The sequence below is a fragment of the Citrobacter sp. MGH 55 genome (assembly GCF_016906145.1).
GTDB classification, from domain to species: Bacteria; Pseudomonadota; Gammaproteobacteria; order Enterobacterales; family Enterobacteriaceae; genus Citrobacter_A; species Citrobacter_A amalonaticus.
Map to the genome: position 1 here is coordinate 2,236,403 of NZ_CP070239.1, position 115,343 is coordinate 2,351,745.

100 protein-coding genes and 2 tRNA genes (1 of these 102 cut by a window edge) are annotated in these 115,343 nt (G+C 54.0%); 68 read left to right on the forward strand and 34 right to left on the reverse strand.

What is annotated here, in order from left to right; genetic code table 11:
- Nucleotides 1-148: 148 nt before the first annotated feature.
- Both JTI98_RS09020 and JTI98_RS09025 read right to left on the reverse strand, forming a co-directional pair.
- Nucleotides 149-1,378, reverse strand: a complete 1,230-nt coding sequence (locus JTI98_RS09020) for an amino acid permease (protein ID WP_216082157.1) — start codon at nucleotides 1,376-1,378, stop codon at nucleotides 149-151.
- A 141-nt stretch (nucleotides 1,379-1,519) separates the two neighbouring features.
- Nucleotides 1,520-1,975 (reverse strand): multidrug/biocide efflux PACE transporter, encoded by a 456-nt coding sequence (locus JTI98_RS09025; RefSeq protein ID WP_042999456.1) that lies wholly within the window; start codon nucleotides 1,973-1,975, stop codon nucleotides 1,520-1,522.
- Between the two features lie 101 nt (nucleotides 1,976-2,076).
- On the opposite strand from JTI98_RS09025, the gene JTI98_RS09030 reads away from it, so the two are divergent.
- The 4 genes from JTI98_RS09030 to kduD all read left to right on the forward strand — a co-directional run bounded on the left by JTI98_RS09030 (nucleotide 2,077) and on the right by kduD (nucleotide 6,286).
- Nucleotides 2,077-2,952, forward strand: coding sequence for a LysR family transcriptional regulator (locus JTI98_RS09030; protein ID WP_044254164.1), 876 nt, complete (start codon nucleotides 2,077-2,079; stop codon nucleotides 2,950-2,952).
- Nucleotides 2,953-3,063: 111 nt separating this feature from the next.
- Nucleotides 3,064-4,242, forward strand: a complete 1,179-nt coding sequence (locus tag JTI98_RS09035) for an acetyl-CoA C-acetyltransferase (protein ID WP_216082158.1) — start codon at nucleotides 3,064-3,066, stop codon at nucleotides 4,240-4,242.
- A 390-nt stretch (nucleotides 4,243-4,632) separates the two neighbouring features.
- Entirely contained in the window at nucleotides 4,633-5,469 is an 837-nt protein-coding gene (kduI, locus tag JTI98_RS09040; protein WP_042288966.1) for a 5-dehydro-4-deoxy-D-glucuronate isomerase, read from the forward strand.
- 55 nt (nucleotides 5,470-5,524) lie between these two features.
- Entirely contained in the window at nucleotides 5,525-6,286 is a 762-nt protein-coding gene (gene kduD, locus JTI98_RS09045; RefSeq protein WP_042288962.1) for a 2-dehydro-3-deoxy-D-gluconate 5-dehydrogenase KduD, read from the forward strand.
- 58 nt (nucleotides 6,287-6,344) lie between these two features.
- Here the strand turns inward: kduD and JTI98_RS09050 are convergent, their stop codons facing one another.
- Complete coding sequence (locus JTI98_RS09050) at nucleotides 6,345-6,671, reverse strand: cupin domain-containing protein (RefSeq protein WP_042999460.1); 327 nt, start codon at nucleotides 6,669-6,671, stop codon at nucleotides 6,345-6,347.
- Nucleotides 6,672-6,809: 138 nt separating this feature from the next.
- Between JTI98_RS09050 and JTI98_RS09055 the strand changes: the two genes are divergently transcribed.
- A complete protein-coding gene (locus JTI98_RS09055) occupies nucleotides 6,810-7,502 on the forward strand; it encodes an aspartate/glutamate racemase (protein WP_216082159.1) in 693 nt (230 codons plus the stop codon).
- Here JTI98_RS09055 and JTI98_RS09060 read toward each other — a convergent pair.
- Nucleotides 7,489-8,424 (reverse strand): LysR family transcriptional regulator, encoded by a 936-nt coding sequence (locus JTI98_RS09060; RefSeq protein WP_216082238.1) that lies wholly within the window; start codon nucleotides 8,422-8,424, stop codon nucleotides 7,489-7,491. The genes JTI98_RS09055 and JTI98_RS09060 overlap by 14 nt on opposite strands.
- Before the next feature lie 117 nt (nucleotides 8,425-8,541).
- On the opposite strand from JTI98_RS09060, the gene lysA reads away from it, so the two are divergent.
- Nucleotides 8,542-9,804 carry a diaminopimelate decarboxylase gene (lysA, locus tag JTI98_RS09065; RefSeq protein WP_216082160.1) on the forward strand — a complete coding sequence of 421 codons (1,263 nt, stop codon included), beginning with the start codon at nucleotides 8,542-8,544 and terminating at the stop codon, nucleotides 9,802-9,804.
- 105 nt (nucleotides 9,805-9,909) lie between these two features.
- Here lysA and JTI98_RS09070 read toward each other — a convergent pair whose 3' ends face one another.
- Both JTI98_RS09070 and galR read right to left on the reverse strand, forming a co-directional pair.
- Complete coding sequence (locus JTI98_RS09070) at nucleotides 9,910-10,923, reverse strand: LacI family DNA-binding transcriptional regulator (protein WP_054176872.1); 1,014 nt, start codon at nucleotides 10,921-10,923, stop codon at nucleotides 9,910-9,912.
- Between the two features lie 13 nt (nucleotides 10,924-10,936).
- Nucleotides 10,937-11,965, reverse strand: a complete 1,029-nt coding sequence (gene galR, locus JTI98_RS09075; RefSeq protein ID WP_042999464.1) for an HTH-type transcriptional regulator GalR — start codon at nucleotides 11,963-11,965, stop codon at nucleotides 10,937-10,939.
- A gap of 589 nt (nucleotides 11,966-12,554) precedes the next feature.
- On the opposite strand from galR, the gene aas reads away from it, so the two are divergent.
- The gene (aas, locus tag JTI98_RS09080) at nucleotides 12,555-14,714 is read left to right on the forward strand and encodes a bifunctional acyl-ACP--phospholipid O-acyltransferase/long-chain-fatty-acid--ACP ligase (RefSeq protein ID WP_058587057.1); all 2,160 of its coding nucleotides are present in this window, start codon (nucleotides 12,555-12,557) and stop codon (nucleotides 14,712-14,714) included.
- Nucleotides 14,707-15,903, forward strand: a complete 1,197-nt coding sequence (gene lplT / locus JTI98_RS09085; RefSeq protein ID WP_044254177.1) for a lysophospholipid transporter LplT — start codon at nucleotides 14,707-14,709, stop codon at nucleotides 15,901-15,903. The genes aas and lplT overlap by 8 nt, the downstream gene beginning before the upstream one ends.
- A 33-nt stretch (nucleotides 15,904-15,936) precedes the next feature.
- On the opposite strand, the gene JTI98_RS09090 is transcribed toward lplT, so the two are convergent.
- From JTI98_RS09090 to mutH, 4 genes are all read right to left on the reverse strand, one after another.
- On the reverse strand, nucleotides 15,937-16,977 hold the full coding sequence (locus tag JTI98_RS09090) for an NADP(H)-dependent aldo-keto reductase (protein ID WP_042999467.1): 1,041 nt from the start codon (nucleotides 16,975-16,977) through the stop codon (nucleotides 15,937-15,939).
- Between the two features lie 107 nt (nucleotides 16,978-17,084).
- Complete coding sequence (gene ygdR / locus JTI98_RS09095; protein WP_000758655.1) at nucleotides 17,085-17,303, reverse strand: lipoprotein YgdR; 219 nt, start codon at nucleotides 17,301-17,303, stop codon at nucleotides 17,085-17,087.
- 137 nt (nucleotides 17,304-17,440) lie between these two features.
- Nucleotides 17,441-18,154, reverse strand: coding sequence for a TerC family protein (locus tag JTI98_RS09100; protein WP_042999468.1), 714 nt, complete (start codon nucleotides 18,152-18,154; stop codon nucleotides 17,441-17,443).
- A gap of 63 nt (nucleotides 18,155-18,217) precedes the next feature.
- Complete coding sequence (gene mutH / locus JTI98_RS09105) at nucleotides 18,218-18,913, reverse strand: DNA mismatch repair endonuclease MutH (RefSeq protein WP_042999469.1); 696 nt, start codon at nucleotides 18,911-18,913, stop codon at nucleotides 18,218-18,220.
- Between the two features lie 684 nt (nucleotides 18,914-19,597).
- Between mutH and rppH the strand changes: the two genes are divergently transcribed.
- From rppH to recD, 12 genes are all read left to right on the forward strand, one after another.
- Nucleotides 19,598-20,128 (forward strand): RNA pyrophosphohydrolase, encoded by a 531-nt coding sequence (rppH, locus tag JTI98_RS09110; protein WP_042999471.1) that lies wholly within the window; start codon nucleotides 19,598-19,600, stop codon nucleotides 20,126-20,128.
- 12 nt (nucleotides 20,129-20,140) lie between these two features.
- The gene (gene ptsP, locus JTI98_RS09115) at nucleotides 20,141-22,387 is read left to right on the forward strand and encodes a phosphoenolpyruvate--protein phosphotransferase (protein ID WP_044254183.1); all 2,247 of its coding nucleotides are present in this window, start codon (nucleotides 20,141-20,143) and stop codon (nucleotides 22,385-22,387) included.
- 148 nt (nucleotides 22,388-22,535) lie between these two features.
- Nucleotides 22,536-23,411 (forward strand): prolipoprotein diacylglyceryl transferase, encoded by an 876-nt coding sequence (lgt, locus tag JTI98_RS09120; protein ID WP_042322421.1) that lies wholly within the window; start codon nucleotides 22,536-22,538, stop codon nucleotides 23,409-23,411.
- Nucleotides 23,412-23,417: 6 nt separating this feature from the next.
- Nucleotides 23,418-24,212: a thymidylate synthase gene (gene thyA / locus JTI98_RS09125; RefSeq protein ID WP_042999473.1), complete on the forward strand. Its 795-nt coding sequence runs from the start codon at nucleotides 23,418-23,420 to the stop codon at nucleotides 24,210-24,212.
- A gap of 182 nt (nucleotides 24,213-24,394) precedes the next feature.
- Complete coding sequence (locus JTI98_RS09130) at nucleotides 24,395-24,865, forward strand: prepilin peptidase-dependent protein (protein WP_058587055.1); 471 nt, start codon at nucleotides 24,395-24,397, stop codon at nucleotides 24,863-24,865.
- A complete protein-coding gene (locus JTI98_RS09135) occupies nucleotides 24,856-25,419 on the forward strand; it encodes a prepilin peptidase-dependent protein (protein ID WP_044328066.1) in 564 nt (187 codons plus the stop codon). The genes JTI98_RS09130 and JTI98_RS09135 overlap by 10 nt, the downstream gene beginning before the upstream one ends.
- Complete coding sequence (locus JTI98_RS09140; protein WP_044328065.1) at nucleotides 25,416-25,823, forward strand: DUF2509 family protein; 408 nt, start codon at nucleotides 25,416-25,418, stop codon at nucleotides 25,821-25,823. The genes JTI98_RS09135 and JTI98_RS09140 overlap by 4 nt, the downstream gene beginning before the upstream one ends.
- Nucleotides 25,808-26,128, forward strand: coding sequence for a prepilin-type N-terminal cleavage/methylation domain-containing protein (locus tag JTI98_RS09145; protein WP_058587053.1), 321 nt, complete (start codon nucleotides 25,808-25,810; stop codon nucleotides 26,126-26,128). The genes JTI98_RS09140 and JTI98_RS09145 overlap by 16 nt, the downstream gene beginning before the upstream one ends.
- Before the next feature lie 15 nt (nucleotides 26,129-26,143).
- Nucleotides 26,144-29,512 carry an exodeoxyribonuclease V subunit gamma gene (gene recC, locus JTI98_RS09150; protein ID WP_216082161.1) on the forward strand — a complete coding sequence of 1,123 codons (3,369 nt, stop codon included), beginning with the start codon at nucleotides 26,144-26,146 and terminating at the stop codon, nucleotides 29,510-29,512.
- A 113-nt stretch (nucleotides 29,513-29,625) separates the two neighbouring features.
- On the forward strand, nucleotides 29,626-32,514 hold the full coding sequence (gene ptrA, locus JTI98_RS09155) for a pitrilysin (RefSeq protein WP_216082162.1): 2,889 nt from the start codon (nucleotides 29,626-29,628) through the stop codon (nucleotides 32,512-32,514).
- Nucleotides 32,507-36,052 (forward strand): exodeoxyribonuclease V subunit beta, encoded by a 3,546-nt coding sequence (recB, locus tag JTI98_RS09160; protein WP_216082163.1) that lies wholly within the window; start codon nucleotides 32,507-32,509, stop codon nucleotides 36,050-36,052. Before ptrA ends, recB begins: the two co-directional genes overlap by 8 nt.
- The gene (gene recD, locus JTI98_RS09165) at nucleotides 36,049-37,866 is read left to right on the forward strand and encodes an exodeoxyribonuclease V subunit alpha (RefSeq protein ID WP_216082164.1); all 1,818 of its coding nucleotides are present in this window, start codon (nucleotides 36,049-36,051) and stop codon (nucleotides 37,864-37,866) included. Before recB ends, recD begins: the two co-directional genes overlap by 4 nt.
- A gap of 50 nt (nucleotides 37,867-37,916) precedes the next feature.
- Here recD and argA read toward each other — a convergent pair whose 3' ends face one another.
- Nucleotides 37,917-39,248, reverse strand: coding sequence for an amino-acid N-acetyltransferase (gene argA / locus JTI98_RS09170; RefSeq protein WP_042999482.1), 1,332 nt, complete (start codon nucleotides 39,246-39,248; stop codon nucleotides 37,917-37,919).
- A 234-nt stretch (nucleotides 39,249-39,482) separates the two neighbouring features.
- Here argA and amiC point away from each other — a divergent pair, with 234 nt between their 5' ends.
- Nucleotides 39,483-40,736 carry an N-acetylmuramoyl-L-alanine amidase AmiC gene (gene amiC / locus JTI98_RS09175; RefSeq protein WP_216082165.1) on the forward strand — a complete coding sequence of 418 codons (1,254 nt, stop codon included), beginning with the start codon at nucleotides 39,483-39,485 and terminating at the stop codon, nucleotides 40,734-40,736.
- Between the two features lie 72 nt (nucleotides 40,737-40,808).
- Here the strand turns inward: amiC and JTI98_RS09180 are convergent.
- Together JTI98_RS09180 and JTI98_RS09185 are read right to left on the reverse strand one after the other, a co-directional pair.
- Nucleotides 40,809-40,885, reverse strand: a tRNA-Met gene (locus JTI98_RS09180).
- Between the two features lie 63 nt (nucleotides 40,886-40,948).
- A tRNA-Met gene (locus tag JTI98_RS09185) sits at nucleotides 40,949-41,025 on the reverse strand.
- A gap of 207 nt (nucleotides 41,026-41,232) precedes the next feature.
- Between JTI98_RS09185 and mltA the strand changes: the two genes are divergently transcribed.
- On the forward strand, nucleotides 41,233-42,330 hold the full coding sequence (mltA, locus tag JTI98_RS09190) for a murein transglycosylase A (RefSeq protein ID WP_042999484.1): 1,098 nt from the start codon (nucleotides 41,233-41,235) through the stop codon (nucleotides 42,328-42,330).
- 107 nt (nucleotides 42,331-42,437) lie between these two features.
- A complete protein-coding gene (gene tcdA, locus JTI98_RS09195) occupies nucleotides 42,438-43,244 on the forward strand; it encodes a tRNA cyclic N6-threonylcarbamoyladenosine(37) synthase TcdA (RefSeq protein ID WP_216082166.1) in 807 nt (268 codons plus the stop codon).
- Between the two features lie 52 nt (nucleotides 43,245-43,296).
- On the opposite strand, the gene csdE is transcribed toward tcdA, so the two are convergent.
- A complete protein-coding gene (gene csdE, locus JTI98_RS09200; RefSeq protein ID WP_042999486.1) occupies nucleotides 43,297-43,743 on the reverse strand; it encodes a cysteine desulfurase sulfur acceptor subunit CsdE in 447 nt (148 codons plus the stop codon).
- Nucleotides 43,743-44,948, reverse strand: a complete 1,206-nt coding sequence (gene csdA / locus JTI98_RS09205; protein ID WP_216082167.1) for a cysteine desulfurase CsdA — start codon at nucleotides 44,946-44,948, stop codon at nucleotides 43,743-43,745. Before csdA ends, csdE begins: the two co-directional genes overlap by 1 nt.
- A gap of 192 nt (nucleotides 44,949-45,140) precedes the next feature.
- On the opposite strand from csdA, the gene JTI98_RS09210 reads away from it, so the two are divergent.
- The 4 genes from JTI98_RS09210 to rlmM all read left to right on the forward strand — a co-directional run bounded on the left by JTI98_RS09210 (nucleotide 45,141) and on the right by rlmM (nucleotide 48,143).
- Nucleotides 45,141-45,368: a YgdI/YgdR family lipoprotein gene (locus JTI98_RS09210; RefSeq protein ID WP_042322452.1), complete on the forward strand. Its 228-nt coding sequence runs from the start codon at nucleotides 45,141-45,143 to the stop codon at nucleotides 45,366-45,368.
- Between the two features lie 350 nt (nucleotides 45,369-45,718).
- Nucleotides 45,719-46,636, forward strand: a complete 918-nt coding sequence (gene gcvA, locus JTI98_RS09215) for a glycine cleavage system transcriptional regulator GcvA (RefSeq protein ID WP_216082168.1) — start codon at nucleotides 45,719-45,721, stop codon at nucleotides 46,634-46,636.
- Nucleotides 46,637-46,654: 18 nt separating this feature from the next.
- The gene (locus JTI98_RS09220) at nucleotides 46,655-47,050 is read left to right on the forward strand and encodes a DUF423 domain-containing protein (protein ID WP_042999489.1); all 396 of its coding nucleotides are present in this window, start codon (nucleotides 46,655-46,657) and stop codon (nucleotides 47,048-47,050) included.
- Nucleotides 47,043-48,143, forward strand: a complete 1,101-nt coding sequence (gene rlmM, locus JTI98_RS09225) for a 23S rRNA (cytidine(2498)-2'-O)-methyltransferase RlmM (protein WP_042999490.1) — start codon at nucleotides 47,043-47,045, stop codon at nucleotides 48,141-48,143. The genes JTI98_RS09220 and rlmM overlap by 8 nt, the downstream gene beginning before the upstream one ends.
- Before the next feature lie 64 nt (nucleotides 48,144-48,207).
- Here rlmM and fucR read toward each other — a convergent pair whose 3' ends face one another.
- From fucR to fucI, 4 genes are all read right to left on the reverse strand, one after another.
- The gene (gene fucR, locus JTI98_RS09230; RefSeq protein WP_042999491.1) at nucleotides 48,208-48,918 is read right to left on the reverse strand and encodes an L-fucose operon activator; all 711 of its coding nucleotides are present in this window, start codon (nucleotides 48,916-48,918) and stop codon (nucleotides 48,208-48,210) included.
- A gap of 42 nt (nucleotides 48,919-48,960) precedes the next feature.
- Nucleotides 48,961-49,383: an L-fucose mutarotase gene (fucU, locus tag JTI98_RS09235; protein ID WP_216082169.1), complete on the reverse strand. Its 423-nt coding sequence runs from the start codon at nucleotides 49,381-49,383 to the stop codon at nucleotides 48,961-48,963.
- A gap of 11 nt (nucleotides 49,384-49,394) precedes the next feature.
- Nucleotides 49,395-50,792: an L-fuculokinase gene (gene fucK, locus JTI98_RS09240; RefSeq protein WP_216082170.1), complete on the reverse strand. Its 1,398-nt coding sequence runs from the start codon at nucleotides 50,790-50,792 to the stop codon at nucleotides 49,395-49,397.
- 105 nt (nucleotides 50,793-50,897) lie between these two features.
- Nucleotides 50,898-52,673, reverse strand: a complete 1,776-nt coding sequence (fucI, locus tag JTI98_RS09245) for an L-fucose isomerase (protein ID WP_216082171.1) — start codon at nucleotides 52,671-52,673, stop codon at nucleotides 50,898-50,900.
- A 476-nt stretch (nucleotides 52,674-53,149) separates the two neighbouring features.
- On the opposite strand from fucI, the gene JTI98_RS09250 reads away from it, so the two are divergent.
- From JTI98_RS09250 to fucA, 5 genes are all read left to right on the forward strand, one after another.
- The gene (locus tag JTI98_RS09250; protein WP_216082172.1) at nucleotides 53,150-54,649 is read left to right on the forward strand and encodes a sugar ABC transporter ATP-binding protein; all 1,500 of its coding nucleotides are present in this window, start codon (nucleotides 53,150-53,152) and stop codon (nucleotides 54,647-54,649) included.
- Between the two features lie 3 nt (nucleotides 54,650-54,652).
- Nucleotides 54,653-55,636 (forward strand): ABC transporter permease, encoded by a 984-nt coding sequence (locus JTI98_RS09255; protein WP_044254230.1) that lies wholly within the window; start codon nucleotides 54,653-54,655, stop codon nucleotides 55,634-55,636.
- Between the two features lie 73 nt (nucleotides 55,637-55,709).
- Entirely contained in the window at nucleotides 55,710-56,660 is a 951-nt protein-coding gene (locus JTI98_RS09260) for an ABC transporter substrate-binding protein (protein ID WP_042999497.1), read from the forward strand.
- Between the two features lie 141 nt (nucleotides 56,661-56,801).
- Nucleotides 56,802-57,800 (forward strand): LacI family DNA-binding transcriptional regulator, encoded by a 999-nt coding sequence (locus tag JTI98_RS09265; protein ID WP_216082173.1) that lies wholly within the window; start codon nucleotides 56,802-56,804, stop codon nucleotides 57,798-57,800.
- A 57-nt stretch (nucleotides 57,801-57,857) separates the two neighbouring features.
- A complete protein-coding gene (gene fucA / locus JTI98_RS09270) occupies nucleotides 57,858-58,505 on the forward strand; it encodes an L-fuculose-phosphate aldolase (protein WP_044326724.1) in 648 nt (215 codons plus the stop codon).
- Between the two features lie 64 nt (nucleotides 58,506-58,569).
- Here fucA and xni read toward each other — a convergent pair whose 3' ends face one another.
- The 5 genes from xni to queF form a co-directional block, all read right to left on the reverse strand.
- Nucleotides 58,570-59,325 carry a flap endonuclease Xni gene (gene xni / locus JTI98_RS09275; protein WP_044326723.1) on the reverse strand — a complete coding sequence of 252 codons (756 nt, stop codon included), beginning with the start codon at nucleotides 59,323-59,325 and terminating at the stop codon, nucleotides 58,570-58,572.
- A gap of 112 nt (nucleotides 59,326-59,437) precedes the next feature.
- A complete protein-coding gene (sdaB, locus tag JTI98_RS09280; protein ID WP_042999501.1) occupies nucleotides 59,438-60,805 on the reverse strand; it encodes an L-serine ammonia-lyase II in 1,368 nt (455 codons plus the stop codon).
- A 60-nt stretch (nucleotides 60,806-60,865) separates the two neighbouring features.
- Nucleotides 60,866-62,155, reverse strand: a complete 1,290-nt coding sequence (sdaC, locus tag JTI98_RS09285) for an HAAAP family serine/threonine permease SdaC (protein WP_042999502.1) — start codon at nucleotides 62,153-62,155, stop codon at nucleotides 60,866-60,868.
- Between the two features lie 507 nt (nucleotides 62,156-62,662).
- The gene (gene ppnN, locus JTI98_RS09290) at nucleotides 62,663-64,027 is read right to left on the reverse strand and encodes a nucleotide 5'-monophosphate nucleosidase PpnN (RefSeq protein WP_044254241.1); all 1,365 of its coding nucleotides are present in this window, start codon (nucleotides 64,025-64,027) and stop codon (nucleotides 62,663-62,665) included.
- A 112-nt stretch (nucleotides 64,028-64,139) separates the two neighbouring features.
- A complete protein-coding gene (gene queF, locus JTI98_RS09295) occupies nucleotides 64,140-64,988 on the reverse strand; it encodes an NADPH-dependent 7-cyano-7-deazaguanine reductase QueF (RefSeq protein ID WP_216082174.1) in 849 nt (282 codons plus the stop codon).
- A gap of 68 nt (nucleotides 64,989-65,056) precedes the next feature.
- On the opposite strand from queF, the gene syd reads away from it, so the two are divergent.
- From syd to JTI98_RS09335, 8 genes are all read left to right on the forward strand, one after another.
- Nucleotides 65,057-65,602, forward strand: coding sequence for a SecY-interacting protein (gene syd / locus JTI98_RS09300; protein WP_044254248.1), 546 nt, complete (start codon nucleotides 65,057-65,059; stop codon nucleotides 65,600-65,602).
- A gap of 637 nt (nucleotides 65,603-66,239) precedes the next feature.
- Nucleotides 66,240-66,569 (forward strand): YqcC family protein, encoded by a 330-nt coding sequence (locus JTI98_RS09305; RefSeq protein ID WP_042999506.1) that lies wholly within the window; start codon nucleotides 66,240-66,242, stop codon nucleotides 66,567-66,569.
- Nucleotides 66,569-67,363 (forward strand): tRNA pseudouridine(65) synthase TruC, encoded by a 795-nt coding sequence (gene truC / locus JTI98_RS09310; RefSeq protein WP_216082175.1) that lies wholly within the window; start codon nucleotides 66,569-66,571, stop codon nucleotides 67,361-67,363. The genes JTI98_RS09305 and truC overlap by 1 nt, the downstream gene beginning before the upstream one ends.
- 6 nt (nucleotides 67,364-67,369) lie before the next feature.
- Nucleotides 67,370-67,819 (forward strand): flavodoxin, encoded by a 450-nt coding sequence (locus JTI98_RS09315; protein ID WP_216082176.1) that lies wholly within the window; start codon nucleotides 67,370-67,372, stop codon nucleotides 67,817-67,819.
- Between the two features lie 482 nt (nucleotides 67,820-68,301).
- Nucleotides 68,302-69,660, forward strand: coding sequence for a galactarate/glucarate/glycerate transporter GudP (gene gudP / locus JTI98_RS09320; protein ID WP_216082177.1), 1,359 nt, complete (start codon nucleotides 68,302-68,304; stop codon nucleotides 69,658-69,660).
- The gene (locus JTI98_RS09325) at nucleotides 69,657-70,997 is read left to right on the forward strand and encodes a glucarate dehydratase family protein (protein ID WP_216082178.1); all 1,341 of its coding nucleotides are present in this window, start codon (nucleotides 69,657-69,659) and stop codon (nucleotides 70,995-70,997) included. The genes gudP and JTI98_RS09325 overlap by 4 nt, the downstream gene beginning before the upstream one ends.
- Nucleotides 70,998-71,016: 19 nt before the next feature.
- Entirely contained in the window at nucleotides 71,017-72,357 is a 1,341-nt protein-coding gene (gene gudD / locus JTI98_RS09330) for a glucarate dehydratase (RefSeq protein WP_216082179.1), read from the forward strand.
- A gap of 88 nt (nucleotides 72,358-72,445) precedes the next feature.
- Nucleotides 72,446-73,588, forward strand: coding sequence for a glycerate kinase (locus JTI98_RS09335; protein ID WP_216082180.1), 1,143 nt, complete (start codon nucleotides 72,446-72,448; stop codon nucleotides 73,586-73,588).
- A 33-nt stretch (nucleotides 73,589-73,621) separates the two neighbouring features.
- Here the strand turns inward: JTI98_RS09335 and barA are convergent, their stop codons facing one another.
- Nucleotides 73,622-76,378, reverse strand: coding sequence for a two-component sensor histidine kinase BarA (gene barA / locus JTI98_RS09340; protein ID WP_042999513.1), 2,757 nt, complete (start codon nucleotides 76,376-76,378; stop codon nucleotides 73,622-73,624).
- 57 nt (nucleotides 76,379-76,435) lie between these two features.
- On the opposite strand from barA, the gene rlmD reads away from it, so the two are divergent.
- The 5 genes from rlmD (at nucleotide 76,436) to eno (ending at nucleotide 84,245) form a co-directional block, all read left to right on the forward strand.
- Complete coding sequence (gene rlmD / locus JTI98_RS09345; RefSeq protein ID WP_216082181.1) at nucleotides 76,436-77,734, forward strand: 23S rRNA (uracil(1939)-C(5))-methyltransferase RlmD; 1,299 nt, start codon at nucleotides 76,436-76,438, stop codon at nucleotides 77,732-77,734.
- A gap of 51 nt (nucleotides 77,735-77,785) precedes the next feature.
- Nucleotides 77,786-80,020: a GTP diphosphokinase gene (gene relA, locus JTI98_RS09350; protein ID WP_042999515.1), complete on the forward strand. Its 2,235-nt coding sequence runs from the start codon at nucleotides 77,786-77,788 to the stop codon at nucleotides 80,018-80,020.
- A gap of 60 nt (nucleotides 80,021-80,080) precedes the next feature.
- Complete coding sequence (gene mazG, locus JTI98_RS09355) at nucleotides 80,081-80,872, forward strand: nucleoside triphosphate pyrophosphohydrolase (protein WP_090048500.1); 792 nt, start codon at nucleotides 80,081-80,083, stop codon at nucleotides 80,870-80,872.
- A 350-nt stretch (nucleotides 80,873-81,222) separates the two neighbouring features.
- Nucleotides 81,223-82,860: a glutamine hydrolyzing CTP synthase gene (gene pyrG / locus JTI98_RS09360; RefSeq protein ID WP_042999517.1), complete on the forward strand. Its 1,638-nt coding sequence runs from the start codon at nucleotides 81,223-81,225 to the stop codon at nucleotides 82,858-82,860.
- 89 nt (nucleotides 82,861-82,949) lie between these two features.
- Nucleotides 82,950-84,245: a phosphopyruvate hydratase gene (eno, locus tag JTI98_RS09365; protein ID WP_042999518.1), complete on the forward strand. Its 1,296-nt coding sequence runs from the start codon at nucleotides 82,950-82,952 to the stop codon at nucleotides 84,243-84,245.
- Between the two features lie 57 nt (nucleotides 84,246-84,302).
- On the opposite strand, the gene JTI98_RS09370 is transcribed toward eno, so the two are convergent.
- Nucleotides 84,303-85,127 (reverse strand): MurR/RpiR family transcriptional regulator, encoded by an 825-nt coding sequence (locus tag JTI98_RS09370; protein ID WP_044254266.1) that lies wholly within the window; start codon nucleotides 85,125-85,127, stop codon nucleotides 84,303-84,305.
- A gap of 165 nt (nucleotides 85,128-85,292) precedes the next feature.
- Between JTI98_RS09370 and JTI98_RS09375 the strand changes: the two genes are divergently transcribed.
- The 3 genes from JTI98_RS09375 to queE all read left to right on the forward strand — a co-directional run bounded on the left by JTI98_RS09375 (nucleotide 85,293) and on the right by queE (nucleotide 88,281).
- On the forward strand, nucleotides 85,293-86,852 hold the full coding sequence (locus tag JTI98_RS09375) for a maltose/glucose-specific PTS transporter subunit IIC (protein WP_216082182.1): 1,560 nt from the start codon (nucleotides 85,293-85,295) through the stop codon (nucleotides 86,850-86,852).
- Nucleotides 86,849-87,538 carry an N-acetylmannosamine-6-phosphate 2-epimerase gene (locus JTI98_RS09380; protein WP_042999520.1) on the forward strand — a complete coding sequence of 230 codons (690 nt, stop codon included), beginning with the start codon at nucleotides 86,849-86,851 and terminating at the stop codon, nucleotides 87,536-87,538. Before JTI98_RS09375 ends, JTI98_RS09380 begins: the two co-directional genes overlap by 4 nt.
- A gap of 71 nt (nucleotides 87,539-87,609) precedes the next feature.
- Nucleotides 87,610-88,281: a 7-carboxy-7-deazaguanine synthase QueE gene (queE, locus tag JTI98_RS09385; RefSeq protein ID WP_042999521.1), complete on the forward strand. Its 672-nt coding sequence runs from the start codon at nucleotides 87,610-87,612 to the stop codon at nucleotides 88,279-88,281.
- Nucleotides 88,282-88,316: 35 nt separating this feature from the next.
- On the opposite strand, the gene JTI98_RS09390 is transcribed toward queE, so the two are convergent.
- Nucleotides 88,317-89,795, reverse strand: coding sequence for an FGGY-family carbohydrate kinase (locus JTI98_RS09390; RefSeq protein ID WP_044328730.1), 1,479 nt, complete (start codon nucleotides 89,793-89,795; stop codon nucleotides 88,317-88,319).
- A gap of 26 nt (nucleotides 89,796-89,821) precedes the next feature.
- A complete protein-coding gene (locus JTI98_RS09395; RefSeq protein ID WP_044328729.1) occupies nucleotides 89,822-91,120 on the reverse strand; it encodes a nitrate/nitrite transporter in 1,299 nt (432 codons plus the stop codon).
- Nucleotides 91,121-91,439: 319 nt separating this feature from the next.
- Between JTI98_RS09395 and JTI98_RS09400 the strand changes: the two genes are divergently transcribed.
- The 5 genes from JTI98_RS09400 (at nucleotide 91,440) to JTI98_RS09420 (ending at nucleotide 96,762) form a co-directional block, all read left to right on the forward strand.
- Complete coding sequence (locus tag JTI98_RS09400; RefSeq protein WP_042999524.1) at nucleotides 91,440-92,225, forward strand: SDR family oxidoreductase; 786 nt, start codon at nucleotides 91,440-91,442, stop codon at nucleotides 92,223-92,225.
- 62 nt (nucleotides 92,226-92,287) lie between these two features.
- Nucleotides 92,288-93,742 carry an FAD-binding oxidoreductase gene (locus tag JTI98_RS09405; RefSeq protein ID WP_044327663.1) on the forward strand — a complete coding sequence of 485 codons (1,455 nt, stop codon included), beginning with the start codon at nucleotides 92,288-92,290 and terminating at the stop codon, nucleotides 93,740-93,742.
- Nucleotides 93,739-95,151, forward strand: coding sequence for an MFS transporter (locus JTI98_RS09410; protein ID WP_071888366.1), 1,413 nt, complete (start codon nucleotides 93,739-93,741; stop codon nucleotides 95,149-95,151). Before JTI98_RS09405 ends, JTI98_RS09410 begins: the two co-directional genes overlap by 4 nt.
- Nucleotides 95,129-95,911, forward strand: coding sequence for an electron transfer flavoprotein subunit beta/FixA family protein (locus JTI98_RS09415; RefSeq protein WP_058587033.1), 783 nt, complete (start codon nucleotides 95,129-95,131; stop codon nucleotides 95,909-95,911). Before JTI98_RS09410 ends, JTI98_RS09415 begins: the two co-directional genes overlap by 23 nt.
- Nucleotides 95,908-96,762 carry an electron transfer flavoprotein subunit alpha/FixB family protein gene (locus JTI98_RS09420; protein WP_054176865.1) on the forward strand — a complete coding sequence of 285 codons (855 nt, stop codon included), beginning with the start codon at nucleotides 95,908-95,910 and terminating at the stop codon, nucleotides 96,760-96,762. The genes JTI98_RS09415 and JTI98_RS09420 overlap by 4 nt, the downstream gene beginning before the upstream one ends.
- On the opposite strand, the gene JTI98_RS09425 is transcribed toward JTI98_RS09420, so the two are convergent.
- The 4 genes from JTI98_RS09425 to queD form a co-directional block, all read right to left on the reverse strand.
- Nucleotides 96,759-97,334, reverse strand: a complete 576-nt coding sequence (locus JTI98_RS09425; protein WP_042999529.1) for a glycerol-3-phosphate responsive antiterminator — start codon at nucleotides 97,332-97,334, stop codon at nucleotides 96,759-96,761. The genes JTI98_RS09420 and JTI98_RS09425 overlap by 4 nt on opposite strands.
- A gap of 16 nt (nucleotides 97,335-97,350) precedes the next feature.
- Nucleotides 97,351-97,611 carry a ferredoxin family protein gene (locus tag JTI98_RS09430; protein ID WP_072044206.1) on the reverse strand — a complete coding sequence of 87 codons (261 nt, stop codon included), beginning with the start codon at nucleotides 97,609-97,611 and terminating at the stop codon, nucleotides 97,351-97,353.
- A complete protein-coding gene (locus JTI98_RS09435; RefSeq protein WP_054176866.1) occupies nucleotides 97,602-98,873 on the reverse strand; it encodes an FAD-dependent oxidoreductase in 1,272 nt (423 codons plus the stop codon). The genes JTI98_RS09430 and JTI98_RS09435 overlap by 10 nt, the downstream gene beginning before the upstream one ends.
- Before the next feature lie 81 nt (nucleotides 98,874-98,954).
- Nucleotides 98,955-99,317, reverse strand: a complete 363-nt coding sequence (queD, locus tag JTI98_RS09440; RefSeq protein WP_044254982.1) for a 6-carboxytetrahydropterin synthase QueD — start codon at nucleotides 99,315-99,317, stop codon at nucleotides 98,955-98,957.
- 304 nt (nucleotides 99,318-99,621) lie between these two features.
- Between queD and cysJ the strand changes: the two genes are divergently transcribed.
- The 3 genes from cysJ to cysH are packed head-to-tail and all read left to right on the forward strand — an operon-like array spanning nucleotide 99,622 to nucleotide 103,926.
- On the forward strand, nucleotides 99,622-101,421 hold the full coding sequence (gene cysJ / locus JTI98_RS09445; RefSeq protein WP_216082183.1) for an NADPH-dependent assimilatory sulfite reductase flavoprotein subunit: 1,800 nt from the start codon (nucleotides 99,622-99,624) through the stop codon (nucleotides 101,419-101,421).
- Nucleotides 101,421-103,133 carry an assimilatory sulfite reductase (NADPH) hemoprotein subunit gene (cysI, locus tag JTI98_RS09450; protein WP_216082184.1) on the forward strand — a complete coding sequence of 571 codons (1,713 nt, stop codon included), beginning with the start codon at nucleotides 101,421-101,423 and terminating at the stop codon, nucleotides 103,131-103,133. Before cysJ ends, cysI begins: the two co-directional genes overlap by 1 nt.
- Nucleotides 103,134-103,191: 58 nt before the next feature.
- On the forward strand, nucleotides 103,192-103,926 hold the full coding sequence (gene cysH / locus JTI98_RS09455) for a phosphoadenosine phosphosulfate reductase (protein WP_044255000.1): 735 nt from the start codon (nucleotides 103,192-103,194) through the stop codon (nucleotides 103,924-103,926).
- Nucleotides 103,927-103,991: 65 nt separating this feature from the next.
- Here the strand turns inward: cysH and JTI98_RS09460 are convergent, their stop codons facing one another.
- A complete protein-coding gene (locus JTI98_RS09460) occupies nucleotides 103,992-105,029 on the reverse strand; it encodes an aminopeptidase (RefSeq protein WP_216082185.1) in 1,038 nt (345 codons plus the stop codon).
- A gap of 273 nt (nucleotides 105,030-105,302) precedes the next feature.
- On the opposite strand from JTI98_RS09460, the gene cysD reads away from it, so the two are divergent.
- The 12 genes from cysD (at nucleotide 105,303) to rpoS (ending at nucleotide 115,055) form a co-directional block, all read left to right on the forward strand.
- Complete coding sequence (gene cysD / locus JTI98_RS09465) at nucleotides 105,303-106,211, forward strand: sulfate adenylyltransferase subunit CysD (RefSeq protein WP_042322572.1); 909 nt, start codon at nucleotides 105,303-105,305, stop codon at nucleotides 106,209-106,211.
- Between the two features lie 9 nt (nucleotides 106,212-106,220).
- Entirely contained in the window at nucleotides 106,221-107,648 is a 1,428-nt protein-coding gene (cysN, locus tag JTI98_RS09470) for a sulfate adenylyltransferase subunit CysN (RefSeq protein WP_042999536.1), read from the forward strand.
- Nucleotides 107,648-108,253: an adenylyl-sulfate kinase gene (gene cysC / locus JTI98_RS09475; protein ID WP_058587028.1), complete on the forward strand. Its 606-nt coding sequence runs from the start codon at nucleotides 107,648-107,650 to the stop codon at nucleotides 108,251-108,253. The genes cysN and cysC overlap by 1 nt, the downstream gene beginning before the upstream one ends.
- A gap of 46 nt (nucleotides 108,254-108,299) precedes the next feature.
- Nucleotides 108,300-108,623: a DUF3561 family protein gene (locus tag JTI98_RS09480; RefSeq protein WP_042999538.1), complete on the forward strand. Its 324-nt coding sequence runs from the start codon at nucleotides 108,300-108,302 to the stop codon at nucleotides 108,621-108,623.
- A gap of 183 nt (nucleotides 108,624-108,806) precedes the next feature.
- The gene (gene ftsB, locus JTI98_RS09485) at nucleotides 108,807-109,118 is read left to right on the forward strand and encodes a cell division protein FtsB (RefSeq protein WP_042288707.1); all 312 of its coding nucleotides are present in this window, start codon (nucleotides 108,807-108,809) and stop codon (nucleotides 109,116-109,118) included.
- Between the two features lie 18 nt (nucleotides 109,119-109,136).
- On the forward strand, nucleotides 109,137-109,847 hold the full coding sequence (ispD, locus tag JTI98_RS09490; protein ID WP_044329180.1) for a 2-C-methyl-D-erythritol 4-phosphate cytidylyltransferase: 711 nt from the start codon (nucleotides 109,137-109,139) through the stop codon (nucleotides 109,845-109,847).
- On the forward strand, nucleotides 109,847-110,326 hold the full coding sequence (ispF, locus tag JTI98_RS09495; RefSeq protein WP_042999540.1) for a 2-C-methyl-D-erythritol 2,4-cyclodiphosphate synthase: 480 nt from the start codon (nucleotides 109,847-109,849) through the stop codon (nucleotides 110,324-110,326). Before ispD ends, ispF begins: the two co-directional genes overlap by 1 nt.
- Nucleotides 110,323-111,372, forward strand: coding sequence for a tRNA pseudouridine(13) synthase TruD (gene truD, locus JTI98_RS09500; RefSeq protein ID WP_044268948.1), 1,050 nt, complete (start codon nucleotides 110,323-110,325; stop codon nucleotides 111,370-111,372). Before ispF ends, truD begins: the two co-directional genes overlap by 4 nt.
- Nucleotides 111,353-112,114, forward strand: coding sequence for a 5'/3'-nucleotidase SurE (gene surE / locus JTI98_RS09505; protein ID WP_042999542.1), 762 nt, complete (start codon nucleotides 111,353-111,355; stop codon nucleotides 112,112-112,114). Before truD ends, surE begins: the two co-directional genes overlap by 20 nt.
- A complete protein-coding gene (gene pcm, locus JTI98_RS09510) occupies nucleotides 112,108-112,734 on the forward strand; it encodes a protein-L-isoaspartate O-methyltransferase (protein ID WP_042999543.1) in 627 nt (208 codons plus the stop codon). Before surE ends, pcm begins: the two co-directional genes overlap by 7 nt.
- A 189-nt stretch (nucleotides 112,735-112,923) precedes the next feature.
- Nucleotides 112,924-114,000, forward strand: a complete 1,077-nt coding sequence (nlpD, locus tag JTI98_RS09515; RefSeq protein WP_371811929.1) for a murein hydrolase activator NlpD — start codon at nucleotides 112,924-112,926, stop codon at nucleotides 113,998-114,000.
- A gap of 62 nt (nucleotides 114,001-114,062) precedes the next feature.
- Nucleotides 114,063-115,055 (forward strand): RNA polymerase sigma factor RpoS, encoded by a 993-nt coding sequence (gene rpoS, locus JTI98_RS09520; RefSeq protein ID WP_000081550.1) that lies wholly within the window; start codon nucleotides 114,063-114,065, stop codon nucleotides 115,053-115,055.
- A gap of 119 nt (nucleotides 115,056-115,174) precedes the next feature.
- On the opposite strand, the gene JTI98_RS09525 is transcribed toward rpoS, so the two are convergent.
- Nucleotides 115,175-115,343: the 3' end of a MarR family winged helix-turn-helix transcriptional regulator gene (locus JTI98_RS09525; RefSeq protein ID WP_044255027.1), read on the reverse strand. Its footprint extends 239 nt past the window's final position; 169 of the gene's 408 nt are visible here — the last part of the coding sequence; its start codon lies beyond the right edge, outside the window; the stop codon is at nucleotides 115,175-115,177.

Genomic DNA, 115,343 nt, shown 5'->3' on the forward strand with positions numbered 1-115,343 from the left:
CGCCTGCGCTTTATCTCACTGAGCGCGCTTCTTTCTCGCTATCGATTAAACGCTATCGGGAAGGGTGGGCTTTTACGACGGTTGGCGCCCCCTCGTTATTATGCCGTAGTAGTGAGTAAACGGCCCGGACGAGCCGTTTACGCCAGTATTAGCCAAGGAACATCACGGACACGCACAGCAGGCCGACAATCAGGGTGACCAGATTGCCGAACGAACGGTGCGGTTTTAACGCCGGGATCAGGTATGTCGACAGGGTCGGCATAATGAACAAAATCATGGCAATGAGCGGCCCGCTGATGGCGTAAATCATCGAGATCGCATTCGGATTGATGCAGCAGATAATAAAGGTGATGGTCGATACCATCATGATCGACAGGGCGCGGTTAAAGGCCCGGCTTTTCTTCACCCCAACCTGTTGCAGACCAGTTTTGACCACCTCGGTTGCCCCTTCGATGACGCCAAAGTAGGTGCCGAGAAAGGATTTCGACATCGCCACCACGGCGACGATGATACCTGAAATCGAGAGCCACGCCGGGGCGGCAGGCATCATGGATAAGGCCGAAAGAATGGTGACACCTTCATTTTTAGCGGCTTCGATGTACGATGGCGGAATCGACAGCAGGCAGCTAAAGACGAAGAACAGCACGCTTAAGCAGATGATAAGATACGCTACCTTCATGATTTTTTTGCATTTACCCATGGCCAGCTCACCATATTTCTCACGTCTGTCGATGGCAAACGTAGAGATAATAGGCGTATGGCTAAAAGCAAAAACCATCACCGGAATTGATATCCATACCTGATGCAGCGTGTGCTGATCGAACGCCATTTGTCCGGTAAGCAAAGAGGGTTGCCAACTGCCGGTCAGATATAGCGAGAGAAACAGGAAGTAAGCGATCAGCGGGAACACCAAAAAGCCCATCACTCGTATGGTGGCATGGCGGCCCATCAGGAAAATCAGGTTCAGGATCAATACCACGCCAAGGCTGACTCCCATGCGGATGCCGAGGCTAATCTCAAGATAGCGGGCGAGCTGTTCTGTCAGGGAGTTGGTGATGGCGACGGCATAAATCAGAACCACCACGAAAAAGGCAATAAAGTACAGCGTGGTAATCAGGCTGCCGATCTTCTTACCGTAATAGTGCGTCACTGCACCGGTGATCCCTTCTCCCGCAGAGGTTTTCGACGAGAGAATGAACTGACATAACGCTTTATGCGGCCAGTATGTGAGAGGCCAGGCGACCAGAGCGGTGACAAACAGGACAATCGCGCCCGCGGAGCCAAGCTGGATGGGGAGAAACAGGGTTCCTGCGCCCACGGCAGTTCCATATAACGCAAAGCTCCAGAGCGTCTCTTCTTTTGACCAAAATTTCGACATTTCGTGAACGTATCAACTATAAAATAAACAAAAAGAAGCGCAATTTACCATAAATGAGCGGGTGGGCGTGAGAACTGAACGGGAGAAGGGGGGCAACAGGTTTTGCCGGAACCGCGTGGATTCCGGCAAAAGTGTGAGTTATCAGGCAGTCACGCGCGGTTCGCGACGCTTCACGACGCGTACGCGCAACGTGTCATAAGCCCAGTTATAGAACATGGTGTAGGGCAGGAAGAACAGGAAGAAGCCGATCTCCAGCGTAAAGGCCTGTATCAGACTAACGTTCAACACATACGCCACGATACTCACGCCGATGACGATAAAGCCGCTTTCAAACCCCAGCGCGTGAAACGCGCGCACTTTCGCTGTTCGTTTCACCAGATGTGAAGGCCAGAAACGGTCAAAAAGCGCGTTGTAGATGATGTTCCAGATCATCGCCGTGGTCGCCAGCAGGATCGTCAGTCCGCCCATTTCCAGCACCGATCGTTGCATCAACCAGGCCGTGGTGGGAGCCAGGATCGCCGTAGCGATCCCTTCAAAACAGACGGCGTGAAAGACACGCTCCAGTAATGAACGACGTTGAACTGCATTGTGTTGCATAACTTACCTTTCTTGAAAACGCCCGGATAACGGAATAGGGGGAATTTTATCGTTTTATGTGATATCTAAAAGATAGTATCCATCGATAAAGTAGATAGTTCATGCGTTACTCACCTGAAGCCTTAACCGCATTTGTCGAGACCGTTTCCTGTGGCTCTTTCTCGGCGGCGGCACGCAGACTGCGGAAAAGTCAGTCCACCATTAGCACGGCGATCGCTCACCTTGAAGCCGATCTTGGCGTTTCGCTTTTTGACCGTTCTTCGCGTCAGCCGGTGCTAACGGAAGAAGGCAAGAAAGTACTTGGTTACGTTCAGGCGATTCTGTCGGCCAGCGAACGTCTTGATGAGGTGGCGCTTTCGCTGGCTGGCGAAACCGAAGCGCGTCTGACGTTTGTGCTCTCCGACACGTTACACCCCGACGTGCTGGAGGAACTGATGGTGCAGTTTGATCGCCAGTTTCCACATACCGAATTTGAATGTCTGATTGGTGAGGATGTGGACGTTATCGATCTGCTGCAAAAAGAGCGGGCGCAGGTTGGTTTGATTGAAGCCAGAGACCACTATCCCACCGATATCGGTGCGACGCGCTTGCCGATGCAAACGTGGATGGGACTTTACGTTGCCGCGTCCCATCCGCTGGCGAAAGAGAAGAAACTGCAATGGGATCAACTGCATACCTGGCGTGAATTGCGCCTTAACACCTATATCGACCATGGTGCCCAGCTTGCCCGAGGCCCGGTCTGGTCTGCGCCGAACTATTTGTTGTTGTTGAGTATGGCGGTACAGGGGTTTGGCTGGTGCGCGCTTCCGTGTGCACTGGTGGAGGAGTTCGCGGCGGAAAAACCGCTGGTGCAGCTGGCTGTCCCGGGATGGCCGAAAGCGATCGCTATCGATCTGCTCTGGAACAAAAAATCCCCGCCCGGTGTGGCAGGGAGTTGGCTGAGATACCATTTACAGCAAGGCAGTGTCCCGGGCTGAGAGGCGTGATAACGATTTCCTTTGTGATAAAACTCACCTTTCTTAAACAATCAGGATAACTATTTTTAACAATCCTCTACTATTGCGGTGTTATTTTGCGCTGAGGTCGTAATGAAAGAGGTGGTGATCGTCGGGGCGTTGCGTACGCCAATTGGTTGTTTTCAGGGGACGCTGGCGCGTCATTCTGCCGTTGAACTGGGCAGTATGGTGGTCAAAGCGTTGATTGAAGGCAGCGGCGTGAATGCGCATGTTGTTGATGAAGTGATCCTCGGACAGGTGTTGACGGCGGGGGCGGGACAAAACCCGGCGCGTCAGTCAGCGATCAAAGGGGGATTACCGAACACGGTTTCTGCTATCACCATTAACGACGTCTGCGGCTCGGGGCTGAAAGCGCTGCATCTTGCCACGCAGGCGATCCAGTGCGGTGAAGCGGATATTGTGATTGCCGGTGGGCAAGAGAACATGAGCCGTGCGCCACATGTACTCACCGACAGCCGAACCGGCGCGCAACTGGGCAACAGCCAGCTCGTCGACAGCCTGGTACACGACGGCCTGTGGGATGCCTTCAATGATTACCATATGGGTGTGACCGCAGAGAATCTGGCGCGTGAATATGGCATCAGCCGGGAACTGCAGGATGCGTATGCGCTCAGTTCACAGCAAAAGGCACGCGCGGCCATCGATGCTGGTCGCTTTAAAGCGGAAATCGTCCCGGTCACCACCCAGCGTAATGGGCAAACCGTGATCATTGATACCGATGAGCAGCCGCGTACGGATGCCAGCGCAGAAGGCCTGGCGCGTCTGGATCCGGCGTTTGAACTGCAGGGGTCGGTAACCGCCGGCAATGCCTCTTCTATAAACGATGGCGCGGCAGCGGTAATGATGATGAGCGAGTCCAAAGCGCTGGAGTTGAACCTGCCTGTGCTGGCGCGCATCCGCGCCTTTGCCAGCGTCGGCGTGGATCCTGCGTTGATGGGGATCGCCCCCGTGTATGCCACTCGCCGTTGTCTGGAGCGGGTCGGCTGGCAACTGGCCGATGTGGATCTCATTGAAGCAAATGAGGCGTTTGCCGCCCAGGCGCTTTCGGTCGGCAAAATGCTGGAATGGGACGAGCGACGGGTGAACGTCAACGGCGGCGCGATTGCCCTTGGCCACCCGATTGGCGCTTCCGGCTGTCGTATTCTGGTTTCTCTGGTTCACGAAATGGTCAAACGTAATGCCCGCAAAGGTCTGGCAACGCTGTGCATTGGCGGCGGGCAAGGCGTGGCGTTAGCCATTGAGCGCGATTAACGCCTCTTTTTCTCTCCTCTTCACTCCCCCCGTTATGCCGCACGATAATCATGGCGGCATGGCTGCGTTTTGTTTCTCCTTCCTTCTTATTTTCGCGTTAAGCGAATGAACTGACAGCCATTTACCCGCAAGTCAGGGCATCGCAAACTTAGGGATAGCGCCTATTTCCTTGTTTTTCTATACCATTTTCCTCCTGCTCTTAATCACGGAATGAATCGATCGTGATCGGAATTACACTTTTGATAATAAGACGCAGAAAAAGTGAAACGATGTTTTATTTGTAATTGAAAACGGATCCCCGGAAGACTATCATGGGCGCATAACGTAAAACGGAACAGCGTTTCGCTCTCCGTTGAGGGATTCCCGCTCAGTACATCACTGGAGGTAAATGTGGACGTAAGACAAAGTATTCACAGCGCGCACGCCAAAACACTGGATACCCAGGGGCTACGCAAGGAGTTTTTGGTTGAGAAAGTGTTCGTGGCTGACGAATACACGATGGTTTACAGCCACATTGACCGCATCATCGTCGGTGGCATTATGCCGGTGGCAAAAACGGTCTCCGTTGGCGGTGAAGTCGGTAAACAGCTTGGCGTAACCTATTTTCTGGAACGTCGAGAACTGGGTGTGATCAACATCGGCGGCGCGGGCACTATCACCGTCGACGGTCAATGCTATGAGATCGGCCACCGCGATGCGCTGTATGTTGGCAAAGGGGCGAAAGAAGTGGTTTTCGCCAGCGTCGATAGCGCAACGCCAGCCAAGTTCTATTATAACTGCGCACCGGCGCATACCACGTATCCCACCAAAAAAGTGACGCCTGCTGATGTTGCGCCTGTGACATTAGGTGACAATCTCACCAGCAACCGCCGCACCATCAATAAATATTTCGTGCCGGATGTACTGGAAACCTGCCAACTGAGTATGGGCCTTACCGAACTGGCACCGGGCAACCTGTGGAACACCATGCCGTGCCACACCCATGAACGCCGTATGGAAGTGTACTTCTATTTCAATATGGAAGAAGACACCTGTGTCTTCCATATGATGGGGCAGCCTCAGGAAACGCGTCATATCGTTATGCATAACGAGCAGGCCGTCATTTCGCCAAGCTGGTCGATCCATTCCGGGGTGGGCACTAAAGCCTATACCTTCATCTGGGGCATGGTCGGTGAAAACCAGGTCTTTGATGATATGGACCACGTTGCGGTGAAAGATCTGCGTTAGTCGCGGGCGCTCATAACGCCTGTCCGTGACAGGTATGAAAAACTAAGGATTTACAATGATTTTGAATGCATTCTCTCTCGAAGGTAAAGTCGCTGTCGTGACCGGTTGTGATACCGGTCTGGGCCAGGGCATGGCGCTCGGTCTGGCGGAAGCGGGCTGTGATATCGTCGGGATTAACATCGTTGAACCGACCGAAACCATCGAGCGTGTGACCGCTCTGGGCCGTCGTTTTTTGAGTCTGACGGCCGATTTGCGTCAGATCGACGGGATCCCGGCACTGCTGGAGCGTGCGGTTGCTGAGTTCGGCCATATCGATATTCTGGTCAACAACGCGGGTCTGATCCGCCGCGAAGACGCGATCAATTTCAGCGAAAAAGACTGGGATGACGTGATGAACCTGAACATCAAGAGCGTGTTCTTTATGTCGCAGGCGGCGGCCAAACACTTCATCGCACAGGGTAACGGCGGCAAAATCATCAATATCGCCTCCATGCTCTCCTTCCAGGGCGGTATCCGCGTCCCGTCTTACACGGCTTCCAAAAGTGGCGTAATGGGGGTGACCCGTCTGATGGCGAACGAGTGGGCGAAGCACAACATCAACGTCAACGCGATTGCACCGGGTTACATGGCGACCAACAATACCCAGCAACTGCGCGCCGATGAGCAGCGTAGCGCTGAAATCCTCGACCGTATCCCGGCAGGACGTTGGGGTCTGCCGAGCGATCTGATGGGGCCGGTGGTCTTCCTGGCCTCCAGCGCATCTGATTATATCAACGGCTATACCGTGGCGGTTGACGGTGGTTGGCTGGCACGTTAATTCGCGCCCGCTTGCTGACAAAACCCTGCCTTCGCGCAGGGTTTTTTTATTGCTGAAATCAGGCGTTGAGAAAATCTTCGCGAACCGGCGTAAAGGTATCCAGCAGTGTTCCCGGCTTCAGGCAGACACAGCCGTGAACGATATTTGGCTGCTTATACAACGTATCCCCCGCGCGTACCACCTGCTTCTCGTCACCGATAGTAAATTCAAATTCACCGGATAACACGTAGGTCAGTTGTTCATGTGGATGGTGATGCAGCGGGCCAATCGCCCCTTGCTCAAAGTTAACCTCGACAGCCATCAGTTTGCCGTTATGCGCGAGGATACGGCGAGTGACGCCATTACCCAGATCGTCAAGCGTCGTCTCGTTATGGAAAACAAACATGTGGGATCCTATTGTTTGAAACAATGTTTCATTAAAGCTAACTCAGGTGCGTGGCAAAGAAAATGGGAGATCAAATGAACTGGAAACTTGATCACAAGTTTGCTTCACTGCTGTAAATCACTGATGAAGGAGCAGGTAATGAAGACGATCGGCTTGTTGGGCGGGATGAGTTGGGAATCGACCATCCCGTACTACCGGTTAATTAACGAAGGGATCAAACAACAACTGGGTGGGCTTCATTCTGCGAGTCTGCTGTTGCACAGCGTTGACTTCCACGAGATCGAAGCGTGCCAGAGTCGCGGTGAGTGGGATAAAGCCGGAGACATTCTTGCGCAGGCCGCGATCGGGCTGCAGCAGGCGGGGGCGGAAGGGATCGTCTTATGTACCAACACGATGCACAACGTGGCGGAGGCCATTGAATCGCGCTGCTCGCTGCCTTTTTTACACATTGCTGATGCGACCGGGCGCGTCATCTCCGCGCAGGGAATGCGCCGGGTTGCGCTGTTGGGAACGCGTTACACTATGGAGCAGGATTTTTATCGCGGCCGCCTGGAACAACAGTTTGCCATTGAGTGCCTGATACCCGATGCGGATGCGCGGGCGACGATCAACCAGGTCATCTTTGATGAGCTTTGCCTCGGACAGTTTACCGAAGCGTCACGTCAGTACTATGTGGAAGTGATTGAAGCCCTGGCGGCACAGGGGGCTGAGGGCGTCATTTTTGGCTGCACGGAGATTGGTCTGTTGGTGCCGGTGGAGCGTAGCCCGATCCCGGTGTTTGACACCGCCGCGATCCATGCCGCAGACGCCGTGACGTTTATGCTGTCGTAACCGGCCCGAGGATCTGCTCCAGCGCTGTCACCAGGAGGTGATGGCGGGTTTGCAGATGATGGCTGAAGGCCTCGACCAGCGCGGAGGCGGGTCGGTGGATGGGACGCACAAGGCTGACGGTAAACGGCACGGAAATACTGAAACGGCGCACCACCACGCCACTCGCCGCATAATCCAGAGCGGTGAACGGGTTTACCACCGAAAGACCGGCTCCGGCGCGCACCATGGCGCACACTGACGCCGCGCTGTGAGTCTCCACCACCATCCGCCGTTTAACGTCGTGCTCATTAAACAGGGTGTCCAGCAGTTGCCGGTAACTGTCCGTGCGCGACAGGCTGATGTAGTTCTTCCCCTGAAAATCCTGCGGCGTTAATACTGACTTTTCCGCCAGCGGATGCCCCGGCGGCAGCACGCAGACTTCATCAAGCGAGAAGAGCTCCGTACGTTCAGTACCGGCAGGCGTGTGCAGTGTTTCCGTCAACCCCAGATCGTGGCGCTGGGCAGAAAGCCACTCTTCAAGCAGGGGTGACTCCTGCGGGACAATATTCAGGCTGACGTCCGGATAGCGGGCGAGAAACGGCTGAATCAACGTGGGCAGCAGCGACTGCGAAAAGACCGGCAGGCAGACTATCGACAGTTCCCCCTGGCGAAACTCCCGCAGGCTTTCCGCTGCGCTGACGATCCTGTCCAGCCCGTACCAGGATCGCTGGACTTCTTCGAACAGACGCAACCCCTGAACCGTCGGATGCAGGCGACCGCGCGTACGTTCGAACAACGTTAATCCCAGCACTTTTTCAAAGCGCGCCAGTTCACGGCTGACGGTGGGCTGTGACGTATGCAGCAACCGCGCGGCTTCGGTCAGGTTTCCGGCGGTCATGACCGCATGAAAGATTTCAATATGACGTAAGTTAACGGCAGCCATCATCACCTCGCAGGATTAAAACCATATCATTTTTGCATAGAGTCGGTATAAAACGATATTTTTTATTCTCTTCGTACTGTGGCGTAATCATAAAAAACGTCATGTCCGGAGCCTGTTATGCCTCATTCACTGTATTGCACCGATACCGATCTCACCGCAGAAAACCTGCTCAGGTTGCCAGCCGAATTTGGTTGCCCGGTCTGGGTTTACGACGCGCAGATCATCCGTCGTCAGATTGCGGCACTGCAACAGTTTGATGTGGTGCGCTTCGCGCAGAAGGCCTGTTCCAATATTCATATTCTGCGCTTAATGCGTGAACAGGGCGTTAAAGTGGACTCCGTATCGTTAGGCGAAATTGAGCGTGCGCTGGCGGCGGGATATGATCCGCAAACGCATTCGGATGACATCGTATTTACTGCCGATGTGATTGATAACGCCACCCTGGCCCGCGTCAGCGAATTACGCATTCCGGTCAACGCCGGTTCCGTTGATATGCTCGATCAGCTTGGACAGGTCTCTCCGGGCCATCGCGTCTGGCTGCGCGTTAATCCGGGCTTTGGTCACGGCCACAGCCAGAAAACCAATACCGGCGGCGAAAACAGCAAACACGGTATCTGGCATACCGATTTGCCGCAGGCGCTGGCGGTGATGCAGCGCCATCAACTGAAGCTGGTGGGTATCCACATGCATATTGGTTCAGGTGTTGACTATGGTCATCTGGAGCAAGTGTGCGGCGCGATGGTGCGTCAGGTGGTGGATTTCGGCCAGGATCTGGAGGCGATCTCCGCCGGCGGCGGTCTGTCGATCCCTTATCACGATGACGAAGAGGCGGTGGATACCCGGCATTACTTTGGTCTGTGGAATGCCGCGCGCGAGCAGATCGCCCGTCATCTGGGGCATCACGTAAAGCTGGAAATTGAGCCAGGACGTTTTCTCGTCGCTCAGTCAGGCGTGCTGGTCACTCAGGTACGCAGCGTGAAGCAGATGGGCAGTCGTCATTTTGTGCTGGTGGATGCGGGCTTTAACGATCTGATGCGCCCGGCAATGTATGGCAGTTATCACCATATTACCGCGCTGGCGGCGGATGGTCGTTCACTGGAGAACGCGCCGCGGGTCGACACGGTTGTCGCAGGACCGCTGTGTGAATCCGGCGACGTCTTTACCCAGCAGGAGGGCGGCAAGGTGGAAACCCGCGCGCTGCCAGCGGTGGTGCCGGGCGATTATCTGGTGTTGCATGATACCGGTGCCTACGGCGCCTCAATGTCGTCGAACTACAATAGCCGTCCGCTGCTGCCGGAAGTGTTATTTGACAACGGTCAGGCGCGACTGATTCGCCGTCGCCAGACCATTGAAGAGCTGTTGGCGCTGGAAGTGTTTTGATTCCTTGTCGGGCGGCGGCTTATCCGAGCTGCGGAGTTGCCGTCGTTAGTAGGCCTGATAAGCGAAGCGCCATCAGGCCTTGCGTTGCGCAGATAGCGTTACGATTTATGCCTTAAAATACGGCCCGGTGGTGACCGAATCACGCAACACCAGCGTGCCGGTAAAGGGCGGGATCGGTTCAACCTCTTCGCCATTGACCATACGGATCGCCTGGTCGATGGCTGTGGTGATCATTGTGTCGATGGGGAGATAAACCGTCGACAATCCCGGTTCAAGCCATTTTGCACTCGGCGCATCGTCAAACCCAAACAGCGAGACATCGTGCGGAATGTTAAGCCCGGCCTGGTGCAGGGCTTTCGACGCACCCAGCGCCATGTCGTCGTTACAGGCAAACAGGGCGCTGAACGTTACCCCTTCCTGCAACAGTTCATTACAGGCGTCATAGCCGCGCGTCATGCTGGAATCACCATATTTCACCTTCGCCGGATCCCAGTCGATACCGTTTTTTTCCAGTGCCTTGCGATAGCCCATCAGACGCGACTTCCCGGTCGGGGTGTGTCCAGGTACGGTAATACAGGCTATCTCGCGATGTCCTTGCGAAATCAGATAATCCACCGCCTGAAATGCCGCGTCTTCCTGTTCAAAAAAGATGGCGCGTTCGCGGGCCAGGCTGACATCGCGGTTAATGATAATCAACGGCATCGTGATCGAATCCGCCAGCGCGAGGATCGCTTTTTCGCTCATGTAACGGGTGTAGAGAATGATGGCGTCGCACTGCCGATCGGCCAGCATCTGCACCGCTTCTTGTTCGCGCTCCGGCGTATCGTGACCATCGGTCACAATCAACTGCTTGCCGTGAGATTCAGTCTGCCGCGAGGCCTGCTGTAGCAGGCGGCCAAAGTAGAAGCCATCAAAGGTCGACACAACCAGCCCAATGCTGTTGCTGGTTCGGTTCGCCAGCGAGCGGGCCAGAAAGTTCGGACGATAATCCAGCGCCTGCATCGCCTTAAACACTTTCTGACGCGTACTTTCTTTGACCTGACCGGTGCCGTTCAGCACACGAGAAACGGTGGCTTTCGAGACACCGGCACGACGGGAAACATCCAGCATTGTTATCATGACGCGATCCTGATTACTCGTTTGATGACGCATTGCCCGGCTCCGCTGGCGTCGTCACGGAATGGCGACGGACCAGGGTAGGGCTGAAAACATGGGTGACATCCGGTAGCGGGCGCTTTTCCGCCAGCGCGAGCGCCAGTTCTGCGGCCTGTGTCGCCATTGTCACGACAGGATAACGCACGGTGGTCAGGCGCGGACGAACGTAGCGCGAAACCAGCACGTCATCAAAGCCTATCAGCGAGATCTCTGCCGGGACGTCCACACCATTATCATTTAGCACGCCCATCGCGCCAGCGGCCATGGAGTCGTTATAACAGGCCACCGCGGTGAAGTTTCTGCCGCGGCCTAACAGTTCGGTCATCGCCTGCTCACCGCCGCTTTCGTCCGGTTCGCCAAACGTCACAAGGCGATCGTTGACCGGGAGATGGCTCTCTTCCAGAGCATCGTAATAGCCTTTGAGACGATCTTCCGCATCCGAAATAGAGTGATTCGAGCAAAGGTAGCCAATGCGCGTGTGGCCCTGTTGGATCAGATGACGGGTCGCCAGCCAGGCGCCGTAGCGGTCATCCAGCGCCACACAGCGCTGTTCGAAACCGGGCAGGATCCGGTTGATTAGCACCATGCCGGGCATTTGCTTCATTAATGATGCCAGGTCGGCATCCGGGATCATCTTGGCGTGAACGACGAGCGCCGCGCAGCGGTGACGAATAAGCTGCTCGATTGCCTGACGCTCTTTTTTTTCATTATGGTAGCCGTTGCCAATCAGTAAAAAATTGCCGGTGTTATAGGAGACCTGTTCGACGGCTTTCACCATCGCGCCGAAAAAAGGGTCAGAAACATCGCCAACCACCAGACCAATCGTTTCGGTGGACTGCTGTGCGAGCGCGCGCGCATTCGCATTGGGATGGTAGCTGAGCGACTCCATCGCACTGGCCACCGCCAGGCGCGACGCCTCGCTGGCTTTGGGGGAATCATTGATGACGCGGGAAACGGTGGCGACTGATACACCAGCCAGTCGGGCTACATCCTTTATGGTCGCCATGACAGTACCTATTGTGGGTAAACGCTTACATTCTGTCAGTGTTACGGAAAACGGCTGCTGGTTCAAGCAGATTGCCTGTTGCGACGCGGCAAATGTGAGCAAAATCCTTGGAATTACGCCAAAAATCGAATGATGCAAACCATTAGTTACACTTTGCGAAGGGCTGTTGCGATTGTTCGCTGGCGACGCTTCCTGGCTGCTTGATAAAGTTGAGATCCCAGAGGTATTGATAGGTGAAGTCAACTTTCGGGTTGAGCACACGAATTACACCAACCTGCGCAGTCGCGCAGGTTTTTTTTTACTATTTCGGCAATCTGTAACAGTAAGCGAGAATTTACACAACTGGTTGCATTTCCCTTCATTCCTTTGCGTTTTCGCGCTGGCGAAGCGGTCATGCACAGACCACAATCAAGATCCCAGAGGTATTGATTGGTGAGATTATTCGGTACGCTCTTCGTACCCTGTCTCTTGCACCAACCTGCGCGGATGCGCAGGTTTTTTTTCGCCCCGAGTTTACTGTCGCTCCTGTTGCCTTGTTCGTGTAATCTGCCACCATTATTTTACCGAATCGTGCGCAAAGGGAGTTGAAATGTTATTTGGCTTTTTCCGTAACCTGTGCCGCGTGCTCTATCGGGTACGCGTGACGGGGGATATGCAGGCGTTGCGGGGAGAACGCGTCTTAATCACCCCCAACCATGTCTCGTTTATCGACGGCATTCTGCTGGCGCTATTTCTACCGGTACGTCCGGTGTTTGCGGTTTACACCTCGATTAGTCAACAGTGGTACATGCGCTGGTTAACCTCGCTGATCGATTTTGTGCCGCTCGACCCAACGAAGCCGATGGCGATTAAACATCTGGTTCGACTGATCGAGCAGGGTCGCCCGGTGGTGATTTTCCCGGAGGGGCGCATTTCGGTGAGCGGCTCGCTGATGAAAATTTACGACGGCGCCGGATTTGTCGCCGCGAAATCGGGCGCGACGCTGGTGCCGGTGCGGATTGAAGGTGCAGAACTCACCCATTTCAGCCGCCTGAAAGGGCTGGTGAAACGCCGCTTCTTCCCGCGGATCCACCTGCATGTTTTACCACCCACTCATCTGCCTATGCCCGATGCGCCGCGCGCGCGCGATCGCCGTAAAATCGCCGGTGAAATGCTGCATCAGAAAATGATGGAAGCACGGATGGCGGTGCGTCCGCGCGAAACGCTGTATGAATCGCTGCTGGCGGCGAAGTACCGTTATGGCGCGGGCAAGCACTGTATCGAAGACATCAACTTCAAGCCGGACAGCTACCGACAGTTGCTCACTAAGACGCTTTTTGTCGGGCGTATTCTGGAAAAATATAGCGCGGAAGGCGAAAAAATTGGCCTGATGTTGCCCAATGCCGCGATCAGCGCGGCGGTGATTTTCGGCGCGGTGTCTCGCCGTCGTATCCCGGCAATGATGAACTACACGGCGGGCGTCAAAGGGCTGACCAGCGCTATCACCGCTGCGGAAATCAAAACCATTTTTACCTCCCGCCAGTTCCTGGATAAAGGCAAACTCTGGCACCTGCCGGAGCAACTGACGCAGGTTCGCTGGGTCTATCTGGAAGATCTCAAAGCCGATGTGACCACGGCGGACAAACTGTGGATCTTTGCGCACCTGCTGATGCCGCATCGGGCGCAGGTCAAGCAGCAGCCGGAAGAGGCGGCGGTGATCCTCTTTACCTCGGGTTCCGAAGGTCATCCCAAGGGGGTGGTGCATAGCCACAAGAGCCTGCTGGCTAACGTCGAGCAGATTAAAACCATTGCTGACTTCACCGCCAATGACCGTTTTATGTCGGCACTGCCGCTGTTTCACTCGTTCGGTCTGACGGTAGGGCTTTTTACGCCGCTGCTCACCGGCGCTGACGTGTTCCTCTATCCCAGCCCGCTGCATTACCGCATTGTGCCGGAACTGGTTTATGACCGGAACTGCACGGTGCTGTTCGGTACCTCCACGTTCCTCGGCAACTATGCGCGTTTTGCCAATCCGTATGATTTCTATCGTCTGCGCTATGTGGTGGCGGGAGCGGAGAAACTCCAGGAGAGTACAAAACAGCTCTGGCAGGATAAGTTTGGTCTGCGGATTCTCGAAGGCTATGGCGTAACGGAATGTGCGCCCGTGGTTTCGATTAACGTCCCGATGGCGGCGAAGCCAGGTACCGTTGGGCGGATCCTGCCCGGCATGGACGCTCGTCTGCTGGCGATTCCGGGTATTGAAGAGGGCGGTCGTTTGCAGTTGAAAGGGCCAAACATCATGAACGGTTATCTGCGCGTGGAAAAACCGGGCGTACTGGAGGTGCCGGTGGCGGAAAACGCCGCCGGGGAACTGGAGCGCGGCTGGTATGACACCGGCGATATCGTGCGCTTTGATGAGCAAGGATTCGTGCAAATTCAGGGACGCGCCAAACGCTTTGCGAAAATTGCCGGTGAAATGGTCTCTCTGGAGATGGTTGAGCAACTGGCGCTCGGCGTGTCGCCGGAAAAAATGCACGCGACGGCGATCAAGAGCGATGCCAGCAAAGGCGAAGCGCTGGTGCTCTTTACCACCGATAGCGAGCTGACGCGTGATGTATTACAGCAGTATGCCCGTGCGCACGGCGTGCCAGAACTGGCGGTGCCGCGCGATATCCGTTACCTGAAGCAACTCCCGTTACTCGGCAGCGGTAAGCCGGATTTCGTGATGCTGAAAAGTTGGGTTGATGATCCGGAAAAACAAAATGCCTGAGTCAGTACATACCAATACCTCTGTCTGGTCGAAAGGAATGATGTCGGTTATCGCGGCGCAGTTTCTCTCTGCGTTTGGCGATAACGCCCTGTTGTTTGCCACGCTGGCGCTGCTGAAGGAACAGTTCTATCCGGACTGGAGTCAGCCGATTCTGCAAATGGTGTTTGTGGGCGCGTACATCCTGTTTGCGCCGTTTGTGGGGCAGATCGCTGACAGCTTTGCCAAAGGCCGGGTGATGATGTTCGCCAACGGCCTGAAACTGCTGGGGGCGGCAACGATCTGTTTTGGCTTCAATCCGTTTATCGGCTATACGCTGGTGGGGATTGGCGCGGCGGCTTACTCGCCGGCCAAATACGGCATTCTGGGGGAACTGACGACCGGCGATAAGCTGGTGAAAGCGAACGGCCTGATGGAAGCATCCACGATTGCGGCGATTCTGCTTGGCTCGGTGGCGGGCGGCGTGCTGGCCGACTGGCATGTTATTGCCGCGCTGGTTGTCTGTGCGCTGGCCTACGCCGGAGCGGTGGTGGCGAACCTGTCTATTCCCAAGCTGGCTGCTGCTCGTCCTGGGCAGTCCTGGCATCTGATGAAAATGACACGCAGTTTCTTTTGTGCCTGCGTTTCACTGTGGCGCAACGGCGAAACGCGTTTTTCGCTGGTGGGCACCAGTCTGTTCTGGGGGGCGGGAGTCACGCTGCGTTTTCTGCTGGTCCTGTGGGTACCGGTGGCGTTAGGCATTACCGATAACGCCACGCCAACCTACCTGAACGCGATGGTCGCGATCGGTATTGTGGCCGGGGCCGGAGCTGCTGCCAGACTGGTCACGCTGGATACCGTGGTGCGTTGTATGCCAGCAGGGATCCTGATTGGCGTCGTGGTGCTTATTTTTTCTCTGCAACACGCGCTGTTGCCTGCCTATGCGCTACTGATGCTGATCGGTGTGCTGGGCGGTTTCTTTGTCGTGCCGCTGAATGCGTTGTTGCAGGAGCGCGGTAAAAAAAGCGTCGGGGCGGGTAATGCGATCGCGGTACAGAACCTCGGTGAGAACAGCGCGATGCTGTTGATGCTGGGGCTCTACTCGCTGGCGGTGTGGGTAGGAATTCCGGTTGTCGCCGTGGGTATCGGTTTTGGCGGTCTGTTTGCGCTGGCGATAGCGGCGCTGTGGATCTGGCAGCGCCGCCAGGCATAATCAACGCGCCGGAATTCCTCCGGCGCGCTTCTGTTACGGTGCAGGATAGGTGTAAACCTGATGCACCGCTTCAATCTCTGCCAACACCTCTTCGCTTAATTCGAGATGCAGACTCTCGACGTTGGTTTTCAGCTGTTCCATGGTGGTGGCGCCCAGCAGTGTACTGGCAACAAACGGTTGACGACGAACGAACGCCAGCGCCATCTGCGCCGGATCAAGGTTATGCCGTCTGGCGATATCGACATACGCCGCCACGGCTTTTTGCGTCTGCTCGCCGCTGTAGCGGGTAAAGCGGCTAAACAGTGTATTGCGCGCACCGGCAGGTTTCGCGCCATTCAGGTATTTACCGGTCAGCGTGCCAAATCCCAGGCAGGAATAGGCCAGCAGTTCGACGCCTTCATACTGGCTCACTTCCGCCAGCCCCACTTCAAAGCTGCGGTTGACCAGGCTGTAAGGGTTCTGGATGGTGACAATGCGCGGCAGATCATGCTTATCCGCCAGATGCAGATAACGCATCACGCCAAAGGCCGTTTCATTCGAGACGCCAATGTAGCGGATTTTGCCCGCCCGCTGGAACTCGGCCAGCGCATCCAGCGTATCCAGTAGCGACACCACCGGGGCGGCGTCGCTCCAGCTATAGCCGAGTTTGCCAAAACAGTTGGTGGGGCGCTGCGGCCAGTGAACCTGGTAAAGGTCCAGATAATCGGTTTGCAGACGTTTCAGGCTGTCGTGCAGCGCTTCACGAATGTTTTTACGATCCAGTGCCTGATTCGGGCGAATACTGTTGTCATTATTGCGCGACGGGCCGCTCACTTTGGAGGCGACAATCAGCTTTTCTCGATTGCCATATTTGGCCAGCCAGTTTCCGACGTAAGTTTCGGTAAGCCCCTGGGTTTCCGGGCGTGGCGGGACCGGGTACATTTCGGCCACGTCGATCAGGTTAATGCCGTTGGCGACGGCATAGTTGAGCTGTGCATGTGCGTCGGCTTCGCTATTTTGTTCACCAAACGTCATTGTGCCCAGCCCCAGTGTACTGACTTCAAGCGAGCTGTGGGGTATACGGTGATATTGCATAGCCGTTTCCTTTTTATAATCACGACATAAGGATTATAAAAATGGCTGAGGGAAGGGAAAAAGGGAAGAAAAATTGTTAAGGCCAGCAGCGCGGCTGACCTCAATCTTCAACGTTCAATGATTTGAGAAACGTCGTCGCGGTTAATTTGCATGGCGTTGCCCTGCTGGTCGTGGTAGCTCACCAGACCGGTATCGTCATCAATTTCGGGTTTCCCGTCGGTCAGGATCATCCGACCATCTTTGGTCGCCATGACATAATCGCTGCTACAACCGGAAACAGCAAAAGCCAGTCCTACTGCGGAAATTATCACTGCCCATTTTTTCATCCATTTATCCTCACGTGGCCTGCGTCTGATAACAGTCTAGTAATAACCTGAAGTTGTGGGCAGGAAAAGCAGGAAAATCTTAATCTGAGAGGAGAAAAGGGGAGAGGTTCGCTCCCCGCAGGGAGCGAAAAGGACAATTACAGCGGGTTCTTTTTGTTTCGCAACAAGTTCAGGCTCTCAACCGCAATCGAGAAGAACATGGCGAAATAGATATAACCCTTCGGCACGTGAACGTCGAAGCTTTCCAGGATCAGGGTGAAGCCCACCAGTATCAGAAACGACAGCGCCAGCATCTTCACGGACGGGTGCCTGTCGACAAACTCGCCTATAGGACGCGCCGCAAACATCATTACGCCAACGGCAATTACCACCGCCGCCATCATGATGAACAGATGATCGGACAAGCCAACCGCCGTGATCACCGAGTCCAGACTGAAGATGATGTCGAGCAGCATGATCTGCACGATGGCCCCCAGAAAGGAGCTGACGCGCATGTTCACCCCTTCTTCTTCACCTTCAATGGATTCGTGGATCTCCTTACTCGCTTTCCAGATCAGGAACAATCCGCCGAGCAGAAGGATCAGGTCGCGGGCGGAAATGGCTTCACCAAACACCTCGAACAGCGGATTGGTCAGCCGGGTCACCCAGGCGATGGAGGCCAGCAGCGCCAGTCGCATGATCATCGCCGCTGCGAGACCGAGACGACGGGCGTGCGCGCGTTGCGCAGTCGGGAGTTTTGCAACCACCAGTGAGAGGAAAATAATATTATCGATCCCAAGCACGATCTCCAGCAGCGTCAACGTACCGAGCGCAAGCCAGGCGTTAGGATCGGTTATCCATGCAAATAACATTGAACAAAGTCCTGCCAAAAAAAGAAACGCTAATTATATGCTTCCCGGACACAAGGCGAAAGTCTAACGCTGTTGTAACAAAAAGTGGCGTTCCAGCAGGGCGCGCGTGAAGTTCTTTTTCAGGTAAAAACCACGCGGCAACGTCAGTATTGGCTCGCCTTGGGCGCCGATCGCCTCGGTGAGCGCTTTGGCGTTTGCCGCCTTCGGTCGTAGTTGTAAAAATTCGCCATGGCGGGCAGTGATACGTTCAACCTGACCGAGCACAATCATGTCCATTAATTCTTCCCAGTCGAGCCGTAACTGACGGTCTTCTTCTTCATCAGGGCTCCACAGTACTGGCGATCCCACCCGCCGCTGCGCGAGGGGAATGCTGCGTTCGCCTTCTACCGGGATCCACAGTACCCGCTTCAGTTTGTGTCGTACGTGACTGGTTTCCCACGTCACGCCGCTGTTTCCGGTCAGCGGTGCAACGCAGACAAAAGTGGTTTCAAGCGGCCGGCCGAGGCTATCCACAGGAATGGTTTTCAATTCGACGCCTAATGCGGCGAAATCCTGTTCAGGCTTACTTCCGGCGCTGGCCCCCAACCAGAGTTCCAGTAATACGCCGATCCAGCCTTTGTCCCGCTTGAGATCTTTCGGCGCAACAATACCTGCCATCGCCGCCAGTTCGCCCAGCGAATAGCCCGAAAGCTGCTGCGCTTGCTGGAGCAGAAGGGCTTCAGATTTCGGTGGAAAGCGTAAAGGATGGAGTCCGGACATGGCGTTACACCTTAGGTGAAAAAATGAACAAGGATTTTATACCGTGAGAAAGAAGTTTATCGTTTTCCACATGTCATATTCAATGTCATGATTTATATTGGTTTTTAGTTTCTGACGTCACGTGTTGCGCAACATAAGAATGGGTTTTCCATTTCTGGTCACTGAATTTAAACAGGATCTTACACCATGTTATCCACAGAAAGATGGGATAACTGTGAAAAACCCCAACTACTGTTTCCATTTACAGCCTTGACGTGCGACAAAAATCGAATTTTCACACAATTTGTGTTTAACTTATTGGCACAATCTGTGGATAAAGTCGGCGCTGTTCGATCTTTCATCAGCCTGAGGAACGTCAGTGTGATGGCTATCACCTTTTTGCCTGGTTATCGCTAAAGCGAGCCAGTAACCTCATGAATAAAAGAAAATATTTTTTTCACCCTCTTGTCCGTTTATTCAGACTGTTCCGGGTTTTCCCGGAGTAATTCCGTACTTCTTCACAACTCTATCCACAGAAAAGGTGAATAAAATCGCCCGAATGGGTGAGTGTCTGTTTATAACTTTGTCTTTAACTGTGAGTTATTCAATTGTTATTAGATGCACACCGCCGTAACTCAGTGGTTTACCGTCTGTCAGGAGTGTGAAACAATCATTCTCATATAAGGTTTATGTTGAGGTAGTCCGGTGATTGATGACGATGGCTACCGCCCAAATGTAGGTATCGTAATTTGTAATCGTCAGGGGCAAGTGATGTGGGCCCGGCGGTTTGGTCAGCACTCCTGGCAGTTCCCACAGGGTGGGATAAATCCAGGAGAATCAGCAGAACAGGCGATGTACCGGGAACTGTTTGAAGAAGTAGGGTTAAGCCGTAAAGATGTGCGAATCCTTGCCTCTACTCGCAACTGGTTGCGTTACAAGTTACCGAAACGTTTGGTGCGTTGGGATACAAAGCCGGTGTGTATCGGCCAGAAACAAAAGTGGTTTCTTTTGCAGTTGATGAGCGGGGACGCGGAAATCAATATGCAAACCAGCAGCACTCCTGAGTTTGACGGCTGGCGTTGGGTAAGTTACTGGTATCCGGTCCGGCAAGTGGTTTCATTTAAACGCGATGTCTACCGCAGGGTGATGAAAGAGTTCGCAAGTGTTGTGATGGCGCTTCAGGAAGCGACGCCAAAACCGCAAAATACACCTGCTTATCGACGTAAAAGAGGTTAAGCCACGCAAATTATGCTCACCCGCCTGCGCGAAATAGTCGAAAAGGTGGCCAGTGCTCCGCGTCTTAATGAAGCGCTGAATATTCTGGTTACTGACATCTGTCTTGCGATGGATACAGAGGTCTGCTCGGTTTATCTGGCCGATCATGACCGGCGTTGTTATTACCTCATGGCGACGCGGGGGCTTAAAAAACCGCGCGGTCGTACTGTCGCACTCGCATTTGATGAAGGTATCGTCGGCCTGGTTGGCAGGCTGGCGGAACCTATCAACCTCGCTGATGCGCAAAAACACCCCAGTTTTAAATACATCCCCTCGGTAAAAGAAGAACGCTTCCGTGCCTTCCTCGGGGTGCCGATCATTCAGCGTCGTCAACTGCTGGGCGTCCTCGTTGTACAGCAGCGCGAACTGCGCCAGTACGATGAAAGCGAAGAATCTTTCCTGGTGACACTTGCCACGCAGATGGCAGCGATTCTGTCACAATCTCAGCTTACCGCCCTGTTCGGCCAGTATCGCCAGACGCGAATTCGTGCGCTACCGGCGGCGCCGGGCGTGGCGATTGCCGAAGGCTGGCAGGATGCGACGCTACCGCTGATGGAGCAGGTGTATCAGGCCTCGACGCTGGATCCCGCTCTGGAGCGTGAGCGCCTGACCGGTGCGCTGGAAGAGGCGGCAAATGAGTTTCGCCGTTACAGCAAGCGGTTTGCTGCTGGGGCGCAGAAAGAGACCGCCGCGATATTCGATCTCTATTCGCACCTGCTTTCCGATGCCCGCCTGCGACGCGAGCTGTTTGCCGAAGTGGATAAAGGGTCTGTGGCCGAATGGGCGGTCAAAACGATCATCGAAAAGTTTGCCGAACAGTTTGCCGCGCTGAGCGACAACTATCTCAAAGAGCGTGCAGGCGACCTGCGTGCGCTGGGCCAACGCCTGCTGTTCCATCTCGATGATTCCATACAAGGGCCAAATGCCTGGCCAGAACGCTTCGTGCTGGTGGCTGATGAACTCTCGGCCACCACGCTGGCGGAACTGCCGCAGGACCGGCTGGCGGGCGTTGTTGTCCGCGACGGGGCGGCCAACTCCCATGCTGCGATCATGGTCCGTGCCATGGGGATTCCCACCGTGATGGGCGCCGATATTCAGCCATCGGTGCTGCACCGGCGTACGTTGGTGGTGGATGGCTACCGCGGTGAGCTGCTGGTCGATCCTGAACCGGTATTGATCCAGGAATATCAGCGGCTTATCAGCGAAGAGAACGAGCTCAGCCGACTGGCGGAAGATGACGTCAATTTACCCGCACAGCTGAAAAGCGGTGAGCGGATCAAAGTTATGCTGAACGCGGGACTCAGCCCGGAACATGAAGAAAAGCTGGGCAGTCGTATCGACGGCATTGGCCTGTATCGCACCGAAATTCCCTTCATGCTGCAAAGCGGTTTCCCTTCGGAAGAAGAGCAGGTGGCGCAGTACCAGGGCATGTTGCAGATGTTTAATGACAAGCCGGTGACGTTACGAACGCTGGACGTTGGCGCGGACAAACAGCTGCCGTACATGCCAATCAGCGAGGAGAATCCCTGCCTGGGCTGGCGAGGCATCCGCATTACGCTCGATCAGCCGGAAATCTTCCTTGTCCAGGTGCGGGCGATGCTGCGCGCCAATGCGGCGACGGGCAATCTGAGTATTCTGCTGCCGATGGTAACCAGTATCGATGAGGTGGATGAAGCGCGCCGCCTGATTGAACGTGCGGGCCGCGAAGTGGAAGAGATGATTGGGTACGCGATCCCGAAACCGCGTATCGGCATCATGCTGGAAGTACCGTCGATGGTCTTTATGCTGCCGAATCTGGCGAGTCGTATCGATTTTGTCTCCGTCGGGACTAACGATCTGACCCAGTACGTGCTGGCGGTGGATCGCAACAATACGCGCGTTGCCAGCATTTATGACAGTTTGCATCCAGGAATGCTACGCGCGCTGTCGATGATTGCGCAGGAAGCTGAGCGTAGCGATATCGACCTGCGCGTATGTGGCGAAATGGCGGGCGATCCGATGTGCGTCACCATCCTGATTGGACTGGGTTTCCGCCATCTTTCAATGAACGGTCGCTCTGTGGCGCGCGTAAAATACCTGCTGCGTCGCATTGATTACGAAGAGGCAAAAATCCTTGCCCAACGCAGCCTTGAGGCACAACTGGCAACGGAAGTGCGCCATCAGGTGGCAGCGTTTATGGAGCGTCGTGGCATGGGCGGCCTGATTCGCGGGGGGTTGTAAAAGCGCTATACAGATCTTTTACATCTTCCCGACAGCCTCACAGAACCTCGTATGCTATCATTCGCTCCTTTGGAGCGCCTGTAAGTAGTGGGTGTGCATATCGCTTGCTGAATTTTTTCAGCGAAATAACAAGAACTTGTGGTGACAGATGACCAGTAGCTATCTGCATTTTCCGGAATTCGATCCGGTCATTTTCTCAATTGGGCCCGTCGCACTTCACTGGTACGGCTTAATGTATCTGGTCGGCTTTATTTTCGCGATGTGGCTGGCGACGCGCCGAGCCAACCGTCCGGGCAGTGGCTGGACCAAAAATGAAGTCGAAAACTTACTTTATGCAGGCTTCCTCGGGGTCTTCCTCGGGGGGCGTATTGGCTATGTGCTGTTCTATAACTTCCCGCTGTTCCTGGATAATCCGCTGTACCTGTTCCGCGTCTGGGACGGAGGTATGTCCTTCCACGGTGGTCTGATTGGCGTGATTCTGGTGATGATCATTTTCGCCAAACGCACGAAGCGCAGTTTCTTCCAGGTTTCTGATTTTATTGCGCCGCTGATCCCGTTTGGGCTGGGGGCCGGGCGTCTGGGCAACTTTATCAATGGCGAACTGTGGGGCCGTGTCGACCCAAATTTCTCTTACGCCATGCTGTTTCCCGGGTCGCGCACTGAAGACATTCTGCTGTTGCAAACCAACCCGCAATGGCAATCTATTTTTGATACCTACGGCTCTCTACCGCGCCATGCGTCTCAGCTCTATGAGATGGCGCTGGAAGGCGTAGTGCTGTTTATCATTCTTAACCTGTTTATTCGTAAACCGCGTCCGATGGGGTCAGTCTCCGGGCTGTTTTTGATTGGCTACGGCGCGTTTCGTATCATTGTTGAATTCTTCCGTCAGCCGGATCAGCAGTTCACCGGTGAATGGGTACAGTACATCAGCATGGGACAGATCCTCTCGATTCCGATGATTGTCGCTGGTGTGATCATGATGGTTTGGGCCTATCGCCGTCGCCCACAGCAACACGTTTCCTGAGGAACCATGAAACAGTATTTAGAACTGATGCAAAAAGTGCTGGATGAAGGCACACAGAAAAACGACCGTACCGGAACCGGAACGCTTTCCATTTTTGGTCATCAGATGCGTTTTAACCTGCAGGAAGGATTCCCGCTGGTGACGACAAAACGTTGCCACTTGCGCTCCATCATCCACGAGCTGCTGTGGTTCCTGCAAGGTGACACCAACGTGGCCTATCTGCACGACAATAACGTCACCATCTGGGACGAATGGGCGGATGAAAACGGCAACCTGGGCCCGGTGTATGGCAAACAGTGGCGCGCCTGGCCAACGCCGGACGGTCGCCACATTGATCAGATCACGACGGTGCTGAACCAGTTGAAAAATGATCCCGATTCGCGCCGTATTATCGTTTCGGCGTGGAACGTCGGCGAACTGGACAAAATGGCGCTGGCGCCATGCCACGCGTTCTTCCAGTTCTATGTCGCGGACGGCAAACTCTCTTGCCAGCTGTATCAGCGCTCCTGCGACGTGTTCCTTGGCCTGCCGTTTAACATCGCCAGCTATGCGTTGCTGGTGCATATGATGGCGCAGCAGTGCGATCTGGAGGTCGGTGATTTCGTCTGGACCGGTGGTGACACGCATCTGTACAGCAACCACATGGAGCAGACGCATCTGCAACTGACTCGCGAACCGCGCGCACTGCCGAAACTGGTGATTAAACGTAAACCTGATTCCCTCTTCGACTATCGCTTCGAAGATTTTGAAATCGAGGGTTACGACCCGCATCCGGGGATAAAAGCGCCGGTTGCTATCTGACGGCTTTATCCTGTCATAACCGACGCCTTTGCGCGTCGGTTTTTTTTACCCAAATTTTGGTTTTTCGGCGCGGGTTCCTGAAATGATGCAACCTGCTGTAACAGAGTAAATTTCTTTCGTAACGCGCCGAAAAACCTGAATTCTCGCCTCGTGTTAACCTCCCGACGCGTCATACTGCCGCCATGAATACACAGCAGGGCTATACGCTCATCGAAACGCTGGTCGCGATGCTTATTACTATCAGCCTGAGTGCAACAGGACTCTATGGCTGGCAGCAGTGGCAGCAACAGCAACATCTCTGGCAGACCGCCTGTCAGTTGCGCGATTTCTTGCTGCAGCTACGGGAAGATGCCAACTGGCATAACCGCGATCACATTATTACCGCCATCAGGGAGGACGCGTCATGGTGTCTTGTCAGTTCGACAGCCTCACGAAATACCTGTACGCCGCGCTCGGCGCTCGTTTTTGTGCCGCTCTGGCACGATGTCGAGCTCGTCGGGATTACGGCTTCACTGACGTTTTATGGTCAGCGCAATACCGCGTGGCCGGGGAATATCCGTCTGAAAAATGCGACAGGCGAATGGCGGGTAGTGGTTTCACCGTGGGGACGGATCCGCTTGTGCGAGCGCGACGATACCCAGGATTGTCGGTGAGTGAACGCGGTTTCTCTCTGCTTGAGGTGCTGATTGCAATGGCGATCAGCAGCGTACTGTTGCTGGGAGCCGCCCGTTTTTTACCGGCATTACAGCGCGATATTTTGCAGCAGACCCGCAGACTCGCGCTGGAGGATGACATGTGGCAGCGGGTGTACACCATTGCGAAACACCTCCAACGCGCAGGATATTGCCACGGTAGCTGTAGTGGTGATGGAGTAAACATTACCAACGCGGGACAGTGTGTCATCGTTCAGTGGGACGCCAACGCGAATGGCGTCTGGGAAAGCGAGCCGGTAAAGGAGGCTGAACAAACCGGGTTTCGCCTGAATGATAACGTGCTGGAGACGCAGCGCGGCGCGAAAACGTGCAGTGGAAAAGGATGGGATAAAATGACCGATCCTGACGTCGTACACATTACGGCATTTGAGGTTGTGCCTCAGGATATCGCGGGCTTTGCGCCCGAATTGACCATACATCTGCGCGGCATTAGCCGGAGGGATCCGCAAGCCGTGGTCGATGCACGCTACAGCGTTACCGGGTTTAATTTATGAACCGCGAACGGGGCGTCTCCTCTCTGGCGCTGGTTCTGCTGCTGTTGGTCCTCGGCAGCTTACTGTTGCAGGGCGTTAACCAGCAGCAGAGCAGTTTTGCTTCGCGGGTGACGATAGAAAGTCAGGCTCTGCAACGCCAGGCTGTCGTACAGTCAGCCATGGAGTGGGGCAGGATGCAGCCATGGTCGATAAGCTCGGATAAACCGTGTCGGTACTACGGGGATGCCAATGTCCCCGTCTGCCTGCGCAGACTCGCCAACAGTCGCGCTTTGCTTATTGCCAGCTATCAGGGAACCTCCCTATGGCGAGAAGGCGAGCAACAGGAGGAAAACGTCGTCTTTTCTCTTCATGGCTGGAGCGATTTCTGTCCGCTACGGGAGGTCGCGCTATGCCAGCTCCCCTGAGCCGCCAGCGCGGATTTAGCCTGCCAGAGGTGATACTGGCAATGGTTCTTATGGTGATGGTGGTGACGGCGCTTTCCGGATACCAGCGCGCGCTAATGAACGGTTTTTTCATCAGGAGCCAGTACCTGCAACTCTGGCGTCAGGGCTGGCAGCAGACGCAACTGCGTTCGTTTTCGCCACCTGTTAACTGGCAGGTTAACCGGATGCAGACAACGCAGGCGGGATGTGTCAGCATCAGCGTTACGCTATCTTCACCTCAGGGCAGGCAGGGGAAAATGACGCGCCTGCACTGCCCAAACCGTTAGTTGCCAGGAGTCTCTATGTTAAGGGTCTACCACTCAAATCGTCTGGATGTGCTGGAAGCATTGATGGAGTTCATCGTCGAGCGCGATCGGCTGGACGATCCTTTTGAGCCGGAAATGATTCTGGTGCAGAGTACCGGGATGGCGCAGTGGCTACAGATGACCCTTTCGCAGAAATTCGGTATCGCCGCCAACATAGACTTCCCACTCCCGGCAAGTTTTATCTGGGAAATGTTCGTCCGCGTACTGCCGGAGATCCCCAAAGAGAGCGCTTTCAGCAAACAAAGCATGAGCTGGAAGTTGATGACGCTGCTCCCGCAACTGCTGGATCATGATGATTTCGCGTTACTACGCCACTATCTGACGGACGATACGGATAAACGTAAGCTGTTTCAGTTGTCGTCGCGCGCGGCGGATCTTTTCGATCAGTATCTGGTGTACCGACCGGAATGGCTAACCCAGTGGGAAGCAGGGCGAATGGTCGAAGGGTTAGGAGAGGCGCAAAGCTGGCAGGCGCCGCTATGGAAAGCGTTGGTGGAATATACCGATGCGCTGGGGCAACCGCGCTGGCATCGTGCCAATCTCTATCAACGGTTTATCCAGACCCTCGAAAAGGCTGAACGCTGCCCACCAGGACTTCCTTCTCGTGTGTTTATCTGTGGGATCTCTGCGTTGCCACCGGTATACCTACAGGCACTGCAGGCGCTCGGTAAACATATCGAGATTCATCTGCTCTTCACCAATCCCTGCCGCTACTACTGGGGCGATATTAAAGATCCGGCGTATCTGGCAAAACTGCTGGCACGTCAGCGGCGACACAGTTTTGAAGACCGTCATTTACCGCTGTTTCGTGACAATGCGAATGCCGAAAGTTTGTTTAACGGCGATGGCGAACAGGATGTCGGTAACCCGATGTTGGCCTCGTGGGGGAAACTGGGGCGCGACTATATTTATCTGCTCTCCGAACTGGAAAACAGCCAGGAGCTGGATGCGTTTGTCGACATTACGCCGGATAACCTGCTGCATAACATCCAGGCCGATATCCTTGAGCTGGAAAACCGCGCAGTGGCGGGCGTGAGTCTGGAAGAGTATTCCCGCAGTGACAATAAGCGACGCCTTGATCCAAACGACACCAGCGTCACCTTCCATGTCTGTCATAGCCCCCAGCGTGAAGTCGAAGTCCTCCACGATCGTCTGCTGGCAATGCTGGAGGCGGACCCAACGCTCACCCCGCGAGACATCATCGTGATGGTGGCGGATATCGACAGCTATAGCCCGTTTATTCAGGCCGTCTTTGGCAGCGCCCCTGCGGAGCGTTATCTACCTTATGCGATTTCCGATCGTCGGGCGCGTCAGTCACACCCGGTGTTGCAGGCGTTCATCAGCCTGCTGTCATTGCCTGACAGCCGTTTTGTTTCTGAGGACGTGCTGGCGCTGCTGGATGTCCCGGTGCTGGCGGCACGCTTCAATATCAGCGAAGAAGGATTGCGTTACTTGCGGTTGTGGGTCAATGAATCGGGCATTCGCTGGGGCATTGATGACGACAACGTGCGCGAACTGGAACTTCCGACAACGGGACAGCATACGTGGCAGTTTGGCCTGACGCGCATGCTGCTGGGCTATGCCATGGAAAGTGCGCAGGGCGAGTGGCAGTCCGTTCTGCCTTACGATGAGTCCTGTGGACTCATCGCCGAACTGGTAGGGCATCTGGCGTCGTTACTGATGCAGCTTAATCTCTGGCGTCGTGGCCTGGCACAGGAACGTCCACTGGAAGAGTGGCTGCCAGTGTGTCGCGAGATGCTCAACGATTTCTTCCTGCCTGACGCTGAAACCGAGGCGGCCATGACCCTTATCGAGCAGCAGTGGCAGGCGATCATCGCCGAAGGTATAGAGGCTAAGTATGGAGATGCGGTTCCGCTATCCCTGTTGCGCGATGAACTGGCGAAGCGGTTGGATCAGGAGCGAATTAGTCAGCGCTTTTTAGCCGGGCCGGTAAACATCTGTACGCTGATGCCGATGCGCTCCATTCCTTTCAAAGTGGTCTGTCTGCTGGGAATGAACGACGGTGTTTATCCGCGCCAGCTTGCACCGCTCGGTTTTGATCTCATGAGCCAGAAACCAATGCGTGGGGATCGCAGTCGTCGTGATGATGACCGCTATCTGTTCCTTGAAGCCTTAATTTCTGCCCAGCAGTCGCTTTACATCAGCTATATCGGGCGCTCGATCCAGGATAACAGCGAACGGTTTCCTTCCGTGCTGGTGCAGGAACTGCTCGATTACATCGGACAAAGCCACTACCTGCCGGGTGACGACGCGTTAACCAGCGATGAGAGCGAGAAACGGGTGAAAGCGCATATCGCCCGCCTGCATACCCGTATGCCGTTCGATGCGCAAAACTTCCTGCCCGGTGAACAGCAGAGCTACGCCAGCGAATGGCTACCGGCGGCAAGCCGTCGTGGAGAAGCCCATAGCGATTTTGTGCAGCCGTTAGCCTTTGATATGCCAGAGACGCTGAGTCTGGAAACGCTGCAGCGCTTCTGGGCGCATCCGGTGCGGGCGTTTTTCCAGCAGCGTCTGCAGGTTAATTTCCGCTCCGAAGAGCGTGAGATCCCGGACACCGAACCGTTTACCCTGGAAGGGTTGACCCGTTATCAGCTCAACCAGCAGTTACTGAATGCGCTGGTTGAACAGGATGATGCCGAACGTCTGTTCCGTCGCTTCCGTGCGGCGGGGGATCTGCCGTATGGGGCCTATGGCGATATCCTCTGGGAAGCTCAGCATCAGGAAATGCAGACGCTGGCGGACAGGATCGTGGCTTGTCGTCAGCCGAGCCAAAGCCTGGAGGTTGATCTGCACTGCAATGGCGTACAGTTGACGGGCTGGCTGCCGCAGGTGCAAGAAGATGGTCTGTTGCGCTGGCGGCCTTCGTTAATCAGCATTTCACAAGGCGTGCAACTTTGGCTCGAACACCTTGTCTATTGTGCCTGCGGAGGAAAAGGTGAAAGCCGGCTGTTTTTGCGAAAAGACGGAGAGTGGCGCTTCCCACCGCTGGAGCAAGAGCAGGCATTGGGGTATCTGGCGCAATTGATTGACGGATATCACGAAGGGATGTCCACACCGCTGCTGGTGCTACCGGAAAGCGGTGGCGCGTGGATAAAAACCTGTTATGACGCGGCAAATGATGCCATGTTAGATGACGATGATACGCGTCAAAAAGCCCGCGTGAAGTTTATGCAGGCTTACGAAGGCAACATGGTTGTGCGTGGCGAAGGCGAGGATATCTGGTATCAGCGCCTGTGGCGACAACTGGACTCTGAAACCTTTGAGGCCATTATTTTGCAGTCACAACGTTACCTGCTTCCGCTTTTCAGATTTAATCAGTCGTGATGATTGTATAAAAATTGCGCAATTTTGATGCTTCCTTTATGATGCGTTGCCCTGCTCAGAGAAGCATCCAATGTGTCTTTGCGCAGAAAGAAAGTTAATGATGAGGTTCTTGAATGCCCCGCAGCACCTGGTTCAAAGCGTTACTGTTGTTGGTCGCCTTTTGGGCGCCTTTAAGTCAGGCAGATACCGGTTGGCAACCCATTGCGGAAACCATCCGTAAAAGCGACAAAGATACCCGCCAGTATCAGGCCGTCCGTCTCGATAATGGTTTGGTGGTATTACTGGTATCCGACCCGCAGGCGGTGAAATCGCTTTCTGCGCTGGTGGTGCCCGTGGGGTCTCTGGAAGATCCTGATGCGCATCAGGGACTGGCACATTATCTTGAACACATGTGTCTGATGGGATCGAAAAAGTACCCACAGGCCGATAGCCTTGCGGAATACCTCAAATTGCATGGCGGCAGCCACAATGCCAGCACTGCGCCGTACCGCACGGCGTTCTATCTGGAAGTGGAAAACGACGCGCTTACTGGCGCCGTTGACCGCCTGGCTGATGCCATTGCTGAACCGTTACTGGATAAAAAATATGCCGAGCGTGAGCGCAATGCAGTAAACGCTGAGCTGACGATGGCGCGTACCCGTGACGGGATGCGAATGGCGCAGGTGAGCGCGGAAACCATCAACCCGGCTCACCCCGGTTCACGTTTTTCCGGCGGTAACCTGGAAACCTTAAGCGACAAACCGGGTAATCCGGTGCAACAGGCGTTGCGCGATTTTCACAGCAAGTATTACTCCGCCAATCTGATGAAAGCGGTTATCTACAGCAATAAGCCGTTGCCGGAACTGGCAAAGATTGCTGCAGAGACCTTTGGGCGAGTGCCCAACAAGAATATCGAAAAGCCGGAAATTACCGTTCCGGTCGTCACTGATGCGCAGAAGGGCGTTATCATCCATTACGTTCCTGCGCTGCCGCGTAAAGTGCTGCGCGTTGAGTTCCGAATCGACAACAACAGTGCGCAGTTTCGCAGTAAAACCGATGAACTGATCACCTATCTGATCGGTAACCGTAGCCCGGGTACGCTTTCTGACTGGCTGCAAAAACAAGGGCTGGTGGAAGGTATTCGCGCGGACTCCGATCCGGTAGTCAACGGCAACAGCGGTGTGTTAGCCATTTCCGCTACCCTGACCGACAAAGGGCTGGCGAACCGCGAAGAAGTGGTTGCGGCTATTTTCAGCTATCTCAATTTGTTACGCGAAAAGGGCGTCGATAAACGCTACTTTGACGAGCTGTCGCATGTGCTTGATCTGGACTTCCGTTACCCGTCGATCACCCGTGATATGGATTACGTCGAATGGCTGGCGGATACCATGATCCGCGTGCCGGTGGCGCATACTCTGGACGCAGTGAACATTGCTGATCAATACGATGCGAAAGCCATTCAGGCGCGTCTGGAGATGATGACGCCGCAAAATGCGCGAATCTGGTACATCAGCCCAAAAGAACCGCACAACAAGACCGCTTACTTTGTTGATGCTCCTTATCAGGTCAATAAAATCAGCGAGCAGACGTTCAGCGACTGGCAGAAGAAAGCGCAGGAGATAGCTCTGTCTCTGCCGGAACTGAACCCTTACATTCCTGACGATTTCACGCTGATCAAGCCGGAAAAGAAATACGACCGTCCGGCGCTGATTGTCGATGAGCCTAATTTGCGCGTGGTATACACCCCGAGCCAGTATTTCGCCAGCGAACCGAAAGCGGACGTGAGCGTCATTCTGCGTAATCCGCAGGCGATGGACAGCGCCAGAAACCAGGTCATGTTTGCGCTGAACGATTATCTGGCGGGAATTGCGCTCGATCAGTTAAGTAACCAGGCGGCGGTGGGCGGCATCGGTTTCTCAACCAACGCCAACAATGGCTTAATGCTCAATGCTGACGGCTATACGCAGCGTCTGCCGCAACTTTTCCAGGCATTGCTTGCAGGTTATTTCAGCTATACCGCAACTGAAGAGCAGCTTGAGCAGGCGAAATCCTGGTATAGCCAGATGATGGATTCTGCCGAAAAGGGGAAAGCCTACGAGCAGGCGATTATGCCGGTGCAGATGATCTCTCAGGTGCCTTATTTTTCCCGTGACGAACGGCGTGCACTGCTGCCGTCGATCACCCTGAAAGAGGTGATGGCCTACCGTGAAGCACTGAAAACAGGCGCTCGTCCGGAGTTTCTGGCGGTTGGCAACATGAGCGAAGCGCAGGTCACGACGATGGCGCGGGATATCCAGAAACAGCTGGGGGCGAACGGTTCCGAATGGTGTCGCAACAAAGATGTGCTGGTGGATAAGAAGCAGTCTGTCATTTTTGAAAAAGCGGGCAGCAGTACCGACTCCGCGCTGGCGGCAGTCTTTGTCCCTGCCGGTTATGACGAGTATGCCAGCTCGGCCTACAGCGCCATGCTGGGCCAGATTGTCCAGCCGTGGTTCTACAATCAACTGCGAACGGAAGAGCAGTTAGGGTATGCGGTGTTTGCCTTCCCGATGAGCGTCGGACGCCAGTGGGGAATGGGTTTCCTGCTGCAAAGCAGCGATAAACAGCCGCCGTATCTCTGGGAACGCTACAAGGCGTTTTTCCCCACGGCGGAAGCAAAACTGCGGGCAATGAAACCGGAAGAGTTCGCCCAGATTAAACAGGCGATCGTCGCGCAGATGTTGCAGGCACCGCAAACGCTGGGTGAAGAAGCGTCGAAATTAAGCAAAGATTTCGATCGCGGCAATATGCGCTTCGATTCACGTGATAAAATTGTGGCTCAGATAAAACAGCTGACGCCGCAAAAGCTTGCTGATTTCTTCCATCAGGCGGTGGTCGAGCCGCAAGGCATGGCGGTACTGTCGCAGATTTCCGGCGGTCAAAACGGGAAGCCGCACTATGTGCACCCGGAAGGCTGGAAAGTGTGGGACAACGTCAGCGCGTTGCAGCAAACTTTGCCTCTGGTGAGAGAACAAAATGAATGATGTCGCCGAGTCCCTTGATCCCCTGCGCTTGCCCCTCACGGGCGAGCGCCTGATTGAAGCCTCTGCGGGCACCGGCAAAACCTTTACTATCGCGGCGCTCTATCTGCGCCTGCTCCTCGGGCTCGGCGGGTCTTCCGCCTTTCCCCGTCCCCTGACCGTTGAAGAACTGCTGGTGGTAACCTTTACTGAGGCAGCCACCGAGGAGTTACGCGGGCGTATCCGCAGTAATATTCATGAGCTGCGTATCGCCTGCCTGCGCGAATCGACTGACAACCCCCTTTATGCCCGTCTGCTGGATGAAATCGACGATAAAAAGCAGGCGGCGCAGTGGCTGCTGCTCGCCGAAAGACAGATGGATGAGGCGGCGGTATTCACCATCCACGGTTTTTGTCAGCGCATGCTGAGTCTGAATGCCTTCGAATCCGGCATGTTATTTGAACAACAGTTGATCGAGGATGAATCGCTGCTGCGCTACCAGGCCTGTGCGGATTTCTGGCGCCGTCACTGTTACCCCCTGCCGCGTGAAATTGCCCAGGTGGTGTTTGAAACGTGGAAAGGGCCGCAGGCGCTGCTGGCGGATATTAACCGTTACCTGCAAGGGGAAGCGCCGGTCATTAAAGCGCCGCCGCCAGATGACGAAACGCTGGCATCCCGTCACCAACAGATCGTGCAGCGAATCAATGCGCTTAAGCAACAGTGGTGTGACGCGGTCGGTGAACTTGAGGGATTGATGGAAGCCTCAGGTATCGACCGGCGAAAATTTAACCGTGGCAACCAGGGCAAATGGATCGAGAAGATCAGCGCCTGGGCGCAGTCAGCAACGCAAAGCTACCAGTTGCCAGAGGCACTGGAGAAATTCTCTCAGCGTTTCCTTGAGGACAGAACCAAAGAAGGCGGCGTTGTGCCGCAGCATCCGCTGTTTGTCGCGATTGATGAATTACTGGCGGAACCGCTGACGCTCAGAGATCTGATGATCACCCGCGCGCTGGTGGAGATCCGTGAAACGGTGGCGAAAGAAAAACGCCGCCGGGGTGAACTGGGGTTTGACGATATGCTCAGCCGACTGGATAGCGCGCTGCGCAGTGAAAGCGGCGATGTGCTGGCGGCGGCGATCCGTACCCGCTTCCCGGTAGCAATGATCGATGAGTTCCAGGATACCGATCCGCAGCAATACCGTATTTTCCGCCGCATCTGGCAGCATCAGCCAGACACCGCGCTGCTACTGATTGGCGACCCGAAACAGGCGATTTATGCGTTTCGCGGCGCGGATATTTTTACCTATATGAAGGCCCGCAGTGAGGTCAGCGCGCACTATACCCTCGACACCAACTGGCGTTCCGCGCCAGGCATGGTGAACAGCGTCAACAGGCTGTTCGGCCTGATGGATGACGCCTTCATGTTCCGCGAGATCCCGTTCCAGCCGGTGAAATACGCCGAAAAAAACCAGTCGCTGCGTTTTGAATTTCACGGCGAAACTCAGCCCGCAATGACGATGTGGTTGATGGAAGGAGAAAGCTGCGGAATAGGCGATTATCAAAGCTATATGGCGCAGGTGTGTGCTGCGCAGATCCGCGACTGGCTGAAGGCCGGGTTGTGCGGAGAGGCGATGCTTATCAGCGGTCACGACGCGCGTCCGGTGAGCGCGGCGGATATCAGCGTGCTGGTGCGTAGCCGCCAGGAAGCGGCGCTGGTACGCGATGCCCTGACACAACTGGCGATTCCGTCCGTCTATCTTTCCAACCGCGACAGCGTGTTTGAAACGCTGGAAGCGCAGGAGATGCTCTGGCTATTACAGGCGGTGATGGCGCCGGAAAAAGAAAATACGCTACGCAGCGCGCTGGCGGCCTCAATGATGGGGTTGAACGCACGCGACATTGACATGCTCAATGGCAATGAAAACGCCTGGGATCGAGTGGTTGACGAGTTTGTCGGCTACCGTCAAATCTGGCAAAAACGTGGCGTGATGCCGATGCTGCGTGCGCTGATGTCAGCGCGACAGATTGCGGAGAACCTGCTGGCAACGGCGGGAGGTGAGCGTCGCCTGACCGATATTTTGCACATCAGTGAGCTATTGCAAGAGGCCGCTTCGCAACTGGAAAGCGAGCATGCGCTGGTGCGCTGGCTCTCGCAGCATATTCTTGAGCCTGACAGCAATGCTTCCAGCCAGCAAATGCGTCTGGAAAGCGACAGCCATCTGGTGCAGATCGTCACCATCCACAAGTCAAAAGGGCTGGAGTATCCGCTGGTCTGGCTGCCGTTTATCACGAATTTCCGCGTTCAGGATCAGGCGTTTTATCACGACCGCAACTCGTTTGAAGCAGTTCTGGATCTGAGCGAGGCGGACGAAAGCGTGGCGCTGGCGGAAGCCGAAAGGCTGGCGGAAGATTTGCGTTTACTGTACGTGGCGCTGACACGTTCAGTCTGGCACTGCAGTCTGGGCGTCGCACCTCTGGTTCGTCGTCGGGGCGATAAAAAAGGCGATACCGATGTGCATCAGAGCGCGCTGGGGCGTCTGCTGCAAAAAGGCGAACCGATGGATGCCGCCGGGCTACGCGCGGCGATAGACGCAGTTTGCGATGAGAACATCGTCTGTCGTATCCCGGACGCGGTCAGTATGGAGCCGTTGCCTGGCACCGTTGCGAGCGAGGCGTCTCTGAATGCCCGACGGGTGCAACGAACGCCGGGCGACAACTGGCGGGTGACCAGCTATTCCGGCCTGCAACAGCGTGGTCACGGCATCGCACAGGATCTGATGCCGCGACTGGATATTGATGCGACAGGCGTGGGTGAAGTGGTTGAGGAGCCGGAACTGACGCCGCACCAGTTTCCACGCGGCGCGTCGCCAGGAACATTTTTACACAGCCTGTTTGAAGATCTCGATTTTACCCAGCCGGTTGAGGCTGCCTGGGTGCAGGAAAAACTGGAGCTTGGTGGCTACGATGCCGACTGGGAACCGGTCATCACCGCGTGGGTGACGGCGATTCTCCATGCGCCACTCAATGAGACAGGCGTCAGTCTGAGCCAGCTTTCTGCGCGTGAAAAACAGGTCGAGATGGAGTTTTATTTGCCCATTAGCCAACCGCTTATTGCGGAAAACCTGGATGCGCTGATCCGCCAGTTTGACCCGCTCTCGGCGGGCTGTCCGCCACTGGAGTTCACCCAGGTTCGCGGGATGCTGAAGGGCTTTATCGATCTGGTATTTCGTCACAACGGGCGCTATTACCTGCTGGATTACAAATCGAACTGGCTGGGAGAAAACAGCGCCGCTTACACCCCAGAGGCGATGGCGGCGGCCATGCAGGCGCATCGCTATGATTTGCAGTATCAGCTCTATACCCTCGCGCTGCACCGGTATCTGCGCCATCGCATCGCAGATTACGACTACGAGCGCCATTTTGGCGGCGTGATTTATCTGTTCCTGCGCGGCGTGGACAGCAAACAGCCGCAGCAGGGGATTTACACCACACGCCCGGCGGGTGAGTTGATTACCCGGATGGACGAGATGTTTGCCGGGGTGGTGCTGGAGGAGGCATCATGACGCTACAGAAGCGATTGCTTGAGGCCGTCGGGCAGAAGCAACTGCGCCCGCTGGATGTGCAATTCGCGCTGGCGGTGACCGGCGAACATGAACCTGTCGTGACGCTGGCAGCGGCGTTACTCAGCCGGGACGCCGGAGAAGGGCACGTCTGTTTACCGCTTTCTCAACTGGCGCTGAACGCGGATAATCCCCCTTTCTATACTTCATGCCTTAGCGACATTGGCGAACCCGAGAACTGGGAAGAATGCCTGCTCGCTTCCGACGCCGTCAGTCATGGAGAGCGGCCATCGCCGATGGTCCTTTATGGCGACCGTTTGTATCTGAACCGGATGTGGTGCAACGAACGTACCGTTGCTCATTTCTTTAGCGAGGTGAATCGACCCATTGAGGTGGATGAAACCTTGCTGACGCAAACGCTGGAAGCGCTGTTCCCGACGACAAACGAAATCAACTGGCAAAAAGTCGCCGCGGCGGTCGCGCTGACCCGCCGTATTTCGGTGATTTCAGGCGGGCCGGGAACGGGGAAAACAACCACCGTGGCCAGGCTGTTGGCGGCGCTGATCCAGATGGCGGAAGGCGAGCGTTGCCGTATTCGCCTGGCGGCGCCGACGGGTAAAGCAGCGGCGCGTTTGACGGAGTCCTTAGGCAAGGCGCTGCGTCAGTTGCCGCTGACGGATGAACAAAAGAAACGCATCCCGGATGATGCCAGCACGCTGCACCGGTTGCTGGGCGCGCAACCCGGCAGTCAGCGTTTACGCCATCACGCGGGCAACCCGCTACATCTGGATGTGCTGGTGGTGGATGAGGCGTCAATGATCGACCTGCCGATGATGTCGCACTTGATCGACGCATTGCCGTCGCACGGGCGTATCATTTTCCTTGGCGATCGCGATCAGCTTGCTTCGGTCGAGGCGGGGGCGGTGCTGGGGGATATCTGTGCCTGGGTGAATGCGGGTTATACCCCTGAACGGGCACAGCAACTGGCTCGCCTGACGGGGATGTCCGTTCCGGCAGGTGCTGGCGAAGACGCCGCCACGCTACGGGACAGCCTCTGTCTGCTGCAAAAGAGCTACCGTTTTGGCAGCGATTCCGGCATCGGGCAACTGGCGGCGGCGATTAACCGTGGCGATAAGGCGGCGATAAACGACATTTTCCTGCAAGGCTTCAGCGATATCGATAAACGGATGCTGGAGTGCAGTGAAGATTACACCGCCATGCTTGAAAACGCACTGGCAGGTTATGGACACTATCTGCAACTGCTTCAGGCGCGTGCGGAGCCTGCATTAATCATTCAGGCATTCAATGAGTTCCAGCTGCTGTGCGCGCTGCGCGAAGGGCCGTTTGGCGTGAGCGGACTGAATGAACGTATCGAACTGGCTATGCAGCAGAAGCGCAAAATTCATCGCCTGCCACATTCCCGCTGGTATGAAGGGCGGCCAGTGATGATTGCCCGTAACGACAGCGCGCTGGGCTTGTTTAACGGCGATATCGGTGTGGCGCTCGATCGTGGGCAAGGATTAAGGGTCTGGTTTGCGATGCCGGATGGCAGTATTAAGTCTGTGCAGCCCAGCCGCCTGCCGGAGCATGAAACGACCTGGGCGATGACGGTGCACAAATCTCAGGGCTCGGAGTTCGATCATGCCGCGCTGGTGTTACCCACGCAGCGCACGCCGGTGGTGACACGGGAACTGGTGTATACCGCCGTGACCCGCGCACGTCGCCGCCTGTCGTTATATGCCGATGAACGCATACTTGGCAGTGCGATTGCCACCCGAACCGAACGACGCAGTGGGCTGTCGACGTTGTTTAAATAAGAGGTTGCCGGATAAGCCGTTTGCGTCGCTATCCGGCAATGCGATAACCGCTACCCCAGATCCGCCATCAGGACTTTGGATTTCCGCTGATAGTTGTACATCTCTTTCTTGCTTTCCGGCAGCAGGTCGATATCCACCGGCGTGAAGCCGCGTTCCTGGAACCAGTGAATGCTGCGGGTCGTCAGGACGAACAGCTTGCTCAGGCCAATCTGCTTCGCCTGGGCGGCGATCCGCTCCAGTAGCACTTCTCCCCTTGAAGAACTGCGGTAGTCCGGATGGACAGCCACGCAGGCCATTTCGCCGATTTTTTCTTCCGGGAAGGGGTACAGTGCGGCACAGGCGATGGTCATATTATCGCGCTGGATAATGGTGAACTTGTCGATCTCCATTTCCAGTTGTTCGCGTGAACGACGCACCAGAATGCCCTGCTGTTCCAGCGGGCGGATCAGCTCCAGGATCCCGCCGATATCGTTAATGGTGGCGCGGCGGATCTGCTCGGCGCTTTCCATCACAATTTGTGTCCCGATACCGTCGCGCGAAAACAGCTCCTGCAACAGTGCGCCATCTTCCTGATAACTGATCAGGTGACAACGACGGACGCCGCTGCGACAGGCTTTCACCGCGCCACGCAGAAAGCGTACGGTACCCGAGTTGTAATCGCCTTTTTCTTCTTGTGCTTCTACGCGCGCCTGGGCCTCGTTCGGGAACAGTTCGGAGACGATATCACCGTCGTCGTTGGTCACCCCTTGCGAAGAACAGAACCCGATCATCTTTTCGGCTTTCAGTTTGATCGCCAGTTGCGTGGCGATCTCTTCTGAAGTCAGGTTAAAGCTTTCGCCGGTGACAGACACCGCAACGGGGCCCATCAGCACAATGGCGCCGCTGTCCAGTTGACGATGGATCGCCTCTTCATCGATGCGACGGATACGTCCGCTGTGGCAGTAATCTACGCCGTCATCGACGCCCAGCGGCTGCGCAATGATAAAGTTGCCGCTGACCACGTTGATATGCGCCCCCTGTAGCGGCGTATTGTTCAGGCTCATCGACAGGCGAGCGGTGATATCCAGTTGCAACGTTCCCGCCGCCTGCTTTACCAGCTCCAGCGTTTTGGCGTCGGTGACGCGGGTATTTTTGTGATACATCGGCTCATGGTGATGAGTGGCGAGGTTGGCGTCAATTTGCGGACGCGCGCCATAAACCACGACCAGGCGAATGCCGAGGCTGTGAAGAAGCCCAATGTCATTGACGATGCTGGAAAAGTTTTCATGCTCAATGGCTTCGCCGCCGAGCATAATGACAAACGTTTTTCCCCGATGGGTATTGATATAGGGAACAGAATGGCGGAATCCCTGTACCAGTTCGGTTCTACGCTCCTTCACCACGGCATATCCTCATTGCATGATTATTCGTAATTAGTGTATTTTTATTCTGTTTTTCCGCCGCGCGCAAGTGCAAATTTTGACCCTGACAAAGTTTTTTCTCAGTAATACCGTGAATACAATAAGAATGTTTACCCTTTTATAGATGACAGATTATGCGTCATTCGTTAAAGTTTCCGGTCAATTTAGACGTTTACTATCTCATCACCAATACGTTTTATTTTGCTCGGGAGAAGCATGTCAGGATCCAATCCACCTATTAGCCGCCGTCGTTTACTGCAAGGGGCGGGCGCCATGTGGCTATTGAGCGTCAGCCAGGTCGGTCTGGCTGCGGTCAGTCAGGTCATTGCGGTTCGTATTTGGCCAGCATCCAGTTACACCCGTGTGACGGTGGAATCGAATCAACAGCTGAAGTACAAGCAGTTTGCGCTGAGCAATCCTGAACGCGTGGTGGTGGATATTGAAGGTGTGAACCTGAATTCCGTGCTGAAAGGCATGGCGGCGCAAATTCGCCCCGACGATCCTTACATTAAGTCGGCGCGCGTAGGACAGTTCGATCCGCAGACCGTGCGCATGGTGTTCGAACTGAAGCAAAACGTGAAGCCACAGCTGTTCGCGCTGGCACCGGTGGCGGGTTTTAAAGAGCGTCTGGTTATGGATCTCTATCCGGCCAATGCGCAGGATATGCAGGATCCGCTGCTGGCGCTGCTGGAAGATTACAACAAGGGCGATCTTGATAAGCAGGTACCGCCCGCGCAGAGTGGGCCTCAGCCGGGCAAAGCGGGACGCGATCGCCCGATCGTGATCATGCTCGATCCGGGGCATGGCGGTGAGGATTCTGGCGCTGTCGGTAAATACAAGACGCGTGAGAAAGATGTGGTGTTGCAGATTGCCCGTCGGCTGCGCACGTTAATCGAGAAAGAAGGCAATATGAAGGTCTACATGACGCGAAATGAAGATATTTTCATTCCGCTCAAGGTGCGAGTGGCGAAAGCCCAGAAGCAGCGGGCCGACCTGTTTGTCTCGATTCATGCGGATGCGTTCACCAGTCGCCAGCCCAGCGGTTCGTCCGTGTTTGCGCTATCGACCAAAGGGGCGACCAGTACGGCGGCGAAATATCTGGCGCAAACGCAGAACGCCTCGGATTTGATCGGCGGCGTGAGCAAAAGCGGCGACCGCTACGTCGACCACACCATGTTCGATATGGTGCAATCGCTGACCATCGCCGACAGCCTGAAGTTTGGTAAAGCGGTGCTCAACAAACTCGGCAGGATTAACAATCTGCATAAAAATCAGGTAGAACAGGCCGGGTTTGCGGTGCTGAAAGCGCCGGATATCCCGTCGATTCTCGTTGAAACGGCGTTTATCAGTAACATCGAAGAAGAGCGAAAGCTGAAAACAGCCACCTTCCAGCAGGAAGTGGCAGAGTCGATTCTGGCTGGGATCAAAGCGTACTTCGCCGATGGGGCGACGCTGGCGAGAAGGGGATAATAAAAAAGCGCTGAAAAGCGCTTTTTTTACGAACCGCAGATACAAAAAAACACCCGTTAAGGTGTTTAGTATTGGTTGCGGGGGCCGGATTTGAACCGACGACCTTCGGGTTATGAGCCCGACGAGCTACCAGGCTGCTCCACCCCGCGTCCGYCWTYCTGCTKCGCATTTTAAGCTGCTTTGCAGAAKYAKATACTGCATCAAAWTTTRATTGGTTGCGGGGGCCGGATTTGAACCGACGACCTTCGGGTTATGAGCCCGACGAGCTACCAGGCTGCTCCACCCCGCGTCCGTGGATGCGCACTATACTCTGCTAACATTTTCATGCAACCCTTTTTTCACCTGGATCACGGTTTCGGGATGAAAATGAACAAAAACAAGGCATTTCAGTTTAAATAATGTGCAAAATTTGCGTCTGGGCAGCGGTGCTCGTTTCATTAGCGGGCCGGGTTTGTTATCTTCATGACGCATGATTTACAGCTAAAAGAAGAGAACAATGAAAGGACGTTGGGTAAGTTACCTTCTCATGGGCGCGGTGGTTGCAATGCTGGCTGCCTGTTCCTCTAAACCAACCGATCGCGGACAGCAGTATAAAGACGGGAAGTTTACCCAGCCTTTCTCACTGGTGAACCAGCCGGATGCCATCGGCGCACCGATCAACGCCGGCGATTTTGCCGAGCAGGTTAATCAGATCCGCAGTGCTTCTCCGCGTCTGTACGGCAATCAAAGCAACGTTTATAACGCGGTGCAGGACTGGCTGCGTTCGGGGGGCGATACGCGCACCATGCGCCAGTTTGGTCTCGACGCCTGGCAGATGGAAGGCGCCGATAACTACGGCAACGTGCAGTTTACCGGTTACTACACGCCGGTGATCCAGGCGCGCCATACGCGTCAGGGCGAATTCCAGTACCCAATCTATCGTATGCCGCCGAAACGGGGACGCTTGCCGTCTCGCGCGGAGATTTACGCGGGCGCACTGAGCGAGAACTACATTCTGGCGTACAGCAACTCTCTGATGGATAACTTCATCATGGACGTGCAGGGTAGCGGCTATATCGATTTTGGCGACGGCTCCCCGTTGAACTTCTTCAGCTATGCCGGGAAAAACGGGCATGCCTATCGCAGCATCGGCAAAGTACTGATCGATCGCGGTGAAGTGAAGAAAGAAGATATGTCGATGCAGGCGATTCGCCACTGGGGCGAAACCCACAGCGAAGCAGAAGTGCGTGAGCTGCTGGAGCAGAATCCGTCATTCGTCTTCTTTAAACCGCAATCTTTTGCCCCGGTGAAAGGCGCCAGTGCTGTACCGCTGATTGGTCGCGCGTCGGTGGCGTCTGACCGCAGTATTATTCCGGCAGGCACCACGCTGCTCGCCGAAGTCCCGCTGCTGGACAACAACGGGAAATTTAACGGGCAGTATGAACTGCGCCTGATGGTGGCGCTGGATGTCGGCGGGGCGATTAAAGGCCAGCATTTTGACATTTACCAGGGCATCGGGCCAGACGCCGGACACCGCGCAGGATGGTACAATCACTATGGTCGCGTGTGGGTGCTGAAGAGCGCACCTGGCGCAGGTAACGTGTTCAGCGGCTAGTTGTCGGATGGCGCTTCGCTTATCCGCCTACATCATCGGGTAGGCCTGATAAGGCGCAGCCGCCATCAGGCAGTCATACCGTTCAATATCAATGAATTTGAGGTGTTATGTCTGTGGTTATCAGTGATGCCTGGCGTCAGCGTTTTGGCGGCACCGCGCGTCTGTATGGTGAAAAAGCCTTGCAACTGTTTGCCGATGCGCATGTCTGCGTGGTTGGGATCGGCGGCGTTGGTTCCTGGGCGGCAGAAGCTCTGGCGCGAACCGGGATTGGCGCGATTACGCTCATCGATATGGATGACGTGTGCGTGACTAACACCAACCGCCAGATCCATGCTCTGCGCGACACTGTTGGGCTGGCGAAAGCCGAGGTGATGGCTGAGCGTATCCGCCAGATTAACCCCGAGTGCCGGGTGACGGTAGTCGATGATTTTGTGACGCCGGATAACGTCGCAGAATACATGAGCGCAGGCTTTAGCTATGTGATTGACGCCATTGACAGCGTGCGGCCAAAAGCGGCGCTGATTGCGTACTGTCGGCGCAATAAGATCCCGCTGGTGACCACCGGCGGCGCGGGTGGGCAGATCGACCCGACGCAGATTCAGGTTGTTGACCTGGCGAAAACGATTCAGGATCCGCTGGCGGCGAAACTGCGCGAACGATTGAAAAGCGATTTTGGCGTCGTGAAAAACAGCAAAGGCAAACTCGGCGTCGACTGCGTGTTTTCAACGGAAGCGCTGGTGTATCCGCAGTCTGATGGCAGTGTGTGCGCCATGAAGGCGACGGCGGAAGGACCCAAACGAATGGACTGTGCATCGGGGTTCGGTGCGGCAACGATGGTTACCGCCACGTTCGGTTTTGTAGCAGTATCCCATGCGTTAAAAAAGATGATGGCAAAAGCGGCGCGTCAGGGCTGAGATTCTCTTGCGCGGGGCAATGCGTCGCAGGCCGGAAGACGAGTCTGCGTCGTCATCCGGCAGCGTGAGCCGCTTCGACGATCGCTTCATTGAGTGCCTCCAGCCCCTGACTGCGCGACGCGCTGAGCTGCGTGCGTAATCCCAGTTCATCAAACAAGGCCAGCGGCGAATGGGCCAGCAGTTCCGCTGCGGTTTTCCCTTCTGCGGCGGTCAGTAATACCGCCAGCAGTCCGCGCACGATGCGACCTTCACTGTCGCCGAAAAAGTGTAAAGTGCCCTTTTCAGAGCGCGTATATCCCAGCCAGACGCGATTTTCGCAGCCCGCGATCTCTTTAGCCTGCGCTTTGAGATCGTCGGGCAGTGCCGGCAGCTGTTTACCGAGCAAAATCAGCTGTCGATATTTGTCTTCCCACTGGGTCAGCGGGATAAAGGTATGACGCAACGTCTCTTCGGTTACGGTTGTGCCAAACGGGTGTCCGGCAAACATTGGGCTAGTCATTAATCCACCAGTATTTCCAGGGCGCGATCAACGGCGTTGATCAACGCATCCACATCACTTTGGGTATTATACGGTGCGAATGAGGCACGTAGCGTACCCGAGACGCCAAGTTCAGCCAGCAGCGGCTGCGCGCAGTGCTGACCGGCACGTAGCGCAATACCATATTCCGCCAGCAGGGTGACCATATCGCTATGATGAACGCCAGCAAAATCAAACGACAGCAGACTGGAGTCCTGACAGCGAAATGAGCGGAATCCCGGACGCTGGGCCAGCGCCTCTTCCGCCAGCGTAGCCAGCCCCCGACTCCAGCTTTCCGCCTGGACGATATCAACATCGGCTAGCCATTCCAGCGCGGCGCTCATGCCAATCACGCCAGCGACGTTTGGGGTACCTGCTTCGAGCTTCCACGGTGCGGCCTGGGTTGTGAAGCCCTCGAAACTGACGTCGTTGATCATCTTACCGCCACCGAGCCATGGCAACATGGCCTCCAGCAGCGCCGGTTTGCCGTAAAGCACGCCGATACCGGTTGGACCGTACAGCTTATGGCCTGAGAAGGCGTAGAAATCGATGTCGAGCGCCTGGACATCCACCGGGAAATGGACGGCTCCCTGCGCGCCATCCACCATCACTACCATGCCCGCGGCATGGGCGAGGGTAATGGCACGGGCTAAGTCCGGGCAGCCGCCGGTCACGTTCGACATCTGCCCCAGCGCGAGAATTCGGCTGCGCGGGGTGATGATTGTCTGCAGACGTTCAACGTCAGGCAGGTGCTGGGCATTGAGCGGCAGCTTGACCACTTTCGCCCCAGTTTGCTCTGCGAGCATCAGCCACGGCACGAGATTCGCGTGATGCTCCGCGACGCTGACGATGATTTCATCGCCCGGTTGCAGGCGAGGGCGGGCATAACTCTGCGCCACCATATTGATGGCCTCCGTGGTGCCCCGGGTCCAGACGATGGTTTTGTCATCTGGCGCATTCAGCAAACGCGCCACTTTTTCCCGTGCGGCCTCATAGCGCGCGGTCAGGCGCTGGGCTTCGGCGAACTGGCTGCGATGGACGTTGCCAGCGCTCAGGCTATAGAACTGCCGGGTCGCCTCGATGACGGCCTGCGGTTTAAGGGCCGTCGCGGCGCTATCCAGATAGACGCCCGCGTCAGCGAGTGCCGGAAATTGCGCGCGAAACTGCGCGGGATTGAAAGCGTTCATGGTATTCCTCGGTTCAGTAATCCGATCGTGGCGCAAATTGGTCGTTGATTCAAGAAGAGTACGGTCACCAGGAATCTTCTGGATGTTGTGGCGAAATCAGACCAGTAGCTTATGCTGAATTATGTTAGGCAAATCTTTTTGCCTGTTACGGAGTACGTTTTTAATAGCATAAACAGCTTTAAGGAGAAGAAGATGAAAAAGACTGCCGCAATTATTTCCGCATGTATGCTGACTTTTGCCCTGAGCGCCTGTTCCGGTCCGAACTACGTGATGCACACCAATGACGGGCGTAGCATCGTTGCGGACGGTAAGCCGAAAACCGATGATGAAACCGGGATGATTTCGTACAAGGACGCTAATGGCAACAAACAGCAGATCAATCGTACCGATGTGAAAGAGATGGTCGAGTTGGATCAGTAGTCGGTAGAGAGTAGGTAAAAAAAAGCACCGCAAATTGGCGGTGCTACATTAATCACTATGGACAGACAGGGTAAATGTACAGGAAGTGAAAAAGGGTAGCGTTGCTACCGTGGTCTGAATCGCAGACCAATTGCAAACACAACAACACAACATCACAACCGTAAGCCAAAAGCCCACCAGAACACGCATTCCGATAAAACTTTTCGTTCCGGCTCAGGAAGTGCCGCCACTATAGGTATTTGCTGGTAGTTCCTCAACGGACAAATTATAATGGCTCAGATTAAAAAAACTAATAGGTTACACAGTGTAGCTTAATTGTTAAATTCTTTTAACATCAAAGTTTAAAAGCCATGTCAAAACGACTTCCACCTCTGAACGCATTACGTGTTTTTGATGCCGCCGCACGGCATCTGAGCTTCACCCGCGCAGCAGAAGATCTTTTTGTGACGCAGGCCGCAGTAAGCCACCAAATCAAGTCACTTGAGGATTTTTTGGGGCTTAAGCTGTTTCGCCGACGCAACCGTTCTCTTCTTCTTACTGAAGAAGGACAGAGCTACTTTCTCGACATAAAAGAGATTTTTTCGCAATTAACCGAAGCGACGCGTAAACTTCAGGCGCGAAGTGCAAAGGGGGCGTTGACGGTCAGTTTATTGCCCAGTTTTGCGATTCAGTGGCTGGTGCCCCGACTCTCTAGCTTTAACTCAGCTTATCCGGGAATTGACGTCAGAATCCAGGCCGTGGACCGTCAGGAAGACAAACTGGCGGACGATGTTGACGTGGCGATTTTTTATGGTCGCGGTAACTGGCCTGGACTGCGCGTAGAGAAATTGTACGCCGAATATCTGTTGCCGGTGTGTTCGCCGTTGCTGTTGACGGGCGATAAGCCTCTGAAATCGCCAGAGGATTTGGCTTCGCATACTTTGCTACATGATGCCTCACGTCGTGACTGGCAAACTTACACGCGACAGCTAGGGTTAAATCACATCAACGTCCAGCAGGGCCCTATCTTTAGCCACAGCGCGATGGTGCTGCAGGCCGCTATCCACGGACAGGGCGTAGCGCTGGCGAATAACGTGATGGCGCAGTCAGAAATTGAAGCGGGGCGACTGGTCTGCCCGTTTAATGATGTACTGGTCAGTAAAAACGCATTTTATCTGGTTTGTCATGACAGTCAGGCAGAACTGGGTAAAATAGCCGCCTTCCGTCAGTGGATACTGGCGAAAGCGGCCACGGAACAAGAGAAATTCCGCTTTCGTTACGAACAATAACTTACGTAGGGTATTACCATGACCAGCCGTTTTATGCTGATTTTTGCCGCTATCAGCGGCTTTATTTATGTCGCTCTGGGGGCTTTCGGTGCGCATGTCCTGAGCAAAACCCTCGGTGTGGTTGAAATGAGCTGGATCCAGACCGGCCTGCAATATCAGGCGTTTCATACGCTGGCGATATTCGGGCTGTCGGTTGCGATGCAACGCCGGATCAGCATCTGGTTTTACTGGAGTAGCGTTTTCCTCGCGCTAGGAACGGTGCTGTTTAGCGGCAGCCTGTATTGCCTGGCACTGTCTCATCTGCGCCTGTGGGCGTTTGTTACCCCTGTCGGCGGCGTCAGCTTCCTGGCAGGTTGGGTGCTGATGTTAATCGGCGCTATCCGTTTGAAGCGTAAGGGCGTAGTTCATGAATAAGGTTGTGTTGTTGTGTCGCCCGGGCTTTGAAAAAGAGTGTGCCGCAGAAATCACCGATAAAGCAGGGCGTCGGGAGTATTTCGGTTTTGCCCGCGTCAAAGAAAATGCAGGCTATGTCATCTATGAATGCTATCAGGCCGAAGACGCCGAAAAAATTATCAGCGAGCTGCCGTTCAGTTCGCTGATTTTTGCCCGCCAGTGGTTTGTGGTCGGCGAGTTGCTCCAGCACTTGCCGCCGGAAGATCGCATTACGCCGATTGTCGGCATGTTGCAGGGCGTGGTGGAAAAGGGTGGCGATCTGCGCGTGGAAGTGGCGGATACGAACGAAAGTAAAGAGCTGATGAAGTTCTGTCGCAAATTCACGGTGCCGCTGCGAGCCGCCCTGCGCGAGGCTGGCGTGCTGACGAATTATGAGACGCCGAAGCGCCCGGTGGTGCACGTCTTTTTTATCGCGCCAGGCTGCTGCTATACCGGTTACTCGTATGCCAGTAATAACTCGCCGTACTATATGGGCATTCCGCGCCTGAAGTTCCCAGCCGATGCGCCCAGCCGCTCGACGCTGAAGCTGGAAGAAGCGTTGCACGTGTTTATTCCGCAAGATGAGTGGGATGAGCGTCTGGCAAACGGGATGTACGCGGTGGATTTAGGCGCCTGCCCCGGCGGCTGGACCTACCAACTGGTCAAACGCAATATGTGGGTGTATTCGGTCGATAACGGCCCGATGGCGCAAAGTCTGATGGATACCGGACAGGTTACCTGGCTGCGCGAAGACGGCTTTAAGTATCGCCCCAACCGCAACAACATCTCGTGGATGGTGTGCGATATGGTTGAGAAGCCGGCGAAAGTGGCGGCGTTGATGGCGCAGTGGTTGGTCAACGGCTGGTGCCGGGAAACTATCTTTAACCTCAAGTTGCCAATGAAAAAACGCTACGAAGAGGTCTCGCAGAATCTGGCCTATCTCCAGGCGCAGCTTGATGAGCATGGTGTGAATGCGCAAATTCAGGCGCGGCAGTTATACCACGACCGTGAAGAAGTGACGGTGCACGTGCGTCGCCTGTGGGCCGCCGTAGGCGGACGTCGCGACGAGCGCTAGCTCGCGCCGTTGCAGATCTGATGCACTGTTGTTCATCAGGTCTGCAACCCATTCCCGTTAGTGTTTATGACTGCGGCGTGTCCGACACAATATGCGTTACGTCATCCAGATGACCGAGTCGGGCTTCTCCGGAACGATTGAATTTGCTTTTGTCGATCAGCAATAACGACTGTGACGCGCGTTTCAGCAGGACTGATTTGAAATCCGCGTTGAAGGTGCTGGAATCCCACAGTGCGCCGTGACGGTCGATCCCTTCGCAGGAAAAAATGAACAGATCGATATCAAGAAATTTGAGTTGTGAAATGAGTGCGGGGTTGACGTAGCAGCCGTGTTTGCGCTCCAGCCTGCCACCAGAACTGATGAGCTGAAGTTGTTGGCGTTTGCCGAGCTCCTGACAAATCGGCTGGCTGTTGGTGAAAACCTGTATATTGATATCCGGTAGTTGCCGCGCCAGATACCAGCAGGTGGAGCTGGCATCCAGCGCAATCACCATCCCTTCTTCAATCCAGCTCAACGCCTTTCGGGCAATATCGGCTTTGTGCGCGTAATGGCTCTTCAGCCGTATATGGAAGGGATCGCCACTGTCCGGGTTTTCCCGCGCGATCCCTTTAACGCGCCCGTGATTGCGCAGAACCTTCCCTTGTTCCTGTAGTTCACTGAGATCGCGGCGGATCGTCTCTTTACTGACGTTGAGCTGAACGGCCAGTGCTTCGGTGGTCAGGCTTTTATGCTGACTGAGCAGATCCACAATCGTCTGCTGACGTGCCGCTTTCATCTCTTCTCACCTCTCAATCAATTGCCCTGACCGCGATTGAGATTACGGGGTTACCCCTTTTTTTAAAAGAATATTCCCGTACTTTGCGCACTCGCCGGTGATAACAATGGCAAAGGCCTTTTGTGCACGGGCGTAGAAGGCGAAACGATCGATTCGCGCGATCTCCGGGCATGGCGCCTGTAGGGAAAGCGCTTCGCGATAGCGCGTTTCAACGTGCGGGTCGAGGGTATCGCCCTCGACGGCAGCCATCATCACCAGCGGTGGCGCATAGCTGTCGAGTTCAAACAGCGGGATCACGGCTCGCAGTAAGTCGCTGACGCTGAGACCATCCGCACGGATCACCTGTGGCCCCATGCTGTCCGCCGGGAAGTGCGCGTCTGAGAAAATAATCTCATCGCCGTGTCCCATTTGCGCCAGTACTTTAAGTAACTCCGGCGAAATGAGGGGAGAAATCGTTTTAAGCATGCGAGATTCCTTTACAGTGTTTCGGGATAGAAATAACGGTACTGGTAGCGCACTTGTTCTCTGGCCTGTTGTGGACTGGAAAACGCTCCGATACCGTACCAGCCGTACATCGCCGCGCCGGCAACGGTGGTTTCTGCGTCATCCAGCACTTTGATGGGGATCTCCAGGGTGTTGGCCTTAATCTGATTCCATAGTGTATTGCGACTCCCGCCGCCGACCAGCAGCAGTTCTGTGGCGTTGAACTGGCCAATTTTTTCCAGCGTATGCAGGTTATGTCGCAACTGGTCCGTTAATCCTTCCAGCGCCGCGCGATAGAAATGTCCGCGGGTGGTATTCAGGGTGACGCCACGCCAGCCTGCATCCACAGAGGAGAGCAGTTCGCACTGCATCCGCACGCCATCGGCCCCGGCGGGAACCGCTTTCGCTTCCGCAATCAAGGTTTGCCACGGGGTTTCGGGTGTCCACAGCAGCTTGCGCACCCATTCAAGGATGCCGGAGGCAAGCCATTGCATCCCCGGATTGTAAAGCCCCGGCTGACTGTCCAGTTCACAGGTTGAACCGGCATGACTGCTCAGTAACGCTTTATTGACCCTGGCGCTACGCACCATCAGGATTTCCCACGTGCCGGAAGAGAGAACTGGCTCATCTTGCCCCGCACCGGCGCCAAACAGCGCGAACTGGGTATCGTGTCCGGCAGAGATCACGGGAATTCCCGGAGGGAGACCGAGTATCGTTGCCATTGCGGGCCGCAACGATCCTACCAGTTCACCGGCTTCCACGAGTCGCGGGAAGAGCCGTCTCGGCAACCCTGCGGCCTGCAAGATATCGGCGCTGAAATCCCGCTGCTGAATATCCAGCATTTGGCTGGTGCCCGCCATGGTGATGTCAGTAGTGAATTCGCCGGTCAGGCGATGAGTAATGAGTGAGGAGATAAACAGCCAGGCGTGGGCTTGATCCAGCCGTTGCGGGTGATTTTCTTTAAGCCAAATCAGCTTATATAAGGTGTTGAAGCTGAATGCGCCGACGCCGGAAAGCGTCTGCAACTGACGCGGCGGCATAAAGCGGCTGATATTTTCCATTATCGCGGCAGTGCGCGGGCATTTCCAACTGATGATTGGGTAGAGCAATTCGCCGTTTTCATCGACCAGCGCGCCGTCAACGCCAAAGGTGGTGACGGTGATAGCGCGGATTCGAAAGGCCGAAAGTTCTGTCGACAGTGTCCGGCAGCACTGTGCGAAACGTTGCAGGATGGCGTCCAGCGACCACTGATGCCAGGCGGTGTTTTCCGTGGCTACCTCGCTGGCATTAGCAACCGCCGCACGAGCAACGATGTGTCCCTGACGATCTACGGCAATGGCCCGCACGTTGGTCGCGCCACAGTCGAGAACCAGGATGATTTCATTTTTCATAATGACTCCCGTTGCCGGATGGCGCTGTGCTTATCCGGTCCACGAGTCATTCCCCGTAGACCAGATAAGATGTGCCAGCGTCGCCATCAGGCAGTTGCGCGATCCTTAACGTTTATACAGTGGCCCGTAGTTCTGACAGGCGCGGTAGTCCTGGCCTTCTGTATCCATCCCGTGTGCGGCCCAGGCGGAAGGGCGGTAAATTTTCGCCTCTTCCACATTGTGCATGCAGACTGGAATGCGCAGCATCGAGGCGAGGGTGATGAAGTCTGCGCCGACGTGGCCGACGGTCAGCACGCCGTGGTTTGCCCCCCAGTTCGCCATCACGGAATAGACGTCGGAGAACGGTCCTTTGCCGGTAAGACGTGGCGCAAACCAGGTGGTAGGCCAACTGGAGTCGGTGCGTTTGTCGAGGGTGTCATGGACCTCTTTTGGTAGCTCGACGCTCCAGCCTTCCGCAATTTGCAGCACTGGTCCCAGGCCGTTGATGATGTTCACGCGGGTCATAGTGAACGGCACGCCGCCTTCGGTCAGGAAGCGTGATGAATAACCGCCGCCGCGAAAATATTCATGGATTGCCGGACACCACTCGGTTGCCGCGAGGCAGGCGTCAGCCTCCTGCTGCGAGATCTCCCAGTGTGGTTTCATCGTCGGTTTTCCTTCGCTGTCACGCTGTTTACAGGTGCCATCCAGCGCGGCGGAACCGGAGTTAATCAGATGGATAATGCCGTGTTCTGCCCGTCCGGTCAGCGGCTGACCGGTCACGCGTTCAACCGCTTCTGGCGACCAGTAGGTACGCACATCGGCAAAGACCTGCGCGGTGCCGGTCAACTGATGTCCCAGCAGCATGGTCACGCCGTTCAGGCTGTCGTTTTCGGTGGCGACAACAAACGGTTCGCGCACACCGTTCCAGTCAAAAGAACTGTTCAGTAGCGCTTCGGCGGTATCACCGTTGGGATATTGATCGGTCCAGTGGCGCTGTCCCTGGAAGCCTGCGGCAATCGCGTTATAACCGAGTGACTCCTCCACGCGTCCCATCTCCGCGAGCTTAGGATTTCCTTGCATCATGTCGCGAATGCACATCGCCATCAGCAGGCTTTCCCGCAGGATGGCCCGGCTCTGTTCGGCGTTGCGTTGATATTGCTTCGCGTTTTTATCTTCACCGTAGCGGAAGTGTTTATCCGCCCACGCCAACGCCATTTCCAGCTCGGCTTCGTCATAGATTTTTTGATCGATGCGGCGGCGCAGTTCGGTCATATCGACGGACTGGACCTTCATCCCCAGCCAGGACTCAAAGAAATGATGATCGACGATGGAACCGGCGATCCCCATCGACACCCCGCCCAGCGAGAGGTAGCTTTTTCCCTTCATGCTGGCGACGGCGAGCCCTGCCCGGGCGAATCGCAGCAGTTTTTCCTCAACGTCGGCAGGGATCGATGTATCTCCGGCATCCTGTACATCCTGGCCGTAGATAGAGAACGCAGGGATCCCTTTTTGGCTATGCGCTGCCAGCGCGGCAGCCAGGTAGACCGCGCCCGGACGTTCGGTACCGTTAAAGCCCCAGATGGCTTTCGGGCGCAGGGGATCCATATCGATGGTTTCACTACCGTAGCACCAGCACGGTGTTACGGTGATTGTCAGGCCGACGTTTTGACTGCTGAACTTTTCCTCACAGGCGGCAGATTCTGCCATTCCGGCAATACAGGTGTCGGCAATAACGCAGTCAACCGGGGTGCCACAGGCGTAGCGCAGTTTTTCTGTCAGCAGGGCGGCAGTGGCCTTTGCCATATTCATCGTCTGTGCTTCCAGAGATTCACGAACGCCCATTCGGCGTCCATCAATAACCGGACGAATACCAATTTTCGGCAGGCTGATCTTCTTCATTCGGGGTTCCTCATTTCACGTATAGGCGTGCTGCTCAGGTGGATGACAGGGCATCACCGCAACAGTCGGCTGAAACAGGTAAATTTGCTAACTCGAGTTAGCTTAGGTATTGGCGTGTTTTTTACACAACTTTTTTCTGATGGGATTGTGAGGGGCTTCACGAGAAGTGGTTAAAATTCGATCTGCATCAAATAATTAAATGACAGTCAAATTTAGTAAAATATTTAAAATCAGATGGTTATAAATAAATGTCTGTGCGGTATCACAGTTTTAACCCAAATGATTTGGCTATTTTTGGTGGCTAAAATAGCTTTAAAGGGCAATTCGCTAACTCGAGTTAGCAATATCTGGCAACATATCGACGTGACGTAAACGTGTTTTCAGGAAGTATTCACATTCATGGTGACGCTCGCTCCCTGAGAATGCACTTCGCCTGATTCACTGCCTGCAGTTTCTGATTATTGAGGAAAGCAGCAATGTCCGAAACATTTTTACAGATGAATCATATTACCAAACGCTTTCCCGGCGTATTAGCGTTGAGTAATGTGAACTTTACTCTTCGCAAGGGCGAAGTGCATGCGCTATTAGGTGAAAATGGTGCAGGCAAATCCACGCTGATGAAAATTTTGTCCGGTGTTTATCAACCGGATGAAGGGGATATTATATTTGAGGGGAAGCCTGTGTCATTCAGCGATCCGCTCAGCGCGCAGAATGCCGGGATTACCATTATTCATCAGGAATTTAATCTCTTTCCTGAATTAACCGTGGAAGAGAATATCTTTATCGGCAGAGAGTTTTGTAAAAATAACCGTTGGCGGCTGGATGAAAAACAGCAGCGACAGGCGGCAACCGAGATTTTGCAGAAATTAAACCTGAATATTTCGCCAGAAACGTTGGTGTCAGACCTGACCGTGGCGCAACAGCAGATGGTGGAGATCGCGAAAGCGATATCCGTCAATGCCAAAATCCTGATTATGGACGAACCCACCGCGGCGCTGACGGAAACAGAAATAGAAAGCTTATTCCAGGTGACCCGTCTGCTTAAAGCGCAGGGGACCGGTATTGTCTACATCTCGCATCGCCTGGAAGAGTTAGCGCTGATTGCCGATCGGGCGACGGTTATGCGCGACGGTCAATACATTGATACCGTTGATTATGAAACCGTGAAGATCAGTGAGCTGATTGCGATGATGGTCGGGCGCGAACTGGGGAATATCTATCCTCGCCGGGAAGCGCGGACGCATCAGGAAGCGGTGCTGGAGGTTAACGGCCTCACGCGCAAAGGCGTGCTCAATAACATCGACTTTACGTTGAACCGGGGCGAGATACTGGGTTTTGCCGGGTTGATGGGCGCCGGGCGTACGGAGCTGGCGCGCGCCATTTTTGGCGCCGACCCCATCGACAGTGGAACCATTAAGTTGAACGGTAAGGTCATTGTGATAAAGGGGATTTCTGACGCCATTGCGCAAGGCATTAGCTATTTAACCGAAGACCGTAAAAAAGAGGGACTGGCGCTTAATCTGTCCGTTGAGCGCAATATTATGTTGGGAAATTACCCTGAATATGCCGACCGTTTTGGGCACGTTGATTCGAAACGCTGCCAGCAAACGAGTGAAGAGCAGGTCAGGACGCTCAGAATCAAAACGCCACACCTTGAACAGGCGGCCCTGAATTTGAGTGGGGGAAATCAGCAAAAAATTATTATTGCCCGTTGGGTGTGCAAAGATACCGATATTCTTATTTTTGATGAACCTACACGTGGAATTGATGTCGGCGCTAAGCTGGAAATCTATGAATTAATGAATCGCCTCGTGGCAAAAGGGAAATCGATCATTATGATTTCTTCGGAATTACCGGAGGTGCTGGGTATGTGCGATCGTATCTTAGTTATGCGCAGTGGTCGTATTACCGGAGAATTAACTGCTGATAACGCCACACAAGAAAAAATCATGCAATATGCGACGTTAGAGGATTAAATCATGACCATCTCTGTAACCTCTTCAGACAGCAATAATAAGAAAATAAAAATTAATAAAGAACTTTTAATGCGCCTTGCACCGCTTTTTAGTTTGATTATCCTGGTTGTCTTTTTCAGTTTCAGTTCGCCGTTTTTCTTTAATACCGAAAATATTATGACAATTGCGCTGCAAACATCGGTTATCGGCATTATGGCCATTGGCGTAACGTTTGTGATTATCACCGCAGGGATCGACCTCTCTTTAGGATCGGTGGTGGCGTTTTCCGGCGTTGCGGTCGGCATCTGCGCGACGCTCGGATTGCCGTTGCCGGTCTGTATTTTGGCAGGCGTGCTGGCCGGAGGGTTGTGTGGCTACGTGAATGGTCTGCTGGTGACCAAAATGACGATTCCCCCGTTCATCGCCACGCTGGGTCTGATGATGTCCGTTCGGGGAATGAACATGGTGATGACGGATGGGCGCGCTATCTATTTCGCCGATTATCCCACCTTCAAATTGCTGGCGCAGGGGCGTTTATTCGATGTGCTGCCGTATCCCGTTTTCTATCTGGTGATTGTGGCGCTGGTCGCCGGCTACATCCTCAAGAAAACGGTAATTGGTCGCTATGTCTATGCCGTGGGCAGTAATGAAGTGGCGGCGCACCTTTCCGGGATCAACGTTCAGCGCGTCAAAATCTTTGTCTATGCCTTCTGCGGCCTGCTGACCGGCATTGCCGGGGTGATTCTGGCCTCGCGTCTAAACTCCGGTCAGCCAACGGTCGGCGTCGGTTATGAACTGGAAGCCATTGCCGCAGTGGTGATCGGCGGCACCAGTCTGATGGGCGGAATTGGCACTATTGGCGGCACCATCATCGGTGCATTCATTATGAGCGTATTGAAAAACGGCCTGAACCTGATGGGGGTCTCTCAGTTCTGGCAAATGGTTGCGATGGGCATTGTGGTCGTCGCCGCTGTCTACCTCGATACGTTACGCAAAAAGATTCGTTGATTTACGCTCCCGGCAGTCACGGGGAACACTGACCCTGACGTTAAGGGTGACACACTCACAACGGAGTACAACAATGAAAACCAGGCATTTTGTCTATGCGTTATCCCTGCTGGCGTGCATCACTTCCAGTGCGCTAGCGAAAGATTTGAACCTTCCGGTCATCAGTAAAGGCTTCCAGCATGAATTCTGGCAAACCGTGAAAATGGGGACGGAAGCAGCAGCGAAAGAGTTGGGCGATAAAACCAGCTATGTCGGACCTGCGGACGAAACTCAGATTGCGGAACAAATTCAGCTGGTTGAAAACGCCATGGCGCAAAAGCCGAACGGTCTGCTGCTGGCGGCGCTGGATGCCAATGCGCTTGCTCCGCTGGTGGAAACGGCGAATTCGCGTGGTATTAAGGTTGTCACCTTTGACTCCGGCGTAAACTCGGATATTCCGGTTAGCTTCGTGGCGACCAATAACCGCAAAGCTGGCGCTGAAGCGGCGGACGCGCTGGCGGCGCAAGTGAATAATAAAGGTAAAGTCGGCATTATCGCTCATGTCGCCGGGACGTCGTCAGCGATTGAACGCTCGGAAGGGTTCATTGCCCGCATGAAGGAAAAGTATCCGGATATCAAGGTGCTGCCCGTGCAGTACAGTGATGGCGATCCACAAAAAGCGATGGATAAGACCATTGATATGATTCAGGCCAACCCCGATCTGGCCGGGATTTATGGCACCAATGAAGGCTCAACGCTGGGCGTCGCCAACGCTATCGACAGCCAGAATCTGAAAGGGAAAGTGAAAGTCATTGGTTTTGACAGTACCGAAGCGATTATTCACTTCCTGAACACCGGGGTGATCCAGGGCTTTGTCGTCCAGGATGCTTATCAGATTGGTTACCAGGGGATTAAAACCCTGAATGCGGCACTGTCCGGGCAAACGGTCGCGAAAGAGATCGATATCCCGGTGAAATTTGTGAGCGCCCAGAACATCAATACGCCGGAAATAGACAAGTTGTTACATCCTTTCGGTAAGAAATAAACCGGCAGGGGGCGTTATCTTCGCCCCCGCTTATCAGGTGAGATCAACGGCGTGCGCTTAACCGACTGATGCGGTAAGACAAAAGTGTAAAATGCTTTTATGATTGTCAATTGACGCTTGGACGGTGACTGGGGCACATACATGGCTAAAACAGTAGAACAGATAGCCAGCGACCTGAATTTATCGGTGACAACCGTGAGACTGGTGCTAAACGGAAAAGCTGAACAGTATCGAATCAGCCTCAAAACGCAAACGCGTATTAATGAATATGTTGAGCGATATGGTTATGTGATTAACCATTCCGCCCGCAGCCTGAAGCTGAATAAAACGGATACGCTTGGCCTGATTGTTCCCAATATTTCTAACGTCTTCTTTGCCACATTGGCAGAGAAACTCGAGCAACGCTGCCGCCGATCCGGTTATCAGCTGATGATTAGCTGTACTTATGATGATGTCGATTACGAAAACAAAATCACCAAGGCTTTAATTGCCCGTAATGTGGACGGTCTTTTTATTGTCCCGTCAACGTTAGAAAACCAGCAACATCATTTACGTCAGGTGAGAAAACCGATGGTATTGCTGGACCGTGATTTTAAATACACGAATAACGCGCTGGTGGAAAGTCACAATATTTCAGGCGGTGAACATTTAACCCAAAGTTTGCTGGATGCTGAAAAGTTACCGGTCTGGTTTCTGGTGGGCGATACCGGTTTGCCCAGTATCAGCGACCGTCTGACGGGTTACCTGAATGCGCTCAGTAAAAAAGGGATTCATCATCGTGACTGGGTGCGCGAAGGGCCGGTGAACACCCCGGAAGGGGGATACCAGATCATGCAGGCTTTGATCGACGAAGCAGGATGTCCGCAGGCGTTTATCGCCTCGTCATTACCGGTGCTGGAAGGGGCAGTAAGAGCCATTCGTGACCGTTTTGGCGTCATTCCGCCCGAGATCAATATCGGTACGTTTGACGAACACCCGATGCTGGGATTCTTGTCCAATAACGTGTGGTCAATGCAGCAGGATGAGAACGCCTGGGCGGAAAAAGCGTTCACAATGATGCTCAACGCCATCGAAGATCGCCCTGTTCATGAGACGGTAAAAGTTGAAATGAAATTAATTAAGCGCTTAAGACAAAAATAATACGCGCGACAAAAAGAGTGTTATCAGTCATTGAACCGAGTACCCCGGAGAACTGAGATGGAAAGAACTCGTTTATCTCGAGAAATTATTGAAACCTGTCTTGAAATGACGCGCCTGGGATTAAACCAGGGGACGGCGGGAAATGTGAGCGCGCGTTATCAGGACGGTATGTTGATTACCCCGAGCGGCATTCCTTATGAACGAATGACCGAACAGATGATTGTCTACGTGGATAACGACGGCAAATACGAAGAGGGGAAATTACCGTCCAGCGAATGGCGCTTTCATCTGGCGGCTTATCAGACTCGCCCGGAAGCGAATGCTGTTGTGCATAACCACGCCATTCATTGTACCGCAGTGTCTATTCTCAACCGGCCGATCCCGGCCATCCACTATATGATTGCGGCGGCGGGAGGGAATTCCATTCCCTGCGCGCCCTACGCCACTTTTGGCACTCGCGAACTCTCAGAACATGTGGTCGTGGCGCTGAAAAATCGCAAAGCCACGCTGCTGCAACACCACGGTTTAATTGCCTGCGAGGAGAACCTGCAAAAGGCACTGTGGCTGGCGCACGAGGTGGAAGTGCTGGCGCAACTCTATATGAAGACGCTGGCGGTGAGGGATCCGGTGCCGGTGTTATCCGATGAAGAAATCGCCGTAGTGCTCGAGAAGTTTAAAACCTACGGATTACGTATCGAAGAATAAGCGGCGCAGAGTCGTCGTGGTTTGTGTGCCGGGTCGGACGGTCTGCGCCATCCGGCCCACAATGCTACCGTGCCAGACGCAACTGTTGCAGGTTTCCGTCAAGCTGCAAATCGGTTTGCAACCGTGCGATATCACGGCATAAGAATGCCATCTCCCGGTGAGCCTCCAGCTTCTTGCGCCATTTTTCCGGCACTTCATCCAGATGTGCGTAGAGACCTTCCAGTGTCTGAAACTGCACCAACAGTTGGGTGGCGCCTTTCGGGCCAATACCGGCGACGCCGGGTACTTTTGAACTGCTGATCCCCGCCAGTCCCCAGTAATCCGGCAACTGCTGCGGTTGAACGCCAAACTCTTTTTCAATGAACGGCGCATCCAGCCAGCGTTTCTGAAAGTAATCGCGAATGCGTAACGTCGGAGAGAGCAACTGGCAATAGCCTTTGTCAGTCGACACGATAGTCGCCTGGTGGCCCGCTTGTGTGACTTTTACCGCCAGGGTTGCCGCCAAATCATCGGCTTCATTGCCGCTCGACACCCAACACGCGACGCCACGCTGTTCAAAGGCCGTGCGCAGGGCGGGCATTTCATTGTGCAGTTCATCCGGCATCGGTGGACGACCGGCTTTGTAGTCCGGAAGACGCTGGTGACGCCATCCACTGTTACGCGCTTCATCATCAAACACCGCCACGGCGTGGGTGGGCTGGCTGTGGACAATCAGCTGGTCAAGCGCGTGCAGACAGGTCTCCACACAGGGCGAACCCTGAACGGCGTGGATCCGGCGAATTAAATTGAGTGCGTCGACGATGAGCAGATGGACAGCCACGGAGTTCTCCCTTACCAGTCAGCGTGTAGGGTAACATTCAGGACGGAAGCAGGCTATTGCAGGAGGCTAAAACGGGAAGAGGCCTCGCAAAATGAGGCCTCTGAGTGCACGATTAATCGCAGGTGACAATCTTCATGGCCAGGCCGCCGCGAGAGGTTTCGCGGTACTTGGCGTTCATGTCTTTACCCGTTTCGTACATGGTTTCGATGACTTTATCGAGACAAACGCGAGGTTCGCTGGTACGGCGCAGGGCCATACGTGCTGCGTTGACCGCCTTGACGGATGCAATGGCGTTACGCTCAATGCACGGTACCTGAACCTGTCCTGCAACTGGATCGCAGGTCAGACCGAGGTTGTGTTCCATACCGATTTCCGCAGCAATACACACCTGCATCGGACTGCCGCCCAGCAGTTCTGCCAGACCGGCCGCCGCCATCGAGCAGGCCACACCGACTTCGCCCTGACAGCCCACTTCCGCGCCGGAAATGGAGGCATTCATCTTGTACAGTGAGCCAATCGCACTGGCGACCAGCATGTAGCGAGCCAGCGAGTTAGCGTTCACTTCGCGGATGAATTTGTCGTAGTAGGCGAGCACGGCTGGCACGATACCACAGGCACCGTTCGTCGGTGCAGTAACCACGCGTCCGCCAGCGGCGTTCTCTTCGTTTACCGCCAGAGCAAACATGTTGATCCAGTCAACGACCGCCATCGGATCGGTAGTGGTTTTGTCGCTGCTCACCAGCATACGACGCAGCGCTGCCGCACGGCGGGGAACGCGCAGTTTTCCAGGCAGAACGCCCTCGGTGGTGATGCCGCGCTCAATGCCGCTGCGCATTACCTCCCAGACGTTAGCAAAGTGCTGTTCCAGCTCTTCTTTGCTGTGTAATGCCAGTTCGTTTTGCATCATCAGACCGGAAAGGGAAAGTCCGGTTTCCTGACAGTGTTTTTGCAAATCGGCTGCCGATTTGTACGGATACGGTACGTTGACCGGCGCACTGTTCGGTAAACCGAAATGTTCTTCATCAACGATGAAACCACCGCCAATGGAGTAATAAGTCTGGCTGTAGAGGACGTTATCGCCCGCCAGCGCGGTAATGCGCATCCCGTTCTCGTGCAGAGACAGGTTATCGGCATGGAAATTCATGCACTTATCAACCGGGAATTCAACTTCATGCTGACCATTCGCCAGCAGCAGTCGCCCGTGGGTGTTCACATCCTGGATGAAGCCCGGGATGGCGTCGATGTCGACGGTATCCGGCAGATTTCCCGCCAGACCCATGATAATCGCGATATCGGTGTGGTGGCCTTTACCCGTCAGCGACAGGGAGCCATACACATCCACCACCACGCGGGTGACATCCGTCAGAATATGGCGGGCAATCAGATCATCCGTGAATTGTTTGCCAGCTTTCATTGGTCCAACGGTGTGTGAACTGGAAGGGCCAATGCCGATTTTGAAAATATCGAATACGCTAATCATAGGGCATCCATTGCGGTTATATCAGGGAGGAAGCGCCGCCCGAAAGCGGCGCTAAACAACTTAGCTGAACAGGGAGTAGAAAATCGCGGAGATAGCAATCAGACCCATCACGACAACAAACACGTTGCTGATGTGACCGCTGTATTTACGCATTGCCGGTACTTTCTGGATTGCGTACATCGGCATCAGGAACAGGATCATCGCGATGATTGGACCACCCAGGGTTTCAATCATACCGAGGATGCTCGGGTTCAGGGTGGCGACAATCCAGGTCGTTACCAGCATGAACAGCGCAGTGATGCGGTTCAGTTTGTTGATTTCGATAGACTTGCCTTTACCACGCAGAGATTTGATGACCATCCCGTTGAAACCTTCACGCGCGCCCAGGTAGTGGCCGAGGAAGGATTTGGTGATAGCAATCATTGCGATGATCGGTGCCATCCAGGCGATGATCGGCGCATTAAAGTGGTTTGCCAGGTAAGACAGAATCGAGATGTTCTGCTCTTTCGCTGCCGCCAGATCCGCCGGAGTCAGACTCAGTACGCAACTGAAGACGAAGAACATCACCGTCAGCACCATCATGATGTGAGCGAATGCCAGAATCTTCGAGCATTTTTTCTCTGCCGCGTCGCCGTACTCTTCACGCTTCGCTACTGCGAAAGAAGAGATAATCGGAGAGTGGTTGAAAGAGAACACCATCACCGGAATTGCCAGCCACAGGGTCATCCACAAACCGTTGCCGGTCGTAGCCGCAGAATCAAAGGACAGGGTTTCCAGCGCAGCACCGCTCCACTGTGGGATCAGGTACAGTGCCAGCAGCATCAGTGCAGCGACAAACGGGAACACCAGGATGCTCATTGCCTTCACGATCATCTGCTCACCGAAGCGAACGATAGTCATCATCCCGACAATCAGGATCAGCGACAGGATCGCACGCGGTGGCGGGGTGATGGATAACTGGTGAGTCAGGAAGCTCTCAACCGTGTTGGTGATCGCGACACTATAGACCAACAGAATCGGGTAAATCGCGAAGAAGTACAGCAGGGTAATCAGTTTACCCGCGCCGATACCAAAGTGCTCTTCAACTACTTCTGTGATGTCTTCACCCGGATTTTTGCCGGACAGCACAAAGCGAGTCAGACCACGGTGGGCGAAGAAGGTCATCGGGAAGGCGAGGATTGCCATGATGATCAGCGGGATCATCCCACCGACACCTGCGTTGATTGGCAGGAACAATACGCCCGCACCGATAGCCGTGCCATAAAGGCCCAGCATCCACATGGTATCGGTCTTGCGCCATGCGCTTCGTGATTCAGTCGAAGCAATTGTGCTGGTTTGAATGGTTTCCATCTATTTCTCCTGGAGGAAGCTAAAAATCAGGAAAATGTTCCTGACCGTAAAACGAAATTCTTGCAGCGACGATTTTTATAAAATTTTTAACCGTAGTAATTTGCGGGCAGAAAGATACATTTAACTAATGAATCTATCAGTGATCGCGATCTCAAATGCAATAATCCACTTCTAATGTGGATATTTTTGGATCATTGGTCTGTTAAAAAAACATCACAGCGAATTTACGCGTGCGAAGGCTAGCATTAACAACATATTGACAGAAAGGATTGCCAGGCAGATGCGGAGGTTACGTTGTAAAAAGCGAACTTTATAGTGGTTTGTGGTGACTAATTTAAATTCTGGATGATAAAACGCGGTTGCATTAGCGAGGTAATCGTTTGCGTAGCGATATTTTTTGTATGATGTATTAGCAGGCTTAATAAAGTGAACGTGTTATCTCATTGGTAATTATAGAAAAACCGGAAGGGCTATTCGCCGCTCCCGGTCCATGAAACGCTTTTCGCGTCAGGCGCAAATTTCGTAGCAGGGGATATAGGCGGTGCCTGGCAGCTTCATACGGTGCTGCGCAACAAAACCTTGCAGGAGATCGTCCATGCGACGCATCATTTTACTGTCGCCGTGGATTTTGTATGGCCCAAACTCTTCAATGGCGCGGATACCCACTTCCTTAACGTTACCCGCTACAATGCCGGAGAAGGCGCGACGCAGGTCTGCCGCCAGTACCTCAACCGGTTGGTCAGGGTACAGCTTCAGGTTGGCCATGTTCTCGTGGGACGGTTCGAACGGCATTTGCAGATCCGGCGTGATACGAATCGACCAGTTGAAGCTGTAGGCATCACCGGTATCACGACGGTTCTCTTTCACCAGCGGCATCGCTTTTTTCATCAGGCGCGCCACTTCTGCTGCGTCATCAATGATAATGCGGTAATGCGTGCGCGCGGCTTCTCCCAGCGTATGCACGATGAACTCATCCAGCACGCGGAAGTAATCAGCGCTCTCTTTCGGGCCGGTGAGGATGAGCGGTAGAACCTGATCTTTGTTCGCCGGATTCATCAGGATCCCCAACAGATACAGTAACTCTTCCGCTGTACCGACACCGCCCGGGAAGATGATAATGCCGTGGGCGATACGCACGAAGGCTTCCAGACGTTTTTCAATGTCCGGCATAATGATCAGTTCGTTAACCAGCGGGTTCGGTGGTTCAGCGGCGATAATCGACGGCTCAGTCATCCCAATAAAACGGCTGTCTTTATAACGCTGTTGCGCATGACCCACCGCGGCGCCTTTCATCGGCGCTTCCATCGCGCCAGGCCCGCAACCAGTACAGATGTTCAGCTCGCGCAGACCTAACTGTGTCCCGACGCGTCGGGCGTACAGGTATTCGTTTTCATTAATCGAGTGGCCGCCCCAGCAGACCACCATGTTTGGCGCTTCGCCCACGTGCAGCGCTCTGGCATTGCGCAAAATAGAGAACACCAGGTTAGTAATGTGCACGGAGCTTTCGAGATCCAGATGCTGGAAACGGCCCGCGTTATGAATCTGCCCGTTAACAAACAGAATATCGCGCAGCACGGCAAACAGGTTCGCCTGCAGTGCGCGAATGATACGGCCATCGACGAAGGCATCTTCTGGCGGGTTGATCAGTTCCAGCTTCACGCCGCGTTCGCGACGCAGCACGTTAATGTCGAAACTTTCAAAGCGGGACAGCAGCTCTTTGCTGTTGTCAGTCAGACTGCCGGAGTTTAAAACGGCAAGCGAACAGTTACGAAACAGTTGATACAGGTCGCTGCTGGCCGTGCGTTTAAGCATATCGACTTCCAGCTGCGACAACATGTCCATTGAGCCAAGCGGGCTAATATGTGTAATCAAGTAAACTCCTTATGGGACGCAAAACGTCATTCCCTGTAGAGTACAATAGCCCTGGCTTATGACCTTTCACAACCTTACGCGTGGAATCCGACCCGCAAAATTGTGAAATAATTCACTGTCGAACTAATCTGCCGGTTGCCGGAACGAAGTCGGTGTTGCTCCGCCATGGGTTAATATCCAGACCACCACGGCGCGTATAGCGTGCATAAACGCTCAGTTTTTCCGGCTGACAGAAGCGTAGCAGGTCGTTGAAAATGCGTTCTACGCACTGCTCGTGAAACTCGTTATGATGGCGGAAAGAGATCAGATAACGGAGTAGTTTTTCGCGATCGATCTTGCGTCCGCGATACTGAATTTGTATGGAGCCCCAGTCCGGCTGATGGGTGATCAGACAGTTTGATTTCAACATATGACTCACCAGCGTCTCTTCTACCACTTTTTCACCGCTGGTGGCGGACTGCAGATAATCGGTAGTGAACTGGTAGTTATCGATGTCAATGTCCTGATCATCAATGCAGGTGCCGTGAAAATGCGCGACCGGCTGTCCTTCCAGCTCATCGAGACGGTATAGCGCAACGGTCACTTTCCCTTCGGCACACACGCGCAAATCGTTTTCCAGCGTCTGTTGTACCGCTTCCCAGGAATCAAACCGCGTCTGGTTAAAACTGTTCAGATACAGCTTAAAGCTTTTGGATTCAATCAAATTGAGGCTGGTGTAATCCAGTTCCACCTGACCCACCGCCACCTGCGGTAATCCCCTGGCATTCAGCCATGACAGTTCATACAGCGTCCAGATATCGGCACCGTGAAACGGCAGGCTGTCAGCTTTTAGACCCAGCGGGTCGCGATTCAGACTGCGAGGCACGCCCTGTAACAGGCTGGGGTCGTAAATATCCCGGTAATCCGTTGATTTACCGAGCGTCAGGCCATCAAGAGCCTGATGGTTTTCATAAGAAGACATGTTTCACCGTCATAAACCAGATACACTATGCGCCAAGTGTATCCTGGCTTTTATGAAGAGAGAAACCGGTGGACGAACAGACAGCTTTAGCCCTGAAGGATTTTACGGCGCGTTACTGTGACGCATGGCATGCAAAAAACGGCAGTTGGCCGATGAGCGAAGAACTGTATGGCGTGCCTTCTCCCTGCATTATCTCGACTACCCGTGATGCTGTGTACTGGCAACCGCAGCCGTTTGAAGGTGAACAGAATGTAAACGCGGTTGAACGCGCCTTCGATATTGTGGTACAACCTGCGCTTCACGCATTTTATACCACGCAGTTTGCCGGGGATATGCGCGCGCAGTCAGGCAGCGAAACGCTGACGCTGTTGCAAACCTGGAGCGTGGATGATTTCAGACGGGTTCAGGAGAACCTGATTGGTCATCTGGTGACGCAGAAACGTTTGAAACTGTCGCCGACCCTTTTTATTGCCACACTGGACAATGAACTGGAGGTCATTTCGCTCTGCAATCTGTCGGGGGAAGTGATCAAAGAAACGCTGGGAACCCGTAATCGTTCCGTCCTGGCCCCTTCTCTTGCGGATTTCCTTACGCACCTTAATCCTCTTCTGTAATCCATTTCACTCATGAATATGTGAGAGATCTCTTACAAGCCCTGTAGGAGATCGCCAGGTAGTAAATGAAGATATCACGAAGTAAAAATGGCTAATAACCTAATAAATCATCGAGTTAATGATTTTATGTCAACTTTCATATGAAATTTTCCTTAAGGCATTGCCTGTAAGCATCTTGTAAGACGGCGTGAAAAAGGCGATTCTATGTACGTCGACAGGGAGTCGCACAACGAAGTGAACATCAGGATGATGACACTTCAGCAGGACACACCAGGACGGTGTTACAGGGAAAGGCTTCAGGATGAAGTGAAGAGGATAACGCGGGAATGCGTTAAAGGACACCTCCAGGAAGGAGAACGAGAGCCGGTCAGGATAGTCGGTGGGTCAGGATGGCCAGGATGCTTCAGGATGAAGTAATCACATCGGGGGGGTGTGAGCAGGATGCAAAATGTTCAGGATGAACAACAGGTCGCAAGACCAGAGGAAAAGTTGTCACGGATGAGCAGGGAGCACAAAAAGTAGCTGGAATGCTGCGAAACGAACCGGGAGCACTGTTTTTACAGTGCTCCCTTTTTTTGCTTCTCATTTTACTGGTGGTATCCTTCGCGCCAGATTTTTCATCATTGAGGTGACTTTCATGACGACTCATGACCGTGTGCGTCAGCAGCTTCATGCACTTGAAGCGTTGCTGCGTGAGCATCAACACTGGCGGATGGATGAACCCGAAGCCCACCTGTTTACCAGCACCCAACCGTTTTGTATGGATACGATGGAACCCATTGAGTGGCTGCAATGGGTCCTTATCCCCCGCATGCATGCGCTACTGGACAGTGCGCAACCGCTGCCCGAGGCGTTTGCCGTCGCACCTTATTACGAAATGGCGCTGACCGCCGATCATCCGCAGCGCGAAATCCTGCTGGAGGCGTTGCAGGCGCTGGATGCGCTTTTTGCGCAAGATAAATCCTGATGCTGGAGATTCTGTATCAGGATGAATGGCTGGTTGCGGTCAACAAGCCTTCCGGCTGGCTGGTGCACCGTAGTTGGCTGGATCGAGACGAAAAAGTGGTGGTGATGCAGACCGTGCGTGACCAGATTGGTCAGCATGTGTTTACCGCGCATCGCCTCGACAGACCAACATCCGGCGTCCTGCTGATGGGCTTATCCAGTGAAGCCGGACGCCGTCTCGCGCAGCAGTTTGAGCAACACCAGATCCATAAGCGCTATCACGCCATTGTCCGTGGTTGGTTAATGGAAGAGGCGGTACTCGATTATCCGCTGGTGGAGGAACTGGATAAAATCGCCGACAAGTTTGCCCGCGAAAACAAAGACCCACAGCCTGCGGTAACTCATTACCGTGGCCTCGCCACCGTTGAAATGCCCGTGGCAACCGGGCGTTATCCGACGACTCGTTACGGACTGGTGGAACTGGATCCGCAAACGGGACGCAAGCATCAGCTCAGACGTCATCTGGCGCACCTGCGCCATCCGATTATTGGCGACAGCAAGCATGGCGATTTGCGGCAGAACCGCAGCGCGGCGGAACATTTTGGCTGCAGCCGATTGATGCTGCATGCCAGCCAGCTTTCGCTGACTCATCCGTTTACCGGTGAACCGTTGACGATTCATGCCGGGCTGGATACGGTCTGGATGCAGGCGCTATCACAGTTTGGCTGGCAGGGACTTCTCCCTGATAATGAAAGGGTTGAGTTAAGTGAGCCAGCAGGTCAGGATGAACGCATACGTTCTTCATTCAGGGAGTAATTAAGCATGGCGGAAATCGGGATTTTTGTCGGGACAATGTACGGTAACGCGCTACTGGTGGCCGAAGAGGCCGAAGCGATCCTGACGGCCCAGGGGCACAATGCGACCGTTTTTGAAGATCCTGAACTGACGGACTGGCAGGAATATCAGGATAAAATCGCGCTGGTGGTCACGTCAACGACCGGGCAGGGCGATTTACCTGACAGCATTGTGCCGTTGTTTCAGGGAATCAAAGACCAACTGGGTTTCCAGCCCAATCTGCGTTACGGCGTGATTGCGTTGGGCGACAGCAGCTACGTCAATTTCTGTAATGGCGGTAAACAGTTTGATGCCCTGTTACAGGAGCAAAGCGCGCAGCGCGTGGGGGAAATGTTGCTGATTGATGCCAGTGAGCACCCGGAGCCCGAAAGCGAATCCAATCCCTGGGTTGAACATTGGGGCACACTCTTATCCTGAGAGTGAACCCTCCCCCTACCGGGAGGGGCTCTCTTATGGTGCCAGGCACGGGAACAACCTGACGCTATGCTACCCATACTGAATCGAGTTAGCCTCGGGCAAACGCCCCTAAATACCCTCAACACAGAAGGGTTTTTAGGGGCGTTTTCATAGGGTCAAGCGACCTCTTTCACACTCCTGCTTTTTCCACGTAAGTCCCACGCGATTTCCGTTACAGGTTTTCAATTCCGTGAAGTCGCTTCCATCACCCTGGGCTTTTGCCATAAACATAAGTGATACATCACCTAAATGTTGGGTTCTTGCACGGTGAGCAAGAACCGGGTGCTTTTTATACTTCTCCTGCCAGTTATAAAAAATGCAGTTAGCAAGGCGAACGACCTAATAAAAGCTGCAATAAAAAACACGAAACGTCACCTCTGATCCCCTACCAGTTGTGCTGTTCAGAGTGAGCGTGACTAACGCGAAAATTCAGGAGTGCAACAATGAGTTCATTAAGTCAGGCTGCGAGCGGTGCGGAAAAACGCACCAATGCCCGCTACTGGATAGTGGTGATGTTGTTTATCGTCACCTCCTTCAACTATGGCGACCGCGCCACCTTATCCATTGCCGGTTCGGAGATGGCCAAAGATATTGGTCTGGATCCGGTCGGTATGGGTTACGTTTTCTCTGCGTTCTCATGGGCCTACGTTATCGGGCAGATCCCGGGCGGCTGGCTGCTGGACCGTTTTGGTTCCAAACGCGTTTACTTCTGGTCCATCTTCATTTGGTCCATGTTTACCCTGTTACAGGGCTTCGTCGATATCTTCAGCGGATTCGGCATTATCGTCGCGCTGTTTACCTTGCGCTTCCTCGTCGGTCTGGCGGAAGCGCCGTCCTTCCCCGGCAACAGTCGCATCGTCGCGGCCTGGTTCCCGGCACAGGAGAGGGGTACGGCGGTCGCAATCTTTAACTCTGCGCAGTACTTTGCCACCGTTATTTTTGCCCCAATCATGGGCTGGCTGACGCACGAAGTGGGTTGGTCGCATGTGTTCTTCTTTATGGGCGGCCTTGGGATTGTCATCAGCTTTATCTGGCTGAAAGTGATCCACGAGCCAAACCAGCATCCGGGCGTGAACAAGAAAGAGCTGGAATACATTGCAGAAGGCGGTGCGCTGATCAACATGGATCAGAAAGACACCAAAGCCAAAGTGCCGCTCAGCGTGAAATGGGGACAGGTCAAGCAGTTGCTGGGTTCCCGCATGATGATCGGTGTGTATATCGGTCAGTACTGCATTAACGCGCTGACCTACTTCTTTATCACCTGGTTCCCGGTTTATCTGGTACAGGCTCGCGGTATGTCGATCCTGAAAGCGGGCTTTGTGGCCTCGGTTCCTGCGGTGTGCGGATTTATCGGCGGGGTGCTGGGCGGTATTATCTCCGACTGGCTGATGCGTCGGACCGGCTCACTGAACATTGCGCGTAAAACGCCTATCGTGATGGGGATGTTGTTGTCGATGGTGATGGTGTTCTGTAACTACGTCAACGTCGAGTGGATGATCATCGGTTTCATGGCGCTGGCGTTCTTTGGTAAGGGTATCGGTGCCCTGGGCTGGGCGGTGATGGCTGATACAGCGCCGAAAGAGATCAGCGGCCTGAGCGGGGGGCTGTTCAACATGTTCGGCAACATCTCTGGCATCGTGACACCCATTGCCATTGGCTACATCGTTGGCACGACCGGCTCCTTCAACGGTGCGCTGATTTATGTGGGCGTGCATGCGTTGATCGCGGTACTGAGCTACCTGGTGCTGGTGGGGGATATTAAACGTATCGAACTGAAACCGGTCGTAGGACAACTATCATGACGACACAATCCAGCCCCGTTATCACGGACATGAAGGTCATTCCGGTCGCCGGCCATGACAGTATGCTCCTCAACATTGGCGGCGCGCATAACGCGTATTTTACCCGCAATATCGTGGTGCTAACCGATAACGCCGGGAACACCGGCGTCGGTGAAGCGCCGGGCGGAGAGGTTATCTACCAGACGCTGGTTGATGCCATTCCGATGGTGCTCGGTCAGGAAGTGGCCCGACTGAATAAAGTGGTCCAGCAGGTCCACAAAGGCAATCAGGCCGCTGACTTTGATACTTTTGGCAAAGGCGCCTGGACATTCGAACTGCGTGTCAATGCGGTGGCCGCGCTGGAAGCCGCGCTGCTTGATCTGCTGGGCAAGGCGCTCAACGTGCCGGTCTGCGAACTGTTAGGGCCAGGCAAGCAGCGTGATGCAGTGACCGTGCTCGGTTATCTTTTCTACGTGGGCGACAGAACCAAAACCGATCTGCCTTATCTGGAGACCACACCGGGCAACCATGACTGGTATCACCTGCGCCATCAGGAAGCACTCAACAGCGATGCCGTGGTGCGTCTGGCGGAAGCCTCGCAGGATCGCTACGGTTTTAAAGATTTCAAACTCAAAGGCGGCGTGCTGCCAGGTGAGCAAGAGATCGATACCGCTCGCGCGCTGAAAAAGCGATTCCCGGATGCGCGTATTACCGTTGATCCCAACGGTGCCTGGCTGCTTGAAGAGGCGATCACGCTGTGCAAAGGGTTGAACGATGTGCTCACTTACGCAGAAGATCCGTGTGGCGCCGAGCAGGGCTTTTCCGGGCGCGAAGTGATGGCCGAATTCCGTCGCGCCACAGGATTGCCGGTGGCGACGAACATGATCGCCACTAACTGGCGCGAAATGTGCCATGCGGTAATGCTGAATGCCGTCGATATCCCGCTTGCCGATCCGCATTTCTGGACGCTTTCCGGTGCGGTACGTGTGGCACAGTTGTGCGACGACTGGGGGCTGACCTGGGGCTGCCACTCTAACAATCACTTCGATATTTCACTGGCGATGTTTACCCACGTTGGCGCGGCAGCGCCGGGTAAACCGACCGCCATCGACACGCACTGGATCTGGCAGGAGGGCGATTGCCGCCTGACGAAAAATCCTCTTGAGATTAAAAACGGAAAAATTGCTGTCCCTCACGCGCCTGGACTGGGTGTTGAACTGGACTGGGATCAGGTGCAGAAGGCGCATGACGCTTACAAAAAACTGCCAGGCGGTGCGCGAAATGACGCCGGTCCGATGCAGTACCTGATCCCCGGCTGGACTTTTGACCGTAAACGTCCCGTTTTCGGCCGTCACTGACTTGTATAAGGACTCAACAATGAACGCACAATTTACTACTCCTGTTGTTACGGCAATGCAGGTTATTCCGGTTGCGGGCCACGACAGTATGCTGATGAACCTGAGCGGAGCACATGCCCCGTTCTTCACGCGTAATATTGTGATTATCAAAGATAATTCCGGTCATACTGGCGTGGGTGAAATCCCCGGTGGCGAAAAAATCCGTAAGACGCTGGAAGACGCGATCCCGCTGGTGGTGGGTAAACAGCTTGGTGAGTACAAAAACGTGCTGAATTCGGTGCGCAATACTTTTGCCGATCGTGACTCTGGCGGCCGCGGTTTGCAAACGTTTGACCTGCGTACCACCATCCACGTGGTCACCGGCATTGAAGCTGCGCTGCTGGATCTGCTGGGACAACATCTGGGCGTAAACGTGGCGTCTTTGCTGGGGGACGGTCAACAGCGTAGCGAAGTAGAAATGCTCGGCTATCTGTTCTTCGTCGGTAACCGCAAAGCCACACCGCTGCCGTATCAGAGCCAACCGGATGAGCAATGCGACTGGTATCGTCTGCGTCATGAAGAAGCGATGACACCCGATGCGGTCGTCCGTCTGGCAGAAGCGGCGTATGAAAAATACGGTTTCAATGACTTCAAACTGAAAGGTGGCGTGCTGGCTGGGGAAGAAGAGGCGGAGTCGATTGTGGCGCTGGCAAAACGCTTCCCACAGGCGCGCGTCACACTGGATCCTAACGGTGCCTGGTCACTGAATGAAGCGATCAAAATCGGTAAATACCTGAAAGGTTCGCTGGCCTACGCGGAAGATCCGTGTGGTGCTGAGCAGGGCTTCTCGGGTCGTGAGGTGATGGCGGAGTTCCGTCGCGCCACCGGTCTGCCGACCGCGACCAATATGATCGCCACCGACTGGCGTCAGATGGGCCATACGCTGTCATTACAGTCGGTGGATATCCCGCTGGCTGACCCGCACTTCTGGACGATGCAGGGTTCTGTGCGCGTCGCGCAGATGTGCCATGAGTTCGGTCTGACCTGGGGTTCACACTCCAATAACCACTTTGACGTTTCGTTAGCGATGTTTACCCATGTGGCTGCGGCGGCGCCGGGCAAGATCACGGCGATCGACACTCACTGGATCTGGCAGGAAGGCAACCAGCGTCTGACCAAAGCGCCGTTTGAAATTAAAGGCGGTATGGTGCAGGTACCGGCGAAACCGGGTCTGGGCGTTGAACTGGATATGGACCAGGTAATGAAAGCTCACGAGCTGTATCAGAAGCATGGTCTGGGCGCGCGTGATGACGCGATGGGGATGCAGTATCTGATCCCGAACTGGACGTTCGATAACAAACGTCCGTGCATGGTTCGTTAAGATGTCGACCGGTCCCAAAAGGACCGGTTATTTTTTATTGGTAAACCGGGTGTATGCTTAGCTGAGTCAACATGCGTAAGGACGGCTTATGAAAATAGTGATCGCACCGGACTCGTATAAGGAAAGTTTGAGTGCTCTCGAGGTGGCGAACGCCATTGAGCAAGGTTTTCGTGAAATCTGGCCCGATGCGGATTATGTAAAACTTCCGGTTGCTGATGGCGGTGAAGGAACGGTTGAAGCCATGGTGGCGGCGACGGCGGGACGTATTGTTGATGTCAACGTCACGGGTCCGCTGGGGAAAACCGTCACCGCGTTTTTCGGCTTATCCGGCGACGAGCGCACGGCTTTCATTGAGATGGCGGCAGCCAGCGGCCTGGAGCAGGTGCCTGTCGCGTTACGCGATCCATTAAAGACAACCTCCTGGGGAACCGGGGAGTTGATTCGTCATGCGCTGGATGCTGGCGTAGATCATATTATTATCGGGCTCGGCGGCAGTGCGACCAACGACGGCGGTGCGGGCATGGTGCAGGCGTTGGGGGCAAAATTGCTCGATGCCCGGCAGAATGAAATTGGTAAGGGCGGAGCAGCGCTCGATGCGCTTACACGGATCGATATCAGCCAGTTGGATCCGCGTCTTGCCGCATGCCGTATTGAAGTCGCGTGTGATGTGACTAACCCGCTGACCGGTAAAGAGGGGGCGTCAGCGGTGTTTGGTCCACAGAAAGGGGCTACGGCAGAGACGATCGATCGTCTGGATACAGCACTGGTGCATTATGCGCAGATTATCACCCGCGATCTGGAGGTGGATGTCCTTGAACTGGCTGGTGGCGGTGCGGCAGGCGGGATGGGCGCGGCGCTGTATGCGTTTTGCGGTGCGCAACTGCGACGCGGAATTGAGATAGTCACCGATGCGCTACAACTGGATGCATGCGTTGCGGATGCCAATCTGGTGGTGACCGGCGAAGGGCGCATGGATAGCCAGACGATCCACGGTAAAGTTCCGGTAGGGGTGGCGAAGGTGGCAAAGCGCTACCACAAACCGGTGATCGGTATTGCCGGTAGCCTGACGGCCGATGTCGGCATCGTCCATGAACATGGGCTGGATGCCGTCTTTAGCGTGATTTATACCATCTGTACGCTGGACGATGCGTTGAAGAACGCCGCAGAGAACGTGCGCATGACCGCGCGCAACGTCGCGGCGACGCTCAAAATGGGACAGACGCTACGCTGATCGACAGGCCGGATGGCGCGCTGCCTGTCTGGCCTACAACAGCCATTTTCGCGCTTCACGCGCCACGTTATCCATCTCGTCCAGCAGTTCCAGAAACTCGGGTTCCAGATCTTCTTCTGGCGTCCCTTCGCGTAACTGGCTTTCCAGCAATTGACACAAATTCTTCATGCGCGGTACGCCGCTATAACCGCAACTGCCATGCAGCTTATGAATCAAATCGATTAATCCTTGTGGATTTTCCCCTACCAACTGCTCTTCGATTTTATTACGCACTTCCGGCAGAAAATCGATCAGCATTTGCAGCATATCGCGTGCCAGATCGGGTTTTCCGGCGGCCTGGCGTAGCGCCAGTTGCCAGTCCAGCGTGGCATTTGGGTTGAAAACCGGTTCGATCGGTTCAGCGCTAAGCCGGCGTGTCGGAACACTTGCGCCTGGTTTGTAGCGTTGCAGCAGATTAAACAGCTTCTCTTCTTCGATCGGTTTTGCCAGATAGTCATTCATTCCGGCACTCAGCAATTTCTCTTTCTGGCCTGCCATCGCGTGCGCGGTGACGGCGATCACCGGGGTTTGCTGTTGATGAGGAAGCTGGTGGATCAGTTCGCAAGCCCGAATGCCATCCATGTCCGGCATCTGAATATCCATCAGGATCAGATCAAACTGCATCTGCTTCGCGCGATCGACCGCCTGTTGGCCGCTATCACACAGCTCAACATGTTGAACCAGATCGTCCAGTAGTGCGCCAATCAGCTTCAGGTTGGCTGGATTATCATCAACCGCCATAACCGTCATGGCAATTTTGCTTTCGTCTGAGACCAGCGCGCTTTCGGGGTGATTCTGACGACACAAATCCACCAGCGCGGGCAGCAGACGCGTGGAGGTCAGGGGTTTTAGCAGACAACTTGCCACACCGTCCTGTTTGAGTTTCTCGGCGTTCACCTGAGCGTGGCACGGCAGCGCCAGCATCAGGAATTCGGTCATTTTGGTTGCCTGAATCAGCCGCTCGTGCTGCATTGTCAGCGGCTCTTTGAAGGTGACGGCAACGCCAAGCAGCATAAAGTCGTAGTGCTCAACGGCCAGTGCGGAAAACGTTGGGCTATAAATCACCTCCAGCGGCGTTTCGCTAAGAATATCCAGCGTACACTGCGCGGCGGCGGCATTTGGCTCGATGTAGGCAATACGTTTACCCACCAGGCAGGTGGTCGCCGGGCCATCCTTAATCACATTCGGATTCAGATCGAGATTGATGTGGAACCAGAAGGTTGAGCCGCGATTCGGCTGGCTGTGGAAGGAGATATCGCCGCCCATCTCGTTAACCAGCTTCTGCGTGATCACCAGCCCCAGTCCGGTACCGCCGTGGCGACGGGAAATACTGGCATCGGCCTGACGGAAAGCCTGGAACAGGCGTGACTGGTCGCGCTCGGGGATACCGATGCCGGTATCGCGGATCTGCACTTCGATCTGCACTTTGGTGTTACTCAGCGAACGCTTTTCCACCAGAATGTCGATGTTGCCGCTCTCGGTGAATTTAATCGCGTTACCGACCAGATTAGTGATGACCTGCTGTAAACGCAGCGGGTCGCCAATCACGTTATCCGGTACGTCATTCTTAATATTGAGCGTCAGCTCCAGCCCTTTGTCGTGCGACGAATGCGCCAGCAGCGTCACCACTTCATCGAGCGTATTGCGCAGGGCAAAGGGAATGCTTTCGAGAATAAGTTTACCCGCTTCCAGCTTAGAGAAATCGAGAACGTCGTTGATGATTGCCAGCAGGTTATTTGCCGAACGCTCGATGGTATTCAGGTGGTCGCGCTGGGTGGTATTCAGCTCGGTTTTCAGCGTCAGGCGCGTAAAGCCGATCACGCCGTTCAGCGGGGTACGCAGCTCATGGGACATGTTGGCCAAAAATTCAGACTTGATGCGCGCGGCTTCCTGCGCACGCTTTTTCGCGAGATCCAGCTCGACGTTCTGGATCTCCATCTGCTCGAGCGTTTCACGCAAATCGGAGGTCGCCTGATCGATATTGTGCTGCATCTCTTCGTGATAGGCCGCGAGCGACATGGCCATCGAGTTAATGCCGTTTTTCAACACATCCAGCTCGCCGAGCATAAAGCCCTCCACGCGGCTGTCGAGTTGCCCCCGGCGGATGCGGTCAACCGTATTGACCATGTTGCGAATCGGCCCTGTCACATCGCGCATCAGACGCCAGCCAAAGATCAGCGCAATGCCGATACAAAACAGCATCATGACGGAAGAAATGAAGATTTCTTTATACTGTTGTAAGCGGACCGACTTGAGATCGAGCTCAAGCGCCACATATCCCAACATATTACCCGCGTTTTTCGCATCAGTGGCCGGGGATTCGTCAAGCGAATAGCTTTCTGAAATGATCGGCGTGCGCAGGATTAAAATATCGCCCTGACCCTCAACGCTCAGTCGGCGCGGAAACGGTGAGCCCGGAGGCAATTGCATTTCCGACGGATTGAGATTGAAATTCGAGGTGACGAAGAGGTGATTGTTCTCGTCGTAGACCGAAATCGCCCGCACAATCTCTGAGTGGCGGCGATGCAAAACGCTAATGAGCTGGCCGATGGATTCGCGGTTTTGCAGGTTCATACCGTATTCGGTAGAGACCGCGAGAGGCTCGATGATACTGGCACCGGCATCTTCCAGTTGACGCTGCAAGTCGTGGTAGCGATGCACAACGAAAAAGATACTGAGCAGTAAACCGATAAGCACGGTCGGGGCCAGGATCAGAATCATCATGCGAGCGCGCAGGCTGTAGTTGGTCATGGAGTTCCGTTATGGGACAATTAGGGTCACACTGTTAAATTGAGAATATTCTCGTCGATGGCGCAATTCTACTCTGCAAAACGGCGCGTGACGACGCGCCAGATCATAACCGTTACCGTCAATGACCTCGATTCTTTTGGTCAGGGCGTTGCGCGACACAACGGAAAGACGTTGTTTATCCCCGCATTGTTGCCGCAGGAAAGTGCGGACGTGGCGATTACCGAAGATAAAAAACAGTACGCGAAAGCCCAGGTTAAGCGCCGTTTGAATGATAGCCCGGATCGCGTCACGCCGCGCTGTCCGCACTTTGGCATTTGCGGCGGCTGTCAGCAACAGCACGCGAGTATCGAACTGCAGCAGCGCAGTAAAAGCGCCGCGCTGTCACGCCTGATGAATAACGATGTCACCGAGGTGATCGCCGATGCGCCGTGGGGCTATCGCCGTCGCGCACGTTTAAGTCTCAACTTCCAACCCAAGACCCAGCAGTTCCAGATGGGGTTTCGCAAGTCAGCGTCCAGTGACATCGTTGATGTCAGACAGTGCCCCATTCTGGTGCCCCAACTTGAAGCATTACTGCCCGATCTCAGGGCATGCCTTGGCAGCCTGCAGGGAATTCGCCATCTGGGACATGTTGAACTGGTGCAGGCAGACAGCGGTACGCTGATGATTCTGCGCCATACCGCGCCGTTAAGTCGCGCGGATAACGAAAAACTGGAACGCTTTTCGCATTCAAAGGGACTGTCTCTGTATCTGGCGCCGCAAAGCGAGATACTGGAAACGGTTTCTGGTCAGACGCCCTGGTATGAATCAAACGGGCTACGCTTAAACTTCAGTCCGCGTGATTTTATTCAGGTCAATGCAGGTGTGAACCAGAAAATGGTGGCCAGCGCGCTGCAATGGCTGGACGTACAGCCTGGCGATCGCGTGCTGGATCTTTTCTGCGGGATGGGCAATTTCACACTCCCGTTGGCAACCCGGGCGGCAAGCGTTGTCGGGGTGGAAGGCGTGCCTGCGCTGGTGGAAAAAGGGCGTGAAAATGCACAACAAAATGGATTACACAATGTGACATTCTTTCATGAAAATCTTGAAGAGGATGTCACCCGACAGCCGTGGGCCAAAAACGGTTTTGATAAAATCTTGCTCGACCCTGCGCGCGCAGGGGCTGCGGGCGTGATGCAACATATTATAAAATTGCAGCCTGGCCGCATTGTTTATGTATCCTGTAATCCTGCCACGCTGGCGCGTGATAGTGAGGCGTTATTACGCGCAGGATATCAAATACAACGGCTGGCGATGCTTGACATGTTCCCCCACACGGGACACCTGGAATCGATGGTATTGTTTGAGCATTCATAATGAATCACGACTTGTCGACTTCGACAGGTCACGTCCCTTAAGGAGAGGACAATGGTTGCGGTAAGAAGTGCGCATCTAAACAAAGCTGGGGAATTTGACCCGAAAAAGTGGATCGAAAGTCTTGGGATCACCAGCCAGCAGTCATGTGAACGCTTAGCCGAAACCTGGGCGTATTGCCTGCAACAGACACAGGGGCATCCGGATGCGGAACTGCTGCTGTGGCGTGGCGTGGAGATGGTGGAAATCCTCTCGACACTAAGTATGGATATCGACACGCTGCGGGCAGCGCTGCTGTTCCCTCTGGCAGATGCCAATGTCGTTAGCGAAGATACCCTGCAGGAAAGCGTAGGTAAGTCTATCGTCAATCTGATTCATGGCGTGCGTGACATGGCGGCCATTCGCCAGTTGAAAGCGACCCATACCGATTCCGTCTCCTCCGAGCAGGTCGACAACGTGCGGCGCATGCTGCTGGCGATGGTCGACGATTTCCGCTGCGTGGTCATCAAACTTGCTGAACGAATCGCCCATCTGCGCGAGGTGAAAGACGCGCCGGAAGATGAGCGCGTGTTGGCGGCAAAAGAGTGTACTAACATCTATGCGCCGCTGGCGAACCGATTAGGTATCGGTCAGCTGAAATGGGAGCTGGAAGATTATTGCTTCCGCTATCTGCATCCTGCCGAGTACAAACGCATTGCCAAACTGCTGCATGAACGGCGTATCGATCGTGAGCACTACATTGAAGAGTTCGTGAGTCATTTGCGCTCAGAGATGAAAACGGAAGGCGTAAAGGCGGAAGTGTATGGACGCCCGAAACACATCTACAGCATCTGGCGAAAAATGCAGAAAAAGCATCTGGCATTTGATGAGCTGTTTGACGTGCGCGCCGTGCGTATCGTCGCCGAGCGCTTGCAGGACTGCTACGCCGCGCTGGGCATTGTGCACACGCACTATCGCCATCTGCCGGATGAGTTTGACGACTATGTCGCCAACCCGAAACCGAATGGCTATCAGTCGATTCACACCGTGGTGTTGGGGCCCGGCGGCAAAACGGTAGAGATCCAGATTCGTACTAAACAAATGCATGAGGACGCTGAGCTGGGCGTCGCCGCGCACTGGAAGTATAAAGAAGGCGCAGCCGCAGGCGGGGCGCGTTCCGGCCATGAGGACCGCATTGCCTGGCTGCGTAAGCTGATCGCCTGGCAGGAAGAGATGGCGGACTCTGGCGAAATGCTCGACGAAGTGCGCAGTCAGGTGTTTGACGATCGGGTCTACGTCTTTACGCCGAAAGGCGATGTTGTGGATCTGCCCGCGGGCTCTACGCCGCTCGACTTTGCGTATCACATTCATAGTGATGTGGGGCACCGTTGTATTGGGGCGAAAATCGGTGGGCGCATCGTGCCGTTTACCTATCAGTTGCAGATGGGCGATCAGATCGAAATCATCACCCAGAAACAGCCGAACCCGAGCCGCGACTGGCTGAATCCGAATCTGGGCTATGTGACGACCAGCCGTGGGCGCTCGAAAATCCACGCCTGGTTCCGTAAACAGGACCGCGATAAGAACATCCTTGCCGGACGGCAGATTCTGGATGACGAGCTGTCGCATTTAGGGATCAGCCTGAAAGAAGCGGAAAAGCATCTGCTGCCGCGCTACAACTTCAACGAGCTGGAGGAACTGCTGGCGGCGATTGGCGGGGGCGATATCCGTCTGAACCAGATGGTGAACTTCCTGCAATCGCAGTTCAACAAACCGAGCGCCGCCGAAGAAGACGCCGCCGCGCTGAAACAGCTTCAGCAGAAAACGCATGCGCCGCAGAACCGGCGTAAAGACGATGGGCGTGTTGTTGTGGAAGGCGTAGGTAATTTGATGCATCACATTGCCCGTTGCTGCCAGCCGATTCCAGGCGATGAGATTGTTGGGTTTATTACCCAGGGCCGCGGGATTTCCGTCCATCGGGCGGACTGTGAGCAACTGGTCGAACTGCGTGCGCATGCGCCGGAACGCCTTGTGGACGCCGTGTGGGGTGAAAGCTATTCGGCGGGATACTCGCTGGTAGTGCGCGTACAGGCCAACGATCGCAGCGGTTTACTGCGTGATATCACGACGATTCTGGCGAACGAGAAGGTCAATGTGCTCGGCGTTGCCAGTCGTAGCGATACCAAACAGCAGCTTGCTACTATCGATATGACAATTGAAATCTACAACCTGCAGGTGCTGGGACGCGTGCTCAGCAAGCTGAATCAGGTACCTGATGTGATTGACGCGCGTCGTTTGCACGGCAATTAATTTTACTTTCCAGGCCCGGTGGCGCCTCGCTTATCGGGCCTGTGTTTTCAGGATGTTCCAATGACCCAAATTGACCGCCTGCTTGGCATCATGCAACGCCTGCGCGACCCGAAAACCGGCTGTCCGTGGGATAACGAACAGACTTTCGCCACGCTCGCCCCTTACACCCTTGAAGAAACCTACGAAGTGCTCGACGCGATTTCCCGTGAGGATTTTGACGATCTGCGCGGTGAGCTGGGCGATCTGCTGTTTCAGGTCGTGTTTTACGCACAAATAGCCCAGGAAGAAGGGCGCTTTGATTTCAATGATATTTGTGCCGCCATCAGTGACAAACTCGAGCGGCGCCACCCGCACGTTTTTGCGGATGCCCAGGCCAACAACAGCACTGAAGTGCTGGCCCGCTGGGAACAAATCAAAACCGGCGAACGAGCGCAAAAAGCGCAGCATTCTGCCCTCGATGATATTCCGCGCAGTTTACCAGCGCTAATGCGGGCGCAGAAAATCCAGAAGCGCTGTTCGAATGTCGGTTTTGACTGGACGACGCTGGGACCAGTGGTCGATAAGGTGTATGAAGAGATCGACGAGGTCATGCACGAGGCCCGGCAGGTCGTGGTCGACCAGGCTAAACTGGAAGAGGAAATGGGCGATTTGCTATTTGCCACCGTCAATATGGCCCGTCATTTAGGCACCAAAGCGGAGACCGCTCTGCAAAAAGCCAACGAAAAATTCGAGCGGCGTTTTCGTGAGGTCGAACGGATTGTGGCGGCGCGCGGCCTGGAAATGACCGGTGTTGACCTGGAAACGATGGAAGAAGTCTGGCAACAGGTAAAACGGCAGGAAATTGATCTCTAAGGGAATTGCGCGGTCAAGGGCGTTTTGTGTGATTTTTTAAATAACAAGCGCTTGATTTGCGTCAAAAACATTTACCTCAAAGAGGCTATTTTCTCTTCCCGTTATGTTGATGAGACACCGTGTATACTGCTTCTTCGAGTTATTCGAGTCGCAACACGGCGGCGACTGAAAGAATCCCCAGAAACATAGAAATGCTATGTGACTGGGGTGAGTGAAGGAAGCCAACACCGGTGCGGCTTGAAGAACGAAGGAGAGGGGATAATGAAAGTTTGTGGCGTACGTCATGTTCGGGTATACTACTTTCCCGTCCTGGTTATTCCATCGTTTCACCCTAACTTCTCAGGTTCAGCATGACAACGAACTATATTTTTGTGACCGGCGGGGTCGTATCCTCTCTGGGTAAAGGCATTGCCGCAGCCTCCCTCGCAGCCATTCTTGAAGCCCGTGGCCTCAACGTGACCATCATGAAACTGGATCCGTATATCAACGTCGATCCTGGCACCATGAGCCCAATCCAACACGGGGAAGTGTTCGTTACTGAAGACGGCGCTGAAACCGACCTGGACCTGGGTCACTACGAGCGTTTCATTCGCACCAAAATGAGCCGCCGCAACAACTTCACCACGGGTCGTATTTACTCTGACGTTCTGCGCAAAGAGCGCCGTGGCGACTATCTGGGCGCGACCGTACAGGTTATCCCGCACATCACCAATGCTATCAAAGAACGCGTGCTGGAAGGCGGCGAAGGCCATGACGTTGTGCTGGTCGAAATCGGCGGTACCGTTGGTGATATCGAATCTCTGCCGTTCCTTGAAGCGATTCGCCAGATGGCCGTTGAAATTGGCCGTGAACACACACTGTTTATGCATCTGACGCTGGTTCCGTACATGGCAGCGGCAGGTGAAGTGAAAACAAAACCGACGCAGCACTCTGTAAAAGAGCTGCTCTCTATCGGTATCCAGCCAGATATCCTGATTTGCCGCTCTGACCGCGCTGTCCCGGCAAACGAACGTGCGAAAATTGCATTGTTCTGTAACGTTCCGGAAAAAGCGGTGATTTCTCTGAAAGATGTCGATTCCATCTATAAAATTCCAGGCATGTTGAAATCACAGGGCCTGGACGATTATATTTGTAAACGATTCAGCTTAGAGTGTCCGGAAGCTAACCTGGCCGAATGGGAACAGGTAATTTACGAAGAAGCGAACCCGGCAGGCGAAGTCACGATTGGGATGGTCGGCAAGTACATTGAACTGCCGGATGCCTATAAATCCGTGATTGAAGCGCTGAAACACGGCGGTCTGAAAAATCGCGTGACCGTCAACATCAAGCTGATTGATTCGCAGGATGTTGAAACGCGCGGTGTCGAAATCCTGAAAGATTTGGACGCTATCCTGATCCCTGGCGGCTTCGGCTACCGTGGTGTAGAAGGCAAGATCGCGACTGCACGCTATGCGCGTGAGAACAATATTCCTTATCTGGGCATTTGCCTGGGTATGCAGGTTGCGTTGATTGAGTTTGCGCGTAATGTCGCCGGTATGGACAACGCCAACTCGACGGAATTTGTGCCAGACTGTAAGTACCCGGTTGTGGCGCTGATTACCGAATGGCGTGACGAAGACGGTAACGTTGAAGTCCGTACTGAGAAGAGCGATCTGGGTGGCACCATGCGTCTTGGCGCGCAGCAGTGTCAGCTTGGCGACGATAGTCTGGTCCGTCAGTTGTACGGCACGCCGACTATTGTTGAGCGTCATCGCCATCGTTACGAAGTCAACAATATGCTGTTGAAACAGATTGAAGCTGCGGGTCTGCGTGTTGCAGGCCGTTCCGGTGATGATCAGTTGGTCGAGATCATTGAGGTACCGAATCATCCGTGGTTCGTGGCCTGTCAGTTCCATCCGGAATTTACTTCCACGCCACGTGATGGACATCCGCTGTTTGCTGGCTTTGTGAAAGCCGCCAGCGAGCATCAGAAGCGTCAGGCGAAGTAAGAAGTAAAAAAAGTTAGAACGGCAACGCGTACCAAAGGTACGCGTTGTTTGTCTGGAGTTTTAGTTTAACTTGTACTGAGGAAAACCTAATGTCCAAAATCGTTAAAGTCATCGGTCGTGAAATCATCGACTCCCGTGGTAACCCGACTGTTGAAGCCGAAGTACACCTGGAAGGTGGTTTCGTCGGTATGGCAGCAGCTCCGTCAGGTGCTTCTACAGGCTCCCGCGAAGCGCTGGAACTGCGCGATGGCGACAAAGCCCGCTTCATGGGTAAAGGCGTACTGAAAGCTGTTGGCGCGGTTAACGGCCCGATCGCTCAGGCTATCCTTGGCAAAGATGCCAAAGATCAGGCTGGCATCGACAAGATCATGATCGATCTGGACGGTACTGAAAACAAATCCAACTTCGGCGCGAACGCCATCCTGGCTGTGTCTCTGGCTAACGCCAAAGCTGCTGCTGCTGCTAAAGGCATGCCGCTGTACGAGCACATCGCTGAGCTGAATGGTACTCCGGGCAAATACTCCATGCCGGTTCCGATGATGAACATCATCAACGGTGGTGAGCACGCTGACAACAACGTCGACATCCAGGAATTCATGATTCAGCCAGTTGGCGCGAAAACCCTGAAAGAAGCCGTACGTATGGGTTCTGAAGTGTTCCACAACCTGGCTAAAGTGCTGAAAGCGAAAGGCATGAACACTGCTGTGGGTGACGAAGGTGGCTATGCGCCGAACCTGGGCTCCAACGCTGAAGCGCTGGCTGTCATTGCTGAAGCGGTTAAAGCTGCTGGCTACGAGCTGGGCAAAGACATCACTCTGGCGATGGACTGCGCAGCATCTGAATTCTACAAAGACGGTAAATACGTTCTGGCTGGCGAAGGCAACAAAGCGTTCACCTCTGAAGAATTCACTCACTTCCTGGAAGACCTGACCAAACAGTATCCGATCGTTTCTATCGAAGACGGTCTGGACGAGTCTGACTGGGATGGTTTTGCATACCAGACCAAAGTACTGGGCGACAAAATCCAGCTGGTTGGTGACGACCTGTTCGTAACCAACACCAAGATCCTGAAAGAAGGTATCGAAAAAGGCATCGTTAACTCCATCCTGATCAAATTCAACCAGATCGGTTCTCTGACCGAAACGCTGGCTGCAATCAAGATGGCGAAAGACGCTGGCTACACAGCTGTGATCTCTCACCGTTCCGGTGAAACTGAAGATGCTACCATCGCTGACCTGGCTGTGGGTACTGCTGCAGGCCAGATCAAAACGGGTTCTATGAGCCGTTCTGACCGCGTTGCTAAATACAACCAGCTGATTCGTATCGAAGAAGCGCTGGGTGAAAAAGCACCGTACAACGGTCGTAAAGAGATCAAAGGTCAGTAATTTATTACTGTCGCTTTACACTCTAAGAAACCCGCTTCGGCGGGTTTTTTTATGTCTTTAAAGCAGTAGCGGTAGGGTCGCGCTGGCTGTTTTCTGGCTTACATCGCTGTACTTTTCATCCAGTGCGATTAGCGATGTGGTGAGCAGTTCTATCAACAGCATCACACCCACCTTGGCGTTTAGCGCGCCGGCACTCAACGGACCTTCTGGTTTGGCTGCGACCAGTTGAATATCACTAAGCGATGCTAACGGGCTGCGCGGCGTATTACTCAGCGCCACTACGCGCACACCTTGTTTACGCGCTAGCTTTACAACATGCAGCAGATCGCGCGTGGAGCCTGAACTGGAAATTGCCACTACGAGCGTGTTTTTACTAAGCGTTGTGGCGTTCATGGCAGCACGGTGCATATCGCTGAACAATTGTGCGGGTTTACCCAGACGCAGGAGTTTGTAATGTAAATACTCCCCCAGAATGGCACTGGCTGCTACGCCATAAATCTGCACTGACTGAGCCTGATGCAGTGCAAGCGCGGCGGCTTCCAGTAAGGTCCTGTCGAGTAATTTTGCTGTGTCCTGCAGCGCCTGGACGGATTCATTGACCACATTGTCAATCTCATCGCCGCTGTGCTCGACAGACTGTCCTTGTCGGAGATCGAGTGCCAGCGCCATTTTGAATTCGTTATAGCCCTTACACCCTAGCGTTCGACACAGACGTGTGACGCTAGCCTCGCTGGTGCCGCTTTCACGCGCCAGTTCGGTAATCGTCAGGTAGACCACTTTTGCCGGATCGCTGAGTACAAACTCGCCTAGCTTCTGTTGCGTTCGGCTGTATCCATCAACGCTCTGCCGCAATCTCAGCAGCAGGTTTTCATTTTCAGACATGCAAAATCCTTAATGCGTTTATCTGTTGATAGTGTGGCGGAAAGCAGGGGAGAGATGCCAGACATTTTAAAAAAGTATGATCGGCTTCCTGGATTTTGATGATAATTTTCATTTATAAAAATTAATATGGTAAAAATTTTCATCAACAATCGAGGAGATGAAAAAATGATGCAAATGTTTAGCGGCGCCTCATCCGGAGGATGGTTTGAAAAAGCGCAGCGGTTTGGCAAATCCTTCATGCTGCCGATTGCGGTATTGCCCGCAGCAGGGCTGTTGTTAGGGATTGGTGGCGCGTTGTCCAATCCAAACACATTGACGGCTTATCCGTTTTTAGATGTCGACTGGCTGCAGGCCATCTTCACGATCATGACCAGCGCAGGTTCCATTGTGTTTGCCAATCTGTCGGTACTCTTTGCGGTCGGTGTCGCCGTGGGGCTGGCGAAAACAGATAAAGGCACTGCCGGGCTTGCGGCATTGCTGGCATTTCTGGTGATGAACGCCACCATCAACGCCTTATTAACGCTCAACGGAACGCTGGCGCAAGAGAACCCCGGTGCTGTTGGCCAGGGGATGACGCTTGGTATTCAGACGCTGGAAACGGGCGTGTTTGGTGGTGTGGTGATGGGTCTTGTCACCTGCGCGTTGCATAGCCGTTTCAATAAAGTCTCACTACCTCAGTTCCTCGGTTTTTTTAGCGGTTCGCGTTTTGTACCGATTATCAGCTCCCTTGCCGCGATTGTAGTGGGTGCGGTTATGACGGTGGTGTGGCCGCATTTCCAGAAACTCATTTTTGGACTGGGCGGTCTGGTGGATGCGACGGGCTATCTGGGGACGCTATTGTACGGCTTCATCCTGCGTATGCTTGGCCCACTGGGTTTACACCATATCTTTTATTTGCCGTTCTGGACGACGGCGCTGGGCGGCAGCGAAATCGTCAACGGCCAGTTGGTGGAAGGTACGCAGCGGATTTTCTTTGCCCAACTTGCCGATCCGAATACGCAGCAGTTCTATGCGGGTACCGCGCGCTTTATGTCCGGTCGCTTTATCACCATGATGTTTGGTCTGCTTGGCGCATGTCTGGCGATGTACCACACCGCAAAGCCGGAGAACAGAAAGGTTGTCGCCGGACTGCTTCTGTCGGCCGCCCTGACCTCTTTCCTGACGGGAATCACTGAACCTATTGAGTTCTCCTTCCTGTTTGTCGCGCCCATTCTATATGTCATTCACGCCTTCTTCGATGGTCTGGCGTTTATGATCGCCCATATTTTACATATCACGATTGGGCAAACCTTTTCAGGTGGACTTATCGATTTCCTCCTCTTCGGCGTGTTACAGGGAGAAGCTAAAACCAACTGGATGTATGTCCCCATGGTGGGAATACCGTGGTTCTTCCTCTACTACTTCACTTTCCGCTATTTGATCACCCGCTTTGGCTGGCTGACGCCGGGCCGTGAGAACGCAGCCCCGGTTGAATCCGGCTTGTCTCAAAGTGAACGCGCAGTGGCAGTCATCGCTGGGCTGGGAGGCAAAGAGAATTTGGAAGAGGTGGACTGTTGCGCCACGCGCTTACGCGTGACGGTGAAAGAGAGCAGCAAAGTAGATGAAGCGGCGCTGAAAGCGACCGGAGCCCGTGGCGTGATTATTCGCGGCAACGGTGTTCAGGTGATTTATGGCCCGCATGTCACCATCATTAAAAACGAAGTCGAAGAGATGTTATCGTCATGAAAACTGTACTGGATCCCCTGAAAGGTAAATTAATCGTCTCCTGTCAGGCGCTGGAAAATGAGCCTCTACACAGTCCGTTTATTATGTCTCGTATGGCGCTGGCGGCAGCACAAGGCGGTGCGGCAGGTATCCGTGCGAACAGCGTGGTGGACATTCGTGCTATCAAAGAGTGCGTCTCCCTGCCGGTGATTGGGATTATCAAACGCGATTACCCTGGCAGTGAGGTATTTATCACGGCCACTCTCCAGGAAGTGGATGAGCTGATGACCGTTGAGCCGGAAATTATTGCTCTGGATGCCACTGCGCGGCCGCGCCCCGGTGGGCAGACGCTGGAAGAGTTGGTCACGCAGATCCGTGCTCGCTACCCGTCCGTACTACTGATGGCGGATATAGCCACCGTAGACGAGGCAGTGACAGCCGAGCGTCTGGGTTTTGACTGTGTGGGCACTACGCTTTACGGCTATACCGCAGAAACCGCCGGGCATGTGCTGGTGGAAAATGACTGCGGATTCTTACGTGAAGTGTTGGCTGCGGTCAGCGTTCCGGTCGTGGCGGAAGGGAACGTCGATACCCCGGAACGCGCCGCACGCTGCCTGGCATTAGGCGCTCATACCGTGGTGGTTGGCGGGGCAATCACTCGTCCGCAACAGATAACGGCACGCTTTATCGCGGCGATCGCCTCGTAAAGCACCGATGGGGCATGATACTTTGGTGGGGATCTGCGATAATTATCGTTTATCCCCATATTGAGAGCGCTATGCAGTACCCGATTAACGAGATGTTCCAGACCCTGCAAGGTGAGGGTTACTTTACCGGCGTCCCCGCCATTTTTATTCGTTTACAGGGATGCCCGGTTGGCTGTGCCTGGTGCGATACCAAACACACCTGGGATAAGCTTGAGGATCGGGAAGTCTCCCTGTACAGCATCCTGGCGAAAACCAAAGAGAGTGATAAATGGGGCGCGGCAAGCAGTGAAGATCTGCTGGCGGTGATTGGCCGACAAGGCTACACCGCGCGTCATGTGGTGATCACCGGCGGTGAACCGTGTATTCATGACCTGATGCCCCTCACAGATTTGCTGGAAAAGAACGGTTTTAGCTGCCAGATAGAAACCAGCGGTACACACGAAGTGCGCTGCACGCCAAATACCTGGGTGACCGTGTCTCCGAAGGTGAACATGCGCGGTGGTTATGACGTTCTGTCTCAGGCGCTGGAACGCGCGAATGAGATTAAACATCCGGTCGGGCGCGTGCGTGACATTGAAGCGCTGGACGAACTGCTCGCCACGCTGAGCGACGACAAACCGCGGGTGATTGCGCTGCAACCTATCAGCCAGAAAGAGGATGCTACACGCCTGTGCATTGATACCTGTATCGCGCGCAACTGGCGCCTGTCGATGCAGACGCACAAGTATCTGAATATTGCCTGATAAAAAGCCGGATACATAATCCGGCTTTTTTGACCTTAAGCGTTTGACCAGCTTTGTATTGCGTCCACCTTACTTAAATCGCCGTGGAACACTTCATACGATTTTTTCAGAATCGGATCGGTATGTTTTGTTAATTCCCGGAAGATCCCTTTGTTCATGGCTTCATAGCGTGCTGCATGTTCAGGAATCGGGATAAACACATCTTTCACCCGTACCATATTCTCAACCGCTTTCTGATAGGACGGATAAAGATCAAGCCCCACCGCCGTGTTAATGGCTGCTCCCAGGCTGGCACAGCCGTTAATGACGTTTCGGCGGGCAGGAAGGTTGAACACATCAGCAAAGATCTGCATAAACAGATCGCTGTTTGAACCGCCACCGGTGATGATCACATGTTTAGCAAAGTGGTTCATTTCATTGCACATATTGTCGTAGTTGTTTTTAAGCGTCAGCGCAATGCTCTCCAGAATAGATCGGTAAATCCACGCGTAATCCATACTGGAATCAAAGCCAATCATGATCCCGCGTTTGTACGGTTCCCAGGGATTAGTCAGCCAGTCCAGCACGGTCATCAGGCCATTACAGCCTGGCGGTACGCATGCGGCTTTCTTATTCAACAGGTCCTCAGGTGAGAGCCCCTGATTTTTAGCATCCTGGATTAATGATTCACCTAACATGTCGCGCAACCAACTGACCGTCCACATCCCCTTGCGGATGCCATAACCTTCATAGAGCAGGGTTTCCGGAATGGAAGACATAATCGGCCAATAGGCGGACGGATCGTTGGGAAGCGCCTTGCCATTCATCATGAGGGCAATATAGGTCCCCAACGAAATCACTGCCGTTTCATCGTCCAGTAAACCTGCGCCAAGGGCTTCGACTGGTTTATCGCTGGTCGTACAGATGACGGGCAATCCAGCCGGAAATCCTGTCACCTGTGCGGCATCGGTTTTCAGATGACCAAGCAGAGTGCCTGGCATCTGGACATCAAATAGCATTTTGCGCTGAATATTGAATTTCTTAATCACTTCATCATCATCACTCCATGACCAGGTGGTGTAATCCACCGGCCATTGCCCAAAGTAGTTGGCAATATTGTCTTTAAACTCGCCAGTTAAGCGATGCGCCAGATAACCTGAAAATGAGGTGACGTAAGCGACATCCGGGTTGGTATGCTCGTAGGGGCGCGTTACGCGTGCATCCTGCCAACTAATCAGCGGGGCTGCTGGCGTTCCATCGGCTTTGAGTAGGGCGCGACAGCAGCGTATGGACCCCAGACCAATTCCGACAATGTCTTTTTTGTCACCCGAGAATTGATTCATTAAGTCTTTGCCGGCAAGACATAAAGAGGTCCATAAATCATCATCCGGATGTTCCGCGGTATCAGCATCGGGGGTATACATCGGTTGCAAAACGCCTTTCCCTTCACAAACGACGTTTCCCTCCAGATCGTACATCACCACCTTGGTACTCTGGCTTCCCCCATCAATTCCAATGATGTATTTTTTCGACATTATCATGCTCCTTTCGTTTTCCGTTTTCACTCGCCGGAGATATCTGCGGTCAGTGATGTCATTTTTTCCGGTCTGGTATGGGTGGTTCGAATTTTACGAAACAGTAAGAAAGTAAAGAGGATTACCGTGCACAAGGCGGCCAGCCCCATCAACCACATATTGCGATAGGCCTCTGCTGCAGGAAGCGTATCCTGCCAGTGACCCACAATTGGATAGACAAAGACATCAGGAAGAAAACCAATAACCGAGCAGATGCCCACAGTGGTTCCCATGATGTAAGGCGGCGTTCTGGCTTCCCCTGGACAGGCCCAGTAAAGTCCACGTGAGGCATAGCAGGTGAACCCCAGTAATAGAATAAGACCGATCCCCATAACGACAGATTGCGGGTCTGAATTGGTTATCAGCAATGCTATCAGGGCGAGAGCGCCCACTATTGAGAGCAATTGGATCACGCGCGTCGGTGACTTTATTTTGCTGTAGGTGGTGATAATGCCACCCAAAGGCCCGCAGAAAGCACGGAAAATTTTGTTGATGACGATCCCCATATAGCTCGCAGCGACCAGTGACATGCCATACATTTCAGTCAGATAATTTGTGGAATAACTGAGGATGGCATAGATAGTAAAAACGCCAAAAATGACCATACTGCAGTACCAGGTTGTACTGATTCGCAGAACCGTCAGAATATCGCTGAACTCGAACGCCTTTTTTTCTTCTTTTACGCTGTCAATGTGCTGGGGACCGTCGCTGACAAAGAACCAGCACAGAATCCCTAACAGGATATAAACCACGCTGTAAATCAGGATCACGGCTTTCAGGCTGTTGCTGTCATCTGGCGCAAAACGGGAGAAGACCCACATGGTAAAGACTGCCAGAGACATGACGCCAACCCCTCGCAGCCCTTCCATCCAGCCCATAATTTTCCCTTGTTCACTGTGATCTCCCAGCAATGACGCGGCTTTGATCGAGACTGACCACAGCATCAAAATTGTGGTGACGGCAAAGGCGACCTGGATAAAGAGCATGACCCACAATGGCGGGTACGTCATCATCACTAAACCGAGCAATCCAGTAATAATCATTGCGGAGGTAATCATTTTACGATGAGAGAATTTATCAGCAATGACGCCGCTGGGGGCATATAGGATAATAGCGGCAATACCAAATGTACTCATTATTAATCCAATCTCGGTATTGCTAAATCCCATGAATTTTGCCATGGGGATTTGATATATATAGCGTAAATAAGCCAGGTCAAAACTGACGCCGCCGCTAAAACTAATAATAGCGAGCGTTATCCAACGGCGATATGAGTTATGTTGCATATCGAATTCCCATTTTGCGTAGACAAAAAAAAGAGAAAAGTAAACCGCCTTTGCAGGAGGATTACTTTTCTCAGGTCTCTAGTAATTACAATTAGGAATAGCACGGAAGGGAGTAATATAGTGTGAGAATAATCACGGTTCTTGTTTTTAACCATAATAACAAAATGAAATAGGCTTCTGTGAGAATGATCACATTAGGTATTTTGTCACTGTGCTAAAAATTCATTCCAGTTACCAGAGATAATGAGAAAGGTAACTTCCCTCACGCGGGGGAAGTTACCTTTCTTTTTTTTTGCCTTAAGAAATTTGGAGCTTACCTATGTCGATCGAATCACTCAACGCATTTTCAATGGATTTTTTCTCTCTGAAAGGAAAAACGGCGATTGTAACGGGCGGGAACAGCGGTTTGGGTCAGGCTTTCGCAATGGCACTGGCGAAAGCTGGCGCGAACCTGTTCATACCAAGCTTTGTAAAAGATAGCGGTGAAACGAAGGAAATAATTGAAAAACAAGGTGTTGAAGTGGAGTTTATGCAGGTGGATATTACCGAAAAAGGAGCACCTCAGAAGATTATCGCCGCCTGCTGCGAGCGTTTTGGTACCGTTGATATTTTGGTAAACAATGCGGGAATTTGTAAGCTGAATAAGGTCCTGGATTTTGGTCGTGCCGATTGGGATCCCATGATTGATGTTAACCTGACGGCGGCGTTTGAGCTGAGTTATGAAGCCGCGAAAATTATGATTCCACAAAATAGCGGTAAAATTATTAACATTTGTTCTTTGTTCTCCTGGCTTGGTGGTCAGTGGTCTCCGGCTTATGCGGCAACCAAGCATGCCCTTGCTGGATTTACTAAAGCGTATTGCGATGAACTGGGTCAATATAATATTCAGGTTAACGGTATCGCACCTGGATATTATGCAACAGATATTACGTTAGCGACCCGGAGTAATCCTGAAACAAATCAGCGCGTACTGGATCATATCCCTGCCAATCGTTGGGGTGATACCCAGGACCTAATGGGGGCGGCGATTTTTCTTGCCAGTCAGGCTTCAAATTACGTAAACGGTCATTTACTTGTTGTCGATGGCGGTTATTTAGTTCGCTAATTTTGTCAGGTGGTTTCTGTTTTTATTAATTATTCCAAGTTAATTATCAGGAAGGTATGACTATGTCTTTATCTCGAGAAGCGATTGTTGACCAGTTAAAAGAAATTGTCGGGTCCGAACGCGTAATCACCGATGAAACCGTGTTAAAGAAAAACAGTATTGACCGTTTTCGTAAATATGCGGATATTCACGGTGTTTATACGCTACCCATTCCTGCTGCCGTGGTGAAGTTGGAGTCCACAGGAGACGTTTCCCGCGTTCTGGCGTTTATGAATCAACATAAAATCAACGGAGTACCTCGCACTGGTGCCTCGGCAACGGAAGGAGGGCTGGAAACCGTAGTTAAAAATTCCGTGGTGCTGGACGGTGCTGGCATGAACCAAATCTTGAGTATCGACATTGAGAACATGCAGGCGACGGCACAGTGCGGCGTTCCGCTTGAGATTCTGGAAAACGCGCTGCGTGAAAAGGGTTATACCACCGGGCATTCTCCACAGTCTAAACCGCTGGCACAGATGGGGGGACTGGTGGCGACCCGTAGTATCGGGCAGTTCTCTACACTGTATGGTGCCATTGAGGACATGGTGGTTGGTCTGGAAGCTGTGCTGGCGGATGGCACGGTAACCCGTATTAAGAACGTGCCGCGGCGGGCGGCTGGGCCGGATATCCGCCACATTATCATCGGTAATGAAGGTGCGTTGTGCTATATCACTGAAGTTACCGTGAAAATATTTAAGTTCACGCCGGAGAACAACCTTTACTACGGTTACATTCTGGATGACATGAAAACCGGTTTTAACATCCTGCGTGAAGTGATGGTCGAAGGTTATCGTCCCTCCATTGCGCGTCTGTACGACGCAGAGGATGGCACTCAACATTTTACCCATTTTGCCGACGGCAAATGCGTGCTGATCTTTATGGCTGAGGGGAATCCTCGGATGGCAAAGGCAACGGGTGAAGGTATAGCGGAGATTGTAGCGCGTTATCCGCAGTGTACTCGCGTGGACAGTAAGCTGATTGAGCACTGGTTTAATCATCTCAACTGGGGCCCGGAAAAAGTGGCGGCTGAACGTGTACAGATCTTAAAAACGGGCAATATGGGCTTTACGACTGAGGTTTCCGGCAGTTGGAGCTGTATCCATCAAATCTATGAAAATGTGATTAATCGTATCCGCGATGAGTTCCCGCATTCGGATGACATCACCATGCTGGGTGGTCACTCTTCCCACAGTTATATCAACGGTACCAATATGTACTTCGTTTATGACTACAACGTAGTGGACTGCAAGCCAGAAGAGGAGATTGATAAGTACCATAACCCCCTTAACAAGATCATCTGCGAGGAGACGATCCGTCTCGGTGGCTCAATGGTGCATCATCACGGCATTGGTAAGCACCGTGTCCACTGGAGCAAGCTGGAACATGGGAGCGCATGGGTGCTGCTGGAAGGTCTCAAACGCCAGTTTGATCCAAACGGCATTATGAACGCGGGGACGATCTACCCGATTGAGAAATAAAGAATAAACGGCTTCTCATTCGGGAAGCCGTTACTTTACCGGACAATGAAGGGGTAGATATGAACACTTCACCGGTGCGTATGGATGATTTACCGCTTAATGGTTTTCACTGCCGTATTGCTGCACTCACGTTTGGCGCCCATCTGACTGACGGATATGTTCTGGGCGTCGTGGGTTACGCCATTATCCAGTTGACTCCTGCCATGCAGTTAACGCCGCTTATGGCCGGGATGATCGGTGGCTCGGCATTACTTGGGCTTTTTCTTGGCAGTCTGGTGTTGGGCTGGGTGTCTGATTACATCGGGCGGCAAAAGATATTTACCTTTAGTTTTGTCCTTATCACCATTGCCTCTTTTTTACAGTTTTTTGCGACGATGCCGGAGCAGCTCATCGTATTACGCATCCTGGTAGGCATTGGACTCGGGGGGGATTATTCCGTGGGGCATACCCTGCTGGCAGAGTTTTCTCCACGTCGCCATCGGGGGGTTTTGCTGGGCGCGTTCAGCGTGGTATGGACTATTGGTTACGTGCTGGCAAGTGTGATGGGGCATCATTTTATTTCTGACAGTCCGGAAGCCTGGCGTTGGCTGCTCGCCTCGGCGGCGCTGCCGGCGCTCTTGATTACACTGTTACGTTGGGGAACGCCGGAATCACCGCGTTGGCTGCTACGCCAGGGGCGCTTTACTGAAGCTCATGCTGTGGTACATCGCTATTTTGGCCCACATGTGCTGCTCGGTGATGAGATAGCCGCCGCATCCAGCAAGCATATTAAGACCCTTTTTTGTGCCCGCTATTGGCGGCGAACCGTTTTTAACAGCGTATTTTTTGTCTGTCTGGTGATCCCGTGGTTTGTTATTTATACCTGGCTGCCGACCATTGCTGAGACCCTCGGTCTTGAAAATGCACTGACAGCCAGTTTGTTACTGAACATGCTATTAATTTTCGGCGCATTGCTGGGGCTTGTATTGACGCATTTACTGGCGCACAGACGGTTCCTTCTCGGGAGTTTTCTCCTGCTTGCCGTAACGCTTATTGTGATGGCTTTTTTACCGTCTGCTAGCCCGCTGACGCTGTTGCTGTTTGTGCTGTTCAGTACAGCCATATCGGCCGTCAGTAATCTGGTGGGGATCCTGCCGGCAGAGAGTTTCCCGACGGATATTCGATCTCTGGGGGTGGGATTTGCGACGGCTATGAGCCGCCTTGGTGCGGCAATCAGTACCGGACTGTTACCCTGGACGCTGGCTCAATGGGGAATGCAAGTCACGTTGCTGCTGCTGGCTGGCGTATTACTGACAGGGTTTGTCGTGACCTGGCTATGGGCGCCTGAAACGAAAGCATTACCGTTGGTGGCAGCGGGGAACGGGGACAAAAAACAGGGAGGTGTGAATGAACATTCTGTTAGCGTTTAAGTCAGAACCGGATCCCAGCATGCTGGCGGAAAAGGACTGGCAGGCTGCGACAAAAGAGACCTGCGGGCCGGATACGTCGTTGTTGCGTTGTTCTCCGGGGGCAGATGAGCAGGCGGCTGCCGCGTTGTTGTTAGCCCAACGCCATAAAGGGTGTGAGATGAAGTTGACAGCACTCAGTATTGGTGATGAACGTTCGCTACACTGGTTGCGCTATTTTATCGCGCTGGGTTTTGACCGGTCCGTGTTGTTAGAGACAAAAGGCGATTTGCGCTTTGCGCCGGAATTTATCGCCAGGCAGATTGCAGACTGGCAGCGTAAGCACAATGCTGACGTGATCGTGACAGGCTGCCAGAGTAGTGAAGGGCAGAACGGGCAGACACCGTTTCTGGTGGCTGAAATGCTGGCGTGGCCTTGCTTTACCATGGTTGAGCGTTTTACGTTTGAACCACCTTTTATTGTCCTTGAGCAGAGAACCGCGACTCGCGTTCGCCGATGTCGGGTACGGCTTCCTGCGGTGATTGCGGTCAGACAATGCGGTGAGGTTGCGCTCCCCGTACCGGGTATGCGTCAGCGTCTGGCGGCAGCAAAAGCCGAAATAATTCGTCAGACAATCTCTTGCGATGAAGTACCTGTCAGGGAGTGTCAGTTGTTGACGCGACCGGAACAATGCCGTCGCGCTACCCTTATTGACGGTGCAACGGCACAGGAAAAAGCAGGGATTTTGTGGCAAGACTACTTACGCCAAAGGATGAAACCATGAAGATAGTGATGGTGTCGGCGTCTGGCGAATGCGGCGCATTGACTGACTGGATCATTGAAAATGGACCAGGTTCGGCAGAACTAGAGCGTTGGATTATCGATCCGGTGCCGGATGTCGCAGATCAGGTACTGGATACACTGGAAGCCCAGTGGTTACTGACACCTGCCGATGTCCTGGTCTTTGCAGCCAGTCCACTTGGCGATGAGTTGGCAACACGACTGGCCTGGCGACTGGGGGGCGGCAGTATTTGTCAGGTGAGAACGCTGGATGCGCAACAAGGTCTGGTCACTAAATCCCACTGGGGCAATGCGTTAAACGCTACGTTGAAAATTGCCGCATCCCCGTTATGTTTATCACTGGCGCGACAGGCTGAAGAGCGCGTTTCGCATGATCCTCTGCCCACCATGATTGAACGCCAGCTTGAGCTTATGGCGCGTCCGGGCTGGCTGGAAACGGTGGAAACCATAGAAAAGGTCAGCACTCATCCTCTGTTACAGGCTCAATACGTGCTGGTTGTCGGTCAGGGAAACCGTGACGTGAACGAAAAGGCCATTTTCGCTCTGGCACAGTCGATGAAAGCCGAAGTAGGGTACAGCCGCGCGCGGGTGATGAATGGCGGGTATGACGCTGAACGTGTGATTGGGATCTCCGGGCATTTACTCTCACCGGATGTCTGTATTATCTCGGGGGCCTCTGGTGCGGCGGCGTTGATGGCCGGAGTTCGCCACAGCCAGTTTGTCGTGGCGATAAATAGTGATCCCAATGCCCCGGTTTTCTTCCAGGCTGATGTCGGCGTTGTCGATGACTGGCTACCGGTGCTGGAAGCGTTGGCAGCCTTCGCCGAAACCTAATTCAGCTTTTTGGCTAACGTCCAGACATCGGTGTTAGTGGTGGAAAGCGCCGCAACTCCTGCTTTCATCGCATTGCGGGCATCTTCTTCATCACATACCAGGCCACCGGCAATCAGCGGCTGGCGTATTTTTTCCGTTACCCATCCCAGCACTTTTGGCATGCACCCCGGCAGAATTTCAATACAGTCCGGGTTTGATTGTGCCACCTGTTTATCGATGCTATGAAAAGAGATGGAGTCAACGATAAACAGGCGATGGATGCAGAAAAAACCCTCCGCCCGTGCAGCTTTCAGCATTGCCGCTTTAGTACTGATGATTCCGTCCGCTTCGGTAACCAGTTTCAGAAACTGAATGACCACCTCTTTATTTGATGCCCCTTCCAGCAGGTCTACGTGGATAAATGCGTATTTCCCGGCGTTCTTAATTTTCTTCACGATGTTACTGATAGTACAGATGTTGCCGTACAGAACAGAAATGAACTGACATTCAGAATCGATGGCGAGTTGCAGACTGGCGTTGTCTTTTACGGCGGCAATTACTGGATTCTGTCGGAGCAGGTGTAACAGAGGCATAGATTATCCTTATTATTTAACCAAAGCGGTAAATGATGCCAAAACCCGACGGTGGGTAGCGCCACTGTTGTAGCGTTTTTTCATCACACAGAAGTCGACAGGTTCCGCATTCCAGACAACCACGAAAATCGACCCGCAGTTCTCCTTCCGGCGTAAGGGAAAAAAGTCCTGCCGGGCAAGATGTGATCAGCCGTTCTGCAACGTCGCGATCGACACGGTTAGCAGGAACAATAGGAGACATGCCGGGAGGATGCCAGACGTTGTGGGCTAGAGGCATCGTAAGCTCCTGATAATATCGCCTGCCAGGTGACGCAGGCCGTGACGACGAAAATGACGCCAGACAATCTGGCGCAGAGGGGCGACCGGGCGCTCGCCCTGGTGCCAAATCTCACGAGAAATATCGTCCATCAGCGCGGGCCACTGGTTATACCATCCCTGACGCTGCAATAGCGTGGGCATCTCGCGATAGCGGTGCATAACGTCCCACAACAGACTACGTTGAATAGCGTGATGATAGGCTGGAAACAGGTTTTGCGGCGCGCATTTCAGACAAGCGTTGATGAGTGTTTGGGAGGCGGCCTGCGCGCCGATGAGTGCCATATCCATCCCGCGTACGGAGAAACCCGTATTGACGCAACTGCGCAGCGCATCTCCCACTAACAGCCAGCCTTCTCCCGCGTACTGCACGGGCAGGCTGTGTAATCCCCCTTCCGGCACCAGATGCGCGCCATACTCCAGCGTTTCACTCCCTTTGAGCAACGGATGTAGCGCCGGATGCAATTTGAGCCTTTCCAGCAGTTCGACTGCCGGTATGTCGCTTTGAGCAAGCGTAGAGAGCGGACATACAACACCAAAAGAGAGCGTTTCTTTATTGGTGTAAAGAAACGCACCGCCGGGCAGAGCGCCACACACTTCTCCACTGAACAGCATTGCGGCGCCTTCTTGTGCAGATAACCGGAAACGCTCTTCAAGAATCTGTTGATCCAGCGCCAGGGTCTCTTTCATTCCCAGCGCCATTGCGGTTGTTGATGGTCGTGGCTGAAAACCATAGCGTTCAGCCAGAACACTATTTGCCCCTTCCGCGAGAACGACATAACGGCCGCGAAGCGTTTCATCATCGGCAATGACGCCGCAGACTCTACCCGCTTCAATAAGTAACGCATCAACCGTTATGCCGCTGACAAATTGCACACCTTCCGCTTCCGCCTGGGCGACGAACCACGGATCGAAACGGGCACGTAGTAAACTCCACGAATCTCCCTCCGGACGAAGACTGGTGTAGGTTGTCGCACCGTGACGAGTTAAAAGCGTGAGATTTTCCTGGGTAATGCGGCGTTCAAGTGGGGCTGACAGATGGGCATCGGGAAGGAGTTCGGTAAGAGCATGACAGTACAGACGTCCACCCGAAAGGTTTTTACTGCCAGGTAACTCGCCGCGTTCAAGAAGCAGAACCGATAGTCCGGCGCGTGCACAGCGTAAAGCACACGCGGTGCCTGCTATTCCTGCACCGATGATAATAATATCAAAATCGTCAGACATATCGTGCTCCAGATATCCAGAGCACATAACCCTAACAGAATGTTAGTTAAAGAATATTGACCCTCAGCACATCCGCTGGAATCACTCGCCGCGATAGACACAGCCCGCCGTACAGGTCTCTTTCACCATCACCGCGCTCAGCAGAGGAACTGCCGGTTTGACCTGATCCCAAATCCATTTCGCCAGTACTTCGCTGGTCGGGTTTTCCAGACCGGGAATATCGTTCAGGTAGTAATGATCAAGCCTGTCATACGTCGGCTTAAATGCGGCTTTTAACTCGGCAAAATCCATGATCCAACCGGTATGCGGGCAGACTTCACCGGTAATTTCAAGACGCACCATAAATGAGTGACCATGCAGGCGGCCACATTTATGCCCTTCCGGTACGTGTGGCAGGCGGTGAGCGGCTTCGAAGGTGAAATCTTTAAACAAGGTGGTGGACATTATTGACTCTCAAGAATGCAAAAAACGCCGTAGGGTACCGTAAAGTACAATTTTTAGCATTAGTTAAAAGGGCGCTGAGCAGCAGAATGCCACATATAGATGGCAAATATTAAATAATCATTTATATATCATGTGGTTATTTAATCGTTTTTGTCGTTAATAACTATAGCTAAAACAGGTTAGTTCATTTGGTTATTTGTTATTTCCATCCCTTCTTTAATTGTTACTATCACCGCCGTTACCCTTATCTTCAGTTTGGGTTTTATTGCTTAAATCCGCTTTGCTTACTGGAACATAACGACGCATGACGACACAGGCCCCACCTTCCGCTTTGCTTCCGCTGAACCCGGAGCAGCTGGCACGCCTCCAGGCGGCCACCACCGATCTTACGCCCACGCAGCTTGCATGGGTTTCTGGCTATTTCTGGGGTACGCTGAATCAGCAACCTGGCGCAGCCGTTGCAACACCCGCTCCCGTGGCGGAAATGCCGGGCATCACGCTAATCTCTGCATCACAAACGGGCAATGCGCGTCGTGTGGCGGAAGCGCTGCGTGATGATCTGTTGGCAGCAAAACTCAGCGTCACGCTGGTTAACGCAGGCGACTACAAATTCAAACAAATCGCCAATGAAAAGTTGCTGGTTATCGTCACGTCTACGCAGGGAGAAGGCGAACCCCCGGAAGAAGCGGTCGCGCTGCATAAGTTCCTGTTCTCTAAAAAAGCGCCCAAGCTCGAAAACACCGCCTTTGCCATTTTTGGTCTGGGTGACACGTCATATGAATTTTTCTGCCAGTCGGGCAAAGATTTTGACAGCAAGCTGGCGGAACTCGGCGGTGAGCGTTTGTTGGATCGCGTTGACGCCGATGTGGAATACCAGGCCGCCGCCGCCGAATGGCGTGCTCGTGTGGTTGAGGTGTTGAAATCACGAGCGCCGGTTGCGACACCGGCTCAGGCGGTTGCCAGCGGAGCGGTAAATGAGATCCACACCAGCCCGTATACCAAAGAAGCGCCGCTGAGCGCCACGTTGTCCGTGAATCAAAAAATCACCGGACGCGATTCAGAGAAAGATGTTCGCCATATTGAAATCGATCTCGGTGATTCGGGTCTGCGCTACCAGCCTGGCGATGCGCTGGGTGTCTGGTATCAAAACGATCCGGCGCTGGTGAAAGAAATCGTAGAACTGGTCTGGCTGAAAGGCGATGAGCCCGTTACGGCCAATGGCAAATCTCTCCCGCTGTCCGAAGCGCTACAGTGGCATGTTGAACTGACCGTAAATACCGCCAATATCGTTGAAAACTATGCCACCTTAACGCGCAGTGAATCGTTGTTGCCGCTGGTCGGCGATAAGGCACAGTTGCAGCATTACGCCACCACGACGCCTGTTGTCGATATGCTGCGCTTCTCGCCCGCACAACTGGATGCACAAGCGTTAGTCGATCTGTTGCGTCCGTTAACCCCGCGTCTGTACTCCATTGCGTCTTCACAGGCCGAAGTGGAGAGCGAAGTGCACATCACCGTGGGGGCGGTGCGTTATGAAGTGGAAGGCCGCGCGCGTGCCGGTGGCGCATCCAGCTTCCTCGCCGATCGCGTCGAAGAAGATGGCGAAGTGCGTGTGTTCATCGAACATAACGATAACTTCCGTCTGCCGACGAATCCTGAAACCCCGGTGATCATGATTGGTCCGGGGACAGGCATCGCGCCGTTCCGCGCTTTCATGCAGCAGCGCGCTGCCGAGGGAGCATCAGGCAAGAACTGGCTGTTCTTTGGCAACCCGCACTTTACCGAAGATTTCCTCTACCAGGTGGAATGGCAGCGTTACGTCAAAGAAGGCGTACTGAGCCGCATCGATCTGGCCTGGTCACGAGACCAAAAAGAAAAAGTTTACGTCCAAGACAAACTGCGCGAACAGGGCGCAGAACTGTGGCGCTGGATCAATGACGGTGCCCACGTTTATGTCTGCGGCGACGCCAATCGCATGGCGAAAGACGTTGAGCAGGCATTGCTGGACGTGATTGCTGAATTCGGCGCGATGGACGCGGAGTCAGCGGATGAATTTTTAAGTGAGCTGCGCGTTGAGCGCCGTTATCAGCGAGATGTCTACTAATGAGCGAAAAACATCCAGGGCCCCTGGTGGTCGAAGGTAAACTGGCAGACGCCGAGCGCATGAAGCTGGAAAGCAACTATCTGCGCGGCACCATTGCTGAAGATTTAAATGACGGTCTCACCGGCGGTTTTAAAGGTGACAACTTCCTGCTGATCCGTTTTCACGGAATGTACCAGCAGGATGACCGCGATATCCGCGCCGAGCGTGCCGAGCAGAAGCTGGAGCCGCGTCACGCGATGTTGCTTCGCTGCCGTCTGCCGGGGGGCGTTATCACCACCAAACAGTGGCAGGCGATTGATAAGTTTGCCCATGACAACACCCTTTACGGCAGTATTCGCCTGACCAACCGCCAGACGTTTCAGTTTCACGGGATTCTGAAGAAGAACGTGAAGCCGGTGCACCAGATGCTGCACTCCGTGGGGCTGGACGCGCTGGCGACAGCCAATGATATGAACCGTAACGTGCTGTGCACCTCGAACCCGTATGAGTCTGAGCTGCATGCCGAAGCCTACGAGTGGGCAAAGAAGATCTCCGAGCACCTGCTGCCGCGCACGCGCGCTTATGCGGAGATTTGGCTCGATCAGGAAAAAGTCGCGACCACGGACGAGGAGCCGATCCTCGGTCAGACTTATCTGCCGCGTAAGTTTAAAACCACGGTCGTGATCCCACCGCAGAACGACATCGATCTGCACGCCAACGACATGAACTTCGTGGCGATTGCCGAAAACGGCAAGCTAATTGGCTTTAACCTGCTGGTGGGTGGCGGTCTTTCTATCGAGCACGGTAACAAGAAAACCTATGCCCGTACGGCCAGCGAATTTGGCTATCTGCCGCTCGAGCACACGCTGGCCGTGGCGGAGGCGGTGGTCACCACCCAGCGCGACTGGGGAAACCGTACCGATCGTAAAAATGCGAAAACCAAATACACGCTGGAACGCGTAGGGGTTGAGACGTTCAAAGCGGAAGTGGAACGTCGTGCAGGCATTAAATTTGAGCCGATTCGTCCGTATGAATTCACCGGGCGCGGCGATCGGATTGGCTGGGTGAAAGGCATCGACAATAAATGGCATCTGACGCTGTTTATCGAAAATGGCCGTATTCTCGATTATCCGGGACGTCCGCTGAAAACGGGTCTGCTGGAGATTTCGAAAATCCATAAAGGCGAGTTCCGTATTACTGCGAATCAGAATCTGATCATCGCTGGCGTACCGGAAAGCCAGAAAGCGAAGATAGAGAAGATCGCGCAAGAGAGCGGTCTGATGAACACCGTGACGCCACAGCGTGAAAACTCCATGGCCTGCGTGTCGTTCCCGACCTGTCCGCTGGCGATGGCGGAGGCCGAACGTTTCCTGCCGACGTTTATCGACAAGATTGATGGCCTGATGGCGAAGCATAACGTGAGCGATGAACACATCGTTATGCGTGTAACAGGCTGCCCGAACGGCTGCGGTCGCGCGATGCTGGCGGAAGTCGGTCTGGTCGGGAAAGCGCCTGGCCGCTATAACCTGCATCTCGGCGGTAACCGAATCGGCACGCGTATCCCGCGGATGTTTAAAGAGAATATCACCGAACCAGAAATACTCGACTCGCTGGACGAACTGATTGGGCGCTGGGCGAAAGAGCGCGAAGCGGGTGAAGGCTTCGGCGACTTTACGGTGCGTGCGGGCATTATTCGCCCGGTGCTCGATCCCGCACGGGATTTCTGGGAATAACCCATCCTTTGCCGGGCAAACGCAGTGCCACCCGGCAAAACAGGCAAACGAGGTTCTTATGTCCGTACTCGATCTAAACGCGCTTAATGCATTGCCGAAGGTAGAGCGTGTGATGGCGCTGGCTGAAACCAACAGCCAACTGGAAAAACGTGACGCTGAGGGGCGTGTGGCGTGGGCGCTGGAGAATTTGCCTGGCGAATACGTCCTCTCATCAAGCTTTGGGATTCAGGCGGCAGTCAGCCTGCATCTGGTCAATCAGATCCGCCCGGATATCCCGGTGATCCTGACCGATACCGGCTATCTGTTCCCGGAAACTTACCAGTTTATTGATGAGTTAACGGACAAACTCAGGTTGAACCTGAAGGTCTACCGGGCGAATGAAAGCCCCGCCTGGCAGGAAGCGCGCTACGGTAAGCTGTGGGAGCAGGGCGTTGAAGGCATTGAGAAATACAATGAGATCAACAAAGTCGAACCGATGAACCGGGCGTTGCAGGAACTGAACGCGCAAACCTGGTTTGCAGGACTGCGGCGCGAACAGTCCGGCAGCCGTGCGCATCTGCCCGTGCTGGCTATCCAGCGTGGGGTCTTTAAAGTGCTGCCGATTATCGACTGGGATAACCGCACGGTTTATCAATACCTGCAAAAGCATGGGCTGAAATACCATCCGCTGTGGGATCAGGGCTATCTTTCCGTCGGCGATACGCACACCACGCGGAAATGGGAACCGGGTATGGCTGAAGAAGAAACCCGCTTCTTTGGCCTGAAGCGCGAGTGCGGATTGCACGAAGGGTGAAACAACCCCCTCCGGCAGTCTGAGAGTATGGCCGGATAAGGGCATTGCCTTATCCGGCCTTATGATTAGCTCGCTTTCGCTAATTCTTTTACGAGCGGCAGCATAATGCGCATTACGTCGCGGTTGCGATGTTCAATGCGTCCGGGCAGGGCTTTATCAATGTGCTGTTGATTATCCAGACGTACATCGTGCCAGCTATTTCCCGCCGGGAAAGAGGCGGTTTTGGCGCGCTGTTGGTAACCATCTTTCTTGCCAAGATTCCAGTTCGTTGCCTCAACGGATAGCACCGAAATTCCCGCTTTATCGAAAACCTCTGCGTCATTGCAGCAACCGGTGCCTTTGGGATAGTCCTTATTCAGGCCTGGATTAGTGGTGGCGGTAATGCCATGATGACGCGCAATCGCTAATGCCCGGTCACGGGTTAATTTACGCACGGCTTCCGGCGTGCTCTGCCCGCTATTAAAATACAGTTTGTCGCCGACGATCAGGTTATCGAGATTAATCACCAGCAGCGTGTTTTTCTTCTCCGCCGCGCTCATGCGCTTCAGCAGGTTTTCAGCCCCCAGTTTTCCCTCTTCCTCGCCGCTGGTGGCAATAAAGCGAATACCATATTCCGTCGGCACATCTTTCAGGCGTTCTGCCAGTTCGAGCATAACGCCCAGACCAGCGGCGTTGTCATCTACCCCTTGCAGAGTGAGCCCGCCAAGATTCGCGTCGGTGTCGGCGTCACTTTGCGGCGCGTAGGTGTCCAGGTGCGCCATGATAATAATCTGCTGCGGGGCTTTGCCTTCGTGGGCGGCAATAACGGTACTGCCGGTGACGTTATGCCAGTTTTTGCGGTTATTTTTGGCGGTATAAATATAGCGACTGTTGAACGTGCGGATATCACTGCGATAGCCCATCTGCTCAAACTGCTGGCGTAAATAGTCGGCAGATAACATTTCTGCCGGCGAGCCAGTCATCCTTCCCGGGAAAACGGTCGCAATATGACGGGTCTGCGTTGTCGCAAATTCGCCCGGTTTTGGCGATGACGCCTGAGCGGGGACAATAAAGCATACGCCGAGCGCCAGGAGGGCGGAAAGACGGCGCGTTGCGGAAAACATAGTGAATCCTTAATAGCCAGCGGGGGAGCCCTGAATACAAAGCAAAAATTTCAACCCATCTAGTATGAAACGGTGACTTCGCTAAAACAATTTCATTTGCTCTTAAATGCCCGAATTCCGGTGGGTTAAGCACTTTTTGATATTTGCTTTGCCAGATCGTTATTCCTTTGAGGAACTACTCATTCCAATTCGTAATTTCATTCGTTCTCTTGCGCTCCCTATAGTCGGGTTATCTGACGCGCTCGACATTCGCGGTATTGTAAAGGAACGGTTATGGACCAAAAACGACTCACCCACCTGCGACAGCTGGAGGCCGAAAGCATCCACATCATTCGCGAGGTGGCAGCAGAATTTTCGAACCCGGTGATGCTGTACTCCATCGGTAAAGATTCCAGCGTCATGCTGCATCTTGCCCGTAAGGCGTTCTACCCGGGATCGCTGCCGTTCCCGCTGCTGCATGTCGATACCGGCTGGAAGTTCCGCGAGATGTATGAATTCCGCGATCGTACTGCCAAAGCGTACGGCTGCGAGCTGCTGGTACATAAAAATCCGGAAGGTGTGGCGATGGGTATCAATCCCTTTGTCCACGGCAGCGCCAAACACACTGACATTATGAAAACCGAAGGGTTGAAGCAGGCGCTGAACAAATACGGTTTTGATGCCGCCTTTGGCGGTGCGCGCCGCGATGAAGAAAAATCGCGGGCGAAAGAGCGCATTTACTCCTTCCGCGACCGCTTTCATCGCTGGGACCCGAAAAACCAGCGTCCTGAACTGTGGCACAACTACAACGGGCAGATTAACAAAGGCGAAAGTATTCGCGTCTTCCCGCTGTCCAACTGGACGGAACAGGATATCTGGCAGTACATCTGGCTGGAAAACATCGAGATCGTCCCGCTGTATCTGGCGGCGGAGCGCCCGGTGCTGGAGCGCGACGGCATGTTGATGATGATTGATGACGATCGCATCGACCTGCAGCCTGGCGAAATGATCAAAAAACGGATGGTGCGTTTCCGTACCCTCGGCTGCTGGCCGCTGACCGGCGCCGTCGAGTCAAACGCACAAACGCTGCCGGAAATTATTGAAGAGATGCTGGTCTCGACCACCAGTGAACGTCAGGGCCGCGTGATTGACCGCGACCAGGCGGGCTCTATGGAGCTGAAGAAACGTCAGGGGTATTTCTAAGGAGCCGCCATGAACACCACACTTGCCCAACAAATCGCTAATGAAGGCGGCGTCGAAGCCTGGATGGTTGCCCAACAACATAAAAGTCTGCTGCGCTTTTTAACCTGCGGTAGCGTGGATGACGGCAAAAGCACCCTGATCGGTCGCCTGTTGCACGACACGCGGCAGATTTATGAGGATCAGCTTTCATCGTTGCATAACGACAGCAAACGTCACGGTACGCAGGGTGAAAAACTGGATCTGGCGTTGCTGGTGGATGGGCTGCAGGCCGAGCGTGAGCAGGGGATTACTATCGACGTGGCGTATCGTTATTTCTCCACTGAGAAGCGCAAATTTATCATTGCCGATACCCCAGGGCATGAGCAATACACCCGCAATATGGCGACCGGCGCGTCTACCTGCGATCTGGCGATCCTGCTGATCGACGCCCGTAAAGGCGTGCTGGATCAGACCCGTCGTCACAGCTTTATTTCTACACTGCTGGGGATCAAACACTTGGTGGTGGCGATCAACAAAATGGATCTGGTCGATTACAGCGAAGAAACCTTTGCGCGTATTCGTGAAGATTATCTGACCTTTGCCGAACAGTTGCCGGGGAATTTGGATATCCGCTTTGTCCCGCTCTCCGCGCTGGAAGGTGACAACGTCGCCTCCCAGAGCGTCAGCATGCCGTGGTACAGCGGCCCGACCTTACTTGAAGTGCTGGAGACGGTTGAGATCCAGCGCGTGGTCGACAGTCAGCCAATGCGCTTCCCGGTGCAGTACGTAAACCGTCCAAACCTCGATTTCCGCGGTTATTCCGGCACGCTGGCTTCCGGGCGCGTCAAGGTAGGGCAGCGCGTGAAAGTGCTGCCGTCCGGTGTGGAATCCAGCGTGGCGCGGATCGTCACCTTTGATGGCGATCTGGACGAAGCCTTTGCCGGGGAAGCCATTACCCTCGTCCTGAAAGACGAGATTGATATCAGCCGTGGCGATCTGCTGCTGGCGGCGGAGGAGAGTTTACCTGCCGTACAGAGCGCCGCCGTTGACGTCGTCTGGATGGCGGAACAGCCACTGGCACCGGGGCAGAGCTACGAAATCAAAATCGCTGGTAAAAAGACCCGTGCGCGCGTTGATCATGTTCAGTATCAGGTAGATATCAACAATCTGACGCAGCGTGAGGTAGACACTCTGCCGCTGAACGGTATTGGCCTGGTGAATCTGACCTTTGATGAGCCGCTGGTGCTGGATACCTATCAGCAAAACCCGGTGACCGGCGGGCTGATCTTTATCGATCGTCTGAGCAATGTCACCGTCGGTGCCGGTATGGTCCGCGAACCGATTGTGCAGGAGACCGCTACGCCATCAGAATTCAGCGCCTTTGAGCTGGAACTGAATGCGCTGGTACGTCGTCACTTCCCGCACTGGGGTGCTCGCGATCTGCTGGGAGGAAAATAATGGCGCTGCATGACGAAAACGTCGTCTGGCATGCTCATCCCGTCACGCCGCAACAGCGTGAGCAACACCACGGTCATCGTGGTGTTGTGCTGTGGTTTACCGGGCTGTCCGGGTCCGGTAAGTCGACCGTCGCCGGGGCGCTGGAAGAGGCGCTGCATCAACTGGGCGTCAGTACCTATTTGCTGGATGGCGATAACGTTCGCCACGGCCTGTGCAGCGATCTGGGGTTCAGTGATGCCGACCGAAAAGAGAACATCCGTCGCGTGGGCGAAGTCGCAAACCTGATGGTGGATGCGGGATTGGTGGTACTGACGGCGTTTATTTCTCCGCACCGTGCAGAGCGGCAAATGGTGCGCGAACGCGTCGGTGAGGGGCGCTTTATTGAAGTGTTCGTGGATACGCCACTGGAAATCTGTGAAGTCCGCGATCCAAAAGGATTATACAAAAAAGCGCGGGCTGGCGAATTGCGCAACTTCACCGGAATTGATTCCGTTTACGAAGCGCCTGAATCGCCAGAGGTTCATCTCAATGGCGAACAATTAGTAACAAATTTGGTCGCCCAATTATTAGACCTGCTCAGACAGAGCGATATTATCAGATCCTGAGACACCTGACCGCTGTGTACGGTCAGTCAAGGTTACAGGATTCACTATGCGTAATAGCCAGAACATCACACTCACAACGACAGACGCGTTTGCTACAGATGACGAAACCACCTGGTCGCTACCGGGCGCGGTGGTGGGTTTCGCGTCATGGCTGCTGGCGTTGGGGATCCCCTTTCTGGTGTATGGCCCTAACACGTTGTTTTTCTTCATCTACACCTGGCCTTTCTTCCTGGCGTTGATGCCCGTTGCGGTGGTTGTGGGTATCGCGCTGCATTCCCTGCTCAACGGCAAATTGCGCTACAGCATTGTTGCAACGCTGCTGACCGTTTGCGCAATGTTCGGCGCACTGTTTATGTGGTTGCTGGGCTAAAGCGCGACGGCTGTCCATAATTCAAACCGTAACTAACAATGAGATGATGTTCTCAGGGTTCTGGGTATACGTTATAAAGGGCAATTGTGGTACATTTGCCCGCGTTGTTGCGGCTTTCCCGTCTGCAAACGTCGTGTTGTTTGCGGAAGTATGGGAGGATGATGCCGTTTTTCAGGGGGCAGGATGGGTAAACTAACGCTGCTGTTGCTGGCTTTACTGGTCTGGCTACAGTATTCACTGTGGTTCGGTAAGAACGGCATACATGATTACAGTCGCGTCAATGATGACGTGGCGGCGCAGCAGGCGACGAACGCCAAACTTAAAGCACGTAACGATCAGCTGTTTGCCGAAATTGACGATCTCAATGGCGGTCAGGAGGCTATCGAGGAGCGTGCACGCAACGAACTCAGCATGACTAAGCCGGGCGAAACGTTTTATCGCCTGGTGCCCGACGCGTCTAAACGCGCGCAAACTGCGGGGCAAAATACTCGTTAAACCAGCCCAGGAAATCACATGGCAGCCACTTTATTGGATGTTTGCGCCGTGGTGCCGGCGGCCGGATTTGGCCGCCGTATGCAAACGGAATGTCCGAAGCAATATCTCTCGATCGGCAATAAAACCATTCTCGAACACTCGGTCTTTGCGCTGCTGGCGCATCCCCGGGTGACCCGCGTGATCATCGCAATAAGCCCTGGCGACAGCCGCTTTGCCCAGCTCCCTCTGGCGCAGCATCCGCAAATTACCGTCGTGGACGGGGGAAATGAACGTGCAGACTCTGTGCTGGCCGGATTGCAGGCCGCCGGAGACGCCGAATGGGTGCTGGTGCATGATGCGGCGCGTCCCTGCTTACATCAGGATGATTTAGCACGTCTGCTGGCGCTTAGCGAAACCAGTCGTACTGGCGGGATCCTTGCCGCACCGGTGCGCGACACGATGAAACGCGCAGAGCCGGGCAAAACCGCCATCGCCCATACGGTCGAACGTAACGATTTATGGCACGCGCTGACGCCGCAATTTTTCCCTCGCGAGCTGCTGCATGACTGCCTGACACGCGCACTGAATGAAGGGGCGACGATCACCGATGAAGCCTCGGCGCTGGAATATTGCGGCTTCCATCCACAGCTTGTTGAAGGACGGGCTGATAATATCAAAGTAACCCGTCCGGAAGATTTAGCGCTGGCTGAATTTTACCTGACCCAAATAATTCACCAGGAGAAAGCATAATGCGAATCGGACACGGTTTTGACGTACACGCCTTTGGCGGGGAAGGCCCCATTATCGTTGGTGGTGTGCGTATTCCCTATGAAAAGGGGCTGCTGGCGCATTCTGATGGCGATGTCGCGCTGCATGCGCTCACCGACGCGCTGCTTGGCGCGGCGGCACTGGGTGACATTGGCAAGCTGTTTCCGGATACCGATCCGGCGTTTAAAGGCGCAGACAGCCGTGAGCTGTTGCGTGAAGCCTGGCGTCGGATCCAGGCAAAAGGATACACCCTGGGCAACGTCGATGTGACCATTATTGCTCAGGCGCCGAAGATGCTGCCGCACATCCCGCAAATGCGAGTGTTTATTGCTGAAGACCTCGGTTGTCACATGGATGATGTGAACGTGAAGGCCACCACCACGGAAAAACTCGGTTTTACCGGGCGTGGGGAAGGGATTGCCTGCGAAGCGGTGGCGTTACTCATTAAGGCCGCGAAATGACAGAGTTTGAAAATCTCACTTATCTCCACGGTAAGCCGCAAGGCTTCGGTCTGCTGAAAGCCAGTCCGGAAGATTTTGTGGTGGTCGAAGATTTAGGTTTCGAACCCGATGGCGAAGGTGAACACATTCTGGTGCGTATTCTTAAAAACGGCTGCAACACCCGTTTTGTGGCTGACGCGCTGGCGAAGTTTCTGAAAATTCATGCCCGTGAAGTGAGTTTTGCCGGGCAAAAGGATAAGCATGCGGTCACCGAACAGTGGCTGTGCGCGCGCGTACCAGGCAAAGAGATGCCCGACCTGAGCGCTTTCCAGCTTGAAGGTTGCAAGGTGCTGGAATATGCGCGTCACAAACGCAAGCTACGTTTAGGCGCGCTGAAAGGCAATGCGTTCACGCTGGTGCTACGGGAAATCAGTCATCGTGATGAAGTGGAATCCCGTCTGCAAGCGATAAACGCTGGCGGCGTACCGAACTATTTCGGCGCTCAGCGTTTTGGTATCGGCGGCAGCAATCTGCAAGGTGCGCTGCGCTGGGCGCAAAGCGATGCACCGGTCAGGGATCGCAATAAACGCAGTTTTTGGTTGTCGGCGGCCCGCAGTGCGTTGTTTAATCAAATTGTCAGCGAGCGTCTGAAAAAAACAGACTTTAATCAAGTTGTTGACGGCGATGCGCTACAATTAGCGGGACGCGGAAGCTGGTTTGTCGCCACGCAAGAAGAACGGGCGGAATTACAGCATCGTGTCGATGAAAAAGAACTGATGGTGACGGCTTCGCTTCCCGGCAGCGGCGAGTGGGGAACCCAGCGGGATGCGCTGGCGTTCGAACAGTCCGCGATTGCCGAGGAGACCGCGTTGCAGTCGCTGCTGCTGCGTGAAAAAGTTGAGGCGTCGCGAAGAGCGATGCTGCTCTATCCGCAGCAATTAAGCTGGAACTGGTGGGATGATGTCACCGTCGAGTTACGTTTTTGGCTGCCGGCGGGGAGCTTCGCCACCAGCGTTGTGAGGGAACTGATCAACACAATGGGTGATTATGCGCATATTGCTGAGTAACGATGATGGGGTCCACGCGCCCGGTATACAAACGCTGGCGAAAGCCCTGCGGGAGTTTGCTGATGTACAGGTCGTCGCCCCGGATCGGAACCGCAGTGGTGCGTCAAATTCGCTGACGCTTGAATCCTCTCTCCGGACGTTTACTTTCGAGAACGGCGATATCGCCGTGCAGATGGGCACACCCACTGACTGCGTATACTTGGGCGTCAATGCACTCATGCGCCCGCGTCCGGACATCGTGGTCTCGGGAATTAATGCCGGCCCCAACCTGGGGGATGACGTTATCTATTCCGGCACCGTCGCGGCGGCAATGGAAGGGCGACATCTTGGCTTTCCGGCGCTTGCCGTGTCGTTAGACGGGCACCAGCATTATGAGACCGCAGCGGCCATCACCTGTCGGATCTTACGCGCCCTGCGGCGTGAACCGCTGCGTACCGGGCGGATCCTCAATATCAACGTGCCCGATTTACCGTTGGAGCAGATCAAAGGCATTCGCGTGACGCGTTGCGGCAGTCGTCATCCCGCAGACAAAGTGATCCCACAGGAAGATCCGCGCGGCAACACGCTGTACTGGATTGGCCCACCGGGCGACAAATGCGACGCCGGGCCTGATACCGATTTTGCGGCAGTGGACGACGGTTACGTGTCCATTACGCCGTTGCATGTAGATTTAACCGCGCACAGCGCGCATGATGTGGTTTCCGACTGGTTAGAGAGCGTGGGAGTTGGCACGCAATGGTAAGCAGACGCGTACAAACGCTTCTTGATCAACTGCGCGCACAGGGGATTCGCGATGAGCAGGTGCTTAATGCCCTGGCCGCGGTGCCGCGTGAGAAATTTATTGATGAAGCGTTTGAACATAAAGCCTGGGACAATATCGCGTTGCCGATAGGTCAGGGGCAGACGATTTCGCAGCCGTATATGGTGGCGCGAATGACCGAACTCCTCGAACTGACGCCGCAGTCGCGGGTGCTGGAAATTGGCACGGGTTCCGGGTATCAGACGGCGATACTGGCGCACCTGGTACAGCAGGTTTGTTCCGTCGAACGTATTAAAAGTTTGCAATGGCAGGCGCGTCGCCGCCTGAAACAACTCGATTTACACAATGTTTCAACTCGTCACGGTGATGGTTGGCAAGGCTGGCAGGCACGCGCGCCATTTGACGCTATTATTGTGACGGCAGCACCGCCGGAAATCCCGACCGCGTTGATGACGCAACTGGATGAAGGTGGCATTCTCGTCTTGCCCGTGGGTGACGAGCATCAGTTTCTGAAACGGGTGCGTCGTCGGGGCGGCGAATTTATTATCGACACCGTGGAGGCGGTACGTTTTGTTCCCTTAGTTAAAGGGGAACTCGCGTAAAAAGCGGTTCCGAATACCTGGAATTTTCCTGGAGTTTTTGGAACTGGTCAGCGTATCGTGGTCACATTTTCCAGTGCCCATTTGCTGTCTGCACGATTATACGTCACTGGTTGTTAACCAATTTTTCCTGGGGGATAAATGAGCGCGGGAAGCCCAAAATTCACCGTTAGCCGCATTGCGGCACTGTCACTGGTTTCGCTATGGCTGGCGGGTTGTTCAAATTCATCGAATCCACCTGCGCCGGTAAGCTCAGTCAATGGTAATGCTCCGACGAATACCAGTTCTGGCATGCTGATTACGCCGCCGCCGAAGATGGGGACGACGACGTCCGCTCCGCAGACACCGCAAATTCAACCGGTGCAACGTCCGACGACACAACCGACGCATGTTCAGCCCGTCGCCGAGCAACCCGTGCAGATGGAAAACGGACGTATTGTCTACAATCGCCAGTATGGGAATATTCCGAAAGGTAGCTACAGCGGTGGCAGTACGTACACCGTTAAAAAAGGCGATACGCTTTTTTATATCGCCTGGATCACCGGGAACGATTTTCGTGACCTGGCGCAACGCAACAACGTTCAGGCCCCGTATGCTCTGAATGTCGGACAAACGCTGCAGGTGGGTAACGCATCGGGTGCGCCAATTACCGGCGGTAATGCGATAACTCAGGCCGACGCGGCAGAGCAAGGAGTTGTGACCAGACCTGCACAAAATTCCGCCATCGCTGTTGCGTCGAAACCGACAATTACGTATTCTGAGGATTCAGGTGAACAAAGTGCTAACAAAATGTTGCCGAACAACAAGCCTGCTGGGACTGTGGTCACAGCACCTGTAACGGCTCCAGCAGTTAGCGCAACCGAATCGACAGCAAGCAGTTCGTCTACCAGTTCGCCAATCTCCACATGGCGCTGGCCGACTGACGGCAAAGTGATCGAGAACTTTGGGGCTTCCGAGGGGGGCAATAAAGGGATCGACATTGCAGGCAGTAAGGGACAGGCTATTATCGCGACCGCCGATGGGCGCGTGGTCTATGCCGGTAACGCACTGCGCGGTTACGGTAATCTTATTATCATCAAACACAACGATGATTACCTGAGTGCCTACGCTCATAACGATACAATGCTGGTCCAGGAACAACAAGAAGTGAAGGCAGGACAAAAAATAGCGACGATGGGTAGCACCGGAACCAGTTCTACACGTTTGCATTTTGAAATTCGTTACAAGGGGAAATCCGTAAACCCGCTGCGTTATTTACCGCAGCGATAAAGCGACGGAACCAGGCTGACACTTGCTAGTTCCGTCAAGGGATCACGGGTAGGAGCCACCTTATGAGTCAGAATACGCTGAAAGTTCATGATTTAAATGAAGATGCGGAGTTTGATGAGAACGGAGTTGAGGTTTTTGACGAAAAAGCCTTAGTTGAAGAGGAACCCAGTGATAACGATTTGGCTGAAGAAGAGCTGTTATCGCAGGGGGCCACACAGCGTGTGTTGGACGCGACTCAGCTTTACCTTGGTGAGATTGGTTATTCGCCACTGTTAACGGCCGAAGAAGAAGTGTATTTTGCGCGTCGCGCACTGCGTGGAGATGTCGCCTCACGCCGTCGGATGATTGAAAGTAACCTGCGTCTGGTGGTGAAAATTGCCCGCCGTTATGGCAATCGTGGTCTGGCGTTGCTGGATCTGATTGAAGAGGGCAATCTGGGGCTTATCCGTGCCGTTGAGAAGTTTGACCCGGAACGTGGGTTCCGCTTCTCCACATACGCAACCTGGTGGATTCGCCAGACGATTGAACGGGCTATCATGAACCAAACCCGTACCATTCGACTGCCGATCCACATCGTTAAAGAGCTGAACGTTTATTTGCGTACCGCGCGTGAGTTGTCCCATAAACTGGACCACGAACCGAGCGCGGAAGAAATTGCAGAACAGCTGGATAAACCGGTTGATGACGTTAGCCGTATGCTTCGTCTAAACGAGCGCATTACCTCGGTAGACACCCCGTTGGGTGGCGATTCCGAAAAAGCGTTGCTGGATATCCTGGCCGATGAGAAAGAGAACGGTCCGGAAGACACCACGCAAGATGATGATATGAAACAGAGCATCGTCAAATGGCTGTTCGAACTGAACGCCAAACAGCGTGAAGTGCTGGCACGTCGTTTCGGTCTGCTGGGTTATGAAGCTGCAACACTGGAAGATGTGGGCCGCGAAATCGGTCTGACTCGTGAACGTGTTCGTCAGATTCAGGTTGAAGGCCTTCGCCGTCTGCGTGAAATTCTGCAGACTCAAGGGCTGAATATCGAAGCGCTGTTCCGCGAGTAAGCACCGTTCTAACAAGAAAGGCCAGCCTCTTTGAGGCTGGCCTTCTTCTTTCTGGCTGACTACGCTGTGTTTTTGCGGGTGAAGGCAGACGGGAGCATTTTCATGCTTACTCAGGTTTGTTAATCAGGCATCATTTTCTTGATTAGCAGGGCGAATTGCGCGCGTTCTTCGTCATTCAACCGTCCCAGAAACTCCTCATCCACCCGATTTCCCAACGGCATGCTTACCTTCAGCAAGGCTTCTCCTTCAGGGGTCAGATAAACGAAGCGGCGACGTTTATCCAGCGGA

What these genes read in the sequence shown, in the direction of transcription:
- JTI98_RS09020 (WP_216082157.1), bottom strand. Translation starts at nt 1,378, where the DNA reads ATGTCGAAATTTTGGTCAAAAGAAGAGACGCTCTGGAGCTTTGCGTTA.
- JTI98_RS09025 (WP_042999456.1), bottom strand. Translation starts at nt 1,975, where the DNA reads ATGCAACACAATGCAGTTCAACGTCGTTCATTACTGGAGCGTGTCTTT.
- JTI98_RS09030 (WP_044254164.1), top strand. Translation starts at nt 2,077, where the DNA reads ATGCGTTACTCACCTGAAGCCTTAACCGCATTTGTCGAGACCGTTTCC.
- JTI98_RS09035 (WP_216082158.1), top strand. Translation starts at nt 3,064, where the DNA reads ATGAAAGAGGTGGTGATCGTCGGGGCGTTGCGTACGCCAATTGGTTGT.
- kduD (WP_042288962.1), top strand. Translation starts at nt 5,525, where the DNA reads ATGATTTTGAATGCATTCTCTCTCGAAGGTAAAGTCGCTGTCGTGACC.
- JTI98_RS09050 (WP_042999460.1), bottom strand. Translation starts at nt 6,671, where the DNA reads ATGTTTGTTTTCCATAACGAGACGACGCTTGACGATCTGGGTAATGGC.
- JTI98_RS09055 (WP_216082159.1), top strand. Translation starts at nt 6,810, where the DNA reads ATGAAGACGATCGGCTTGTTGGGCGGGATGAGTTGGGAATCGACCATC.
- JTI98_RS09060 (WP_216082238.1), bottom strand. Translation starts at nt 8,424, where the DNA reads ATGGCTGCCGTTAACTTACGTCATATTGAAATCTTTCATGCGGTCATG.
- lysA (WP_216082160.1), top strand. Translation starts at nt 8,542, where the DNA reads ATGCCTCATTCACTGTATTGCACCGATACCGATCTCACCGCAGAAAAC.
- JTI98_RS09070 (WP_054176872.1), bottom strand. Translation starts at nt 10,923, where the DNA reads ATGATAACAATGCTGGATGTTTCCCGTCGTGCCGGTGTCTCGAAAGCC.
- galR (WP_042999464.1), bottom strand. Translation starts at nt 11,965, where the DNA reads ATGGCGACCATAAAGGATGTAGCCCGACTGGCTGGTGTATCAGTCGCC.
- aas (WP_058587057.1), top strand. Translation starts at nt 12,555, where the DNA reads ATGTTATTTGGCTTTTTCCGTAACCTGTGCCGCGTGCTCTATCGGGTA.
- lplT (WP_044254177.1), top strand. Translation starts at nt 14,707, where the DNA reads ATGCCTGAGTCAGTACATACCAATACCTCTGTCTGGTCGAAAGGAATG.
- JTI98_RS09090 (WP_042999467.1), bottom strand. Translation starts at nt 16,977, where the DNA reads ATGCAATATCACCGTATACCCCACAGCTCGCTTGAAGTCAGTACACTG.
- ygdR (WP_000758655.1), bottom strand. Translation starts at nt 17,303, where the DNA reads ATGAAAAAATGGGCAGTGATAATTTCCGCAGTAGGACTGGCTTTTGCT.
- JTI98_RS09100 (WP_042999468.1), bottom strand. Translation starts at nt 18,154, where the DNA reads ATGTTATTTGCATGGATAACCGATCCTAACGCCTGGCTTGCGCTCGGT.
- mutH (WP_042999469.1), bottom strand. Translation starts at nt 18,913, where the DNA reads ATGTCCGGACTCCATCCTTTACGCTTTCCACCGAAATCTGAAGCCCTT.
- ptsP (WP_044254183.1), top strand. Translation starts at nt 20,141, where the DNA reads ATGCTCACCCGCCTGCGCGAAATAGTCGAAAAGGTGGCCAGTGCTCCG.
- lgt (WP_042322421.1), top strand. Translation starts at nt 22,536, where the DNA reads ATGACCAGTAGCTATCTGCATTTTCCGGAATTCGATCCGGTCATTTTC.
- thyA (WP_042999473.1), top strand. Translation starts at nt 23,418, where the DNA reads ATGAAACAGTATTTAGAACTGATGCAAAAAGTGCTGGATGAAGGCACA.
- JTI98_RS09130 (WP_058587055.1), top strand. Translation starts at nt 24,395, where the DNA reads ATGAATACACAGCAGGGCTATACGCTCATCGAAACGCTGGTCGCGATG.
- JTI98_RS09140 (WP_044328065.1), top strand. Translation starts at nt 25,416, where the DNA reads ATGAACCGCGAACGGGGCGTCTCCTCTCTGGCGCTGGTTCTGCTGCTG.
- JTI98_RS09145 (WP_058587053.1), top strand. Translation starts at nt 25,808, where the DNA reads ATGCCAGCTCCCCTGAGCCGCCAGCGCGGATTTAGCCTGCCAGAGGTG.
- recC (WP_216082161.1), top strand. Translation starts at nt 26,144, where the DNA reads ATGTTAAGGGTCTACCACTCAAATCGTCTGGATGTGCTGGAAGCATTG.
- ptrA (WP_216082162.1), top strand. Translation starts at nt 29,626, where the DNA reads ATGCCCCGCAGCACCTGGTTCAAAGCGTTACTGTTGTTGGTCGCCTTT.
- recB (WP_216082163.1), top strand. Translation starts at nt 32,507, where the DNA reads ATGAATGATGTCGCCGAGTCCCTTGATCCCCTGCGCTTGCCCCTCACG.
- recD (WP_216082164.1), top strand. Translation starts at nt 36,049, where the DNA reads ATGACGCTACAGAAGCGATTGCTTGAGGCCGTCGGGCAGAAGCAACTG.
- amiC (WP_216082165.1), top strand. Translation starts at nt 39,483, where the DNA reads ATGTCAGGATCCAATCCACCTATTAGCCGCCGTCGTTTACTGCAAGGG.
- mltA (WP_042999484.1), top strand. Translation starts at nt 41,233, where the DNA reads ATGAAAGGACGTTGGGTAAGTTACCTTCTCATGGGCGCGGTGGTTGCA.
- tcdA (WP_216082166.1), top strand. Translation starts at nt 42,438, where the DNA reads ATGTCTGTGGTTATCAGTGATGCCTGGCGTCAGCGTTTTGGCGGCACC.
- csdE (WP_042999486.1), bottom strand. Translation starts at nt 43,743, where the DNA reads ATGACTAGCCCAATGTTTGCCGGACACCCGTTTGGCACAACCGTAACC.
- csdA (WP_216082167.1), bottom strand. Translation starts at nt 44,948, where the DNA reads ATGAACGCTTTCAATCCCGCGCAGTTTCGCGCGCAATTTCCGGCACTC.
- JTI98_RS09210 (WP_042322452.1), top strand. Translation starts at nt 45,141, where the DNA reads ATGAAAAAGACTGCCGCAATTATTTCCGCATGTATGCTGACTTTTGCC.
- gcvA (WP_216082168.1), top strand. Translation starts at nt 45,719, where the DNA reads ATGTCAAAACGACTTCCACCTCTGAACGCATTACGTGTTTTTGATGCC.
- JTI98_RS09220 (WP_042999489.1), top strand. Translation starts at nt 46,655, where the DNA reads ATGACCAGCCGTTTTATGCTGATTTTTGCCGCTATCAGCGGCTTTATT.
- rlmM (WP_042999490.1), top strand. Translation starts at nt 47,043, where the DNA reads ATGAATAAGGTTGTGTTGTTGTGTCGCCCGGGCTTTGAAAAAGAGTGT.
- fucR (WP_042999491.1), bottom strand. Translation starts at nt 48,918, where the DNA reads ATGAAAGCGGCACGTCAGCAGACGATTGTGGATCTGCTCAGTCAGCAT.
- fucU (WP_216082169.1), bottom strand. Translation starts at nt 49,383, where the DNA reads ATGCTTAAAACGATTTCTCCCCTCATTTCGCCGGAGTTACTTAAAGTA.
- fucK (WP_216082170.1), bottom strand. Translation starts at nt 50,792, where the DNA reads ATGAAAAATGAAATCATCCTGGTTCTCGACTGTGGCGCGACCAACGTG.
- fucI (WP_216082171.1), bottom strand. Translation starts at nt 52,673, where the DNA reads ATGAAGAAGATCAGCCTGCCGAAAATTGGTATTCGTCCGGTTATTGAT.
- JTI98_RS09250 (WP_216082172.1), top strand. Translation starts at nt 53,150, where the DNA reads ATGTCCGAAACATTTTTACAGATGAATCATATTACCAAACGCTTTCCC.
- JTI98_RS09255 (WP_044254230.1), top strand. Translation starts at nt 54,653, where the DNA reads ATGACCATCTCTGTAACCTCTTCAGACAGCAATAATAAGAAAATAAAA.
- JTI98_RS09260 (WP_042999497.1), top strand. Translation starts at nt 55,710, where the DNA reads ATGAAAACCAGGCATTTTGTCTATGCGTTATCCCTGCTGGCGTGCATC.
- JTI98_RS09265 (WP_216082173.1), top strand. Translation starts at nt 56,802, where the DNA reads ATGGCTAAAACAGTAGAACAGATAGCCAGCGACCTGAATTTATCGGTG.
- fucA (WP_044326724.1), top strand. Translation starts at nt 57,858, where the DNA reads ATGGAAAGAACTCGTTTATCTCGAGAAATTATTGAAACCTGTCTTGAA.
- sdaB (WP_042999501.1), bottom strand. Translation starts at nt 60,805, where the DNA reads ATGATTAGCGTATTCGATATTTTCAAAATCGGCATTGGCCCTTCCAGT.
- sdaC (WP_042999502.1), bottom strand. Translation starts at nt 62,155, where the DNA reads ATGGAAACCATTCAAACCAGCACAATTGCTTCGACTGAATCACGAAGC.
- queF (WP_216082174.1), bottom strand. Translation starts at nt 64,988, where the DNA reads ATGTCTTCTTATGAAAACCATCAGGCTCTTGATGGCCTGACGCTCGGT.
- JTI98_RS09305 (WP_042999506.1), top strand. Translation starts at nt 66,240, where the DNA reads ATGACGACTCATGACCGTGTGCGTCAGCAGCTTCATGCACTTGAAGCG.
- truC (WP_216082175.1), top strand. Translation starts at nt 66,569, where the DNA reads ATGCTGGAGATTCTGTATCAGGATGAATGGCTGGTTGCGGTCAACAAG.
- JTI98_RS09315 (WP_216082176.1), top strand. Translation starts at nt 67,370, where the DNA reads ATGGCGGAAATCGGGATTTTTGTCGGGACAATGTACGGTAACGCGCTA.
- gudP (WP_216082177.1), top strand. Translation starts at nt 68,302, where the DNA reads ATGAGTTCATTAAGTCAGGCTGCGAGCGGTGCGGAAAAACGCACCAAT.
- JTI98_RS09325 (WP_216082178.1), top strand. Translation starts at nt 69,657, where the DNA reads ATGACGACACAATCCAGCCCCGTTATCACGGACATGAAGGTCATTCCG.
- gudD (WP_216082179.1), top strand. Translation starts at nt 71,017, where the DNA reads ATGAACGCACAATTTACTACTCCTGTTGTTACGGCAATGCAGGTTATT.
- JTI98_RS09335 (WP_216082180.1), top strand. Translation starts at nt 72,446, where the DNA reads ATGAAAATAGTGATCGCACCGGACTCGTATAAGGAAAGTTTGAGTGCT.
- barA (WP_042999513.1), bottom strand. Translation starts at nt 76,378, where the DNA reads ATGACCAACTACAGCCTGCGCGCTCGCATGATGATTCTGATCCTGGCC.
- rlmD (WP_216082181.1), top strand. Translation starts at nt 76,436, where the DNA reads ATGGCGCAATTCTACTCTGCAAAACGGCGCGTGACGACGCGCCAGATC.
- relA (WP_042999515.1), top strand. Translation starts at nt 77,786, where the DNA reads ATGGTTGCGGTAAGAAGTGCGCATCTAAACAAAGCTGGGGAATTTGAC.
- mazG (WP_090048500.1), top strand. Translation starts at nt 80,081, where the DNA reads ATGACCCAAATTGACCGCCTGCTTGGCATCATGCAACGCCTGCGCGAC.
- pyrG (WP_042999517.1), top strand. Translation starts at nt 81,223, where the DNA reads ATGACAACGAACTATATTTTTGTGACCGGCGGGGTCGTATCCTCTCTG.
- eno (WP_042999518.1), top strand. Translation starts at nt 82,950, where the DNA reads ATGTCCAAAATCGTTAAAGTCATCGGTCGTGAAATCATCGACTCCCGT.
- JTI98_RS09370 (WP_044254266.1), bottom strand. Translation starts at nt 85,127, where the DNA reads ATGTCTGAAAATGAAAACCTGCTGCTGAGATTGCGGCAGAGCGTTGAT.
- JTI98_RS09375 (WP_216082182.1), top strand. Translation starts at nt 85,293, where the DNA reads ATGATGCAAATGTTTAGCGGCGCCTCATCCGGAGGATGGTTTGAAAAA.
- JTI98_RS09380 (WP_042999520.1), top strand. Translation starts at nt 86,849, where the DNA reads ATGAAAACTGTACTGGATCCCCTGAAAGGTAAATTAATCGTCTCCTGT.
- queE (WP_042999521.1), top strand. Translation starts at nt 87,610, where the DNA reads ATGCAGTACCCGATTAACGAGATGTTCCAGACCCTGCAAGGTGAGGGT.
- JTI98_RS09390 (WP_044328730.1), bottom strand. Translation starts at nt 89,795, where the DNA reads ATGTCGAAAAAATACATCATTGGAATTGATGGGGGAAGCCAGAGTACC.
- JTI98_RS09395 (WP_044328729.1), bottom strand. Translation starts at nt 91,120, where the DNA reads ATGCAACATAACTCATATCGCCGTTGGATAACGCTCGCTATTATTAGT.
- JTI98_RS09400 (WP_042999524.1), top strand. Translation starts at nt 91,440, where the DNA reads ATGTCGATCGAATCACTCAACGCATTTTCAATGGATTTTTTCTCTCTG.
- JTI98_RS09405 (WP_044327663.1), top strand. Translation starts at nt 92,288, where the DNA reads ATGTCTTTATCTCGAGAAGCGATTGTTGACCAGTTAAAAGAAATTGTC.
- JTI98_RS09415 (WP_058587033.1), top strand. Translation starts at nt 95,129, where the DNA reads ATGAACATTCTGTTAGCGTTTAAGTCAGAACCGGATCCCAGCATGCTG.
- JTI98_RS09420 (WP_054176865.1), top strand. Translation starts at nt 95,908, where the DNA reads ATGAAGATAGTGATGGTGTCGGCGTCTGGCGAATGCGGCGCATTGACT.
- JTI98_RS09425 (WP_042999529.1), bottom strand. Translation starts at nt 97,334, where the DNA reads ATGCCTCTGTTACACCTGCTCCGACAGAATCCAGTAATTGCCGCCGTA.
- JTI98_RS09430 (WP_072044206.1), bottom strand. Translation starts at nt 97,611, where the DNA reads ATGCCTCTAGCCCACAACGTCTGGCATCCTCCCGGCATGTCTCCTATT.
- JTI98_RS09435 (WP_054176866.1), bottom strand. Translation starts at nt 98,873, where the DNA reads ATGTCTGACGATTTTGATATTATTATCATCGGTGCAGGAATAGCAGGC.
- queD (WP_044254982.1), bottom strand. Translation starts at nt 99,317, where the DNA reads ATGTCCACCACCTTGTTTAAAGATTTCACCTTCGAAGCCGCTCACCGC.
- cysJ (WP_216082183.1), top strand. Translation starts at nt 99,622, where the DNA reads ATGACGACACAGGCCCCACCTTCCGCTTTGCTTCCGCTGAACCCGGAG.
- cysI (WP_216082184.1), top strand. Translation starts at nt 101,421, where the DNA reads ATGAGCGAAAAACATCCAGGGCCCCTGGTGGTCGAAGGTAAACTGGCA.
- cysH (WP_044255000.1), top strand. Translation starts at nt 103,192, where the DNA reads ATGTCCGTACTCGATCTAAACGCGCTTAATGCATTGCCGAAGGTAGAG.
- JTI98_RS09460 (WP_216082185.1), bottom strand. Translation starts at nt 105,029, where the DNA reads ATGTTTTCCGCAACGCGCCGTCTTTCCGCCCTCCTGGCGCTCGGCGTA.
- cysD (WP_042322572.1), top strand. Translation starts at nt 105,303, where the DNA reads ATGGACCAAAAACGACTCACCCACCTGCGACAGCTGGAGGCCGAAAGC.
- cysN (WP_042999536.1), top strand. Translation starts at nt 106,221, where the DNA reads ATGAACACCACACTTGCCCAACAAATCGCTAATGAAGGCGGCGTCGAA.
- cysC (WP_058587028.1), top strand. Translation starts at nt 107,648, where the DNA reads ATGGCGCTGCATGACGAAAACGTCGTCTGGCATGCTCATCCCGTCACG.
- JTI98_RS09480 (WP_042999538.1), top strand. Translation starts at nt 108,300, where the DNA reads ATGCGTAATAGCCAGAACATCACACTCACAACGACAGACGCGTTTGCT.
- ftsB (WP_042288707.1), top strand. Translation starts at nt 108,807, where the DNA reads ATGGGTAAACTAACGCTGCTGTTGCTGGCTTTACTGGTCTGGCTACAG.
- ispD (WP_044329180.1), top strand. Translation starts at nt 109,137, where the DNA reads ATGGCAGCCACTTTATTGGATGTTTGCGCCGTGGTGCCGGCGGCCGGA.
- ispF (WP_042999540.1), top strand. Translation starts at nt 109,847, where the DNA reads ATGCGAATCGGACACGGTTTTGACGTACACGCCTTTGGCGGGGAAGGC.
- truD (WP_044268948.1), top strand. Translation starts at nt 110,323, where the DNA reads ATGACAGAGTTTGAAAATCTCACTTATCTCCACGGTAAGCCGCAAGGC.
- surE (WP_042999542.1), top strand. Translation starts at nt 111,353, where the DNA reads ATGCGCATATTGCTGAGTAACGATGATGGGGTCCACGCGCCCGGTATA.
- pcm (WP_042999543.1), top strand. Translation starts at nt 112,108, where the DNA reads ATGGTAAGCAGACGCGTACAAACGCTTCTTGATCAACTGCGCGCACAG.
- rpoS (WP_000081550.1), top strand. Translation starts at nt 114,063, where the DNA reads ATGAGTCAGAATACGCTGAAAGTTCATGATTTAAATGAAGATGCGGAG.